This window comes from Nannocystis exedens, assembly GCF_002343915.1.
Taxonomy (GTDB): domain Bacteria; phylum Myxococcota_A; class Polyangia; order Nannocystales; family Nannocystaceae; genus Nannocystis; species Nannocystis exedens.
This window is the reverse complement of record NZ_NETK01000001.1, coordinates 3,452,160-3,567,502: the sequence shown is the minus strand read 5'-3', so window position 1 is coordinate 3,567,502 and position 115,343 is coordinate 3,452,160. Positions and strand designations below refer to the sequence as shown.

The window sequence follows — 115,343 nt, the reverse complement described above, 5'->3', positions numbered from 1 at the left end:
GGGGTCCAAGAGGCCAGCGAGGCCCTCGCCGATCTTGCGGCGGAAACTGGTCGAGGTGAACCCGAGACGGTCGTCGCGGGGTGGCACATCGTCGTCCTCGGGGTCGCGCATGGGGTCACAGTAGCGCTCCCGCACACGCGTGGCCATCCGTCCCGAGGTGCGCCCACGCGTCCCGGAGGTCCTTCCGCCGGCCGCGCCAGACTTGTGGCGCCAGGGCCGCCGGCGGGGGACTTTCCAACGGCCGCGGGAATGTGTTATCTGCCATCCGGCGTTCTGGCCCCAGAAGACGGGGGCCCGGCGCCTTCAGGCCGCAGGACCGCGAAATCGCCGAAATTCCCGGTCTGAAAATCCCCCCGCTCCAGCTTGATTTATGGGCCCGGTGCCCGGATCTCCTTGCCTTGCGAACCTTGGACTGAGTCTCGAGAGATTGTCCTACATCTCCCACTTTTTCCGACCTCGCCCGATTCCGTGATAAGTCCTGAGCACACGACTGCAAGGACTGGAGCAACAAGGTTCATGACCGCTTACCTCGGAAACATCTGTGCCGCCCTCGTCACAATCGGTCTGCTCGTCGGTACCCTCCGCTTCTCCCGGCGCGTAAGCGGCTAAGCTGGCGATGGCCAGGCCTCCGCAGCGCTCCGATCCGTTCGGCGCCTTCTTGGCCTCGCAAGCGCTGTGGCGCGAGGCCGCGCAGGGCGGCGAGCACGCCGAGCTGTCGCTGCAGGACATCAACGAGATCCAGCTGCTGCTGCGCGGACAGTCGGTCATCGACTGGCACCGCCTGGCCCTGAGCTCCGACGAAGACGTGCGCCGCCTGCTGGCGCTCAACGGGCTCGACCTCGGCGACCCACGCGACGAGGCCCGCCTCGCCGACCTCCGCCAGCAAGCCGTCCGCTACATCAGCGACGTGCTCAAGCTGCGCCTCGACGACACCATCGCCGACAAGGTGCCGTGGGTGCAGCTGCCGCGGATCGCCTCGGGCAAGGCCAGCGCGCACCAGCGCCAGGCCTGCACGCTGCTCAAGGTGATGCACATCCTGTATCACCTCGAGGCGCGCGAGATGCGGGCGTCGCTGGCGATCTCCGACTCGGAGATCTTCTCGCTGGTCGAGGAGAGCGTGACCCGCATGTTCGACGAGCTGCGCACCGCCGGTGTGCCGGTGGTCGAGTTCTCGTGGTCGCGCAAGTCGAAGGAGTCGCAGCTGACCAAGCTGCTGCTGAAGAAAGAGACGAACGCGGCGCGCGTGTTCGACCGCCTGCGCTTCCGCCTGATCGTCCGCGACCCGGCCGACCTGGTGCCGACGCTGCGGATCATGCTGCACCGCTGCATCCCGTTCAACTACGTGGTGCCCGACCAGACGGTCAATACGCTGATCGACCTCAACAGCCTCAAGGTCCTCGGCGCCGACGCGAACTTCGACACCGACGCCGCCAACCGGCCTCAGCCAGGCCCCAACGAGTTCTCCGGCAAGAGCTTCCACGTGCTCAACTTCGTCGCCGACCTGCCGGTCCGCGTCGACGCGCTGCTGCCCCACGACCACGACGAACGCCGCGGCCGCGTGGTGTTCGTGCTCGCCGAATTCCAGGTGATGGACAAGCGCACCGCCGAGGCCAACGAGCAGGGCGAGAGCTCTCACGCGGAGTACAAGCGCCGGCAGCACCAGCACGTCCGCATGCGCCTGCTCCGCGAGCCCCGCGACGGATAGGCGCGATCTCGCCGACTTGTGGGCGTCGGCGGCGCCGTCTACCGTCGATCCTGCAATGCAGGAGCGCCGTCGTCGTCGTCGCCGAGTGTGGCTGTGGGTGCTGCTGGTGGCGGTCGCGCTGCTGCTGTGGTGCCGCCGCGAGGCGCCGCTGGTGCTCGGCACGTTCAACATCCAGACGTTCCCGCACGAGAAGACCCTCGACGAGGCAGTCGCGGCGGCGATCGCCGAGCTAGACGCCGACGCGTTCGCGGTGCAGGAGATCCGCGATCCCGGGAGGTTCTACGCGACGCTGGACCGCGCCAGCGCGCTGACCGGGCGGCGATACGCGGCGGTGTTGACGAATTCGTGCCGGGACAACCGGAAGGGACGGCTGAACGTCGGGGTAGTGTACGACGCGGCGCGGCTCGAGCTGAAGGACCACCGGTCTCTGAGCAAGGGCGATGTCTGTCCCACGGGGCAGGCGCCTGCGCTGCTCGCGTCGCTCCGCACAGGCGCGGGGCGGACGTTCTCGCTGGTGTCGGTGCACTTCGACTCGGGCGGCGAGGAGCAGCAGTTCGAGCGTCGCAAGCAGCAGTGGCGGTGGTTGACGTCGATCTTGCCGGCGCTGCGCGAGGAGTTCGGGGATGTCGTGGTCGCCGGCGACTTCAACACGACGGGGTACCTCGACCAGGACGGCGCCGAACGGCGCTTCATCGACGACATGGTCGGACGCCACGCGCTGCAGCTACCGACCGGCGCCCTGGGGTGCTCGGAGTACTGGCGGCCGAACAGCAAGGTGCGGCGCTGGGAGGCGAGCCTGCTCGATCACTTCCTCGGCTCGAAGGACATGTCCTTCGGGACACCCGTGGTGCTCGGCATGTGCGCGGCGCTGGCGTGCGAGACGCAGACCACCGAGCCGCCCAAGTTGCGCTCGGTGTCGGACCACTGCCCGGTGCGCATCGCGCTGCGGAAGTGAGGCGTGGCGCTCGCGCCACGCGTCGCGGCTCACCACTTCACGACGTCGCAGGTCGGGTCGAGCTCGGGCGCGTCGGCTTGCGGGAGGCTGATCTCGAGCGTCTGGTCGCCGCTGCGGATGGTGTAGTTGCCGGGCTCGAGGCCGCCGACGATGCAGGCGACCGACAGGGTCAGGCAGGTGTCGCAGGGGCCGCTGCGCTGGGTGTAGACGCCGCCGGCGTGGAGGTTGATCGTGCTGCCCTGGCGGTCGACCTCGCAGTTGGCGTTGAAGTCCTTGGGGCAGGCCATGCAGTCGTCGAGGACGACCACGACCTCGAGCTCGTCGCCGGCGGCGAACGAGGCGAGGGCGGGGGCGTCGACGCAGATCTCGCCTTCGCTGTAGTTGTGCTGCTCGGCGCAGGCCGGGGCGAACACCAGGAGGAGGGGGACGAGCCGGGCGTATCGCATGGGGTCAGTATGGCAGATCGGTGGGGGGCCGGCGGGCGCGCGGGCGCTCAGGGCAGCTGGCTGGCCCGGGTGACGCAGTTCCGGCCGTTGTGCTTGCAGTGGTAGAGGGCCTGGTCGGCGCGCTCGATGAGCTCGGCGGTGGCGTGGCCGTCGGTCGGGTACTCGGCGACGCCCATGGAGATCGTGACGGCGAACGGGCCCTGGTCGCTGGTCATGGTCTGGGCGGCGACCTCCTCGCGCAGCTTGTTGGCGAAGATGGCCGCGCCCTCGGCGTCGGTGTCGGGCAGGACGAGCACGAACTCCTCGCCGCCGTAGCGGGCGACGATGTCGACCTTGCGCGCGCGGCCGGCGAACACCGCGGCGACCCGCTTGAGCACGGCGTCGCCGATCGGGTGGCCGTAGGTGTCGTTGACCTTCTTGAAGTGGTCGATGTCGGTGAGGATCAGCGAGAAGTTGCGACCTGTCCGTTCGGCCAGGGCGTGGATCTGCGCCAGGCGCTCCTGGAAGGCGCGGTGGTTGGTGAGGCCGGTGAGGCCGTCGGTGGTGGCGCGCTCCTCCATGGCCCGGTACATGCGCGCGTTCTGCAGGCCGACGCTGAGCTGGTGCGAGAGGACGCGGAGGATCTCGCGGGTCGCCCGCGGGAACTGGCGCTCGCGCGCGGCGGCGAGGGTGAGGGTGCCGAGGACCTTCTCGCCGTGCAGGAGCGGCAGCACCAGCACGCTCTGGGCCGGGCGCAGGCGGGTGTGGACGTCGAAGACGACGGTCTCGGGCTCGACGCGCTCGTCGGCGGCCGGCATGAAGTGGCGGTTCTTGGTCGCCATGGCGACGAGGCCGGAGCCGTGCTCGAACACGCGGTCGCGCAGCGACTCGGCGATGCTCCGCCAGCCGTCGCCATGGGTCGGGTCGCGGTCGCCGGGGACGTCGACGGCGAGCACCCGGTGGGCCTCGGCGTGCTCGTCGTAGGTCGAGATCGCGGCGAGGTCGTACGGCGCGATCGCGCGGATCGCCTCGAAGCTCTTGCCGTACAGCGCCTCGAGCCCGAGCGCGCCGCTCAGCAGCTCGCTCGCGCGGTACAGCTGCTCGTGCTCGTAGCGGCTGCGCATCGCGGTGATGAAGGCCCGCTCGTGGTCGACGGTGCGCAGCACGTGCTGCGCCGCGGCGGCCAGCTTGTCCTGCTCGGCGGCGGTGAACGGCTTGGCGTCGATGCGGTCGGCGCACAAGACCCCGAGCAGCCGCTCGCCCCGGACCAGCGGCACTGCGCACAGGTCGGTGACCGCCACCGGCGCGCCGTAGTACGGCGGAAGATGCTTTTCGGACATGTTCTTGAGGACAAGCGTCCTCGGGTTGCGCAACAGCCCGGCCAGCACGCCGGGGCTGGCCAGCTCGGGCGCGCTCACCAGCGCGGTCGCGGCGGAGGCGGCGCGCTTGAGCACGAGCTCCTCCTCGGACATCCACAGCAGGGCGCAGGTGTGCAGCTCGAGGTCGCCGCGGATGAGCTCGAGGCTGAACGCGACCTGCTCGTGGATCGCGTGGACGGCCGACTGGGTCAGCTGCGCCTCCTCGGCGTCCCGGCTCTTGCGCGGCGCGGCGGCGGCGACCAGGCGGAAGTCGCGGGCCTCCTGACGGATGTGCGACAGCTCGTCGGCCAGCCGCTGGGCGTGCTCGCCGCGCAGGCGCCGGACCAGGGCGCCGAGGATCAGCAGGTTGCCGGCGGCGAAGAAGGCGATATAGCTGAGGTGGAAGGCGATCTTGGCCCCGGAGTCATGTCCCGAAGACCAGCCGACCGCGACCTCGAGCAAGGCGATCGAGGCCAGCCACACGCCGGCGATCCAGCGGGCGCGGTGGAGCAGCAGCAGGAACGAGGCGAGGGCGTAGACCAGCGGGTGCGCCGGGCTGGCGAGGCCGCCGGTGACGGCGATCAGCAGGTAGGTGCCGGTGATGATGAGGAGGCCGAGCTCGAGCTCGTGGGCCTGCGAGTAGGTGGCGGCGTTCGGCCGCAGCTCGCGGGCCAGCGCGCGCACGAGGGTGGCGGCGAAGACCGCCAGCGAGGCGGCCAGCGCCGGGCTGCCCTCGTCGAAGGCGGTCGGCGTGGCGGCGCCCACGGCCAGCACCAGCCAGGTGGCGAGCAGGACGAGGAGGCTCCAGCGCTCGCGGGCGCGGAGGCGGAGGCCGTGGAGGGTGCGGGCGAGCGTGGTCATGGCTTGGTCTTGTCGTCGCGGCGGATCTCGAACACCACCTCACCTGGCCGGATCAGGTTGAGGTCCTCGCGGGCGATCCGGGCGACCTCTTCGGGGTCGCGCTTGAGGGCGGCGATCTCGGCCCGCAGGGCCTCGATGTCGGCCTGTAGCCGCTCGTTGCCGCGACGCAGCGCGGCGTGTTCCTTCTCCACGCGCGCGAGGTCCTCGGCGCTCCCGCCGGTGGCGACGTGCTGCGGCAGGTAGGCGATCGCGAACGCGAGCAGCGCGGCGAGCAGGATCCGGTTGACCCATTGCATGGGGAGCGGGCCGACCTTGGCCGGGGTGATCGATCGGGGCAAAAATTCGGCGAGAGCGGCCGGCCGAGTGCGCGATGCTGCGCGCCTGTGCAGTGGCGGACGACTGTCACCGACGACGAAGAGGACGGCGGGCGGGCGACGCGAAGAGGATCGCGGGCGAGCGGCGGCCCCCGCGAGCCATGTGCTGTCGCCGGCAGGGGTTCGGGGGAGCTGAGGCGCAGTCTGTTTTGTCAGCGCGGGCTGCCCCGCACGCTGGTGCCGACCGACCTGCGCCGGGCGCTGCATGACGATGAGCGGAGCCCGTGCTGGGCCGGACGGCACCCGACGCGGCCCTGGCGAGGTGTCGGGCGCGAGCTCCGAGGCTCGGCGCCCGGACGTGAGCGCGCCGGACGCGGTGGCGGTCCCTGATCTACCCGAGATGTCCGGGAGAACATGTTCCGAGCGACAGCTCGACCCGGAAGATCTTGGCGCGCGCCTCAGGCTGTCCCGCGGGACATGTCTTAAATTTTTAAAACAGACTCAGTGGCGGTGGAGGATGCCGAGCTTCTCGATGCCGCACAGCTTGGCGACGTCCATCGCCTGGACGACCTTCTCGTGGCGGGTGTTCTGGTCGGCCTTGATGTTGACCGTCGACACCTGCTTGTCCTTGGCGGCGTTGCACAGGCGCATCTGCAGCTCGCGGTCGTCGACGACGACGCGGTCGACCTCGAAGCGGCCGTCCTCGCTGATCTCGACCACCAGGGCCTTGGCCTCGCTGGCGGGCTCGTTGCTCGAGGCCTTGGGCAGCTTGACCTTGAAGGCGCTGTCGGTGTTGAAGGTCGCGGTCAGCAGGAAGAAGATGAGCAGCTGGAAGGTGACGTCGATGAGCGGCGTCAGGTCGACCAGGCCGCCGCCGCTGCCCGGGCGCCTGCGCCCGGTCTTGCCGCGGAAGTTCACGGCGTCACCTCGGGGGCGACGGGCTTGGGCTCGGTGACGGGGGGGCGGGCCTTGGCCGCGCGGCGGCCGTCCTCGAGCAGGTTGACGATCGCCATCGCGTCCTCCTCCATCTCGAGCACCAGCTTGTTGGTGCGGTCGAGCAGCACGCGGTAGAGGAGCAGCATCGGGATCGCCACGGTGAGGCCGTAGGCGGTGGTGATGAGCGCCTGCCAGATGCCCTGGGCGAAGGTGTCGGGGCCGACCGCGCCGGAGGCGTAGGCCTCGACGAAGTTGCGGAAGACCTGGATCATGCCGACGACGGTGCCGAGGAGGCCGAGCAGCGGCGAGATCGTGGCGACGGTGCCGACGATCTCGACGTTGCGGTCCATGTGGGCGATCTCGCGGGCGCCCACCTCCTCGACGGCCTCCTTGATGTCGGCCCGGCTGGTGCTGTGCTCGAACGCGCGGAGCGCGGAGGCGATGATCAGGGCGATCGACGACCCGTTCTCCTCGCACAGGAGCAGCGCCTCGTTGACCTTGCCCTTGGCGACGAGCGCGCGGATGCGGTCGACGAAGGCCCGGGGCAGCACCTTCGAGCGCTGGGTCGACCACAGCCGCTCGAAGAAGATGCCGACCCCCACGATCGAGGCGGCCAAGATGGCCCACATCAGGGGCCCGCCCTGTTGGAAGAGTTCCTTGAGATCCATCGAGAGTTCGCCCGGTCGGAGAGCCTCGCCGCGGCGGCAGGCCCGTGAGTGTTCGGATGCAGGCCCAAGCCGCAGGGCTCGGCCGGGGGTGAAAGATCCGCCGGGAGCGGATTGAAGCGGTGTACTCTCTGCCCCCGGCCCCTCGCAACCTGTCGGCGCGGCCGCCGTGCGAGTGCGCTCACGTGCGCGGGCTTGACGAGCCGGGGGCATCGCTGTTAGACACTCCGCCCACCAAACGAGCGGGGGCGTAGCTCAGCTGGGAGAGCATTGCGCTGGCAGCGCAAAGGTCAGGGGTTCGAACCCCCTCGCCTCCACCGCCGCGGGAACCCAAACCCGCACCAACACGAGACCGAGCCGGCATCACTGCCCGCTCGGTCTCGGTCTTTTCGGGTCCGCGATCTCGAGGTCCCCGGCTTGCACCGTCGCAAGCCGCGGGCCTTCGCGCTCGGACGTCGCGGCCGCGCTCGCAGCCGCGTGCGCTGGGCCTGCGAAAAACGCTGCGCCCGGCCTGCAGGCGCGGTGCGAAAGGGCTTTCAGCTTGAACGCCGCGGCGCGGATGGCACCATGCCCGGCGATGACCAAGCGCGCCGCCATTCTGGGTTCGGGCCACTACGTGCCGACGCGGGTCGTGACCAATGACGACCTGGCGAAGTTGATGCCGACCAGCGACGAGTGGATCCACCAGCGCACGGGGATCCGCGAGCGCCGCTTCATCGAGCGCACCGGCATCGGCGCCAGCGACCTGGCGCTGCCGGCGGCGAAGATGGCGCTCGAGCAGGCGGGCCGCGACGTGAAGGACGTCGACGCGGTGATCTTCGCCACCCTCAGCCCCGACGTGAACTTCCCCGGCTCGGGCTGCTTCCTCACCCACAAGCTCGGCATCCCCGGCGTGCCCGCGCTCGACGTGCGCAACCAGTGCTCGGGCTTCCTCTACAGCCTGTCGGTGGCCGACGCGTGGGTCCGCGCCGGCGTGTACAAGAACGTGCTCATCGCCGGCGCCGAGGTCCACTCGACCGGGATGGAGTTCAACGAGCGCGGCCGCGACGTCGCGGTCCTGTTCGGCGACGGCGCCGGCTGCGTGCTGGTCGGCGAGGCCACCCGCGACGGCCAGGGCGTCCACAACGTCGAGCTCCACGCCGACGGCGTCGGCGCCCAGGAGCTGTGGGTCGAGGCCCCGGCCAGCATGTACATCCCGCGCCTGACGCCCGAGATGCTCGAGGAGGGCCGCCACTTCCCGCGCATGAACGGCAAGCAGGTGTTCCGCTGGGCGACCGAGAAGATGCCGGAGGTGGCCCACTCGGTGGTCCGCCGCGCCGGTCTGACGATGGCCGACATCGACATGTTCGTGCCGCACCAGGCCAACATGCGCATCAACCAAATGGTCGCCGCCAAGCTCGGGATCCCCGAAGACCGCGTCGTCCACAACATCGAGCGCTACGGCAACACCACCGCCGCGACCATCCCGATCGGCATCAGCGAGTCGTGGCGCGAGGGCAAGATCGGCCCGGGCTCGCGCGTGCTGATGGCCGCCTTCGGCGCCGGCTTCACCTGGGCCGGCGCAGTCGCTGTCCTCTAGGACATGTCGCAGGGGACAGCATGACGACCGAGGTCAGGGCGCTGGGGCCGGGCGAGGCGGGGCTGCTGGAGCGGGTCGCCGACGACGTGTTCGACGACCCGATCGTGCCGGCGCGCGCGCGCGAGTTCCTGGCCGACCCGCACCACCACCTCGTGGTCGCCATCGAGGACGACGTGGTCGTCGGCATGGTCTCGGCGATCGACTACCTCCACCCCGACAAGGCCGACCCGGAGCTGTGGATCAACGAGGTCGGCGTGGCCTCGTCGCACCGCGGGCGCGGGCTCGGCCAGGCGCTGCTGCAGGCGACGCTGGCGCTGGGCCGCGAGCTCGGCTGCCGCGTGGCGTGGGTGGCGACCGATCGCTCGAACACCCCGGCGATGCGCCTGTACGCGGCCGCGGGCGGGGCGGAGGAGCCGCAGGAGACGGTGCTGTTCACGTTCCGCCTCGAGTGAGGCGTGCGCGGGCCGACGAGAGCGCGTGGAACGCTGTCTCCATGGGCCCAGGTGCCGCTTGCAACGCGTTGCAGAGGGCCCCGGGCCGCTTGCGGGCAGATCGCGCGGGTGATACCAAGCATGCGGAGAACGCGGACACAGGTCCGCGCAGCGCATGCGCAAGCCGCAAGACGACCTGGTCTTCATCGATGAGCGAGGCGTGGCGCAGCCGCACGGCGAGCACGCGGGCGAGCAGATGCGCGCCCGCGCGGGCGCGTACCGGCTGATGCCGACGCCGAACCACGTGGTGTTCATGCGCTACACCGGCCAGGACGGCCGGCGCGACGAGGAGGACGGCGCGATCGTCCGCCTGGCCGGCGAGATCACGCACCCCGGCACGATGTGCGACGTCATCGCGCTTATCGCCCAGGCCAACTGGCGCGGCGAGCTGACGGTCCGCGACGGCGAGCACGTGCGCAGCATCTTCATCGACTCCGGCAACGCGGTGTGCGCCACCAGCGACGTCGACGAGGAGCGGTTCGGCAAGATCATGTACCGCTTCGGCGCGATCGACGAGTTCCAGCTGCGCCACACGCTCGACAAGCAGAAGGAGAGCGGCCTGCGCTTCGGCGACATGGCGGTCGAGCTCGGGATCTCGAACCACTCGCAGGTCTATCAATACCTCGGCAAGCAGGCCGAGGAGATCGTCCTGGCGTCGATGCAGGTCAGCGACGGGATGTTCTGCTTCCTCGACGGCTTCGACGACGAGGCGATCCCGTTCCACCACTCGCTCAACCTCAACAACCTGCTGATGGACGGGGTCACGCGCATGGACGAGATGCGCTACTTCCGCCAGCGGGTGCCGAGCGGCGACTACGTGCCCGACCGCGTCGAGGGCCGCACCGACCCGCCCAAGGAGTTCCGCGCGATCTACGACGCGATCGACGGCGTGCTCAGCGTGATCGAGCTCGGCCGCGTGCTCGGCCTCGGCGAGTTCCAGACCACCAAGCAGCTGTTCCAGCTGATCCAGTCGAAGCACGTGACGATGCAGAAGCCGCGCATGCGCGGCGGGCCGCTCGAGGTGGTCGAGACCGCAAACGCGGTGCTGCAGCAGATCCACCAGGAGGCCGACTCCGGCGGCAAGGGCACCATCCTGCGCAACAACCTGGCCAGCTTCGTCGACCCGACCTACGAGCAGCTGTTCTCGCGCGCCGGCCCGGCCGAGAAGGGCGCGTTCGAGGCCCAGCGCGTGGTCGACAACGCGAGGATCCTGTTCGCCGGCGCCAACATCGAGCGCCAGCTCAAGGAGCTGCTGTACGACTACGTCAGCTTCGCGCTGTTCACGGCCGGCAGCCTGGTGCGCCGCTCGAAGGACCAGAGCCTGAGCAAGCAGGTCGAGCCGCTGATGAGCCGGCTGCGGCCGATCGGGTGACGGTGAGCCGCGCGAACGGGACGGCGACGACCAGGCCCCCCTCGGGGATGTTCCGCGGGCTCGGACTCGTGGCCACCACCGCGCTCGTGGTCGGCAACATGATCGGCTCGGGGATCTACGTGATCCCGTCGAGCCTGGCCGAGACCGCCGGCCCGCTGGGGCTGGTCGCGTGGGCGATCAACGCGGCCGGTTACCTGTGCCTCACCGCGGTGTTCGCCGACCTCGGCGGCGCGTATCCGGTCTCGGGCGGGCTGCAGGCGTTCGCGCGCAGGGCCTTCGGCGACCTCGTCGGGCTCGAGGTCGGGTTCCTCTACTGGCTGTGCGCGGTGATCGGCAACGCCGCGTTCCTCACCGCCTTCGTCGGCTACCTCGCGGTGCTGTGGCCGGCCGCCGGCGACCCGTGGACGGCCTTCGTCGTCAGCCAGGCGCTGCTGTGGGGGCTGACGCTGACGAACGCCATCGGGGTGCGCGCCGGCGGGGCGGTCCAGGTCGTCACGGTGATCTGCAAGCTGGCGCCGCTGGTGGTGCTCAGCGTGGCGCTGTGGCCGCTGGCGTCGCTCGAGAACGTCGAGCCGTTCGCGCCGAAGGGCTGGGGCTCGCTGCTGCCGGCGGTGTCGCTGGTGTCGTGGTTGTTCGTCGGCATGGAGTCGGTCACCGTGCCGGCCGAGGAGATCGTCGGGGCCGGTCGCACGATCCGGAAGTCGGTCTACATCGGTTTCCTCATGACCAGCGCGGTCTACCTGCTGGTCCTCGGCTCGCTCAGCCTGGCCGTGCCCGCCGAGCTGCTGGCCGAGAGCGCCAGCCCGCTCGCCGACGTCGCGGCGCATCACTTCGGGCCGACGGCGGCGACGCTGGTCACGGTCGGCGCGCTGGTGTCGGTGGCGGGGATCTTGAACGGCTGGGTGCTGGTCACCAGCCGCATGGCCCACGCGACCGCGCGCGACGGGCTGGGGCCGCGCGCGCTGGCCGTGCTGCACCCGCGCTTCGGCACGCCGGTCCGCGCGCTGGTGCTCACGGCGGTGCTGTCGGGCGCGCTGGTCGGGCTCTACTTCAGCGGCTCGACGCTCGAGATCTACAACTTCATCGCCCTGCTCTCGACCGCCACCGCGCTGGTCGCCATCGGGGCGGCCTGCGCGGCCCAGCTGGCGCTGCTGCGGCGCGAACCCGACCGCTTCACGCCGCACCAGCGCCGCCGCGGACCCTGGACCGCGTCCGTGGGCCTGGCCGTGGTCGCCCTGATGATCGCCGGCTCCGGGGCGACGATCGTCGCCCTCACCGCCGGCTGCTTGCTGCTGCCGTTGCCGTATTATCTCCTGGCGCTGCGCCGGCGATCCGACACGCCTGCGCCTTGAGACAGGAACTTACGAACATGTGTGGTGAGACATGTTGAGACGGACAGACCCGAAGGCGGTCACCTCGGAAGCGCTGCTGACGATGCCGATCCACGAGCGTCTGGTCAAGCTCAACTGGCTCGGACAGCTGTGGACCGCCCCCGACGGCACGCCGCTCTTGCCGGTCGAGTTCGTCGGCCGCCAGGGCCGCACGGTCCAGCTCGTCGACGTGCGCGAGGCCGAGGAGCTGACCGGCCCGCTCGGCTACGTGCCCGGCAGCGTGTGGCTGCCGCTGGCCCGCATCCACGAGGCCGCGAGCCGCTGGCCCGCCGGCACGCCGGTGGTGCTGGTGTCGCGCCACGGCGGGCCGCGAGCGGCTCAGGCCGCGCAGGCGCTCGAGCGCCTCGGCATGGAGTTCGTGGCGGTGATGGACGGCGGGATCACGGCGTGGCGCAAGTTCGGGTTCGCGACCATGCGCGACGACGCGATCCTCCGCCAGACCGAGGTGCCCGCGCCGGCGCCGGTCGAGATCGAGACGGCGCCGGGGCCGCTGACGCAGGCGCAGATCGAGGCCCACATCGGCGACGCGCAGCGGGTCCGATGGGTCAAGATGGCGGCGCTGATGCTGCACAGCAAGACGTCGTGCGTCGACGGCCGCGACGACCACGCGGTGGTCGGCACGCCGGGCGGCGACGCGGGCGAGTTCCTGCTGGCCCTGGCGGCGGTCGAGCGCGTGACCGGCCAGCCGGTCCCGCTCGAGCGGATCGGCGCGCTGCTCGAGGGCTACGTCGAGACGTTCGGCCACTTCTACATCCACTCCGACACCATCGCCGGCAACAACCTGATCCGGGCGATGCGGGCCGACCCTGCGCTTTCGGACAGGTTGCCGCCGACCAGCTCGGGGCCCAAGGAGTGGCGCGCGTTCCTCAACAGCCCGCCCGAGGCGCTCCGGCCGCTGGTGCTCGAGCACATGATCGCGCCCGGCAACCTCGGCTGCGGCCACCTGCGCCTGATGCTGCAGCACCCCGAGCGCTACATGATCCGCCGCCCGCTGGTGGAGGCGTTCCTGCGCGCGCTGTTCTCGATGCGCTGGAACGGGATGGTCGAGCTCGACCTGGTGATCCTCGGCGGCGGCCACGAAGAAGGCGCGGTCGTCAACGTCCGCCTCGAGCAGGGCGTGTGGGCGTTCACCCGCGTGCCGCTGATCTCCCCGGCCTGCGGCACGGCGGGCGTGCAGATGTTCGTCAACCACCCGCAGGTGGCCGACTTCATGCGCGAGCAAGTGGCGCGCTACTTCACGACCCACCCGGAGCTGTTGCCGCTCGGAGAGGCGGAGTACGGGATCCTCCGCAAGGACATCCGCCGGCTGGCGGAGATCCAGCAAGCAGCGACACTGTCGGTGCTGGCGAAGGGGCTGCCGGTGTTCGACGTGGTGTTCCGCAACGCGCGCGAATTCACGGTCAAGGCGGCGGGCGTGGTCGGCTGAGCGCGCCGGTCCGATCGCGGTCCCTGGGACCGGCCCGGACGGTGCGACACGCTGGAGGCATGCGACTCAAGAACTTCGTTCCGGTGCTGCTGCTGGCGGGCGCGTGCGGGCCGGGGACGCCCCAGGACGGCGAGACCGACGGGTCGTCGTCGAGCTCGACGTCGGGCGGGCCTTCGACCTCCGACACGCCGACGACGACCGATGCGCCGCCGACGACCGGCGATGATGGGACATGTCCGAACGGTCAGCCGGAGCTGGCGCCGCTGTGGTCGCGGACGATCGAGCAGGAGCCGGACGGGGAGAAGTTCGTCGTCGGGCCGCCGCTGGTCCTGAGCGACGGCCGGATCGCCGTGCCGGCGCGGGCGCGCCTCGACGAGTCGACGTTCGCGGCCGCCGTGGCGTGGTTCTCGCCCGAGGGGGAGCCGCTCGGGTGGAAGGTGGGCGAGCTGCAGACGCTGCAGCAATTCTTCGTGACCGCCGCGGCGGTGGGCGCCGACGACACGGTGGTGGTGATCGGCACGGGCAGCGACGGCGAGCAGCCGCTGCCGTTCATCGGCCGCTTCGACGCGGGCGCGCCGGAGCTGACGCGCTCGGGGCTAGAGGCGGCGGTCATGACCTGGCCGGCGGCGATGGTGCTGCACGCGGACGACACGGCGGTGCTGCTCGGCGCGGGCGGGCAGCTGGCGCGCGTCGACGTCGACACCGGGCAGACGCTGTGGGCGCAGGAGGTGCCGGGCTCGCCCGCGAGCCCGGGCGGGTCCCTGGCGCTCGGGCCGGCGGGGGAGATCGTGGCCGCCGTGGGGATATGGCCCAACAACGAGGATCCGGGGATGATGGTGGCGCGCGCCGACGCGGCGGGGACGCTGGTGTGGATCCGCGACCTGTTCGAGCCGGGGCCGACTTCGGGCGAGCTGGCCGACCTGGTGGTGACGCCCGACGGGCAGGCGATCGTGCTGCGCCGGTGGTGGACGCCGGAGGAGAAGATCACGGCGACCAGCCTGGCGCTGGAGGACGGGGCGACGCTGTGGGACGTGGACGCGGTGGCCGTGACCCCGGCGGGGTCGCCGGAGCTCTTGCGGGCCCGCGCCGAGGCCGACGCGCTGCTGCTGCCGATCGCCCGCCGAGCGGGCGACGAGGGGCCGCTGACGGTCGAGCTGCACCGCCTGTCGCTGGCCGGGCAGGTCGTCGACGTCACGCCGCTGCCGCTCGCGGGGCGCGAGACGGGCCGGCCGCGGGTGAACGTCACGCGCGGGCGGTGCGGCGAGCTGGTGCTGCTGCATGAAGAGCTCGTGCCGTGGCTGGGCTCGTTCGCGCCGTGAGGCGCTCGTCGGCGTCGATCATCGAGCACGGCCGCGCGCGTCGATGCTCATGATGTCCGATGGGACATGTCCAGCCGCTCGCGGCGTCGCCACAGCCGTCGGGAGGACAGGTTCCGATGGGCATGGACGGAGGCGGACGGCAGGTGTGGTCGGCCGAGCCGTGATGGCTGCTCGACCGCGGCGTTGCTCATGATGTCCGAGAAGACATGTCCTGAGAGGCGCGCGGCGGTTCCCGGCCGCGGGCGAGCCGAGTCGCGCCGGGCAGGCTCACTGCAGGCGGCGCGGGCCGAGGGCGCGGTGCTCGTCGCTGCCCCAGCAGGTGACGTTGCCGGTCGCCTGCAGGGCGCACGAGTGGTTGGCGCCGAGGGCGAGGTCGACGGCGCCCGTGAGGCCTGGGACCGGGGTCGGGCGCGGGCGCGAGGCGTTGCCGCCGTCGACCTGTCCGTTGCGACCTGCTCCCCAGCACAGGACCTTTTCGCCCTGTATTTTGGCGCAGGTGTGCGCGCCGCCGGCGGCGAGCTCGAGCGGGCCGGTGAGGCCGGCGACGGCGACGGGGCTGCGCTGGGCGAAGACGCCGGTCTTGCCGTCGCCGAGCTGGCCGTCCTGGTTGTGACCCCAGCAGACCACGCCGCCGGTCTTGCGGCGGGCGCAGTTGTGCTTGGCGCCGGCGACCAGGTCGACGGCGTCGGCGAGGCCGGGGACGGGCTTGGGGGTCGAGCGGCCGGCGTGGAGCCCGTCGCCGAGCTGACCCTCGGTGTTGCGGCCCCAGCAGAGCACGGTGCCGGCGTCGGTGCGGGCGCAGGTGTGGGCCTCGCCGGCGGCGAGCTGGACCACGCGGCTGGTCGAAGGGACCGCCACGAGGCGGGCCGAGCGGTCGGCCTGGGTGCCGAGCTGGCCGTTCTCGCCGAGGCCCCAGCAGACCGCGCCGCCGGCCTTGCGGCGGGCGCACGCGTGCGCTCCGCCAGCGACGATCTCGACGGCGTCGGTCAGCCCGGCGACCGCCACCGGGCTGGTGCTGCGGGCGCCCGGGCGCGCGCCGGCGCCGTCGCCGAGCTGGCCGTCCTCGTTGTTGCCCCAACACAGCACCTGCCCGCCCGGCTTGCGCGCGCACGTGAAGTTGCCGCCGGCTGCCACTTCGGACATGCCCGAAAGACCAGGTACGAGCGCGGCCCGCGGGAGGTCCGCGCGGCCGCCGTCACCGAGCTGGCCGTCGCTGTTCTTGCCCCAACAGGCGACCGCGCCGGACTTGCGGCGGACACAGCTGTGCTCGCCGTGCGCGGAGACGGCGACGGCCGGGTCCGCTGGCGGAGGCGCCGGCTGCTGCGGCTGGGGGGACGGCGGAGGCTTCGGCTGCGGGGTCGGCGGAGCCTGCGTGGGTGGGCGCGGCGGAGGCTTGTAGCCGCCATCGCACGCAGCGAGGGCGAGGACGAGGAGCGCGACGCGCGGGCGGAGACGCATGGGGCCGCAGGGTAGACCATCCTGGTGGCACCGCGTCAGCCGAGCGCGTGTCAAAATGACAAACGAAAATATTTGGGAATAGGGCGCAGGGGGGTCCTGGCCAGCTTACAGGCCGGATCGAGGTTGGCCCGGGCGTTGCACAACCGAGGGCATGGCTACCAAGCAGGAGAAAAAAGAGGCGAACGAGTCGACGGTCGTGGTCGTGGGTGGACACGGGGGGATGTCGAGCCGCTATCGCGAGGTCGCGCAGCGCTTCGGCTGCTCGCTCCGGCACTTCGAGCAGCGGATCCCCCCGGGCGTGCGCCACGGGGCCGGCAAGATCGCCCTCGTCGTCGTGATGGTCGGCATGGTCTCGCACGCGCTCCGCGATCAGATCAAAGAGCTCGTCACCGACGACACCAAGGTGGTGTACCTGCGCACGGCGTCGGTCTCGGCGCTGCGGGCCGCGGTCGAGCAGAACGCTTCGTGAGCGCGCCGGCGACCGGCGACGTGCGTCGTACGGGGTCGCGGTGAAACACGGCGTCGACCGTTCGGGTCGATGGCAGAAGGCGCGTGGTGTCAAATTCTTGGAGACGCGAGGGTGTGTGGATCGTGCCAGTAGCGGCGACGACGGAACCTTGCATGAGCGGCGATCGGCCGAGAAGCGGCGATTGGCCGGTGAAGCGGGCGAGGTGAGCCGCGGGCGCGGGAGCGCCGGGTGGGTTTGACGCGGGCGGCCGTCGCGAGGTGAAGTGGCGGGGTATGCGTGAGACCTCGCGGACGTGGAAGCGACTGGGACTGCAACTCGGGATCCTCGCCGGAGCCGGGCTGGCGCTTGTGGGCGGCTTGGAACCATCGCACGCCGCCCCTGTCTGCGTCGAGGAGGGTCAGTGTACCTTCGTCAAGCCGGTCTTCCTGATCGCGCTCGACTACTCGACGGCGATGAACGAGATGTTCGACGCCGACGAGACGCGCTGGCAGCGGGCGGTCGCGGCGGTGCAGGCGATCGTCGACGGCGACAACGGCTACATCCAGGGCAACAGCATGCTGGCGTTGATGCGCTTCGGGCACGACCCCGACGCCGATCAGCCGGGGACGACGATCGCCGGCGACGCGAGCGGGTTGGTCGACGGGCAGAAGGTCGACGTGCCCTGGTACGACGCGCTCGACCCGGAGAAGGCGTACTTCCAGTGCAACGGTGAGGCGATCAAGACGACCCTCGCCGCGGTGCCGCCGCCGCTCGCGGGGGCGCCGACGGGGATCGGAGCGTGGACGGCGGGGGCGCTGGCGCGAGCGGAGGCGCTGTTCGCCACGGCGCAGGCGGACCACCCGAGCGAGGTCGGTCCGTTCGTGCGCGTGCCGGCTTTGATCGTGATCACGCAGGGCGAGTGGACCGACGCGGAGAACACCCAGGTGCTGCAGCCGCCGGCGGCCGATCCGGCGCCTGTCGCTCTGGACATGTGGAACAACAAGGCGATCCCGACCTACGTGCTGTCGGTCGGCGACGCCGCGGGGACGGCGGAGGCCAACGAGCTCGCGGTCGCCGGCGGGACCGGGCAGGCGGTGGTCGAGTCGTCGCTGATCGGCGAGGCGCTGAAGGCGGAGATCCAGGACATCATCAACCTGATCGACCCGCCGATCTGCACGCCGGCGTGGCCGCGGGTGATGTTCATCCTCGACGGTTCGTCGTCGATGCTCAACGTGATGGGCGACAGCGTCCACGGGGCGATGGGGCAGACGCGCTGGGACCTGCTGCGCACGGGCGGGATCGACCTGGCGCTGCAGACCGGGACGCCGCTGCTGAACGGCTCGCCGCTCGAGATGTGGACGCTCGTCGGCGCGGCGGTGTTCGGCGACGACTCGCCGGCCGAGCAGAAGCTCCTCGTCGACTACGCGCCGTGTCGCTCCGGGGTGCTCCACTGGGCGCTCAACCCTCAGACCTCGTGCGAGGCGCCCGGGTGCGTCGATCCGTGGGACGGGCCGCCGATCACGTGGACCTTCAAGACCGACGAGGTCGAGTTTCCGGGGCCGACGACGCCGGTGCAGAGCCACGTGCCGCGCTGCGAGCTCGACGCGCAGAAGCCGGATGCCTGCACGGGATCGGGGGCGTTCGTCCACCTCGGGCTCGAGCTCGTGCAGGGCCACCTGGCCGAGGCCAAGGCCGCCTGCATGGCCGTCGACGCGCCGATCCCCTGCACCGCGGAGACGAAGTTCTACAACGTGCTGATCATGGACGGTACGTATGATTCGGACGACGCGGCGGTCCAGGCCTCGCTCGAGCAGATGGTCACCGACGGGGTGCGCACGTACGTCGTCGGGCTCGGCGAGCTGGCCGAGTCGCAGGAGGCGGTCGAGCAGCTGACGATGATGGCGGTTTGGGGCTCGGGCGGTTCGCTCGACTTCTTCCCCGCGGGCGACTCGCAGGTCGAGCTGCAGGCAGCGCTCGCGGCGATCTTCGAGCACATGTTCGAAGAGGTGACGCAAATGGAAATTGATCCGTGCTGCGAGGGGTTCTTATGCGGGCTCGACGGCGGCGACGAGGTCGGCGAGCCCGACCCGCTGCCGGACCCGAGTGATTCGGAGGGCAGCTCGTCGACGACGGGGGACGAGCCGGGCACGACCGGAGCGCCGGCGACGTCGACGACGACGACGGACGGGTCGACGACCTCGGCAAGCTCGACCACGGACGGCTCGACGGCCACGGCGACCAGCGGGGCGACGACGGGCTCGCCGACGACGGACGCACCGACGACGGCGGCGCCGACGACGGACGCGCCGACGACGGGCGCGCCGACGACGGGCGGACAGCCGGGAACGAGCGCTCCCGGCGAGAGCGGCGACGAGCCGACCGGGACCGACACCGACGGCGGCGCGCCCGGCGGCGACGGCCAGGCGGGCTGTGGGTGCACGAGCGGGGCCGAGGGCGAGGGGACGCTGGCGTCGCTCGTCGGCCTGGGCCTGCTCGGGATGGGGCGACGGCGCCGACGCGCGTAGGATGTCCGAACGGGCAGGTCCGAACGCGGCGGCTCGGATGTCCGAAGAGACGGGCGGGGCGAGCGGACGGGGCGCTCGCTGCTTCGCTCCGGTGTGCCTCGGGCCGGGCGTGGGCGTCTCCTCCTCGCCGCCGGGAGCGCCGGCGAGGCTCGCCCGTGGCGTCCCGGGACCGCTCGCTCCGCCGCGGCCATCGGATGTCCGGACGGACAGGTGAGGTTCGCCGTCGAGTGTCTGTCCCATGGGTCAGGTGGAGCGGGCGCAGCAGCCTGCTTCGCAGGTGCGATCGCGCGGACATGGCGTAAGGGGCATGCCGAGGCGCTGGCGCGGCCGGTCCCACGGGCGGAGGCCGCGCCCGCGACCGCAGGGCCGGGCGCGAGCGCGGCGGTGATCGGGGCGAAGGCGGGCTCGGGCTCGCGGGCTCGCGCGGGGGCGGGCTCGTGCTACCCGGCTGGCTGCGCGGGCACCGGCCAAACGGCGAGGCGACGGCGGAGCCCGCGAGCGAGGAGCCGGCATGGCACGGAGTGCAGAGATCGGAGCGCTGTTGTGGCTGACGACCTGCGTCGTCACCCCGGGCGAGCAGACGGCGGGGACCGAGGCGGACTGGGACCGGCCGGTGAAGCCGCCGAGCGACGCGGAGGCGGCCGCGGGGCGCAGCGCCTGCAAGTACCAGCCGGGCGCGCTGCCGGCGGAGACGCAGGGCGAGTCGTACCCGAGCGGGGAGCAGATCCCGATCGATCACATCGTCGTGCTGATGCAGGAGAACCGCTCGTTCGACCACTATTTTCAGATGCTGCCGGTGCGCGGGCAACCGGAGGCCGACGTGGCGCCGGTCGACTTCTCGAACCCCGGGCCCGACGGCGCGCCGGTGGCGATCTATCACCAGACGCAGCCCTGCTTCGGCAACACCAATCATTCGTGGGACGCGGTCCACGAGCAGATCGCCGGCGGCAAGATGGACGGGTTCGTCAGCACCAACGAGGGCAAGGGCGACGACGTGATCGACGAGACGCTCCGCGGCGAGCGGGCGATGGGCTACTACGACGAGCCGGACCTGCCGTTCTACTACTGGCTGGCCAACGAGTTCGCGCTCGGCGACCGCTACTTCGGCTCGGTGCCCGGACCGACGTGGCCGAACCGGATGTACCTCTACGCCGGTTCGTCGTACGGCCGCACCGTCAACGTCAACTTCAAGCCGGACGCGACGATCTTCGACCACCTGGTGACCCGCGGGGTCAGCTTCCGCGTGTACTTCAGCGACACGGGCGGGCTCGGCGGTTTTTTGACGGGTTTGCTGCCCGAGCCGGGCACGCAGCGGCAGCCGATCGCGCAGTTCTTCGCCGACGCGGCGGCGGGCGAGCTGCCGGCGGTGTCGTTCGTCAACGCGACGTTCGACGCGCCGGAGTCGAAGGCGACGTGGGAGCACCCGCCGTCGGTGGCGCAGCTCGGGCAGCTGTTCGTGGCCCGGGTGGTCGACGCGCTGCTGAAGAGCCCGAACTGGCCGCGCTCGGCGCTGTTCTTCGCCTACGACGAGCACGGCGGGTTGTTCGACCACGTACCGCCGCCGGCCGCCTGCCCGCCCGACGCCCACCTGCCGGAGCTGCAGCCGCACGACCAGCCGGGCCGCTTCGACCACCTCGGGCCGCGCGTGCCGTTCATCGTCGTGTCACCGTTCGCGAAGAAGCATCACGTCAGCCACGAGGTCTACGACCACACGTCGATCCTCCGCTTCATCGAGGCCCGCTTCGTCCTGCCGGCCCTGACCGCCCGCGACGCCAACGCGCTGGCGCCGTGGGACATGTTCGACTTCTCCGCCCCGCCGCACGAGACGCCGCCGCAGGTGACGCTGCCGCAGGTCGACGCCGAGGCGGTGGCCCGCTGCGCCGAGCTCTACCCGGAGCAGCCTTGAGGGCGAGGATGGCCTTTTGGACATGAAAGAAAGGGCATGACCCGAAAGTCATGTCCATCGGGCCTCAGAGGGTGGTCTGGACGCAGTAGAGGCGGGCGACGTTGTTGCACGGGATGGTGCCGTCGTCCGTCCAGGTGACGCCGGTCGCGGTGATCGTGCCCTTGCGCCCGTTGCCCAGGCCGGTCAACCAGTCCTCGCACATCTCGGACGCGTTGGACTTCAGGCCGTCGGCCTGGGTGCCGGTCCAGGCGATGGGGGTGTCGGCGACGGTCTGGCCGTTCTCGTCGACGTCGATCGGCGCCTGCATCTCCGACACGATGTCGAGGAGGTCCGTGTAGTCGTTGGCGACGACCACGCCGTCGAGGCGCATGTACGGGACGGAGGCCTCGTCGAGGCGGTCGGCCGCGCTGACCGTGCTGGTGCTGAGCCAGGCGACGAACTTGCGCCCGATCAGCAGGTCGTTGAGGCCGGCCGCCTGCGCGCACAGCTCGTCGGCGCCGGACAGCCCGCCGACCAGGCTGCCCTGCACGAGGTCGCTGGTGACGAACACGTAGCGCTGCTTGAAGGTGCAGTCGTCGTTGCAGTCGGTGCCGCCGTCGCACTGCTCGCCGCAGGTGGGGCAGATCAGCTCGTCGCCGCAGGCGGCGGGCCGACACTCGAGGGTGCATGAGGCGTCGTCGGCGTTGTCGGGCCCGGCGTCGCAGGTCTCGCTCTTGGCGTGGACGAAGCCGTCGCCGCAGACGGCGTTGGTGCAGCTGTCGAGGCAGTTGTCGCTGTTGTCGGTGTTGCCGTCGTCGCACTCCTCGCCGTCGTCGACGTTGCCGTCGCCGCAGCCGGGCGGCGGCGGGGCGGTGCTGGTGATCGGGTCGGTGCTGGTGACCGGCTCCGTGGTCGGGTCGGTCTGCGACGGCAGCGTGGTCGGCGGGGTGGTGGTGCCGGTCGAGGTCGAGGTCGAGGTCGGGTCGGTGCTGGTCTCACCGGCGTCGCTGGTGGTCGGGCCGGTCGAGCCGGTCGAGCCGGCGCCGGTGGGGTTGAAGCAGCCGGGGAGCAGGAGCAGAGGCAGCGCGACGCCGAGCCGCGGGACGGAGGGCAGCACGCGCCGAGTCTAGGCGCTCGGCGCGTGCCTGCCCAGGGCGGCGCAGGCACGCGTCCGCGCGAATTTTCACGGGTGCGGCGACGCTCAGCCGACCGGGCTGCAGTCCTTGATCTGGATCGCGTCGCTGTTGTTGTTCTCGAAGCACTCGAGGGCGAACTCGCCGCCCTGGCCGTCGTCGTCGACGACCACGGTGACGGTGCCGTCGACCGTGTCGTCGATGGCGCACGAGACGTCGCGGCACTCCTCGACCGGCACCGGCTCGGCCGTGTAGGCCACGCACAGCACCATGCCGTCGGCCGGGTCTCCGAGGTAGAAGGTCGCGGGCAAGTTGGCGCCCACGGCCTTCTTGCCGCGGTTGCAGACTGTACTCGTCAGGATCACCTTGCCGTCCTTGCCCATGCAGCTCTGGTCGCCCAGCTTGCCGGTGATGTCGGGCAGCGCGGCCGGCGGGGTGTCGCCCTGGCGGTTCTGGCGGTAGTTGTTCAGGTCGGGCTGGGTGAAGTTGGGCAGCCACTGCGAGGTGGCCGGGATGCCGCCGTCGTCGTCGACGTTGGTGACCGAGTAGGCGTGCTGGTTCCACAGCGGGCGCGAGGAGGCCCAGCGGTCGAGCCTGTCCCGAAGGACACGTAGGCCGGTGAGGCCGACGCCCGGCGGGTGGACGGCGCGGCAGACGTTGCCGGCGCCCGGGGTGCCGTCGAGCGGCGCGGTGCAGGCGTGGCCGGCGACGCACTGGGTGTCGTCGCTGCAGCGGCAGAAGCCGGCGTCGCAGATGAACGGCTCGCCGCACTCCTCGCCGGTCTCGCAGCGCAGGCCGCGGTGGATCGGGTCGATGTCGGGGCAGACGACGCCGCAGTTGTCGTTCGAGCCGACCAGGATCTCGGTGTTCTGGTCGTAGTCGGGGTCGCCGACCACGGGGTTTTCGTACCAGGTGCACGAGGTGCGGAAGGTCGAGTAGAGGACCTCGCCGGTGGCGCCCTCGTAGACGCGGAGGAAGCACTCGTCGGCGTAGACGGCCTCTGCGGCGCCGTCGCCCTCGAAGTCGAAGATCGACGAGCCGGTGTTCTGCGACGAGGCGTCCTGCGACGGCTGCGACCAGCGGATCCACGGGGCCACGCAGCCGGGCGCCATCGCGTCCTTGCAGTCGAGGTCGTAGATGCTGAAGGCCTTGCCGCCGGCGCTGGCGATCTCGGGGTAGCCGTCGTTGTCGAAGTCACCGATGGTCGGCGGGCCGCCGCTGCCGAGGTCGGTGGTGGCGGTGAAGATCAGCTGGCCCTCGAGGGTGTACAGCTCGACCACGCCGCCGGTGACGGTGACGATCTCGGCGCGGCCGTCGAGCGCGGCGGCGTTGAAGCTGGCCGGGTCGGCGCCGGGGGTGCCGAAGTCGGCGAAGCCGTAGTGCGAGCCGCCGTCGGGGTCGCCGGGGTAGGCCATGACCCAGGTGTTGGTGCCGACGTCCCAGCGCCACACGCCGGCGCCGATCAGCTCGGCGGCGCCGTCCTGGTCGAGGTCGCCGATCACCGAGAAGCGGTTGGCGCCGGCGCCGGCGATGACCTGGCCGGGGTTGAGGCGCGTGCCGGTGGCGCCGTCGTAGACCTCGCTGCCGGTGATGACCTCGGCGACGCCGTCGTCGTCGAGGTCGTGCAGCGCGGGGCCGTCCCAGCGGGTGACCATGCTGAAGTCGGTGCCGGTGGCGACCCACTTGGTGACGTACTTCTGGAGCGCGGCGTCCCAGCCGAAGGCGATCGTGCCGGACACGGCGCGGTGGGTGACGATCTCGGCCAGGCCGTCGCCGTCGATGTCGCCGATCGTCGGCGGGCTGGCGGCGATGATGCGGTTGGCCGGGTCGTCGATCGTCTCGAGCAGCTCGCAGGTGGTGCCGTCGAGGACGCGGATGACGCCGTAGTAGTTGGGGTCGGAGCCCCAGCCGGACGGCTCACCGCCGTCGGTGTAGTTGTAGGTGACGATGACGATCTCGGCCTGCGGGAACTCGACGTTGGCGCCGTGCGGGAGGTCGAAGATCAGCGGGGTCGTGAGCACGGACTTGTGATTGGGGTACGGGTCGCCGTCGGGCGGGGCGGTCCACTCGCACTGCACGGCCGGCTCGAACAGGCCGATGGTGACGTCGCCGACGCACTCGTCGTTGCTCCACTGGTTGGGGTCGAAGCCGTAGGGGATGCACACCGGGGGGCTCTCGCCGACCGGGAGGCAGCCGTCGACGCAGCAGTAGGTGTCGCCGCTGCAGTCGTCGTCGGTCTGACACTCGCCGTCGGTCGGGGCACACTCGCCGCCGGCGCACACGAGGCCGGGCTTGCACTCCGCGCTGACGCCACACGGCTCGCCCGCCTCGCCCGTGCCCTGGCCGCCGGTGGTGGTGCTCGTGGTCGGGTCGGTGGTGGTCGGCGCGGTGGTGCCGGTCGACGGGTCGGTGGTGCCGGTCGGCTCGGTCAGCCCCGGCGTCGTCGAGGTCGGGAGCGTGGCGGTGCCGTCGTCGGCCGGTCGCCCGCTGTCGCCGCAACCGGCGAGCGCGAGGACGAGCGTGCAAGGCAAGGCATAGGCGCGTTTCATCGGAGGACCATCGCCCGGCCGCGCGCGAGCGTCAAGCGGACACGCGGATGACCGAAGAGACAGGTGACGGGCCGGCGATGCGAAGTCGCGGACGCACCGTGATGCGCGCGCGTCGCTCTTTGGCCGACATTTGCGGGCGGCGAGCAGGGCGCGTGCGGCGGCGACGGCGGTGCGCTATCGTGCCCCGGTCGATGACGCCCGCCGGCAAGCTCGCGCTGCTCGCATCGCTGTACCTGGCGCAGGGGATGCCGTACGGGTTCTTCTCGCAGTTTTTGCCAGCGATGCTGCGCGAGCAGGGCGTGTCGCTCGAGGGCGTCGGGCTGGCGTCGCTGCTGGCGCTGCCGTGGGCGCTGAAGTTCGCGTGGGCGCCGCTGGTCGACCGCCACGGGCTCGACCGCTTCGGCCGTCGCCGCAGCTGGATCGTGCCGCTGCAGGTGCTCACGGTGATCACGCTGCTGGCGCTGGCGACGGTCGACCCGACGGTCGACCTGCAGGCGCTGGTGGTCGGGGTGCTGGCGCTCAACTTCCTGGCGTCGACGCAGGACATCGCCACCGACGGGCTGGCGGTGACGATCCTGACACCCGCCGAGCGCGGGCTCGGCAACGGGGTGCAGGTCGCGGCCTATCGCCTGGGGATGATCCTGTGCGGCGGGGTGCTGCTGATCCTGTATCCGTGGCTCGGCTGGACCCGCGTGTGCCAGTGCATGGCCGGGGCGATCGCGCTCACGACGCTGCCGATCGCGGCGTTCCGCGGCGAGCCGCGGCCGGAGCAGGGCGAGCGCCCGGGGCTGGCGGCGTTCACCGAGTTCTTCCGCCGCCCGGGGGTCGGCTCGTGGCTGGCCGCGATCGCGGCGTTCAAGCTCGGCGAGGCGTTCGGGGTCGGGATGCTGCGCCCGTTCTTCATCGACCTGGGCCTCGGCCTGGCCGACATCGGCTGGCTGACCGGCACGGCGGGGTTCCTCGCCAGCCTGGTCGGGGCGATGGTCGGGGGGGCGTTCGTCGCCAGCTACGGCCGCTACCGCTGCCTGTTCGTGTTCGCGGCGGTGCAGGCGCTGGCGGTCGCGTCGTACGCGATCCCGGCCGCCGGCGTGCGGGACGGCTGGGTGCTCTACGCGCTGTGCACGTTCGAACATTTTTCCAGCGGGATGGCCACGGCGGCGCTGTTCACGATGATGATGGACGCGGCCCGCCCGCACACCGCCGGCACCGACTACACGATCCAGGCCAGCGTGGTGGTGCTGGCGACCGGCCTCGGCGCGTCGCTGTCGGGCTTCTCTGCCGCCGAGCTCGGCTACGCCCAGCACTTCCTGCTCGCGGCGGTGCTGTGCGTGATCGGGGTGCTGCCTGCGGTGCAGCACCACGGGCGGGTCCGCCGCGGCGAGACCGAGCTGGCGAACGTGCCGTGAGCCGGGCTGGGCTGGGCCGTACGATGCGGTCGCGCTTCACGGGGCAGTACGGGCGACCACCGGCCGGTGTCGCCCGCATCTGCACGCACCGCTGGCCTATCGCGCGGCGCCCGGGCGGAGCGATCGCCGGGATGGTTTTCAGGGCATGTTCGAGAAGGCATGTCGCGAGGGACATGCGAGCGGGTGACGGCGAGCTCGGCGGTGGGGCCGCTCCTCGGCGCCGCGCGGGCGCCCGCGGGCGTAACGCCACCCGCCGCCGGCGAGCGCGCTTCCCCGGACGTGCTCACGGCCGAGATCGCAGCAGCCGCCTGGCGCGCCATCGCCGGCCGCGCCGGGCGCGAAAATAATTGAGCCGTCGCCGGTCGTTCCCACGACCTCCTGCACATGCGTCTCGCGCCGCGCTCCCTCGCCCTCGTCCTCGCCCTCACGGGTTGTGACCCCTGGATCCCCGGTCCGATCACCGGCGGCTCGTCCGGGTCGGGCCCGCCCGTGACTTCGACCGCCGGCACCGACTCCGACACCTCCGCCGATCCGACGCTCACCGCGACCGACAGCGGCGGCACGGCCGGCGACACCTGCACGACCTGCGACAGCGCCACCGAGGCGGTCTTCGTCATCCCGCCCGAGCCGCCGCCCGCGTGCGACGTCTACGCGCAGGACTGTCCGAGCGGCTTCAAGTGCTCCGCCGAGGGGCCGCCTCCGCTCGACTACCAGAGCATCACCTGCTCGCCGATCGTCGCCGAGCCCGATCAGGCCGGCGAAGCGTGCCAGGTGCTGGTCCAGGGCCACTTCGGCCCCGACACCTGCGACGTCGGCCTGTTCTGCGACGAGGTCGATCCGCAGACCGGCACCGGCACCTGCGCGGTGATCTGCCAGGGCAGCTCGCACCAGCCGATCTGCGGCGCCGACGAGGAGTGCTTCGGCTACCACCAGATGCCGCTGTGCGTCCCGCACTGCGACCCGCTGCTGCAGGACTGCCCGGCGGGGGACAGCTGTCAGTACGCCGGCGTCGACTTCGTGTGCCTGGACGTGGATGGCCTGCCCGCCAATCAGCTGTTCGAGGGCTGCGGCGGCGACTGGCGCTGCGCGCCGGGGCTGAGCTGCGAGGGCGGCGAGGTGGCCGAGGAGTGCTTTATCGGCGAGGGCGGCGAGGGGCCGGGGTGCTGCTCGCCCTACTGCGACCTGAGCGACCCCGTGTGCCCGGGCGCAGGTCAGCAGTGCCGGGCCTACTACGCACCCGGCAAGGCCCCGGCGGGCCTGGAGCACGTCGGCGTGTGCGCGCTGCCGTGAAGGTTTCATCGAGGTGTCGCCGGTACGGCGGACAGCTCGGGCTCGAGGGCCTTGCGGGCTGTATCAGCGGACATGCCCTCATGGGCATGTCGGCCGATACATGACGCACAAGACATGTCCTAAGGCGCGGGGGGGTCGGCGGGCCTGGCTGGCTTGCTCGCGGGCTCGGCGGGCTTGCTCGCGGGCTTGGCGGGCTTGGCGGGCTTGGCCTTGCCGGGGGCGGGCAGGACGACGTCGATCACGTGGAGGACGCCGTTGGTGGCCTGGATGTCGGCGCGGACCAGCTCGGGCAGGGGCGGCAGCGGGGCGCCGGCCAGGGTGGTGACGGCGGGGGCGGCGTCTCGGGGGCGGCCGGCTCGGCGGCGCCCGGCTCGGCCGCGGGAGCGACCGCCGAGGGGTAGGCCTTGCCGGGCAACGGCGGACCGGCGACGACGTGGTGCTGCAGGAGGGCAGCGAGCTTCTTCTTGTTCTTGAGCAGGCGGTCGAGCTCGCCCTTGGGGAGGGCGGCGAAGGCCTTGTCGCTGGGGGCGAAGATCGTGAAGGGGCCAGGGCCCTGCAGGGTCTCGCGCAGGCCGGCGACGTCGACGGCCGACAGGAAGGTGGTGAGGCCGCCCGCCTCGCTGGCGGTCGCCAGCAGGTCGAGCGTGGGCGCGGGCGGGGCCTCCGGCTCGGGCGGGGCCTCGGGCTGCGGCTCCGGGGCGATCTCGGCGGCCACCGCCGGCGGCTCGGGCGGCGGGGTGTCGACCGGCGGCGGCGCAGTCTCGCCGCTGCGGGTGCAGGCCAGCGCGAGGGCGACGAACAGGGCGGGGGCGAAGCGGCGAGGCGACATCGTCGAGCGGTTTTGACGCGCGGCGGCGGCGTTGTCAAAGGGGCGGCGCTCGAAACGCGAGGCCCGCGCGCGCCGGGCACGGGGGCGTGAGGGCGCTGCTGCGCGGGCGGTCAGGCGGCGCGCGCCAGGGCCAGCGAGGTCACGGCGGAAAGGATGCGAGCGGAGCCGGGGCGAGCGAAGGCCCGCGAGATCACGGCGGACGATGCGAGCGGAACCGGGGCGAGCGAAGCGCCGCGTGATCAGGGCGGGACGATGCGAGCGGAGCCGGGGCGAGCGAAGGGTCGCTGCGGAAGTTTCGACCGGAGCGCGAGCGCCAGGCGATGCAGTCCGTCGCCGGGGCGAGGCGCGTCGGCGCGGCGTCATGGGCTCGAGGACATGCCGTCAACGACATGTTCCTGATGACATGTCCTTCTGGGCATGTCCTCAAGAAGGCCGTCACTCGCCGGTGTTCGGGTCGAGCGGGCAGAGGGTGTGGATCAGCTCGTGGAAGCGCTCCTTGGCGGTCGGGGCGACGTGGCCGCCGCGGGCGACCAGGGGCTCGCGCATGGCCTCGGACGCGAGGCCGCCGACGATCCACGGGGTCGCGCCGCAGGCCTCGGCGTAGCCGTCGAGGAGGGCGTGCAGGCGGTCGGGCGCGGGGGCGATGGTGGCGGACAGGCCGACGATGTCGGGGCGGAGCTGCTCGATCGTGTGGCGCACGGCCTCGGGCGGGGTGCGGGCGCCGAGGACGATCGACTTGACGCTCCACGTGGCCAGGCGCATGCCCACGCCGTAGAGCGGGCCGGTGTGCTCCTCGTCGGCGAAGCAGGCCAGGACGACCTGGCGGCGCGCGTGCTCGGGCTGCACGAGGCGCAGCAGGAAGCGCATGGTGTTGCCGAGGATCTCGGCGGCCAGGTGCTCCTGCGCGACGCTGATGCTGCCCCGGGCCCAGCGCTCGCCGATCTGCACCAGCGCCGGGCTGAACACGCGCTCGAACAGGGTGACGGCGGGGCCGAGGAACAGCGAGCTCTTCACCGCGGCCTCGATGCGGTCGGGGTCGAAGTGGTCGACGGCCTCGAGGATCCGCTGGACGGCGAGCTCGTCGTTGTCGGCCTCGACGCGCGCGGCGACGGCGGCCTCGTCGTCGGTGGCGAGCACGGTGCGCGCGGCTTCGGACGGCGCCATGCCCGCGTCGCACAGCTCGCGGACGCGGCGGATCCGCTCGACGTCGCGGTCGCTGTAGAGACGGTAGGCCGACGACGAGCGGCGCGGGGCGGGGAGGCCGTAGCGCCGCTCCCACGCGCGGAGTGTGGCCGCCGACACACCGGTCATCTCGGCCACCGACTGGATGCGATATCGTCCGGTACTCACGGCGTCCAAGGCCAGGAAGGTTTAGACCTTGCGGAAGGTTGCTCGCAACTCTTCGCAAAGTTTGTATACTGCGATCCAGGGCGCCCTGCAACCGCTTGCGGCGCCATCCTCTGCCTGCGATCGTGGTCCCTCATGCTGGCACAAAGCCTGAACACGTTCATCCTCGCGCTCACCGCCGTCGCCGCCGCGCCGGCCGAGACCGACGCCGAGCTGTCGATCCGCATGAGCGGGTTCCGGAGCGACGACGGGCAGGTGCTGGTCGCCGTTTTCCGCGGCGCCGAGGGCTTCCCGGGCGACCCGGGCAAGGCGTGGAAGACGGCAGTGGCCAGAGTGACCCGGGGCCAGGCGCGGGTCGACCTGGCGGTGCCCACCGGCGAGTACGCGTTCGCCGTCGTCCACGACGAGAACGGCAACAACGCGATGGATACGAACTGGGTGGGGATCCCCAAGGAAGGGTTCGCGGCCTCGAACAACGCCAAGGGCCGGTTCGGGCCGCCGAAGTACCGCGACGCGAAGTTCCGCGTCGGCGCCGACGGGGCGATCCAGCGGGTGGTGATCCAGTACTTTTAAAATGGCACCGGGCCCGCGGCGGGCTGGATGGTGGAGCGGCCGAGCCGCGCTTCGCGGTCAGCGGGGGCGTCGGCGACACGGCGCCTTCATGGACGGGAAGCGACGCGGAATCGGTGCGAGGAGTCAGCGGGGGCCGTAGGCGTGGAGGGTCGGGGCGAGGCCCTCGCTGACGGTGTAGTAGGCGCGGCCGTCGGGGGCGAAGGCGATCGCCTCGCCCTGGCGCTCGAGGGCGAGGGCGAGGTCGCAGTCGGGGCCGCGGAAGGCCTCGGCGAGCGGGCGGGACGGGTCGCGGCGCCACACCCGGGCGGCGAGGTAGGTGCGCAGGGCGACCAGGGTGCCGTCGCGGCTGACGGCGCCGCCGGTGACGAGGCCGAGCACGCCGAGCTCGCCGGCGGCGCTCAGCTCGCCGGAGGTCAGCGGGGCGGCGGCGCAGAACACGGCCGAGCCGCCGCGGCCCTTGGTGACGATGCACATGTCCCCGCGGACAGGGTCGACGAGCAAGGCCTCGGCGTCGTGGGCCTGGCCGCCCGGGTAGGTGAAGACCAGCCGCTCGACGCCCGACAGGCGGCGCTCGGCCGGCGCGGCGGCGAGGTCGACGGCCGGCTCGGCGACGCGGTAGACGACGACCTCGCGCCGCTTCCGCTGGTTGTCGCCGATGTCGCCGACGTAGAGGGCGTCGCGGCCGTCCTTGCCTGGCCCGAGGGCCATGTCCTCCCAGTCATGGACCGCGGCGCCGTCGAGCCGCCAGCGGCCGAGGTAGCGCGCGCCGTCGACGGCGAACGCGTAGACCAGCGGGCCGCCGGCGTCGGAGTCGTTGTGGGTCCACAGCACGCCGGGGTTCTGCCGGCTGGCCGCCAGACCCGAGGCCTCGACGATCTCCGGCGGCGCCAGGGCGCCCGGGCTGGCGGCGAGCGTGAACTCGGGGCACTCGGCGGCGGGGGTATCCGGGGCGGGGACAGGGGGCGGCGCGCCGGGGCTGTCGGATGGGACAGGGCTCGAAGAGCATGCTCCGAAAGACAGGATGGCAGCGAGGGCCGCGCCGGGCGAGCGGCGCGAGGTGCCGGCGGACGCGCGCGGGTCGGCCCGGCTGCCCGAGAGAGCATGTCCTGCCGGACATACCTTTATAAACATGTCCTTCGGGGCAGGCTGAGCGGGGCGGGCGGTGGCCCGCGGGCTCATGTCTGCGGTCCCGAGGTGCGGTTCAAGGTGCGGAGGATCTCCTCGATGCGGACCACGAACTCGTTGGCGCTCTGGGGGCGCAGGGCGGGGTCCGTGTGGAGGCAGTCGTCGACCAGCTCGCTCAGGCGGCGCGGCATGCCGGGCAGCTTGCTGGCGAGCGCGGGCGCGGGGCGGGACACCTTGGCCTTCATCAGCGCCTGCGCGTTGCCGGAGAAGGGGGTCTCGCCGACGAGGGCCTCGAACAGCATCACGCCCATGGCGTAGATGTCGAACAGCGGGCTGGCGGGCTTGCCCAGGACCTGCTCGGGGGCCATGTACTCGGGCGTGGCGACGAAGGCGCCGGGGTTCTGCTTGCGCGCCTCGGCCTCGGCCCAGGCGGCGATGCCGAAGTCGAGCACCTGCACGGCTTCGCCGTCGCCGTCGGGCAGCGGCACGAGCATGATGTTCTCGGCCTTGAGGTCGCGGTGGACCTGGCCGGCGTTGTGAGCGGCGCGCACGGCCCGGGCGACGTCGCGGAGGATCCGCGCGGCCCGCAGGACCGGCAGGTAGCGCCGCTCGGAAATCTCCTCGAAGAGGCTGCGGCCGACCAGCAGCTCGGTGACGAGGAACAGCCGGCCGTCGGCCAGGCGGCCGCCGTCGAACACCTGCGCGATGTTGGGGTGCGAGGTGTCGCTGGCGGCGCGGGCCATGCGGCGGAAGCGGTCGACGTCCTCCTCGCCGCGCACGAGGCTCTTCCACTGCGGGCTGAGCACGCGCACGGCGCAGCGGCTGCCCATCTGGATGTGCTCGCCGCGGTACAGGTCGCCGAAGTTGGCCGGACCGATGAACTCGAGCACGCGGAAGTAGGTCGCGACGAGGGTGCCCGCTTCGAGGGTGTCCTCTTCGTCCTGCACCAGGCTCTGCACCGGGCTCCAGGCTACCACGGGGCCCGTCGCAGGCGGGAAAACTCCGCGCAGGAGGGGGCGGGGCGGGCGCCGCGGACGGGTAACCCCTACCTTGGGACAGGTCGAGCCCGCCGGGCCAGGGACACCGCGAATCGGCGATCTTCCGGGTGCGCACGGCCCGGGGTTTGTTCACGCGGCCGGCCTCGGCGATCACGGCGATCGGCCCCTGCCGCGTCGGGGCCGACACCTGCCTCACGATGCGCGACGCATGCTGCGGCGGGCGCTCGTGGCACACTGACGGCGATGCGCGAGCTGGCCCCGGAGGACGAGATCTACGCCCGGATCGGCGAGGAGGGCTTTGCGCGGCTGGTCGCGGCCTTTTACCGCCGTGTGTTCGATGACGACATCCTGGGGCCGATGTACCCGCGCCACGACATGGCCGGCGCCGAGGCCCGCCTGCGCGACTTCCTGGTCGGCCGATTCGGCGGCCCGCAGCGCTACATCGCGCAGCGGGGCCATCCGCGGCTGCGGGCCAGGCACATGCCGTTCAAGCTCGACCTGCGCGCCCGCGATCGCTGGGTCGCGCTGATGGAGGCCGCCCTCGCCGAGGTCCAGCTCGAGCCGGGGTCGGCGGCGACGCTGCGGGGGTTCTTCGCCGACACCGCGACTTTTTTGATGAACAGCGGGTAGCCGCGGGTGCGTCGGCGTGGACCGGCGGCGCCGCCGGTCCGACGGGTCGGCGACGCTCCTGACATGGCTTCAGCGACATGGACTTCGGGGCATGTCGAGCGGGACATGACCCGAAGGCCAGCGGATCAGGGCCGCGGCGGCAGGCCGGGGAACTCGACGCCGAACACGACGACGGCGTAGAGGAGGTCCTGGCCGGGCAGGGCGGTGAGGCTGTGGCTGCTGCCGGGGGCGCGGTAGCTGCTGCCGCCGGCGCGGACGACGGTGCCGTCGTCCTCGACGAAGCCGCCCTGCAGCACCAGCACGTGCTCGTCGCCGAGGTGGTTGTGGTGCGGGAAGTGGGCGCCGGCGGCGACGCGGACGAACCCGACGTCGGCCCCGACGGTGGCCGGGCCGCCCTCGAGGTGGAACAGCTCGACGTCCGGCAGCACGCGCTCCCACACGTCGGGGCGCGCGAGGCTGACGAGCAGCTGGCGGACGCGCTCCTGGGCGAGGTCGAGGAGGCGCGAGAGGCGGGCGACGAACGGGCTGAAGCGGGCCTCGGGCGCGGCGGCGGCGGCGAGCAGGCGGGCCCGCATGTCGGCGGGCGCGGGGACCGGCCGCAAGGCGAGCGAGAGGGCGGTGAAGGCCTCGGCGACGGCGATGTCCGGCGTGTCGTCCTCGGCTGCCCAAAGGGGCATGTCCTTCAGGTCATCTTCCTGCAGGGTCGCAGGGCCGCGCCGGTCCGGCGGGTGTTCGCGGTCGCGGCCGGTCATCGGTCCCCCCCGTCTTCAGCATGAAGGGCGGCGCGCAGCTTGGCGAGGCCGGCGGCGGTCCGCGACTTGACGGTGCCGACCGGAACGGCGAGCCGCTCGGCGATCTCGGTCGCCGACAGGCCGTCGAAGTAGGCCAGCTCGAGCACTTGGCGCTGCGCCGAGGGCAGCTCGAGCAGTGCGCGGCGCACGCGATCGTGGTCGAGGCGCTGGCCCGGCTCGTCGCCGCCGGCCTGACCGAGGTCGTCGAGGTCGCGGTCCTCGAGCGTCTCGACGCGGAAGCGACCGGCCCGGCGGCAGCGGTCGAGGGCCCGGCTGCGCAGCCGGACGAGCAGCCAGGTGCGCACGCTGCCGCGCCCGGGGTCGTAGTCGGCGCACTTCTGCCAGACCTCCATGAGCACGTCGTGCACGAGGTCCTCGGCCTCGCGGCGGTTGCCGAGGATCCGGATCGCCGTGGCCAGCAGCAGCCCGACGTAGCGGTCGTGCAGGTCGCCGAGCGAGTCGGTGTCGCCGCACGCCATGGCGGCGAGGATCTCGACGTCGCTGCGCTCGCTTCGCGGGCCCGAAGGGCCGGGGGGCGAGCTTGGGCCCAGCCGTGACACGGGTGCTGGACTATATGCTCGGGCGTATGTGTGCGCGTCAAGCATGGCGAGCGTGCGAGGTCGTCACGCTCTTACGCCTGTCCGGGGCGCCCGGATCGGTCCTGACCGGCCTCGGGCGCGACGCCGCGGGCGCGCAGCTCGGCCCAGACCTCGTCGCGGTCGACGTGCACGAGGATCGCGATCACGTCGCCCGGCCGGGCCCACTCCAGGCCGCGACGGATCGCCGCGACCTCGCTCTCGACGCGCTCGCACGCGATCCCGAGCCCGGCGAAGCTGTGCTCGAGCAGCGCCGGGACCTCGCCCGGGGCCCGTCCGCGCAGGTAGTGCTCGAGGTCGCGGGTCAGCACGAGGTCGGGCCCCAGCGAGGCGACCGCGCGGGCGATGTCGCGGATGTCGTCGTCGCGGCGGTCGCCGGCGATGCCGAGGCTGACGAGTAGCCGCGCGCCGGCGCGGATCTGCGCCAGCAGCGGCGCCAGCCCGGCGATGCCTGCGGGGTTGTGGGCGAAGTCGAGGAACAGCTTGGCGTGGTCGAGCCGGACCAGCTGCGCGCGGCCGGGGTTGTCGACGAAGCTGCGCAGGCCCGCGGCGATGGCGGGGTCGGGCAGGCCCAGCGCGGCGGCCAGCGCGGCGGCGGCCAGCGCGTTGGCGACGTTGTGCGTGGCGGCCCCGCCGAAGCAGAACGGCAGCTCGTCGAGCGCCACCACCGCGACGTCGGGCTCGCCGCCGCGGCCGCGCGTGAGCTGGCCCGCGGCCGAGACGAACCACACCTCGCCGCCGGCCGCCCGGTGGCGCACGAGCTGCGGGTGCTGCGGGTCGCGCGAGAACCACACGACCGGCGCCGGGAACGCGGCCGCCGGCAGGTCGAGCAGCGGGTTCGGCTGCGGCGTGGCCGAAGAGACAGGTGATGCGGATGCCTCCTTGGGCATGTTCGAAAGAACCTGTGCGGAGGGCAAGGTGCTCGAGGACATGCCCGAAGGGGCAGGCACGGCGATCGGGGCGTCGGCGCCGAGGACGATGCGGCCGTGGGGGGCGACCACGCGGGTGACGACGGCCTTGACGCGGGCCATGGCGGCGAGGTCGTCGATGCCGTGCTCGCCGAGGTGGTCGGCGGAGACGTTGGTGATGCAGGCGGCGTCGCAGCGGTCGACGGCGAGGCCGCGGCGGAGGATCCCGCCGCGGGCGACCTCGAGCACGGCGAGGGTGACCCGCGGGTCGCGGAGGACGATCCGCGCCGCGCCGGGGCCGGTCCAGTCGCCGGTCTCGACCACCTGCTCGGCGACGGCGAGGCCGTCGGTGGAGGTGTTGCCGGGGACGTGCCCCGCGGTGCGGGCGATCCGGGCCAGCAGGCGCGCGGTGGTGGTCTTGCCGTTGGTGCCGGTGATCAGGGCGACGGGGATCGGCCGCAAACTGTCCCAGGGGACATCCGCCGGCGCGGGCGCGAGGGCCCGCGGCCAGGTGCGCGAGCGGGCGCCCTCGCCGAGCGAGAGGTGGTCGTCGTCGAGCAGCAGCGGCACGCCGCGGGCCTCGGCGGCGGCGTGCAGGGCCGAGAGCACGGGCAGGCGCTCGCGCTCGCGGGCGGCGAGGAGGGTCGGCGCCAGCTCGTCGAGCTCGCGCGCAGGCTCGCCGGCGAGGGCCCGCTGGGCGCACTCGACGGCCCACTCGGTGACGTCGACGGCGACGTACAGCGCGTCGGCCGGGGCCGGGAACACCAGCGCGGCGCCGCGATCGCCGGTCCATCGCCGCACCGCCGGCGGCGCGTCCCAGCCGAGCAGGCGGGCCGCGCGGGCGACGGCGTCCTGCCAGACGGCGATGGCCCGCGCGACGTCGTCGCCGGCCTCGAACTCGACCTCGGCGATCGCGCCCGGGCCGTCCAGGTCGAGGTTGACCCCGGTCAGCCGGCGGGCGTCGAGGAGGCGCATGCTGCGGTCCCTCCGGTCAGGTCAGTCCTCGATCCCGGCGTCGCGGGCGAGGCGGACGCCGCGGGCGTCCTCGACCACCCCGGCCGGGGCGGGGTGGGCCTCGAGCGGGCGGTCGTCGTTGACCGGGCCGGTCAGGCCGGCGGGCTGGCCGGCGAGGTGGCCGGTGGGGTTGCTCGGCAGGCCGACGGCGAGCTGGCCGACGCTCGAGGTGGCGGTGGCGCGGTTCGCCGGGGCGAACCGGTCCTCGCGGAAGCGGACGATCTGCTTCCAGCAGCGCGAGATGTTGTCGCCGAAGATCAGCAGCAGGTCGCCCTGGTCGCAGGCCGCCAGCGCGGCGTCGATCGAGCGCTGCTCGTCGAGGATGATCTGGATCTTCTCCTCGGCGACGCCGGCCTGCAAAAGGCCCGCGCGCAGGAGGTCGGCGACCTCGCCGGAGGCGCGGCCGCGCAGGCCGTCGTCCTGGCGGATGATGAACCGGTCGAACGCCGGGGCGGCGTGGCGGGCGATCTCGGCGATGTCCGCGTCGCGCCGGTCGCCGGGGGCCGCGAGCACGCAGACCCGCTTGCCCTTGACGTCGAGCCGCGACACCAGGCTGGCCATGGCCCGCACCGCCGCCGGGTTGTGGCCGTAGTCGAGGATGACCTTGAACGGCAGCTCCTCGAACACGTTGAGCCGGCCGGGCGCCTGGAAGTAGGTGCTGTCGAAGGTGCGCAGGCCCTGGCGGATGTTCTCGAGCTTGACGCCCATGGCGTAGGCGACGCAGGTGGCGAACATCGCGTTCTGCACGTTGTGCAGCGCCTTGCCCTCGAGGGTGGCGGGGATCAGGTGCGTCCACAGCAGCGGGATGTGCGAGCCGCGGTCGTAGACGGTGATCATGTCGCCGTTGATGCCCTCCTCGAGCACGACCGCGAGGCCGCCGGCGCGGATGTGCCGGCGCACGAGGTCGTGCTTGGGGCTCATCGTGACGTAGCCGATCCGCGTGGCCTGGGTGTAGTCGGCCATGCGCAGGCAGTGCTCGTCGTCGGCGTTGAGGACGGCGCAGTCGCGCGCGACCTCGACGACGATCCGCTTGAGCTCGGCGAGCTGGTCGAGGGTGTCGATGCCGCCGAGGCCGAGGTGGTCGGAGCTGACGTTGAGGACGGCGCCGACGTTGCAGGCGCGGTAGCCCATGCCGGCGCGCAGCAAACCGCCGCGCGCGGTCTCGAGGACGGCGAGGTCGACCAGCGGGTCGCGCAGGACCATCTGCGCGGCGACCGGGCCGGTCATGTCGCCGACGACGGTGCGCTCGCCGTCGATGTAGACGCCGTCGGTGGTGCACAGGCCGACGGTGGCGCCCGACATCTTGTGGATGTGGGCGATCATGCGGCAGACGGTGGTCTTGCCGTTGGTGCCGGTGACGGCGGCGATCGGGATCCGGCTCGGCGTGCCCGGCGGGAACAGCATGTCCATGACCGGGCCGGCGACGTCGCGCGGGGTGCCCTCGGTCGGGGCGACGTGCATGCGGAAGCCCGGGGCGGCGTTGACCTCGCAGATCCCGCCGCCGACCTCGCGGTAGCTGCGGGTGATGTCGGGGGTGATGAAGTCGATGCCGCAGATGTCGAGGCCGATCGCCTTGGCCGCCCGCACCGCCATCTCGCGGTTGTCGTGGTGGCACACGTCGGTCAGGTCGATCGCGGTGCCGCCGGTGCTGAGGTTGCCGGTGCTGCGCAGGTACACGACCTCGCCGGCGGCGGGGACGGTGTCGGCGGTGTAGCCCTTGAGCTCGAGCAGGCGGCGCGCCTGGTAGTCGAGCTCGATGCGGGTCAGCACCTTCTCGTGGCCGATGCCGCGCCGCGGGTCGCTGTTCACCTGCTCGATCAGCTGGGCGATCGTCCGCTCGCCGTCGCCGACGACGTGGCCCGGGACCCGCTTGGCGACGGCGATCAGCTCGCCGGCGACGACGAGCATGCGGTGGTCGAAGCCGGGGATGTAGGTCTCGACGATGACGCTGTTGGAGTGCTCCTGCGCCTTGTCGAAGGCGGCCCGCACGGCGGCCTCGTTCTGCAGGTCGATCGAGACGCCGCGGCCGTGGTTGGCGTCGAGCGGCTTGACGACGACGGGGTAGCCGAGGCGATTCGCGGCCGCGACGGCGCGGTCGGCGTTGCGCACGAGGTGCTGGCGCGGGACCGGCAGGCCGAGGTCGCCGAGGATCTTGTTGGTCTCCTCCTTGTCGCTGGCGATCTCGACGGCGATGTGCCGCGTCTCGGAGGTGACGGTCGCGCGGATCCGCTTCTGATAGCGGCCGTGGCCGAACTGCACGAGCGACTGATCGTTGAGGCGGATCCACGGGATGTCGCGCCGCTCGGCCGCCCGCACCAGCGAGGCGGTCGACGGGCCGAACTGGCGCTTCTGGGCGAACGCGATCAGGTCCTCGAGCCGCGACTTGAAGTCGAAGCCGTCGGGCACGCTCTTGCGACCCTCGAAGCCGTCGGGCAGGAGCGAGTGCAGGAGGTCGAGCGCGAGGTCGCTGGCGGCCTCGCCGACGCGCTCCTCCTCGTACTCGTAGACGACGTAGTACTGGCCGGTGGCGCCGGTGCTGCGGGTCTTGCCGAAGCTGACCTTGGCGCCGGTGAGGACCTGGATCTCGATGGCGACGTGCTCGAGCACGTGGCCGAGCCAGGTGCCGCTGTCCTCGCGCAGGCGGCGGACGAACCCGCCCGCGTCGCCGTACGAGCAGGTGTGCTGCTGCAGGCTCGGCAGCGCCTCGAGCAGCCCGTCGACGAAGCCCGGGATCGTCGCGCTCGGCCACTGCTCCAGCTCGCCGAGGTCGATGTTCATCCGGATGACCGGGAAGTGGGCGTAGAGGTTGGGACCGCGGTAGACGCGACGCTCGAGGATCTGCATGATGTCCCTTGGGTCAGGTTGTCGGAGTCGCCGGAGGCGGGGGTCGGAACGTCGCGAGGCGGAAGGGGGTCAGTCGTCGTCGTCGGGCGGCGGCAGCGGCGGGACGGCCTCGCGGGTGACGAAGTTGTAGCGCGCGCCCTTGGTGAGGATATGCAGCTTGATGCCGGTCAAACAGATGGGTTGACCGGGTTTCGCGAAGGCCATCGACGAGTGCTCGAGGTTGGCGACGTCCACCAGGGTGATGGCGCCGGCGCCGTCGACGTGCATGACGTCGTCCGGGCCGAGGAAGGCGGCGGTGTCTTCGTCGAGGCCGATGCCGACGGCGAAGGGGTTGAAGGCGAGGACCGACAGCAGTCTGCCCAGCCGGTCGCGCTGGCGGAAGTGCTGGTCGATGACGACGCGGTTGGTCAGGCCGAAGCCCGGCGCCAGCGATGCGAGGCCCGCTTTGGGGGTCGCGCCCCCCTGGCCGAAGGCGATCATGTGCTCCGAGAGGATGGCGGCGCCGGCGGACGTGCCGCCGACGGTGACGCCGCGGGCGTTGAGGCGACGGATGCTCTTGGCGACCGGCGTGCCGCCGAGGATCGTGCTGAGCTGGAGCTGGTTGCCGCCGGTGAAGAACACGCCGGTGGCCTGCTCGAGGACGCCGAGCCAGTCCTCGCGCTCGGCGTCGGCGCGGTGCTCGAACGGCAAGGCGCGAGCGCTGTGGGCGCCCAGCTGGCGGAAGATCTTCTCGTAGCGAGCGCCCGTGTCGGGCAGGCGAGAGGCGGTGGGAATGACGATGATCCGGGCGCCCGCGCCGCCGCTGACCTCGACGAAGCGGCGGAGGATGACCGGGTCCTGCTCCTTCTCTTCAGCGCCGCCGACGGGGACGATCCACCCGCGGGTGTGGTGCTCTTCGATGCGTGCTGGGCTCACGAGGCAGACCTCTCGAAGGGCCCGCATACCACTGTTTGACCGCCCTGGATCAGCCATCGGCCCCGCGCGATCACGCCGGCGATGTGACCGTGGTCGTCGAGGGCGACGAGGTCCGCGTCGGCCCCCGCGGCGAGCCTGCCCTTGTGCCCGAGGCGCAGGAGGTCGGCGACGTTGGTGGTGAAGATCGGCAGGACGGTGGCGAGCTCCTGCCCGCGCGCGAGCAGCTCGGTCAGGGTGTCGCTGAGGGTGGTCGGCCGCCCGATGTCCATGGCGCAGATGTGCCCGTGGGCGTCGAACACCGGCATGCAGCCGGCCCCGTCGGAAGAACATGTGAGCCGGCTTACCGGCAAGCCCTGCGCGATCCAGCGGTCGATCGCGTCGGCGGCGTAGAGGCTGTCCCCGGGGTCATCTTCGGGCGGGAAGGCGGTGACGTCGACGGTGCAGCCGCGCGCGACCAGCTCGCCGGCCTCGACGAACAGCCGGCGGTTGCGGTTGACGTGGGTCGGGTGGAACACCCGCGGCGGCAGCTCGCTCACGTCGAGGGCCCGTCGCACGAGGTCGAGGCCGCGCAGACCGTCGCCCATGTGCAAGTGCACGATGCCGGCCTTGCCCGCCATCATGCCGCCGACGTGGACGTCGGCGGCGACCCGCAGCAGCTCGTCGAGGGTCGGCTGCGACGAGCGGTGGTCGGACAGGGCGAGCTCGCCGACGCCGATGATCGGGTCGACGAACACGAGGTCGCGGCGCACGCTGCCCGTGAGCGTGGGCACCGGGAGCTCGTAGCTGCCGGTGTAGCAGTAGGCCGACAGGCCCTCGTCGCGCAGGCCGAGGGTGCGGGCGACGAGGTCGGCGACGGTGCGGGTGGTGCCGTCGGTGCCGAGGACGCCGACGACGGTGGTGATGCCGGCGCGCGAGAGCTGGCTCAGGGTGACCGGCGGGACGCGGGTGCTCGGGCCGGCCTCGCCGCCGCCGCCGATCAGGTGGACGTGGGCGTCGAGGAGGCCGGGGATCAGGCGGTGGCCGCGGAGGTCGTGGACGCGGCACAGCTCGGACGGCAGGGTCGGCAGGTCAGGCGCGATCGCGGCGATCTTGCCGGCGGCGAGCAGGACGTCGCATACGCCGAGCGGGGCCGGGGCGAACACCTCGGCGCCCCGCAAGAGCTGCAGCGTCGGCGCCGGGCTGGCTGAAGGGACATGTCCGGAAGCGCCAGGGAGGCCCGCCATCGGCCCGCGAGTCTAGCCGAGCTCGCCAGGGGCGGGAAGCCGCGGCGGCGCACGAAAGGGGGCCGGCAGGGGGAGTTCGCAGGCCCGGGCCCGCAGGTGGGGGCGGGCCGAGGCCGTGCGGGAAGGGAGGGGTCCGACGAGCCGTGTCTGAAGCGAAGAGGCGTGCCCGAGCGGGCGTGGTTGAAAGGGCGTGCCCGAAGCCGGACGGGACGGGCTCGAAGCGCGAAGGGGTGCACGAAGCCGGAAGGGACGTGCTGGGAGCGGGAAGGACGGGCCCGGAGCCGGAAGGGGCGTGCTCGGAGCGAAAGGGGGTGAACGAAGCCGGAAGGGACGTGCTGGGAGCGGGAAGGGACGTGCCCGGAGCCGGAAGGGGCGTGCTCGGAGCCGGAAGGGACGTGTTGGGAGCGGAAAAAAAGACGGGCTCGGAGCCCGGAAGGGGCGTGCTCGGATCGAAGGGGGGTGCACGAAGCCGGAAGGACGTGCTGGGAGCGGGAAGGGCCCGGAGCCGGAACGAGCGTGTCCAGATGGACATGTCCGCATGGGCCTGCTTGAATGGACAGGCTCGAACGGACATGCCCGAACGGACATGCCCCCAAGCGGCGGGTGCAGCGGGCCGGAGCTCAGGGGCTCGGGGCCGGGGCCTTCACGACCGGGCCGAAGTCGGTCTTGTCGGCCGAGGCCACTTCCTCGCAGGTGCCGTCGGTGTAGACGGTCGACGGGGCGCCCTGCAGGTACATGGTGCCGCAGCCGCCGTTGCCGTAGGCCTTGTCGGGGTCGCAACGGACGCAGCGCCAGCCGCTGCTGGTGCCGCTGCCGCGGTTGCACACGAACGATTCGTCGCAGAAGTACGAGCGGCAGTGCTGGTCGAGCACGTCGAAGCCGCGCACGGCGCTGTTGCCGGCGACCGCGGCGACGCCCTTGGGCGCGCACACCTGGACCTCGCCCTGCTCGGGGTTGTCGGCGTCGCCGATCAGCGACTCGTAGGTGCGGAGCTCGAGGCCCTCGTTGCAGGCGCTGCCGTTGGGCGGGCAGCCGGCGCTGCCGTACAGCTCCTGGGCGCACGAGTAGGCGCTCGCCTGGGCGAGCGCGTCGTTGTAGGTCTTGGACACCGGGATGCTGTCGTCGTTGGCGTAGGGCGCGGGGTTGCAGCTCACGTCCTCCTTGTCGAGGACGCTGCAGACCTTGTTGTCCTGGCTCTGGGTGAAGCCGCCGCCGCCGCCGCCGGCCGCGGCGCAGCGCGACTGCCCGCGCTTGTCGGCCAGCGCGTCCGCCAGCGGGACGTCGCAGTCGTCCGGGTTGTCGCAGCGGAACACGCCGTCGCCGTCGGGGTTCATGATGAAGTTGCAGCCGAGCGAGGCGACCACGGCGAACAGGGCGGAGGCGACGAGCGAGCGGATGGGCATGAGCGGTGTGCGGCCTTAGACGGGTGCGCCCGCCGAGGATACGGAGGGGGGCGGAGGAGCGCAAGCCGGGATCTGGACCTCGAAGGCGGTGCCCGCGGGGCCGGTGGCGGCCACGCGGACGCTGCCCTCGTGGTCCTGGACGAGCTGCTGGACGATCGACAGCCCGAGGCCGGTACCCTGCGGTTTGGCCGTGAAGAACGCCTCGAACACCTTGTCGACGTCGGCGACGGGCAGGCCGGGGCCGTTGTCCTCGATGCTGACGCGCACCACGCCGCCGCCCTGGCGCAGGCGCACGGCGATCCTCGGGGTCCGCGCGAGGTCCGAGGCGAGATCGCCGAGGTCGCTCACGTCGCCACCGGCGCGGCCGCCGACCAGCGCCTCCCGGGCGTTGCGCAGCAGGTTCATGAAGGCCTGCCGCAGCTGCCCGGCGTCGCCCAGCACCCACGCCGGCCCGGGGACGTCGACCTCGACCTCGATGCCCGCGCCGGCCAGCTCCTCGCCCATGAAGTCGAGCAAGCTGTGGAGCTCGGCCGCGAGGTCGGTCGGCACGCGCTCCGGCGGCTTGCGGCGGGCCAGCCCGAGGTAGTCCTCCGTGATCGCGGTGAGCCGATCGATCTCCGCGGTGATCTTGCGCAAGAGTTGTTGCGCCTCGGGGCTGGCGGAGGCGATCTCGTCGTCGAGCAGCTCGACGTTGAGGGCCACGCTCGACAGCGGGTTGCGGATCTCGTGCGTCACCTGGGCCGCGAGCTGGCCCACGGCGGCCAGGCGCTCGCCCCGGATCAGCCGGCGCTCGCGCTCCTGCAGCGCCTCCGCCATGTGGTTGAACTCGAGCGCGAGGCGCCCGACCTCGTCGCCGCGCAAGGCCCCGGGGGCGGCGACCCGCTGGGCCCAGTCGCCCTCGCCGAGCTGGCGCACGCTGGCCGCCAGCCGCCGCAGCGGCCGCAGCGTCCAGATCACGCCGAGGGCGGCCAAGAGCGCCATGACGGCGGTGGCGGCGGCGAGCAGGGCGATGGTCCGCTCGGTTTCGCGCTCGCGCTCGCTGACCTGGATCTGGAGGTCGATGATCGCGCGCGAGACCTGCTCGTCGAGGCGACGGAACAGCTCGCTGATCTCGTTCTGCGTGCGCACGTCCGCCAGCGCCTCGGCCGGGTTCTGATTGGCGGCGGCGGCGGCCAGGTCCTCGAGGCGGCTCAGGACCTCGCGGAACTCGCGGAGCGTGCGGACGGCTTCTTCGCCGCCGAGCCGCTCGGGGTGGGCGATCGCGCTGTCGAGCACCGAGCGGGCCTGCTGGACCTGTTCGGCGCGCATCTCGAGGGCCTCGGCGAGCAGCGCCTCGGTGCCGGGAGACAGGCGCTGGGCCTCGCTGCTGCGCCGCTCGGCGTGGGTGCTGATGCGGACCGACTGGCGATAGGCGGTGGTGAGGTCCTGGTTGAACTTGACGTAGATGATGGTGAGGAGGTCGAAGCTGACCTTGAGGGCGCGCAGCTCGCGGATGATGAGCAGCGAGGTGACGCCGCTGGTGATGACCACGAGGACCACGAGCGCGGTGATCCGCGCGGCGAGGCTGTGGCGCAGGCGCAGAGGCGGAGCAGGCGGTGGGGGGAGCCCGGGCGGCACGCGCGGCGATGATGCCGCGTCGGCGCGGCCGGCAAAACCGGCAAGGCGACGGGATGGCCCGGGTCGGTGAGAAAAACCGTGCGCGCGGTCCGGCGGTCGCGGCCGTCCGCAAGGGCCTGATGACGCGGGCCTCTTCCCTGGCGACGCATCCCGTGCGACGTTTGGGCCCCGATGTCGCCCCGCCCGCGCCGACTGTCCCCGCCTGCGACCGCCCTGTCGCTGGCGCTCGCCCTGTCGCTCAGCCTGCCCACGACCGCGGCCGCCGCGCCGGTGGCGGGCAAGGGCTCGGTCCTCACGCTGGAGGGCGACGATCCCGCCAAGGCGGTGGCGCTGACGAAGGCGCTGCAGGCCGAGTTCGCGGCGCGCGGGGTCGGGGGCGGGCGCGACATGTCGCTGTCGGAGCTCAAGCTGACGATGGGCTGCGACGAGCCGCCGTCGCCGAAGTGCCTGGCCGAGGGCGGGCGCACGCTCGGGGTCGACAACATGGTCTACGGGTCGCTGGCGAAGAGCGGCGGCGGGTACGTGGTCCAGCTCAACCTGCTCGACGTCGGCGGGGCGAGCGTGAAGGAGTCGGTGACCGCGGAGTACCCGGCGGCGGCGCTCGAGGCGGGGCAGGTGCAGGCGACCGCGAAGGACCTGGTCGGGCGGGTGCTCGGGGCCGAGAAGACCGAGGCGCCGGCGCCGGCCGTGACGGAGCCCGAGCCCGAGCCGCAGCCGGAGGCGGGCAAGTCGAAGCTGGTGTGGGGCCGCTACAAGGACCAGCCGAAGTGGAAGAAGGCCGGCCTGGCGGCCTCGGCGACCGTCGCCGTGCTGGCGTTCGGCGCCGGCATCGGCCTGTTCATGGCGTGGCGCAAGCCGAACGGGCCGGTGTTCAAGAAGATGCTGCAGCTCGCCGAAGACTCGTACGACAACAACAACCCCGACGACAACGTGCCCTACGGCGAGGGCGAGAACATCTGCCAGAACGCCCGCGCCCCGCTCGGCGACGGCGTGACCAACGCCGCGGTCGCCAACCAGTGCACGCGCGGCGAGAACATGGCCAAGGCGACCACCGGCATGCTCGTGCTCGGCGGCGTCGCCCTCGCCTCGACGATCGCCTTCACCACGCTGATGTTCGTCCACCGCGAGTCGCCCGGCCTCGCCAAGCTGCGCCAGCGCGGCTTCAACTTCGGCGCCGCGCCGACGTTCACCGGCGGGGTGATGTTCGGCGGCGGCATGCGCTTCTGATCGCCGGCGCCGGCCGGCGCGCCGGTGTCGACAATCGCCTGGGACGGCGCCGCGCGTTCGCGGTCGCCGCATTTAAAAATGATGATAGTTGACGGGGCGGCGAGGTCGTGTTATTCCGGCCGAGTCATGCTTCGCGCCACCACCATGCTCCAGTCGCAGCTCGCGCTCTCGCAGCCGCAGCTCCTGGACTTGTCGTGCGCCTGAGGCGGCGGCTCCGGGCGAGCTGCAGGACGTGCTCTGACCGGGTGGCAGACCCGGTCTGCGAGGCTTTCGGCGCCTGAGCGCCGAGGCTCGGCGTAGGCCGCGATCGCGCAGGCGATCGGCGGCGGCGCGCCGGGACCTCGCATTGTTTCCAATGCGTCGTATGTCCCTAGGGACATGCGACGCATTGGCCTGACGAGACCATCGGGTGCAAACCCCGAGGGGATCTCATTGCGTCGTGCCTGGGAGGACCAGGAGAAAATCGAGTATGTCATGAGCATCAAGCCCCACCTGAATTGCGGGACGATCGGCCACGTCGATCACGGCAAGACCACCCTCACCGCGGCCCTGACCCGCGTCTGCGCCGCGCACTTCGGCTCGAAGGCGCGGGCCTTCGAGGACATCGATAACGCCCCCGAGGAGCGGGAGCGCGGGATCACGATCAACGCCGCGCACGTCGAGTACGAGACGGCGAGCCGCCACTACGCGCACATCGACTGCCCGGGGCACGCCGACTACGTCAAGAACATGATCACGGGCGCGTCGCAGATGGACGCGGCGATCCTGCTGGTGGACGCCAGCCAGGGGCCGCAGCCGCAGACCCGCGAGCACATCCTCCTGGCCCGCCAGGTGGGCGTGCGCCAGATGGTCGTGTTCCTCAACAAGGTCGACGTCGCCGACCCCGAGATGCTCGAGCTGGTCGAGCTCGAGGTCACCGAGATGCTCGAGCGCCAGGGGTACCATGGCATCCCGTTCGTGCGCGGGTCGGCCCTGCAGGCGCTGCGGGGCGAGGACGAGCGATCGATCCTCGCGCTGCTCGCCGAGCTCGACCGCATGACCCTGCCCGAGCGCGACGTCGCCGGGCCGTTCCTCATGCCGATCGAGGGGGTCTGCACGATCGCCGGCCGCGGCACCGTGGTGACCGGCCGCGTCGAACGCGGGACGCTGACCGTCGGGACGACGATCCAGGTGGTCGGTCGCGTCGACGGCCGCCCGCTCGAGGCGGTGGTCACGGGGATCCAGATGTTCCACAAGAACATCCCGGAGGCCCGCGCGGGGCTCAACGTCGGCCTGCTGCTGCGCGGGGTGGACCGCGACCAGGTCGAGCGCGGGCAGGTGGTGATCGCGCCCGATTCGATGCGGCCTCACTCGTCGGGAACGGCGGAGATCTTCACGCTCACCGAGAAGGAGGGCGGCCGCCGCACCGGCTTCGGCACGGGCTACGCGCCGCAGTTCTTCTTCGGCGCCTGCGACGCGACGGCGATCCTCGACGTCGGCGCGCTCGGCTCGGTGACCCCGGGCGACCGCGCGACGGTGCGCTTCAAGCTCGTCAAGCCGGTGGCGTTCGAGCCGGGCATGAAGTTCGCCATCCGCGAGGGCGGCAAGACCGTCGGCGCCGGGGTGGTCCTGGCGGCTGAGTGAGTCGAACCTCGATCGATAAAAACAAGCGCGCGCCGGCCGGTTCGTCGAACCGGCCGGCGCTTCTTTTCTCAGGAGGAGGGGCGATCAGAGAGTGTCTTCGGTCTCGCCGGCGTCGCCCTCGTCCTCGGGGTGCGGGACCTCGTCCTCGGGCTCGCCCTCGTCCTCGGGCTCGCCCTCGTCCTCGGGGTCGGGAGCGTCCTCGCCCTCGGGGTCCGGCGCGCCGTCGTCGTCCTGATCGTCCTGGTCCCCGGGATCTTCGGGGTCGGGGGTGCCGTCGGTGTCGTCGTCGCCGTCCTCGGGGTCGGGGGCGCCGTCGTTGTCGTCGTCGCCGTCCTCGGCGTCGTCGGCGTCGTCGCTGTCCTCGTCGTCCGGGGTGCCGTCGTTGTCGTCGTCATCGTCGTCGTGGTCGTCGATGCCGTCGTCGTCGACGTCGTCCTGGTCGTCGTCGTCGTCGTCGTCGATGCCGTCGTCGTCGTCGTCCTTGTCCTTGTCGTCGTCGACGCCGTCGTTGTCGTCGTCCTTGTCGTCGGGATCTGCGATGCCGTCGCCGTCGCGATCGAACACGGAGCCGTTCACAGTGACGTCACAGCCGGGGAGGCCGAGCGAGAGGGTGGTGAGCAGTACGAGGGGCAGGGAGCGGATCAACATGAAGCGTGCGTCCTTCGCTGCTGAAGTCCCCGGCCCGGCGTCGCTGTTACAGGCGACGAGAAAGAAGATCGACGCGCGCCTCGGGGCCGCGCGTCGAAGTCGCAGGCAGGCAGGCGTCAGTAGCCGCGGTAGGACGGCGGCGGCGGCGCATAGCGGTTGGGGAACGGATCGGCGGTGTCGCGGCGGAACAGATCGTCGTGACCGGCCTCGCGGAAGAAGGCGACGCCGATGACGCCGATGTTGCGCGGCTTGCCCATCTGCGCCGCGTAGCCGCCGTCGGTGTCGCTGAAGCGGAAGGCGGCGACGGTGTCGTCGGAGGTCCGCCAGCCGTCGATGGCGAAGCTGGTGTACGGGGCGATGACGTAGCCGCGCTTGTGGAAGTCGGCCTCGCCGCCGTCGAGGACGTCGAGGCCGTCGACCGAGGCGACGACCTCGAGGCGCTGGGCAGTGTGATTCTCGACGCCGATCGTGTAGCGCGCGCCGATCTCTCCGATCGCGTACACGTCGCCGCCGACCTGCGCGGCCGACAGCGGCGCGCCGTACTCGTCGCGCAGGGTGACGCTGACGGCGTCGCTCTGCTGGATCGCCGGGAACAGGTGCGGCGAGCCGGTCTTGTGCTGGGCGATCTGCTGCACCCCGGCGGCGTCGTTGTAGCGCAGGCTGAGCACCAGATCGGGGTTGTAGGGGTCGGCGCGCTCGAAGCGGGTGCCACGCACCGAGCTCGAGCGTTGCTCGCCGTAGGCGGTGCCGAGGCCGCGCGACCGCTCGCGCTCGGCGATGTCGCCGCTCACGCTGGCCTCGCCGCCGCCCGGGGCCATGGGCGGGGCCGCGTCGGCGGTGGAGGCGGAGACTTCGAACTGGGGGCCGCTCGCGGGCGTGTAGCCGGCCGTCTCGGGGGCGTTCAGGCGGGCGACGTCGGGGTGCTTGGTGCAAGCGGCGAGGGCGGCGACGGAGGCGAGGAGGAGCGAGGCGACGACGGTGGAGCGGGGCATGGCGTTCGTCCGGTTGCGCGACCCGAACGCGGGCAAGCGGGCGCGCTTACACCGGCGTGGGCGGGCGAAGCTGCGCGGGCGGAGGGGCGAGGTCTGCGGAGAGCGACGGGCCCTGGACGGACCGGCGTCGAGGCGAACGACGCCGAGCGAGAGCTCGCTGTCCCGAAGGCAAGTCGAGGAGACAAACTAGCGATGCCGAGGGCGCGTTGACATGTCCCGAAGGACATCCTGCGCGGCTACGCGTCCTCGGGGTGGATGTCGGCCCACTCGAGGTCGAAGCGTTGCAGGTATTTTCTCAGGCGGTCGGCGTCGTTGCTCGAGCGCTTGCGCAGGCGGGAGGCGGCGAACAGGGTGCGGCCGGCGTCGGACAGGCTGCGGGCGGCCGCGCACACGCGCACGACCTCCGCGAGCTGGACGCGGTCGAAGGGGTCGACCTCGGCCAGGCGTTCGCGGCCGAGCAGGCGCGTGAGCAGGTCGTCGCCGGTGTTGACCGGCGTGCTCGACCAGGCGGCGCGCAGGCGGGCGATCTCCGCCTCGACCTCGCGCACGCCGATCCGTCCGCCGGGCGCGAGCGTGGCCATGCGCTCGATGGCGGCGGCGAGATCGCGGAAGTTGCCCGACCACACGGCGTCGGCGGCGGTGGCGAACTTCACGAAGGCGGCCCGGGCCTGGCCGTAGAAGCTGGCCTTGCGGCCATGTCTTTGCGACCAGCGCTCGAGCTCGTAGTCGAGGTTGGGCTCGATGTCCTCGCGACGCTCGCGCAGGCCGGGCAGGCGGAACGACCACAGATCGATGCGGGCCAGCAGGTCCTCGCGGAAGCGGCCGGCGACGACGTCGGCCCGAAGGTCGCGGTTGGTGCCGGCGACCAGCTGGAACTCGCTGCGGACCTCGCGGTCGCTGCCGACCGGGAGGAACACGCGGTCCTCGATCGCGCGCAGCAGCATCGCCTGCTCGTCGAGGCCGAGCTCGCCGATCTCGTCGAGGAAGAGGAGGCCGCCGTCGGCCAGCTTGAGCACGCCGGCGCGGTCGCGGACGGCGCCGGTGAAGGCGCCGCGGACGTGGCCGAACAGCGCCGACATGGCCGCGTCGCCGCGCAGGGTGGCGCAATTGAGCTCGACGAAGGTGCCGCGGATCTGGTGGCGGTTCTGCTTGAGCTCGAAGATCTTGCGGGCCAGCCGGGTCTTGCCGGCGCCGGTCGGGCCGGTCAGGAGGATCGGCGCCCGCGTCACCCCGGCGACTTGCTCGATCTGCGTGATGAGCTCGTTGAAGGCGGCGTTGCGGGTGGCGATCCCGGCCTTGAGGAAGGACTCGCCGGCGCGGGCGTCCTCGGCGAAGCGAGCGGCGATCGGGGCGTAGCGGGCGAGGTCGAGGTCGATGATCGCGTGGCCGCCCGGGTCGCCTTGGTCGCGGCGGGCCGGCGGGATCGTCTGCAGCAAACGGCCGGGCAGGTAGCGCGACTCGGTCAGCAGGAACAGGCAGATCTGCTGCACGTGCGTGCCGGTGGTGATGTGCACCAGGTAGTCCTCGTCGTCCGGGCGGAACGGATAGGCCCGCACGAAGTCGAGGAGGCCGGCGTAGACCTCCTCGAAGGCCCACGGATCGGCGAAGTCGAGGGTGTGGAGGCGCACCCGCGTCTCCGGCGAGACCTGGGCGATGTCGGCGGTGACGGCCTCCGCCAGCTCGGTGTGGGCGTTGCCGTGGATGAGCTCCAGCCGGTCGACGATGAGGTCGTCGTGCCGGCAGAGGTCGACGGTGGGCCGCCAGCGGTCCCAGCGGTTGCGTCCGCCGATGTCCATCTGGGAGCCGAGGATCCCCAGGACGACGGTGGGCCTCCGCATATGGCGCCCAACCTATCAGAGATTATAGGTTCGGATAGAAAATTGTGCTGGCCAACCCTCGGCGGCCTTCGGTAAGATCTTGAAACTTACTCGTTATTCCCTGAGTCACGGCCGCCAGGCACGTTCTCTGCGATACCGGGCTTCAGGAGAACGCCGATGTCCAACCGTGACGCGCAAAACTACGAGGTCCATCAACCCAAGGGCGGGGTCCCGATCAAGCGGTGGACCCGCGGGGTGCAGGTCGAAGAGGACGCGATCGCGCAGCTCGAGCGGATCGCGCAGATGCCGTTCATCCACCGCTGGGTGGCGGCGATGCCGGATGTGCACCTCGGCATCGGCGCGACGGTCGGCAGCGTGGTCCCGACCGTCGGTGCGGTGATCCCGGCGGCCGTCGGCGTCGACATCGGCTGCGGGATGATGGCGGTCGAGACCAGCCTCAAGGCGTCGGACCTGCCGGACAACTTGAGCGAGGTGCGTTCTGCGATCGAGAAGGCCGTGCCGCACGGGCGCACCACCAACCACGGCCGCGACAAGGGCGCGTGGCATACGCCGCCGGCGCCGGTGGTGACGGTGTGGAAGCAGCTCGAGCGGCGCTTCGACGCGATCGTCGACAAGCACAAGGCGATCGAGAAGAGCAACACGGCGGTCCACCTCGGCACGCTCGGGACCGGCAACCACTTCATCGAGGTCTGCCTCGACGAGCGCGACCAGGTGTGGTTCATGCTCCACTCGGGCTCGCGCGGGGTCGGGAACCGCATCGGCTCGCACTTCATCGCCCTCGCGAAGGAGGAGATGAAGCGGTACTTCGTCAACCTGCCCGACCAGAACCTGGCGTACCTGTCCGAAGGTACCAAGTACTTCGACGACTACGTCGAGGCGGTCGAGTGGGCCCAGGACTTCGCGCGGCACAACCGCGAGCTGATGATGCAGGCGACGATCAAGGCGGTCGCCGGCTGCAAGGGCATCCCGCCGTTCACGTTCGGGGCGACGGCGGTCAACTGCCACCACAACTACGTCGCGCGCGAGCACCACTACGGCAAGGACGTGCTCGTGACCCGCAAGGGGGCGGTGCGGGCCCGCACGGGCGACCTGGGGATCATCCCGGGCAGCATGGGGACCCGCTCGTACATCGTCCGCGGCAAGGGCAACGCCGAGAGCTTCCACTCGTGCAGCCACGGGGCGGGGCGGGCGATGTCGCGGACCGAGGCGCGCAAGCGGTTCACGGTGGCCGACCACCGCAAGGCGACCGCCGGCGTCGAGTGCCGCAAGGACGAGGACGTGATCGACGAGACGCCGATGGCGTACAAGGACATCGACGCGGTGATGGAGGCGCAGCGCGACCTGGTCGAGGTCGTCCACACGCTGCGCCAGGTCGTCTGCGTGAAGGGATAGGATGCAGGCGCCGAAGGACGCGATCGTGATCGATGGCTCGGAGGGCGAGGGCGGAGGCCAGATCCTCCGCACCTCGCTGGCCCTGTCGCTCATCACGGGGCGACCCTTCCACCTGGTCAAGCTGCGGGCGCGCCGGCACAAGCCAGGGCTGCTCCGCCAGCACCTCACGGCCGTGCGCGCGGCCACCAGCGTCGGCGCGGCCAAGGTCCAGGGCGACGCGCTCGGCTCGCAGGAGCTGGTCTTTCAGCCAGGTCCGGTCAAGCACGGCGACTACTCGTTCTCGGTCGGCAGCGCCGGCAGCGTGACGCTGGTGCTGCAGACGGTGATCTGGCCGCTGCTGCACGCGCCCGGCACGTCGAACCTCAGCTTCGAGGGCGGGACGCACAACCCGATGGCGCCGCCGTTCGAGTTCATCGCCGAGGTGTTCCTGCCGCTGCTGCGCCGCATGGGCGCGCAGGTGCAGGCGAACCTCGACCGCGTCGGCTTCTACCCGGCCGGCGGCGGCCGCTTCACCGCCAAGGTCACCGGCGGCGAGCCGCTGCAGCCGCTGCACTGGCACGACCGCGGCCAGGTGGTCCGCCGCCAGGCGCGGGCGATCTACGCCAACCTGCCGAAGTCGATCGCCGACCGCGAGCTGCGGGCGGTGCAGAACCTGCTCGGATGGGAGCGCTCCGAGCTGCGCGCGATCGAGGTCGAGAGCGCCGGGCCCGGCAACGCGCTGCTGCTGTCCGTCGAGTTCGAGCACGGCAGCGAGCTGTTCTCCGCGTTCGGCGAGAAGCGGATCTCCGCCGAGCAGGTCGCCGCCCGCGTGGTCAAGGAGCTCGGCGAACACCTCGGCTCGGAGGCGCCCGTCGGCCCGCACCTCGCCGACCAGCTGCTCATCCCGCTGGCGCTCGCCGGCGGCGGCAGCTTCCGCTCGCACGCGCTGACGCAGCACACGCTGACGAACATGGAGATCGTCGGGCGCTTCCTGCCGGTGAAGTTCGAGGTGACCGACGCGCCCGCCGGCACCCGCCGCGTGGCCGTCGCGCCGCGCTGAGCAGGCGAGTCCCGCGGCGCTTCGATGCGAGCGGCGAGGCTCCTCGCGAGGAGCGCGCACGCGCCCGCGAGGACGAGCGATGCGCGGCGCCCACCTGCGAGGACGCGGTGATGCTTGGTCGAACTTCGCGCTCGCCTGTCGGTCGTCGTCGGGCGCGAAGGCACGTGGCGCCTGCGGTGGCAGCGCCGATTTGAGGCCGCAGAGACATGTCGAAAAGAGCATGTCTTACGAAACATGTTCGTGCGGCCATGGCTCCGCCGAGGCCCGCGAGATCGACCGCAGGCCGTCTCGTGAGCGCGGGCGCAGGGCCTGCTGCGCCCCAATTTTTCTTGACCGACCGGTCTGGTACCACTATCTTGACTGGGTGGTCCAGAATTTCTACGCTCAAGAAAGCGCCCGTCCGCGGGCCTACTACCAGCACTTACAGACGATGCCTCGCATCAAGGAGTTCGAACCCGAGGAGGCGCTCGATCGCGCGCTCGATCTGTTCTGGCGGCGCGGCTACGAGGGGACCTCGTTGCGGGACCTGCTCGAGCACATGGAGATCTCGCGGCAGAGCCTCTACGACACGTTCGGCGACAAGCGCTCGCTGTTTTTGAAGGTGCTCGCCCGCTACGAGGCGCTGGCGGTCGAGGGCATGCTCGACACGCTGACGCGGACGGGTTGGAGCCGGCCGATCGAGCGGCCGCTGACGGCGCTGGTGGCGATCCGCGGGTTCTTCGAGCTGTTCCTGGCCGAGGTCGTGCTCGACCGCGACCGCGGCTCGTGCCTGATGGCGAACACGGCGATCGAGGTCGGGCCGGCGGACCCGGAGATCCAGGCGGTCGTGCGCGCCTACTTCGTGCGCGTCGAGGACGCCCTGCACGCCGCGCTGGCGCGGGCCCACGAGGCCGGGGAGCTGCCGGCCGGCAGCGAGCCGCGGGCGCTGGCCCGCCACCTGGTCAACACGCTCTACGGACTCGGCATCATGAGCCGCTCGGGGGCCTCGCGCGCGGCGCTGCGGCAGATGCTGGACGTCGGCCTGTCCGTGCTGGCCGCTTGAGCGGCCGCCGATAGTCGGTCGGAGCGTTCGGGACGGTATGTCCCGAAGGACATGTTGTAGTCGTTGCGTTGAAAACTGGAGTCCGTCCGGGCTGGACCCGGGGAGGGATGATCATGCCGTTTGTGAACTACGCGGCCAAGGAGATCAACCTGAAGCTCGTGTATTACGGGCCAGGTCTGTCCGGCAAGACCGAGAACGCGAGGTGGATCCACCGCAAGAACGACCCGTCGCGGCGCGGGGCGCTGCTGCACCTCAACACCGACAGTGAGCGCACCCTGTTCTTCGACTTCATGCCGCTGACGCTCGGGACCATCGGCGGGTTTCGCCTGCGCGTCCACGTGTACACGGTGCCGGGGCAGATCCACTACGCGGCCACGCGCAAGCTGGTGATGCGCTCGGCCGACGGGGTGGTGTTCGTGGCCGACTCGCAGGAGACGCGCATGGAGGCCAACTGCGAGAGCCTCGACAACCTGCACCGCGACGTCGCCGAGCACCGGCTCGAGCTCGGCGACGCCTACATCATGCAGTACAACAAGCGCGACACGCCGGCCGCGCTCCCGGTGGCGGAGCTGCGGGCGGCGCTCAACCCCGCGGGGTGGCCGGAGTTCGAGGCGGTGGCGATCCGGGGGGACGGGGTGTTCGACACGCTGCGCGCGGTGACGCGGCTGGCGGTCGCGCAGCTGCAGGCGCCGCGGGCCGCCGGGCAGTGACGGCGGCCCGCGACGAGGTTCAGCCGGGGGTGAAGGTGTCGCAGGCCTGGTCGACGATGGCGATGCCGTTGCTGAAGAACGGGCCGTAGTCGGCGGCGCAGATGCTGCCGATCGCGCCGTGGGTGAACTTGCTGACGAAGTCCTGCAGCCGCGGCGCCGGCCCGCCGGCGAGGGCCTCCATGTCGGGGGCCATGTTGGGATCGCAGCCGCCGCCGGTCATGTTGCCGTCGCCGACCAGGCCGAGCACGACGACCGAATCGGCGTTGCCGCCCTTGGCCGCGACCAGCGCGTCGTACCACTCCTGCGGCCCGCCGGGCGAGCCGGTGCCGCCGTTCTCGTTGGTGTCGTCCTTGTCGGACACGAACACCACGACCAGCAGCGCGTCGCTGCGCAGGAAGCCCTCGTCACAGCCGCCGACGCCGTTCATCGCCGGGCTGACCGCCTCGGTCGCGGCGAACATCGGCCGCTTGTCGTTCTGCGTCTGGTACTGGCCGACCGCGGCCGCGCAGCCGAAGGTGGCGTGGAGGTCGGGCTGGCTGTCGAGCATGTAGCGGCGGCCGTCGGCGATGTTGCAGAAGGTGCCCGAGTTGCTGTAGTCGCGACCCGCGCCGTACTGCGAGGCGCACTCGCTGATCTGCAGGCCCGCGCAGGCGAGGCCGTTGCACGTCTCGGCGTTGCCGCCCTCGCAGGTGTTGGCACAACAGAGCGGGGCCGGGCCGCAGAAGCACTTGCCGCCGCCCAGGCACTGGCTGGTGTTGGACAGCGCCTTGCCGTCGTCGGCGCCCACGGCCATGACGTGCGTGTCCTGCATGCCGAGCGTCGACTTGATGCCGTCGTAGAAGGCCGGGAAGGCGGCGACGAGGCCCTCCTGCTCGGACTTCATGGTCGTGTCGTTGTCGATGACGAACAGCAGGTCGACCTTCTGGCAGCCGGTCGCGGGCACGCCGGTAGTGCCGTCGACCCCGGTCGTCTCGGGCGGCGTCGAGGTGTCCGAGCCGCCGGCGCTCGCAGCCCCGGAGCCGCCGCCCGAGTCGTCGGGCGGATCCGCCGAAGTGTCGGCCGGCTCGTCGCCGGTGTCGACGGCCCCGGTCGCCGGCGGGGCGACCGTGACGGCGCTGGCCGTGGTGTCGGTGTCGGATTCCACCCCCGGCGATTCCTTGTCGACGCAGGCGGCGAGGGCCGAGGCGCACATCAGCCACCCGCCAAGAACGGTCTTCGTAGTGCGAGTCATGTCCAACTATTTAGCCCCGGCCGTGCGAACAGATGACCGGCGCGTGGGTGCCATCACCGGCGGCGGCAATCATCATACACGGTGGTACCCGCAATAACGATGTTCAGGGGGCTGGTTCGGGCGAAAGGGCGGATCCGGCGATTGTCGTGAGGCGTGACGACCATCATCGACGGATCCGCGCACGGTATGATCATTGGAGCCGCCGCGCGCGCCCGCGGCGAGCGGGGCGCCGGACGTCGTCCGCCCTCGAGCCGGCGGGGCGCGCGGCGCGAGGGCGGGCGGAGGAGGAGCGGCGGAGCGACGCGTCGCGGCGGCGCGACCGCTCAGCCGACCGGGACGAAGGTGTCGCAGGCGGTGTCGATGACGCTGACGGCCTCGAGGAAGAAGGGGGTGTAGTCGGCGGAGCAGACGCTGCCGATCACGCCGCCGGAGAACATCTCGACGAACGATTGCAGGCGCGGGGCCGCCTCGCCGCCGTCCTCGTCGGGGTCCCACACGGGCGGGCACAGGCCGCCGGGGAGGTTGCTGTCGCCGACCAGGCCGAGGACCACGGCCGCGTCCGGGACGCCGTGCTTGGCGGCGACGACCGCCTCGTACCACCCGGCCGGCTCGCCGGGCGAGCCCTCGCCGACGTCGACGTTGTCGTCCTCCTCGTCGGTGATGATGACGAGCACGAGGACCGCGTCGTCGCGCAAAAAACCCTCGTTGCAGCCGCCGGGCCCGTTCTGCACGTCGCCGAGGGCGGCCAGCGCGGCCTGGATCGGCCGCTCGTCGCCGCTGCCGAACGCGCCGATGCCGGCGGTGCAGGCGAAGGTCGAGACCAGGTCCGGCTGCGACTGCAGCATGTAGCGGCGGCCGTCGGCGATCGGGCAGGCGGTGCCGTACTGGTCGAACACGCGGCCGCTGCCGTACTGGAACTCGCAGGCGTCGATGCTGACCTGGTCGCACGGGGCGCCGTTGCAGGTCGTGCCCTTGAAGATCGTGTCGCACACGTCCTGGCAGCAGGTCGGCGCGGGGGCGCAGATGCACTTCTGGAAGTCGCAGTCCTGGTCGCCGTTGCCGGGGTCGCCGTCGTCGGTCGAGATCGCCATGATGTGGTAGTCGTCGGCCTCGAGGGTGTCCTCGATCGCGGCGATGAAGCCGGGGAACGAGGCGATGAGGCTGCTCTGCTCGTCGGCCATCGAGTTGGAGTTGTCGATGACGAACAGGAAGTCGACCTTGTCGCAGCCGCGCGGCCCGAGGCCGTCGTCGCCGCTGCTGCTGTCGCCGCCGGCGCCGGGCAGGTCGAGCTTGTCGCCCGCGCCGCTGCTCGCGCTCCCTTCCTCTCCTTCGGTGAAGATGCCCGGCGGCAGGCTCACCGAGGTCGGGTTCTGGTGCGGTGGGGCGCCGTCCGTGTGCTGTCCACCCTGTCCGTCATTGTCGGTACACGCGACCACGAGCGTCCACGCGAACCACAGGTGGACAGGATGCGACATCGAGCGAGCCATGCCGATTCCTTAGCGCCGTCTCGGCGCCGAGGACCGTGGATGGCGTCACAGCTCAGCGCGTCGCCTCGAGGTAGCGCTGCTCGAGCGAGCGCCCCTTGCCGACGCCGGAGATGCGCGCGCCCTGGGCGAGCAGCTCGCGCAGCACGGCGGCGATGACGTCCTCGGCGGCCCGGTTCGGACCTGGCTGAAAGGACACGCGGAGCACCCGGCGCTGCGGCTCCCACTCGACCGCGACGTCGCCGAGGTGCGCGCGCACCTCGGCGATCGGCTCCGGGCCCGGCGCGAGCACCACGAACACCTCGGCGTCCTGCGCCGTGAGGGCCGACACCGCCCCCGCCTCAAGCGTCTGGCCCTGCTCGATGAAGGCCGCCTCGTCGCAGATCGCCTCGAGCTCCTGCAGGTTGTGCGACGAGACGACGATCGTGCGCTGGCCGCGGTGGCCGCGGATCGCCTCGCGCAGGTCGTGGGCGTGGCGCGGGTCGAGCCCCGCGGTCGGCTCGTCGAGGAGGATCAGCTCCGGGTCGCCGAGGAAGGCCTGCGCGACCCCGACCCGCTTGACCTGCCCGTGCGACAGCGTGCCGGCGCGCCGCCCGGCCAGCTCGCCCAGGTCGACGATGGCCAGCACGCGGTCGGCCTCGCGACGAGCTGTCTCCGGGGACATGCCCTGAAGGCGGGCCAAAAAGGTCAAGTGCTCGCGCACGGTCAGCTCGCGCCCGAGCATCGCGTCCTGCGGCAGGGCCGCCAGCCGGCCCTTGAAGCGCATGACGTCGGGCGGGCCGTCGAGCACGGTGACGGTGCCCTGGTCGGCGCGGAGGAAGCCGCACACGACCGAGAAGAGGGTGGTCTTGCCGGCGCCGTTGGGGCCGATGAGGGCGAAGATCGAGCCGCGAGGGACGCGGAGGTCGACGCCGCGGAGGGCGTGTACGGCGCCGAAGCGCTTGTGGACGGCGGCGAGCGCGAGCGCGGGGGCGGTCACAGGTCCCTCCGACGGAACACCTGAAAGCCGATCCAGCTGTAGCCGGCGCACAGGGCGGCGCAGCCGGCGGCGTTCATCAACCTGTGCAAAAGGTCAGGGTGGAAGAACTGCGTCTTGTAGGCGAACGGGGTCAACCATCGCAGCAGCGACAGGGGGTCGGGGGCGAACACCGCCCAGATCCCGAGGACCCACAGCGCGAACAGGAAGACGATCGCCAGGGCGCGCGCGGCCCCGGGCCCGCGCACCAGCTGCGAGGCGCAGGCGACCGGGCCGAGCACCGCGAACGCGAACAGGGCCAGGATCGGCCAGGCGCGCAGGAGGGCGAGGAAGGTGTCGAGGACGTCGAAGCGCGGCAGGTAGGCGCCGCCGATCGCGAGCACGGGGATCATGCCGAGGCCGGCGATCAACGCGACCAGCAGCACCTGCGACAGCAGCTTGCCGAGGACGAACGCGCCGCGGCTGGTCCGCAGGGCGACGAACCGGACGGTGCGCAGGTGGAGGTCGCCGGCGACGAGGTCGTAGCTGGTGAGCGCGATCAGCCACGGCAAGGCGCCGAGCGAGAACCACGCGAACACGAGCACCATCGGCGGGTAGGTCGCCAGGTGACCGGCGATCTGCGGATCGCCGCCGGCGATGACGTAGAGGAGACCGGTGTAGCCGGCGCTCTGCGCGGCCCCGGCGGCGGCCGCCGCGGCGACCTTGTCACCGGTGTCGGCCATGCCGCCGATGACCTCGGAGGTCGCCTGCTGGGCGAGCCGGACGACCTCGACGTAGACGTAGCTCGTGATCGAGGCGACGAGCAGATAGAGGAGCGCGAGGACGAGGGCGCGGCGGGTCCGAATCGATTCGCGGAGGTCGAAGCCGGCGATCAACCAGGCGTCGCGCAAGAAAGTGGAGGAGGTGGCCACGCCGAGGCCCAGCGTACCCGAGGTCGCCGGCCGCGAGAAGTATGGCAGCGCCGCAGACCGCGGGGCGAGGCGCGTCGTTGACCCGATCATGACTCGCCCCCGCTATCGTCCTCGTGGTCCCAGCGCCCTCTATCTGCTCGGGGTTTTGCTCGTCGGCGGCTCGCTTGCCGCCCTCTCCTCGCTGGTCGCTCCCGACGCGGCCGCGGCCGCTGTCGAGGTGCGATGAAGGCCCAGGTCGGTGCGGGATCTCGGCCCGCCCTGGCCGGGCGACCGCGGTGGTCGGCCGCGCGCATGGGCGAGGCGCGATCGGGGGCCCGGCCGATCTCCGTTCTGTCCTTTGGGACAGATGATGGTGGAACGCCAGCGCGTCGCCGGTGAGCGTGCGCTCTCTCGCGGCGGTGGCGAGGCGGCGCCTCTTGGTGGTGACGGTGGGGACGCGGGACAGAGGTGTCCCCGAAGACATGTTCTCTGGGACAGCATCGGAGAGCAGGGAGTATCGCTCGACGGCCCAGCGCGGGTCGGCGGCGACGGCCTCGCGGCCCCCATGGCGCCGACGAAGCGACGCGCGCGCTCGGCCGGGGCGGGCGGGTGGAGCCGCTCGGGCCGCGGTCGGTCCGCGGCACGAGCCGCGGCGGGCGACGGCCTCGTCGCAGTGCGCCTGCAGCGACGCGGGCGGGACCTGATCCGCGAGGATGGGCGACTCGCGGCGGCGTGTCGCTCCACCACGGCGCGCCGCCGAGGCCGAGCAGCGCCGCGACGGCGATCGCGACGAGGCCATCCGGCCAGCGATGCCCGCTGCCGGGGCGGGCGTCGAGCCGCCTTGACGGTCGCCGGCCCGAGGGCCTAGACAGGAGGCGCATGACCAATCGGAACGGCAGGAGCGAGGGTCGGTCGCGGATCTTGTGGTTTCTGCCGATCGGGCTCGGGGTCGCCGGTCTGGCCTGGGCGACATGTCTGAAAGGACAGGAAGAGGCGCTGGCGGACGAGCCGGCGGTGCCGCCCACCGTCGCGCCCGTCGCCGCGGTGCCGACCACGCCGGCGGTGGTGATCGACCCGCGGACGCTGGCGAAGGCCGCGATCGCCGGGACCGTGCGCGACGACAAGGGCCAGCCGATCGCGGGCGCGCAGGTGTGTGCGATCGCGGCGTCCGGGCTGCTCGACGCGCGCGACACCTTCACGCCGCCGTGCGTCGCCAGCGAGCGCGACGGGCACTACCGGATCGAGGGGCTGTGGGCGGTGCGGCACTCGGTGAGCGCGTCGGCGCCGGGGCACGTGCCGGCCTTCTACACCCGCGGCGACCGACCGGCGAACCTCGACATGGTCAGCCTCCAGCCGGGCGGCGAGGTGCTGGGCATCGACATCACGCTGCGCGGCGGGGGCGTGGAGGTTCAGGGCGTCGTCAAGGACCTGAGCGGCGGGGCGGTCGAGGGTGCGATCGTCAGCGCGGGCGGGACGTTCGCGGGCACGGGCATGGCGTTCGCCACCTCGGGCGCGGAGGGGACGTTCTCGCTGTGGGTGGCGCCGGGGCAGCCGCAGGTGTTCGCGCGCGCCGACGGCTACGCGCCTGGCAGCGAGCGCGGGGCGGCGCCGGGGCACCGGTTCGAGCTGTATCTGACGCCCGAGTCGGTGCTGGTCGGCAAGGTGGTGCGCGCGAGCGACGGCTCGCCGGTCGAGGGCGCGAAGGTCACGGCGGAGCGCGGCGATACGTTCTTCGGCGGCGGCGGCGGGGTATCGATCACCGACGCCGGCGGCAACTTCCGCCTCGCTCAATTGTCGCCCGGCGCGTACAAGCCGAGCGTGACGGCCGACGACGCGTTCGGCATGGCGGCGGAGCAGGTGGTGCTCGGGCTCGGCGAGACGTCGGCGGCGATCGTGATCGAGGCCCACCCGGCGACCACGGTGGCCGGCGCGGTGGTGGTGACGCCGGGCGGCGCGTCCTGTCCGCAGGGACAGGTGAGCCTGCGCGGCGGGGGCGAGCGCGACTTCGCGGCGGAGATCGAGGCCGACGGGCGGGTGCGCATCCCGGGCCTCCTGCCGGGCACCTACGAGGTGACGGTGCGCTGCGAGCGGTTCGTGTCGGCCGCGAAGTACCCGCCGGTGGTGGTCGCCGACGAGCCGATCGAGGACCTGCGGTGGGACGTGGCGCCGGGGCGGGCGATCCGCGGCACCGTGACGACGGCCAAGGGCGAGCCGGCGGCGGGGATCAGCCTGATGGCGCGGGTCAAGGTCGAGGCCGGGGAGACGGCCCCGCGCGCGAGCGGCTCGGCGTACGTCGACTCCGACGGGCGCGGGCGCTTCGAACTCGCGGGGCTCTTGCCCGGCAAGTACGAGCTGCGCGCGTTCGCCAAGGGCAACAACCGGTCGACCCCGGACAAGCCGCTGGAAGTGACCTTATCCGAAGGACAGGACCTCGAGGACATCCGTGTCGCGCTGCCGGCGTCAGGGCAGGTCCGCGGCAAGCTCCGCGACGTCCACGGCAACCCGGTGGCGCGGGCGCAGGTGTCGCTGCAGGCGGCGGGGCGGCGCGCGTCGGCGATGACGGGCGACGACGGCTCGTTCCACGTGCCGGAGGCGGCGGCCGGCGAGTACCGGGTGTCGGCCACGCGCGACGGGGTCAAGCTGCGCGCGCCCGGGACCGGCGACGACGACGTGCAGGGGGTGAAGCTGACGGTCGAGGCCGACGCGGTGGCGACGGTCGAGCTGGTGGTCGAGACCGGCAACGGGAAGATCGTCGGGGTCGTGCGCGACGAGGGCGGCGGGCCGGTCGGCGACGCGTTCGTCGAGGCGACGCGCGAGTCGGAGAGCGCGCGGGGGCCCGGCGGGGCGCTGCCGCGGTTCTTCGCGCTGAACGACCGGCCGCACCTGACCGACCCCGAGGGCCGCTTCGCCATCGAGGAGCTGTTCCCCGGCAAGTACACGGTCCGCGCGTTCCGCCGCGGCGGCGGAGAGACGACCGTCGAGCACGTGGCGCTCGGCGCCGAGGTGACGCTGACGATCGCGCCGACGGGCCGGCTCGCCGGGACGGTGGCGGTCAAGGGCGGCGGCACGCCGCAGGAGTTCTCGGCGACGCTGAGCGACCCGACCACCGGCTACCAGCGCACCGACCGGTTCTTTCGGACAGGTGGCGCGTGGAGCTTCGGCGAGCTGCCGCCGGGCAACTACAAGCTGTCGATCAGCGCGCCGGAGGGCACGCAGGACACCGAGGTGTCTCTCGGGTCAGGTGAGGAGCGGGCCGGGCTGCAGATCGAGCTGGCGGCGAAGGTCAAGCTGCGCGGGACGGTGGTCGATCTCGAGGGGGCGCCGGTGGTCGGCGCGGCGGTGCGGGTCAGCCAGGGCCGCGGGTACTCGTTCGGCGACAGCGACGCGCCGCGCACCGACGCCCAGGGTCGCTTCGAGGTCGAGGGGGCGCCGGTCGGGCTGGTGACGGTGCTGATCGCGGCGCCGCGCAACGCGGCGGTGGAGTACAGCCAGACGGCGATGACGACCACGATCGCCGGGGGACCCGAGGTCGAGCTGCCGCCGATCCGGGTCGCCAAGCAGCGGCTCAAGGCCGGCGAGGCGAGCGGGGACCTCGGCTACGCGATCAAGCTCGGGGCGCCGGCGGCCGACCCGGCGCAGCGCAAGTTCGAGGTCGCGCTGGTGCGGCCCGGTTCGCCGGCGGCGGCGGCCGGCCTGCAAGCGGGCGACGTGATCGTCAGCGTCGACGGCGAGGACGTGACCGGCGAACGGCGCTACCTGTACGAGCAGCTGACGCGCGTGCCGGTCGGCACGACGCTGCGCCTCGGGCTGGCCCGCGGGGTGACGGTGGAGCTCACCGCCGCGGCGCCGCCGTGAACGCGCGCCGCGGCCCGACGCGGCGGGCGATAATGTTCGCCCGCCGTTTGCGCACTTCCCACCGCCAGGGGTTTCGGGCACATCTGCGGAGGTGGCCTTCGCCTGGAACGATGCAGACGCGGACGTCTATCAGGTAGACGGCACCGAGCTGCTGCTGTGGCGCCCGGCCGAGCGGTTCCTCATCACCAGGCTCAAGGGCCAGGCGACGCTCGCGGCGCTGCAATTCTACACCGGCCGGGCCGAGCGCGAGATGAGCCTCGGCCGCCTGACGGTGTTCCACGAGTGGGCCGAGATGACCGGCTACGAGCCGGCCGCGCGCGACGAGCTCAAGCGGTGGGGCAAGCAGCGCAACGACGCGTTCGACCACGTCGAGTACCTGGTCCGCTCGAAGGTGGTGGCGATGCTGATCTCGGTGGCCGCGCTGACGCTCGGCCGCGACCTGCACGCGACCACCGACGAGGTGCAGTTCCTCGCGGATCTGTTCCAAGCGCTCGAGCGGCGCGGGGTGTGAGTCGCATGGGACATGTCGATGGCGACATGTCCCATGCGACATCCGGTCACTGCGGGATGACGTCGAGGTCGAGGCCGCCGGGGTACCAGTAGCTGCCGTAGTTGAGCACCCCGTACACGCTGATGCCGACCTTCTGGTCGGCGGTGACGCTGTGGCTGCCGCCGGTGCCGTTGTTGAGCGGGACGTGGGCGAGGCTGAAGCCGGTGGCGCCGATGGCGGTGAAGTTGCCGACGGCGGCGCCGTCGACCTGGACGCTCGCGCCGGTGGGCGCGAGGATGTCGACGAAGTTGGCGCTCCAGCCGGGCTGGGCGTACATCAGGTAGTTCGAGCGGAACTGGGCCGTCGGCACCGCGAGGACCATGGCCGGGTCGGAGGTGCCGTAGCCGGCGTCCTGGCCGACCATGTACTCGGCGACGAGGATCTTCTTGTCGGCGGAGACGACGAACTTGGCGACGGTGGTCGGGATCTCGACGAAGTCGCCGGCGTTGGCGAGGACCTTGGCCACCGGCTGGTCGGGGTCGAAGGTGAGGGTGGTGTTGGCCTCGGAGGCGATGATGCGGACGATGACCGCCTTCTCGGCGTTGCCGCCGGCCTGGGACGGCGGGACGACGATGTACTCCTTGGCCAGCGCCTCGATCGGGAACATCGACTCCTCGAGGTGATCGCAGGCGGTGATGCCGATCGGGACCTGCGTGCACTCGTGGCCGCCGAACACCTGCACCGGCTTGTCGGCGGTGACGATCGCGCCGGTCTCGTCGCCGCCGCTGGCCGAGGCGACCTGAAGGACGTCGCCCTCGTTGAGCACGACGACGCCGTTGCCCTGGCCGTCGACGCCGCCGCCGGCCTGGGTCGGCGTGCCGCCCTTCGGGGCCTTGAGGGTGACGGTGGTGTTGTCGTAGCGCGCGGTGACGGCGTAGAAGCCGCCGTAGCCGAAGCCGTTCCAGAACGGCCACGAGGCGACCAGATAGTTGCCGGTCCAGGTGTTGACCGGCAGGAGCAGCGAGGCGTCGTTGGTGACGTCGGCGTTGAGCGGGTTGAACTGATAGACCGTGACCGGCTGGGTCGAGCGCAGGCGGTAGGCGCCGTCGGCCACGTGGACGGTGGGCCCGGTGCCGGTCGAGAGCTCGGAGACCCACGGCAGCTGGATGATCTTGACGCTGTTGGCCGGGACGGTGTCCATGACCACGGTGTTGGCCCCGCGCGTGACGGTGATGCTGGCCGGGCTCGCGGTGGTGTTGGCGACGCCGACGGCGTACGGGTTGCCCATGAAGCCGTCGAGCTGCTGCAGCGCGGTCGGGTAGTAGTCGCAGCCGATGTACGACAGGCCGAGGTCGGCGCAGGCGCCCAGGCACTGGCCGCTGCCGGGGTCGCACGCGAGGCCCTGCACCGGGTCGCACTCGAGCTGGTCCTCCCAGCCGCTGCCGTCCGGCAGGCACACCTGCGAGACCTGACCGACGCACTGGGTCGAGCCCGGCACGCAAACGACGCAGCCGAGCGGCTCGGCGCAGGCCATCGCGCACGGGGTCTCCGACTTGAAGCCGCCCATGCCGTCGCACACCTTGGCGGTGTTGCCGTCACACTCGATCTGGTCTTCGGGACAGGGACCTTCGCCGGTGGAGGTGGTGTCCGGGCCGTCGGTGGTCGAGCCGATCGTGGTGGTGGTCGAGGTCGGCAGGGTGGTGATCGAGTCGACCCCGTCGGTGGTCCCGGTGCTGTCGCTGTCGCCGACGGTGCCGGCGTCGGTCGAGGTGCCGGTGCTCGTCGGCGTGTCGGTGGTGCTCGCGGTCGTCGACGGGTTGACCGTCGGGTTGCCGGTCGGCTGCGTGGCCGAGGCCGAGTCGAGACGGCCGCCGTCGTCGCTGCAGGCGGCGAGTGGGAGCGCGACACCAAGAGTAAGCAAGCTGCGAGTTGTCCAGACCATGGTGTCCGCCATACCACGAGCCCGCGCGCGTGGGGGCGGTGTCGCAGCGACGCGACGCGCGGCGCACGGGCGCGCGTCGCCTGGATGACGCGCTCGCAACACGACGCGCGTCCTTCGATCGACGACCGCGAAACCCCCGGTGAGATGAAGTCCGCTTCACTGGTTTCACCGGCGGTGGACACGCGGCGGCGCGCGCCCGTGCGAGAACGCGCAGTGGCCACGGACGCGGGCAGAAGTGCCCGTGTCCGATGTTCTAGGTTCTGTGCTAAGTGGTCGGTTCGCACCCGCGAGGACGCACCCCATGAACCTCCGACCGCTCGGCTCCACCGGTCTCCAAGTGTCCTGCATCGGCCTCGGCGGCATGCCGCTCTCGCTCGAAGGCAGGCCGGCCAAGTCGGAGGCGATCAAGGTGATCCACGCGTCGCTGCGCGCCGGCGTGACGCTGATCGACACCGCCGACGTGTACTGCCTCGACCAGGCCGAGATCGGCCACAACGAGAAGCTGATCGCGGCGGCGCTCGAGCAGTGGCAAGACCCGGAGTCGGTGGTGGTGGCGACCAAGGGCGGGCTGACTCGACCCGGCGGCGCATGGGTCACCGACGCCCACCCCCGCCGCCTCAAGGCCGCCTGCGAAGCCAGCCTCAAGGCGCTCAAGGTCCCGGCGATCACGCTGTATCAGCTGCACGCGGTCGACGACGTGGTCCCGCTCGAAGACAGCGTCGGGGCGCTCGCCGAGCTGCGCCGCGCCGGCAAGATCATGCACATCGGCCTGTCCAACGTGACAGCCGCGCAGATCCGCCGCGCCCAGCAAGTGGCGCCGATCGTCAGCGTGCAGAACCGCTGCGGCGTGCTCGACCGCCGCGACTTCAGCAACGGGGTGATCTCGCTGTGCGAGGCGGAGAAGATCGCCTACCTCGCCTACAGCCCGGTCGGCGGCTCCCGCGGCAAGCACCGCGTGGCCGACGATCCGACGCTCCGCCGCGTCGCCGCCGACCACGGCGTGTCCCCGTTCCAGATCGCGCTCGCGTGGCTCCTGGCCCGCTCACCGGTGATCATCCCGATCCCGGGGGCGAGCAAGATCACCAGCGCGATCGACAGCGCGGCGGCTGGAGCGCTGACGCTCTCGAGCGACGACCTCGCCGCGCTGGAGCACGCGTTCCCGGTGGCGCAGGTGTCCACGTCGGCGGCACGCGCGGTCTGAGGACCCCTTTACGACGTTTTGCGGCGTGATACGGTCGCCGCGCATGACTCAAGGTCCCGATCTCGATGGGCGACTGGCGCTGTTCCAGGCGGTGGCCGACTCGATGCCGTGGGCGATGTTCTGGAAGGATCGCGACTCGCGATACCTCGGCGGCAATCAGGCGATGGCGAAGCTGTGCGGCCTGTCCTCCCCGCAGGACCTGGTGGGGCTCAGCGACACGGACCTGTGGTGGCGAGACAACGCCGCCGAGTACCGCGCCGACGACCTCGACGTGATCGAGTCGGGCGAGCAGCGGCTCTACGTGCGCCTGGCGTTCCCCAGCGAGAACGGCGGCACGGTGTGGATCGATCGCCACCGCATCCCGCTGCGCGACCCGAGCGGGGCGATCATCGGGGTGATCGGGTGGTTCGAAGACGTGACCGCCAAGAAGCTGGCCGAGGACGCCGAGGCGCAGGCGCAGCTCGAGGCGACGCTCGAGATGGCGACGCCGCTCCTGCCGGTGGCCGACGGCGTGCTGGTGATGCCGCTGATCGGCAAGCTCGACGCCCAGCGGGCGACGCAGATGATTGACACCCTGCTCGCCGGGGTGACGCAGCACCGCGCCCACACGGCGATCCTCGACGTCACCGGCGTGCGCCGCATGGACACCACGGCGATCGAGGCGCTCGCCAGGGCGGCCGCGGGCGTGCGCCTGCTCGGCGCGGCGGCCGTGGTGACCGGCGTCGGCCCGGCGGTGGCGCAGGCGATCGTGCGCCTCGGCGTCGACTTCGGCCAGGTCACCGTGCTCGGCGACCTCAAGGCCGGGGTGGCCCACGCGCTGGCCTCGGCACAAAAACGCGGCGCCTGAGGGCGCTGGCCCGGGCGTCCGGGCCCGCCGGCGCCGCGAGGGCGCGGGCGTGGTAGCCTGTCGCCCCGTCCATGCACGCGCTGTGGTTCATGATCCTGGCTCTGGCGGTGCTGGCGATCGCCTACCGCTACTACTCGGCGTTCCTGGCGGCCAAGGTGCTGGCCCTCGACGACGCCCGCCGCACGCCGGCCCACGAGCGCAACGACGGCCAGAACTACCACCCGACGTCGCGCTGGGTGCTGTTCGGCCACCACTTCGCGGCGATCACCGGCGCCGGCCCGCTGGTCGGGCCGGTGCTCGCGGCTCAGTTCGGCTTTCTGCCCGGGTACTCGTGGATCTTGATCGGCGTGGTCCTCGGCGGGGCGGTCCACGACCTGGTGATGCTGACGGCGTCGGTCCGCCGCGGCGGCCGCTCGCTCGCCGAGATCGCCCGCGACGAGCTCGGCCCCGGGGTCGGCGCGGTCGCCGGCGTGGCGATCCTGTTCATCGTCGTCATCGCCCTCGCCGGCCTCGGCCGCGTGGTCGTCGGCGCCCTGGCCGAGAGCGCCTGGGGCGTGTTCACCATCGGCGCGTCGATCCCGATCGCGCTGGCGATGGGCCTGTTCATCTACAAGGTCCGCGGCGGCAGCTCGCAAGGGGTCCGCGAGGCGACCGCGGTCGGGGTGCTATTATTATTACTGTGCGTGGTGTTCGGCAAGCAGGTCCAGGACTCGAGCCTCGGGCAGCTGCTGCAACTGTCCGAGACGACGATCACGCTGCTGATCGCCGCCTACGGGTTCGTCGCCAGCGTGCTGCCGGTGTGGATGCTGCTGTGCCCGCGCGATTACCTCTCGTCGTACATGAAGATCGGGACGATCGCGCTCCTGGTGCTGGGGATCGTGCTGGTCAACCCGGTGATCGAGATGCCGCTCGTCAACGCGGTCGGGGCCGGGACGATCGCGGTCGACGGCGAGGTGTTCCCGGCGGTGGTCCGCGGCTCGCTGTTCCCGTTCGTGTTCATCACGATCGCCTGCGGGGCGATCTCGGGCTTCCACGCGCTGATCGCCTCGGGCACCACGCCGAAGATGATCGACAAGGAGTCCGACATCCGCCCGATCGGCTACGGGGCGATGCTGATGGAGGGGCTGGTCGGCATCACCGCGCTGCTGGCCGCCACCGCGCTGCCGCCCGCGGACTACTTCGCGATCAACACCGACCCGAAGATCGCGGTGGTCGCCGACGCGAAGGGCGGGCTGGCGCCGTCGCGCGAGGCCCTGGCGGCGCTCGACCCGGTGATGACGGCGGACGATCGGCGGCGGCTCGGTCTTGCCGAGGGGCAGTCGGCGACGACGGCGGCCGACAAGACGCTCAAGCTGTCGGAGGTGCTGCGCCTGTCCAATGGGTCACTCGCAGCGCTCGGCTACCACGCCGACCCGGGCTCGGTCCACGCGTCGGAGCTGAGCGCCGCCGACTTCAAGCGCCTCGGGGTCAAGGTCGAGGACCTGCCGACGCTGGCCGAGGCGACCGACGAGGTGATCGCGGCGCGCACGGGCGGAGCGGTGTCGCTGGCGGTCGGGATGGCGCGGGTGTTCTCCGGCCTGCCCGGCATGCGCACGCTGCTCGACTATTGGTACCACTTCGCGATCATGTTCGAGGCGTTGTTCATCCTGACGACGATCGACACGGGGACGCGGGTGGGCCGGTTCCTGCTGCAGGAGTTCTTGGGGCGGTTTTCCCGCAAGCTCGGCGACCCGTCGTGGGTCCCGGGGGCGGTGCTGTCGTCGCTGGTGATCGTGGCCGGGTGGAGCTACTTCATCCTGACCGGATCGATCGCCACGATCTGGCCGATGTTCGGCATCGCCAATCAGCTGCTGGCGTCGGTGGCGCTGGCGGTCGGGACGACGATCGTGCTCAAGGAGGGCCGCCGCCCGGCCTACGCGTGGGTGACGCTCGGGCCGCTGCTGTTCGTCGGTACGACGACGCTGACGGCCGGCTTCCGCTCCCTGGCGGAAGTCTACGTGCCGATGACCCGCGACCCGGCGACCGCGACGATGGGGGTGGTCAACACGGCGGTGACCGGGACGCTGCTCGCCTGCGTGCTGGCGATCGTGGCGATGAGCGCCCGCAAGTGGCGGGAGATCTTGCACGCCCGGGCGGTCGCGTGAATTCAGGACATGCTTGATCGGGCATGTGCGAAGGGGCATGGTCGATAGACCATGGCGTTTCGGTCACCTCGATCCCAGGGCCCGTAGCAGCCACCGCTCGCGCTCGCCCGGCGGGCCCCAGGTGTCCTCGAGCCGGCAGAGGAGGACGGCCGGCGCCGGGACGCCGCAGCGGGCGTAGGCCGCGAGCTTGTGGTGGCCGTCGAGCACCACCGCGATGAGGAGCTGCTCGTCGCACTCGCCGCGCAGCGTGCGGCGATCGAGCCAGGCGAGCAGGAGGCACGCGGGTCGGGCGCCGGCGCGGATCGCCTGCTCGTAAGCGGCGACGGTCGCCTCGTCGAGCGCGGCGAGCGGCTGGGTGGGCATGAGCACGCCGAACGTCGGCGGTTCGGTCGACAGCGGCTCGCGGACTTGAAAATGTTCGGTGTCGGGCCACGGCCACCCGACCTCGACGGTGTCGGGATCCTCGGCGCTTCGATACGACTCCCGCCGTGACCACCACGACCGCTCGGGAGCGGTGACCCGCTCGACGTCGAACTCGCCGCGCACGGCGAGCCAGTGACCGGTCCGGAGGGTCGTGAGCAGCGGCGACATCGCCGTGAGCCAGTCGAGCGACAGCACCGGGACGGCGGCGAGGGCGTCGCGGACCGCACCGGCGACGACGGCCGCGCGCTCGGGGGGCCAGCCGGCGAGGCGCATGTGGGCCTCGCAGGTGTCGCAGTACGAGCCGAGCTGGTAGACGGGCCGGCCGGCGATCGTCAGCGCCACGTCCCAGCGCAGCCACGACGAGAAGGGCGCCGGCGGGTCGAAGCGCACGCGCGCGACCCCGAGGCCGTTCACCACGTTGAAGCGGAGCTGGTGCGGACCAGAGGTCGTGACCTGCTCGAGGCGCGGGGCGGGTCGGGGCCGCGTGAGCTCGAAGTCGGCCCAGCCGCCGCGGATGTTCGCGCTCGCTTGCGCGAGGCTCTCGGGGTACAGCGGCAGCAGCGGCTCCCAGCCGACGAGCAGGCCGAGACCGTGGTGGAACTCGTAGACGACCTCGTCGGGCGCCGTGCGCAGCCACTCGAGCAAGCCCGGCGCGGCTGCGGGATCGCCGAGCAGCTCGAGCGCGGCCACGATGGCGCACTGCGCCTTGACCGGGACGTCCGGCAAGCGGGCCAGAAGCGTCGCCACGTGATCGCGCGCGCCGAGGCGGCCGAGCGCGAGCGCGGCCGCGTAGGGGGATGCGTCGAGGTGACGGGCGACGACCGGCGCGAGCCGGGGATCGCCGAGGCAACCGACCGCTTCGAGGACGACCTCGAAATCGCGGCGCGCTTGCTCGGCGGCTCGCTGCGAGACCTTGCGCCTGGGCGAGACCGCGAGCATGTCGGTCGCGGACGCGAGGACGCGCTCGAGGAGCGCGCCGGGGACCTTGGAGCCTCGCTCTGCGAGCGCGCGCAGCACGGCCGCGTGGTGGTCGCGGAAGGAGTCGTCGAACCACTCGACGAGCAGCTGCTCGGCCGCGTCGCCGGGCAGCCGCTGGAGCAGCGCGATCAAGTCGGCGCGATGGGCCGGGGTGTCAGCGCAGCGGCCGTAGCAGCTTCTCGAGGCCGTTGGTCTTGATCTCGAGGGTCAACGCGAGCTGCCGGCCGAGCTTGCCCGGCGGGAAGCCCTGGCGCGAGAACCACACCAGGTACGGCTCGGGCAGGTCGAGCAGCGCGACGCCCTGGTACTTGCCGAACGGCATGCGCGCGTCGATGAGGGCCTGCAGCGCCTCGGGGTCGAGCTGGAGCTCCGCCACGCGCGCAGGGTAGCGCAGGATCGAGGCGGGCGCAGCAGCGCCGTGGGCGCCGCCGACCTCGGGGTCGCGCGGACGCACGTGCTCGCGGGGCATGTCCGCACAAACATGCCCAAACAAGCAGGTCCGAACGGGCATGCTCGGACGGACATGCCCCGAGGGACAGGAGCTGCAGCGCGCTCAGTAGCCCAGGGCGCGGCGGTAGAGGTCGAGGTAGCGGGCGGCGCTGCGGCGCCAGCTGAAGTCTTCCTGCATGCCGCGGCGGACGATCTGCTGCCACACCGGGCGGTTGTGGTAGAGCGCGATCGTGCGGCCGAGGGCCCAGGCGAGCGCGGAGGCGTCGATGTCGTTGAAGAGGACGCCGGTGGCGAGGCCGGCGCTCAGGGTGTCGGGGGTGGTGTCGACGACGCTGTCGGCCAGACCGCCGGTGCGGCGCACGACCGGGACGGTGCCGTAGCGCAGGCCGTACATCTGGGTGAGGCCGCACGGCTCGGTGCGCGAGGGGATGATGATGGCGTCGCCGCCCGCCTGCATGCGGTGGGCGAGCGGCTCGTCGTAGCCGCCGCGGTAGGCGACGCGGCCGGGGTTCAGGCGGGCGGCCTGCTGGAAGCCGTCGACCAGGCGCTCCTCGCCGGAGCCGAGGACGGCGAGCTGGCCGCCGCGCTCGAGGATCGACCGTCCGGCGCTGAGCAGCAGGTCGAGCCCCTTCATGGTCACGAGCCGGCTGACGACCACGAACAAGGGCGCGTCGGGATCGGGGTGAAGCCCCAATTCCAGCTGCAGCGCGCGCTTGCCGATCCGCTTGCCCGTGAGGTCGTCGGCGTTGTACGGCGCGGGCAGGTGCGGGTCGGTGGCGGGGTTCCAGACGTCGGTGTCGATGCCGTTGAGGATCCCGTAGAGGTCGGCGTCGCGCCGCCGCAACAGGCCGTGCAGGCCGTGGCCGTAGGTCTCGGTCTGGATCTGCCCGGCGTAGGTCGGGCTGACGGTGGTGATCTTGTCGCTGTACCAGAGGCCGGCCTTGAGGAAGCCGAGGTGGCCGTGGAACTCGAGGCCGTGGATGTCGAGCATCCAGCCGGGCAAGCGCAGCGCGCCCATGGTGTCGGCCCGGAAGACGCCCTGGTAGGCGAGGTTGTGGATGGTGGTGATCGTCGCCACGCGCTGCTGCGGCGGCATCAAGGCGACGTAGGCCGGGGCCAGGCCCGACTGCCAGTCGTGGCCGTGGATCAGCTCGGGCCGCCAGCGGTCGCCGCCCTCGGGCCCGGCGAGCCAGGCCGCGGCGTGGCACAGGGCGCCGAAGCGCAGGTGGTTGTCGCCGAAGTCGCGCCCGTGCTGGTCGACGTAGGGGTTACCTGGCCGATTGTACAGGTGGGGCGCGTCGAGCACGAGCAGCTCGAGCCGACCGACCCGGCCGTACATCAGCTTGGCCGGGCCGCCGCCGACGAGGCCGTGCAGCTCGACCTCGCGGCCGCGCGCGTGCAGGCCGGCGAGCACCTTGGGGTAGCCGGGCACGAGGACGCGGACGTCGACGCCGAGCTCGGCGAGCGCGATCGGCAAGGCGCCGACGACGTCGGCCAGGCCGCCGGTCTTGACCAGGGGATAAACTTCGGAGGCGACGAACAGGACGCGCATGCGGGGCACTCGCTAGAGGCGGTCGATCATCTCACGCGTGATCAGGGTGACGCCGCCGCTGGTGCGGAAGAACCGGCGCGCGTCCTCTTGCGGGTCCTCGCCGACCACCAGGCCCTCGGGGATCTCGACGCCGCGGTCGACGACGACCTTGGTCAGCCGCGCGCTGCGGTTGATCACCACGTCGGGCAAGACCACCGCGCCCTCGAGCTTCGAGTAGGAGTTGCAGCGGACGTTCGAGAACAGCAGGCTCCGCCGCACGAGCGAGCCGGAGATGATGCACCCGCCCGAGACCATGCTGCCGAGACACATGCCGCGCCGGTTGTCCTCGTCGTGGACGAACTTGGCCGGCGGGAGCTGCTCCTGGTACGTCCAGATCCGCCACTGCGGGTCGTAGAGGTCGAGCGGCGGGATGATGTTGGTGAGGTCGATGTTGGCCTCCCAGTAGGCGTCGACGGTGCCGACGTCGCGCCAATAGGGCGTGCCGCCGGCCTCGGTGACGACGCAGCTCTCCTGGAAGCGGTGGGCGAACACGCTGGCCCGCCCCTGCACGAGATAAGGGATGATGTCCTTGCCGAAGTCGTGGTTCGAGTTCGGATCCTCGGCGTCGCGGCGCAGCTGCTCGAACAGGAAGTTGCCGTTGAACACGTAGATGCCCATGCTCGCCAGCGACAGCTCCGGGTTGCCCGGGATGTGCGGCGGGTCGGCAGGCTTCTCGACGAACCGCACCACCCGCCCGCTCGGGTCGACCGCCATGACCCCGAACGCGCTCGCCTCCTTGCGCGGGACCTCGAAGCAGGCGACGGTCACGTCGGCGCCGCGGGTCACGTGCTGCCACAGCATCTTGCCGTAGTCCATCTTGTAGATGTGGTCGCCGGCGAGGATGATGACGTGCGACGGCCGCAGGCTCTGGAAGATGTCGAGGTTCTGCCACACGGCGTCGGCCGTGCCGCGGTACCAGTTCTCCTCGTTGAGCCGCTGCTGGGCCGGCAAGAGGTCGACGAACTCGTCCATCTCGCCGCGCAGGAAGCTCCAGCCGCGCTGCAGGTGGCGCAGGAGGCTGTGCGACTTGTACTGCGTCAGCACGGAGATCTTGCGGAAACCCGAGTTGATCGCGTTCGACAGCGCGAAGTCGATGATGCGGAACTTGCCGCCGAAATAGACGGCCGGCTTGGCCCGACGATCGGTCAGCGCGGAGAGGCGGCTGCCGCGCCCCCCGGCCAATACGAGAGTCAGCGCCGTTCGGGTCAGTTCACGGAGACGCGGCTCGAAGACCATATCAGGCCCTCCTTCACGTCATGTACCACCGGCGGGCCCGCGAGATCAACATCGCCGCGGTCCGGCCGGCCGCATGACCACCGGGCGCTGCAGTGCGGCGTCACAGCCAGTGCCGCCGCCGGAACCAGAGGATGAGGCCGGCGGCGGTGACCGCCATCAAGCCCAGGGCGAACGGGTAACCGAAGGTCCACCGCAGCTCCGGCATGATGTCGAAGTTCATGCCGTAAATGCCGGCGATGAAGGTCAGGGGCAGCATGACGGTCGAGATCTGCGTCAGGACCTTCATGATCTCGTTGGTCTTGTTGGCCGAGACCGACAGATAGGCCTCGACCGCCGCCTGCACGCCCTCGCGGTTGGCCTCAGAGATGTCGGCGACGCGCACGAAGTGGTCGTAGATGTCGCGGAAGAAGGCGATGCTCTCGCGCGGGATCAGGTCGATGTGACCGCGCGCGAGCGACTCCAAGATCAGTCGCTGGTGACCGGTGATCCGGCGCAGGCGGTTGATGGTCTTCTTGGCGTCGAGCACGAGCTCGAGGTGCTCCGGCTCGGGCCGGTGGATGATGAGGTCCTCGAGCACGTCCAGCCGGGCGCCGATCTTGTCCATGACCGGCAGGTAATTGTCGACGAGCCGGTCGAGCAGACGGTGCAGCACGCGCACGGAGATCCACGGGCGATGACAGGGGTCGCACACGTCGCGGTGGAGCTCGCTGACCGACCGCAGGGGATTGTCCGAGTGGTGGGTGACGACGTAACGCGGGCCGGCGAAGATGTCGAGCTCGAGGGTGTTGACGACGAAGCCGTTGTCGAGGTCGAGGCTGTGGAAGTCGACGCCGTGGACGATCAAAAACACGTAGTCGTCGTAGACGTCGAGCTTGGGGTGGCCGTAGTCGTGGAGCATGTCCTCGATGGCCAGCGGGTGGAAGTGGAACACCTCCGAGAGCACGCGCGCCTCCTCGTCGGTCGGGTCCTGGAGGTCGAGCCAGATCGTGACGTCGGGCTCCGCCAACAGCCGCGAGACGGCCCCGAGGTCGGTCTCGTTCCAGTGCCCGCGCGTCGGGTGAAAGGCGTGCAGCGTGAACACCCGCCGAGGGTACCACGCGCGCCGCGAGCCTCACCCGCGCGATCGGACGTCGGCGCGCGCCTGCTCCGCCAGCGCGAGCTCGACCGCGAGCCCGCCCGTCTTCGTGCTCAGCACCGGCTGCAGCGGGACGCCGACGGTGACCCGCAGGTCGGGCGGGCACAACAGGGCGGTGCGCCAGGCGGGGAACCTGTCCCGGAGGACGTGCCCGATGTGCGCGTAGAGGTCGCGCAAGGTCCGGGCGCGGCCGACCCGCACGCCGTAGGGCGGGTTGGTCAGCAGCAGGCCGCGCGCGCTGAACGGCTCGCAGGCGGCGAACGGGCGCACGGAGAAGGCGATCGCGCCGTCGACCCCGGCCCGCTGGGCGTTGGCGCGCGCCGCCGCGACCGCGCCCTCGTCGCGATCGCTGGCGACGATCGGCGCGTAGGGACATGGCTCTCGAGACAGGTTCGCCGCGGCCTTGCGCAGGGCCGGGTAGGCGGCGGCGAGCGCCGGCCAGCGGGCGCACGAGAAGTCGCGCAGGGCCCCCGCGGGCCTGCCGTGGGCGATGAGGGCGGCCTCGATGGCGATCGTGCCGGAGCCGCAAAAGGGGTCGAGCAGCGGCTCGCCGGGGCGCCAGTCGGCGGCGGCGAGCAAGGCGGCGGCGAGGGTCGGCCGCAGCGGGGCCTTGGCGGTGGCGAGCCGGTAGCCGCGGCGGTGCAGCGGGTCGCCGGAGCTGTCGACGCTGACGGTGCAGCGGTCGCGCTCGAGGCGGACCACCAGCAGCACGGTGGAATGCGAGGAGCTGGCCTCGGGGCCATCTTCGCCGTCGTCGTGCGGGTGCGCGAGCTCGACGTGGCTGCCGAGGCGCGCGGCGACGGCGAGGTGGACGCGCTCGGCGATCGCGCCGGTGTGGTAGAGGCGCGACTTGTGGGCGGTGGCGCGCACCGCCAGGCGGACCGGCGCGTGCGGCGGAAACAGGTCCTCCCACGGGATGTCGACCAACCGCTTCGACAGCACCGGGAAGTTGACGGCGGGGAACTCGGCCAGGCGCACGAGCACGCGCGTGGCTGTCCGTAAGTGCAGGTTGGCCGCGACCAGCGCCGCCCAGTCGCCGCGGAAGCCGACGCCGCCGGGCACGACCCGCCCGGGGCCGAGGCCGAGCCCGTCGAGCTCGGCGGCGACCAGCGGCTCCAGCCCGGGCAGGGCCACGGCGAACAGCTCGCGCATCAGGCCCAGTCTAGCGCGACTGCGACGTCGATCACAACGCGGCGACCACGAAGGTGAAGTCGCAGGTCGCTGCCCCCGCCGCGCCGAGCCCCCCTCACTTGAAGTTCTGCACCATCCACAGGTTGCCGCCGCCGACGTCGGCGAAGCCGCAGGCGACCATGGTGTACTGCTCGCTCGACATGTTGAGGTAGTGCCCGTGCATCTGGAAGTCCTCGCCCGGACCCTCGGCCCACATCTGCTCGAGACAGCCCGGCAGCGACCGCTCCGCCGGGCTCGGCCAGCCAGGGCACTCGTTCTGGGCGAACTCGCCGCACATGCCGAAGGCGCCGTGGGGGGTGCCGCTCTGGCCGTCGGCCGCGGCCTCGGCGTCGGAGCAGCTCTCGGCGTCGGTCCACCGCTGGTACGGCGGCAGCCCCAGCGTGCCCCGGTACATGTTGATGATGTCGACGCAGAGCTGCCGGGCCTGCTCGTACGGGTCGCCCGGGTCGCCGGTGGTGCTGGTGGCCGAGCTCGGATCGCCGGTCGGCCCGGCTGAGGGATCGCCGGTCGGCCCGGCCGACGGATCGGCCCCGGTGGTGGTGGCGCTGGTGCCGGTCGGATCGGGCGGGTCGCCGTCCGAGGTGGTGGCGGAGTCGTTGCCGGTGCCGTTCATCGAGGCGGTGCCGGGCCCGTCGGTGCTCGGGACCGCGGTGAGGCCATCGAGCGGATCCTTGCCGTCGGAGCAAGCGGCGAGACACAGCGGCGCGAGCAGGACCAGCGAGACGTAATTGCGCATGACGGCCTCCGTAAGGCGAGAGCGAACCTACCAGGCGCGGGCTGTGGCCGCGCGGGGGAGCGGGTGTACAAGCCGGAAGCCTCGCGGCCCCGATCGAGGCCCCGTGCGCGAGCGTGCTCGAGCCTGACGTGCGGCCATGTCGCGTCCGCGAACGACTACATTCGGCGCGTGTTCGACGTGGTCGCCGTGTTCTTCGGATTCGAGCTGTTCCTCTGCTGCTGATCGGCCTCCTCGCGCAGGACCGGCCGCCGAGGCCGAGCAAGACCAGCGAGGCGCAGCTCGACGCCGACATCGTGGTGCCGGAGATGCTGCGGTCGCTGCTGATCGCCAAGGCCCCGTGCGAGGTCGTCGTCGACCCGGCGAATCCGAAGCGCGGCTGCATCACGGCACCCCGGTCGACCTCGGGTCGCTCGACTCGCGCTGGTGCGCGGACCGTCGGCTCGCCGCAGATCGGCGCACTCCGGGACAAGTCGTGGAGGCGCGTTCGCAGGCGTCGCGCGGTGAAGCGGGCAGGCGAATTGCGAGGCTGGCGAGCTCTGGCGGGCCCGCGAGCGGACGCGCGCGGCGCGCGGCCGGAGGTGTGCGCCGTGGCAAGCGCGTGACCCGGGCGGGATGTGGCGAGGCGGGGGCGTCATGGCATGATGCGCGCCATGTCGCTTCCGCCTCTTCGTCGCGCCAAGATCGTCTGCACGATCGGTCCCTCGAGCCAGGACCAGATCGGCGCGCTCATCTCGGCCGGCATGAACGTCGCCCGCCTCAACTTCTCGCACGGGTCGTACGAGGACCACACGCGGGTGTTCCAGACGATCCGCAGCGAGGCGTCGGCGCGCGACATCGCGGTGGCGGTGCTCGCCGACCTGCAGGGGCCGAAGATCCGCGTCGGCAAGATCCCCGCGCCCGGGTTCGAGCTCAAGGTCAACGACGAGTTCATCCTCAGCGTCGACCCCGAGAGCAAGGTCGAGCCGGGCCGCGTGACGGTCGACTACCCGCACCTGGCCGGCGAGGTGAAGCCGGGCGACCGCATCCTGATGGACGACGGGGCGCTCGAGCTGCGCGTGACCGGCGTCGAGGGGGCCGACATCAAGACGTCGGTGGTGACCGGCGGGATGCTGACGTCGCGCAAGGGCGTCAACCTGCCGGGGGTCCACCTGTCGCTGCCGTCGATGACGGAGAAGGACAAGGAGGACCTGCGGTTCGCGCTCGAGCTCGGCGTCGACCTGGTGGCGATCTCGTTCGTGCGCCAGCCGGAGGACGTGCTGGCGGTGCGGACGATGATGGAGGAGTTCGGGCGGGTGGTGCCGATCGTGGCCAAGATCGAGAAGCCCGAGGCGGTGACCAACCTGAAGTCGATCCTCGAGGTGTCGAACGGGATCATGATCGCCCGCGGCGACCTCGGGGTGGAGATCGGGCCCGAGGAGGTGCCGGTGATCCAGAAGCAGGGCATCGAGCTGGCCAACCGCGTCGGCAAGCTGGTGATCACGGCGACGCAGATGCTCGACTCGATGATCCGCAACCCGCGGCCGACCCGCGCCGAGGCGTCCGACGTCGCCAACGCGGTGCTCGACGGCTCGGACGCGGTGATGCTGTCCGGAGAGACAGCCTCGGGCGCGTACCCGCTGCAGGCCGTCCACACGATGGACAAGATCGTCCGCTCGATCGAACGCCAGGAGCGCTACTGGCGGGAGCCGTCCGACCTCGACCTCGGCCACTCGACCAACGCGATCGCCCGCGCCGCCGTGGTCTGCTGCAAGTCGCTGCCCGACACCAAGGCGATCGTGACGTACACGGTGTCCGGCGGGATCGCCCGCCTCGTCAGCGACTACCGCCCGCGCGTCCCGATCTTCGCCTTCACGCCCAACCCGGCGACCTACCAGGCGCTCGCGGTCTACTGGGGCGTGGTCCCGGTGCTGTTCACGGTGTCGAGCCCCCATGGCAACAGCATCTTCGTCGACATCGACAGGCTCATCCTGAGCCGCGGGATGCTGGCGCGCGGAGACCGCATCGTGATCACCCTCGGTTACCCGGTGAAAGATCACAAGTCCGTGAACCTCCTCAAGCTCCACGTGGTCGGGGAGAGCTTGCCTCCCCCGCCGAACATGTGATACACAGCGCCTCCCCTTGGGCGAGCCCTGGGGGGAGGCCAGCAAGCCACGCGAAGGTGGCGGAATTGGTAGACGCGCTAGACTAAGGATCTAGTGGGGTAACCTGTGAGGGTTCGAGTCCCTCCCTTCGCACCACGCCGAGGATGCTCTCCTCGGCGTTTTGATTTGGTCCTGCGGCCGCCGTCGCGGCCCTCCGGGACCCCCTCGGGACCGGAGCGGCTCGCGCCGCCCGCGAGCCGGCACGGGCGGAGGCAATCGCGCCTCACGCGGGGCGGGGAGTTTGCCGGGCTCGCGGGCGGCAGGGTCGGGCTATAACCGGGCGGCATGACAGCGTCCGCCATCTCCACGGTCGCCGTGATCGGCGCCGGCACCATGGGCCACGGGATCGCCCAGGTCGCCGCCGCCGCCGGCTTCGAGACCCGCCTCTACGACGTCCGCGCCGACCTGGTCGAGGCCGGTCTGACGAAGGTCCGCGCCAACCTCGACGGCGGGGTGGCCAAGGGCAAGGTCACCGAGGCCCAGCGGACGGCCACGCTGGCGGCCCTGCGCGGCGAGACCGACCTCCAGGCGGCCGTCACCGGCGCCGACCTCGTGGTCGAGGCGATCCCGGAGAAGCTGGCGCTGAAACAGGAGCTGTTCACGAAGGTGGCGGCGCACGTGGCGAGCACGGCGGTCCTGGCGACCAACACGAGCTCGCTCAGCGTGACGGCGATCGCGGCCGAACTGCCGGGCCCGGAGCGGGTGATCGGGACGCACTTCTTCAACCCGGTCCACGTGATGAAGCTGCTCGAGATCGTGGTCGGGCAAAAGACCGCGCCCGAGGTGCTGGCGAGCGTGCAGGCCTGGGGCGCGAAGCTCGGCAAGGACTGCATCGTGGTCCGCGACTCGCCCGGCTTCGCGACCAGCCGGCTCGGGCTGGTGATCGGCCTCGAGGCGATCCGCATGGTCGAGGAGCAGGTGGCGTCGGCGGAGGACATCGACAAGGCGATGTGCCTCGGCTACGGCTTCCCGATGGGCCCGCTCAAGCTGACCGACCTGGTCGGCCTCGACGTGCGCCTCAACATCGCCGAGTACCTGGCGGCCAACCTGCAACACGGCGACCACTTCCGCCCGCCGGCGCTGCTCCGCGAGATGGTCGCGGCCGGCAAGCTCGGCAAGAAGTCGGGCGAAGGTTTTTACAAGTGGTGAGCGGCGCGCGCTCGTGAGCGCGGGCGACCGCCGCGAGTGGTGAAGCGGCGGTCGCGGTCGCGAGCACGCGACCGTTCGCTGCGCGAGCGGGGGGTGAAGCGGCGGTCGCGGTCGCGGGCGCGGGGCCACGACCGTTCGCTGCGCGAGCGGTTGGCGGAGGCCGAGGTCGCGGTCGGGACCGCGACCGTTCGCGCCGCGGTTGCGACCGTTCGCGGGGATGACCGGCATGGACGGCCCCGGCGCGGGCGTATGAGCGAGCGCAGGAGGCGCTCGCATGTGGAGCCCGTGGAGACGACATTTCGAGGACAATGCGCGCCGGCCGTTGCCGGCGATCGCCGCCGAGGGTGTGCCGGAGGCCTGGCGCGCGCCGCTCGTCCGGTCGCTGGCGATCTTCCAGGTCGGTGAGAGCGGGGAAGGACGGATCGTGCGAGAGGTCGAGCGCTCGCGCCTGGCCGGGATCGACGCCGACTACCGCGCGGCGCTGAAGCTGTTCGTGAAGGAGGAGGGCCGGCACGCGCGGATCCTGGCGGCCATGGTCCGCGCGCTCGGCGGTTCGCTGCGCCGCACGACCTGGACCGACCACCTGTTCGTCGGCGGCCGCCGGCTGCTCGGGCTGCGGCTCAAGTTGCTGGTCCTGCTGGCCGCGGAGGTCATCGGCATCAGCTTCTACGGGCTGCTGGCCGAGCGTTTGCAAAATGACTGTCCGATCGGCCAGGCGCTGCGGGAGATCTGCGGCGACGAGGAGGCCCACCTCGAGTTCCATGCGGCGTTCTTCCGCGGGCAGACGACGTCGCCGTGGCGGCGGGCGGTCTTCAGCGCGGCGTGGTTCTCTGTCGCGGCTGCGGCCTGCGCGGTGGTGCTGGTCGATCACCGGCCGACGCTGCGAGCGCTGGCGATCGAGGGCGCGCCGCGGCGCCTGTGGGGGCTGGTCACGACGGTGCGCCGGCGGGTGTGCGGCGGCGAGGTCGTCGCGCCCGCGGACGCCCGTGCTAGCGTGACGGCGTGAGCCAGACAGACTTCGAGCGGGTCTACTCGCGCGCGCCGTGGGAGCAGCAGGTCGGCTACTGCCGCGCGTTGCGAGCAGGCGACATGGTGTTCGTGACCGGCACGGCGCCGATCGACGAGGAAGGCAAGGTGTTCGCGCCGGGCGACGCGTACGCGCAGGCGCGGCGCTGCCTCGAGCTGATCGAGCGGGCGCTGCGGCCGTTCGGGACCGACCGCACGCGGGTCGCCCGGACGCGGATGTTCGTCACCGACATCGACCGCTGGGCCGAGTACGGGCGCGCCCACGCCGAATTCTTCGGGGAGCACCGACCGACGACGACGATGGTCGAGGTGCGGCGGCTGATCGACCCGGCGATGCTGATCGAGATCGAGGCGGACGTGGTCGCGCCGCTTGAATAAAGCATGTTCGTAAGGGCATGCTCGAGAGGGCATGTCTTATCGGGCATGTCTCCCGAATCTTGTCTGGCGCTCGGCAGGCTCTCGACGAGCCCCGCGGGACGAGGCGGACGTCGCGGTGGGAATGGCACCGCCGGGCGATGCGCGCGGCGAGGAAGCAGGCGAAGGTCGCGAGGCCGGGCAGGGTCGAACCAGCTCCGGGCACGCGACGCGTCTGCATCGCGCGGAGGTCGAGCGCGCCGCCGAACAGCCGCAACGGGCCGGCGCTCACGCGTCCGCGGATCGCCACCCGTGGGTCGGGCCGAGCGGCGGCAGGACGGCTCGGGTCTTGCGCCCGGCGCGTCGCAGCGCGGCGGTCAGGGCTTCGGCGATCGCGTCCCAGTCGCCGGCCGCTGGATCACGCTTGTCGGCACGCGCGCGCGCGAGTTCGCCAGCGCAGGCGGGGCGAGCTCGCGGGCGCGGGCGCGCGGCGGGGCGAATCCGCGACGATGGCTCTTGGGACAGGTGAATTCCATCTGGTCGTGGCCTGCGGGCCGGCGTATCGTCGCGCCGATGCGCACTTCGACTCGCTTGCTCCCGGTGACGATGTTCCTCTTGCTCGCGGCCTGCGGCGACGACGGCGGCACCACGGCGACGCAGGGGGGCGCCAGCCAGACCGGCGCGACCATGACGGGCGCGTCGATGACGATGCCGACGACCGGGGGCAGCGACACCGCCACCGGGACCGACACCGAGCAGGGCACCGGCACCGACAGCGCCACCAGCGAGCCGACGACGTCGACGACGTCGACCACGAGCACGACGGGGGGGAGCGAGACGACCGGGACGTCGATGCCGAGCAGCGAGAGCGACGGGACCACGGGGGCCAAGTTCGACGTCGGCGAGGACACCGAGACGACGACGAACACGACCGGCAACCCGGTCGACGTGTGCAAGGCGACCGACGACGACATGGGCGGGGTCGGCGACTGCACGATGGAGGCGCCGCCCGACGCGTTCGAGCCCGACATCCAGTGGAGCTGGAACGGGCCCGGGCTGGAGAAGGAGTCGCTGGTGACGCCGCTCGTGGCCAACCTGACCGACGACAACGGCGACGGCGAGATCGACCTGTGCGACACGCCGGACGTGATCGTGATGGTGACCCAGTTCCCGAACGACGGTCACATCTACGTGCTCGACGGCGCGACCGGCACGCAGCACTTCATGATCCCGGTCGCGCTGACGTGGTCGATCAACCCGGCGATCGGCGACATCGACAACGACGGGCTGCCCGAGATCGTCGCCGCCACCGGGCCGGGCTTCAGCGGGCCGTCGGCCGCGATCGCGTTCGAGCACGACGGCACCGTCAAGTGGCAGAACAACACCGGCATCCCGCACAGCCAGGGCGGCGCGATCACCCTCGCCGACCTCGACAACGACGGCGACGTCGAGATCAGCATGGACAAGCTGATCATCGACCACAACGGTCAGACGGTGGTGACCTTGCCCGAGAACGGGTTCGCCGAGAACTTCACCACGGTCGCGGCCGACCTCGACGGCGACGGCGACCTCGAGATCGTGATCGGCGCCAACGCGTACCACCACGACGGCTCGGTCTACTACCAGAACCCGAACCTCGAGCGAGGCTTCGCCCAGGTCGCCAACCTCGACGCCGACCCGGAGCCGGAGATCATGGTCAACAGCAGCAGCGGGCTCACGCTGCTCGAGCACACCGGCGCGGTGAAGTACCAAAATCAGAAGCCCGGCGGCGGGGTGTCGTGGTTCCGGCCCGGCACGGTCCACGACTTCGACGGCGACAAGGTGTCGGAGGTGGCGACCAGCGCCTCGAACTCGTACGTGATGTTCGAGGGCGACCTGACGGTCAACTGGCTCGCGCCGGTGCAGGACGCCAGCGGCTGGGCGGCGGGCACCGCGTTCGACTTCGACGGCAACGGCGTCGCCGAGGCGATGTACGCCGACGAGACCAACCTCTACGTGTTCGACGGCGACGGCCAGCCGCTGCTCAACGTGCCGCGGAGCGCCCGCACGCTGGCCGAGTACCCGGTGGTCGCCGACGTCGACAACGACGGCTCGGCGGAGATTGTGGTGGTCTCGGACGCGGGCTTTGGCGGCAACCAGACGGCGCCGACGGTGCAGGTGATCCGCGACGTCGAGGACCGGTGGATCCAGCCGCGACGGATCTGGAACCAGCACACGTATCACGTCACGAACGTGCGCGAGGACGGCAAGATCCCGCAGTTCGAAAAGCCGTGGTGGCAGTCGCTCAATACGTTCCGCACCAACTCGCAGATCGAGGGCGGCGAGATCTGCATCCCGCCGCAGTAGGCGGGTCCCTTCGAGGGCTCTGCGGCCGCGCGGGGCGCAGGGCGGTGGGTCGAGGCGCGCGACGCATCGACCCGGTGGGTGCTGTCATCGAGACTTCAGCAGCGTGATGGGCACCGGTCGCGCGGTGCCGGCGCCCATGCACCCTCGTCGAGTCCAACAATGAGGAAGAGCCGCCCGGCCGACGTGGCCGACGACTGCGGGGGCGGCGTTCGGTCCGGGCACGGATCGTGCAAGTGGACCTACTCGTCCCGCAGGGCCGATGCGAGGTCTGTCCAGAGATCCTCGACGTTCTCGATCCCAACGCTCAATCTGAGGAGCGAGGGGGGCAAGTGCTCCTGGCCAGGAACGCCTGCACGACGCTCCATCGTCGACTCGACGGCACCCAAGCTGGTGGCGTGGTGGATGAGCCTGACCCGCGAACACACCGCTTCGGCCGCGGCAGCATCGCCGCGAATGTCGAACGAGATGATGGTGCCGAAGCCTTTCAACTGAGAACGTGCGACCGCGTAGGTCGGGTGACTGGTGAGTCCCGGGTACCGGGTACGGGTGACCCGAGGATGTGCTTGCAGGCGCTCCGCGAGGATCATCGCGTTGGTCTGCGCTCGCTCGAGCCTCAACGCCATCGTTCGTGCGCCACGTACGGCGAGGAACGACTCAAGTGCGCCGGGCGTGGCGCCGTTCAACTCACGAGAGCGCTGAAGGGCAGCACGCAGGTCGGCACGCTTCACGGTGACCACCCCAGAGAGGAGGTCTGAATGTCCCCCGATGAACTTGGTTGCCGACTGAAAAGAGACATCAGCGCCCAGGTCGAGCGGCCGCTGATTCAGGGAGGTCGCTAACGTATTGTCGACTGCTACCAGGGCAGTGGGCTTTCGCGCGGCCGAACAGATGGCGCGCACGTCGGCCACGGCCAGCAACGGATTGGATGGAGACTCCAGCCAGACGAGGTCTGCGTCCGCACAGGCCCGTTTCCACGCTTCCGTATCGTCGACCGCCAATCTGCGGACGCTCCAGAGGCCCTTTTGCCTCCCCTGCTCCGCGAGCCCGACCACGCCCGCATAGCAATCGTCCGGGAGAACGACCTGTGATCCGACCGGCAGTTGGTCGAAGACAGCGGCGATGCCGGCCATGCCCGAGGCGAACGCGACGGCATGACCTCCGTCCAAGAGCCCGACTACCTCCTCCAGCGCTTCCCACGTGGGTGTGCCGTCGTCTCGTGAGTAGGCACGCTCGGCTCCGAGAAAGGAATTCGAGGCCGGAACGGGCGGCTGGTTGAGCGGCGCCCCAGGGCGTCGGTCGCGTCCTGCCGCGACGAGCAGCGTGTCGGCGGACGAGATTCCCGAGAGAGGCAGGTCCGTGCTCATGTTCACGAATATACCGCGGTCGTCAGGGCGTGCGACCGCTGCCGTGGTCGCCACGCCCAGGCTGCCGCGCGACAGTCGTCGGGCGAGCCGGTGGTACGCTGGAACGTGGGCGGGAGCCGCGCCGGGCTGTGCTTCACGAGGCCGCGGTCTCGGCCCATCCTCCTCGCCTTCGGGCCTGCCTGCGGCTGCGCGCTTCGTGACGGCGACACGTCGCCGTTCACCCTGTCGTTGCATCTTCGACGAGCTACACCTCTTCGCCCCCGACGCCGAGCCATCTGTCCTTCGGGGGCATCCTTGTGCAGTCGCACCCGAGTACCCGAACCCACGGCCTCGACTTCTTCTTCATCGACGCGTCCGAAGATGACGCTACCTGGCGCGACACGCTCGGAGCGGGACGGCAGGCGACCTCATCGCCGCGTCCGGCAAGTTCGAGGAGCCGTGATGACAGTCGCGCAACACGTTCTGCACCCCCTCGCAGATCGAGGGCGGCGAGCTCTGCGTCCCGCCGAAGGGCGCGCGAAAACAGCTTGGGCGGGTTTGCGCGCCGGCGTGCGAGGTGGCGGCGACCGCCCCTGACCGCCGGAGGTTTCGCCAGGCCGAACGCGACCGCAGTGCGACAAATCATGCGCCGGAGGCTGCGTCGGGTCGAACGATCGGCGGCTCGTAGTACTACATAGAACGTGCACCACTCTTATCTTCGTCTGCTTGCATTAGGGCCCTTCTCCAAGACGACGACTCGACTCGGAAGCCTCGGATGCTGGATCTTCGCGCTCGCCGGCTGTCCCGGGGGCGGCGTCACGACCACCGAGGGGGGCGACCCGACGGACTCGGACGGCGGGTCGACTTCGCTGTCCTCGTCCACGTCGGGCGGCGCGTCCGCCACGGCCGAGCCGACCGGCAGCTCGACCGCGGGCGTCTCGACCACCAGCACCACGACGGAGGGCGACCCGACGGCCGGCACCACGACCGAGGGCGTCTCGATCACCGGCACCACGACCGAGGGCGTCTCGACCGACACCACGACGGACGGCACGACGACGGACGGCACGACGACGACGGACGGCACGACGACGACGGACGGCACGACGACGACGGACGGCACGACGACGACGGACGGCACGACGACCGACGGGGAGAGCGTCGTGCGCGCAGTCAAGCTGGGGCGCTTGATCGATCCGCTGGACGGCAGCGTGCTCGAGCCCGCGATCGTGATCGTGCATGACGACCGGGTCGTCGCCATCGAGACCGACGAAGCCCAGATCCCCCCCGGCGCCGAGATCATCGACTGGTCGGCCTACAGCGGCGTCCCCGGGCTCGTCGACGCGCACACTCACTTCTCCTACCAGACCGACGACGCGCCCGGCACCGACCCGTGGTCGCGGCGGTGGTATCTCGTCAACAATGAGCCGGCGGTCGTGGACACGCTGGCGCGCCAGGCGGCGGAGAAGACGGTCAAGCTCGGCGTGACCACGGCGATCGACAAGGGTGCCGGCGTCGGGACGCCCATCCTCTCCAAGATGCGCGACGACAGCGCCGCGGGAAAACTCGTCGGCCCGCGGATCTACACCGCGGGCAGAGGCATCAGCGGACCCGTGCCCTCGATCCAGCACATCAAAGACCGGATCCAACAGAACGTGGCGGAGGGCGCCGATTTGATCAAGCTGTACGCCGACAGCTGCAGCGATGACACGCTCACCTGTACGCCGAACTTCACCTTCGAGCAGCTGAAGGCCGCGGTCGACGAGGCGCACCTGCACGGCAAGCCGATCGCCATCCACGCGTACCACGCGGACACCGCGAAGCTGGTGATCATGGCCGGGCCGGACGCGATGGAGCACCCCGAGGGCCTCGACGCCGTCGACTTCATGGACATGATCGCCCTGGGGATCACCTACGTCCCGACGATCGATCACAACCGCTATTACCGGGACAACCTCGACTACTTCAAGTACGACCCCGGGATGAAGGCAGAGTTCGACGAATACATCGCGCTGAACCTCGCCACCACCAACCTGGCCCACCTCGCGGGCGTCAAGATCGCGATGGGCTCGGACGCGGTGTTTACCGGGTTCGGCGAGAACAAGGGCGAGCTCGAGTGGTTCATCGACGCCGGTATGACCCCGCTCGAAGCGCTGCGCGCGGCGACGATCCACGGCGCGGAGAGCATCGGCGTCGATGACGAGGTCGGGCGCGTCGCGGTCGGCTACTTCGCCGACATCGTCGCGGTCGACGGCGACCCGCTGACCGACATCGACGTGCTGCTCCACAAGGTCCATGGCGTCATGAAGGGCGGCGAGCTCGTCTTGCCCTGATGCCCGCACGAGGTCGGGTGGGTCCGCGTCGAGCGCACCGCACGCCGCGCGGGGCCCCCGGTGTCGCGGTTGCCCGGGGTTTCACGGCGTGCTAGGCAGCCCGCTCGCATGACCCGCGGACTCGACCAGCGCCAGGGCGATGCGTTGACGCGGCCGTTCGCGCTCGGGCGGGCCAGGGTGCTGGCCGTCGGCATCGACGATTACGACCGGGACTGCGGCTTCGAGCCGCTGACGACCGGCAGGAACGACGCGTTCGGGTTCGCCGACTGCTTCCGCGACCTCCCGCAGCTCGGCGCCGATCCGGGGGCCGTCAAGGCGCTGGTGTCGCGCAGGGGGCCGATGCCGTCGCGCGGCGAGATCGTCAAGGCATTGCGCGAGCTCGCCAGGTCGAGCGCCGCGGACGAGCGCCTCGTCTTCTACTTCAGCGGCCACGGGCACCGGCTCGCCGGCGACGCGGACAGCTACCTGGTGCCGCAGGACGCGTTCGCGGACGACGACCCGACCTGCCTGGTCTCCTTCTCGATGATCGCGGAGATCTTGCGCAGCGCACCGGCCGAGCAAAAGCTGGCTATCCTCGACGTCCGCCTGGGCGGGTCGAGTCGCGCGCGCGCGCCCGTCTCGCGCGAGGCCTTCGACGCGTCGCTGCAGAGCATCCGAGGCGTGACGGTGCTCGCCTCGTTGGCCGAGGACGTCCCGTCGACGACGAGGTCGCCGAACCCGCAGCACAGCCTGTTCACCGCGCTGTTGCTCCCGGCGTTGCGCGGCGAGGAGCCGGGGGCGCTCGACGAGCGCAGGTTGACGGTGTCGAGCCTGTACGGCTTTCTGTCGGCGCAGACCGAGCGGTGGGGCAGATCGAGGGGGTCGACGCAGCGGCCGGTGTTGCACGGGTCGAGCCGCGCGACGATGGTGCTGGCGGATTTCAGCGGGCCGGTCCTCAGCGCGGACGGGCTGGCGATCGACGGCAGGCTGTTCGACGCGGTCGAGCTGTCGGTCGGTTCGCGGCAAGTGGCGGTCAAGGACATCTTGACGGAGCTGTCGCGCACCCATTATTCGCAGTCGTACCTCGAGGCGCGGGCGAACGCGGCGCTCGGCGGGTATCTGCAGGAGGAGCTCGGGCGCACGGTCAGCCGGCTGCGCGCGCGCTTCAAGTGGGCGTCGTCGGCGGTGTCGGTCGAGGGCTGCGGCCTCGCGTTCCCCGACGGCCACTACAGCGTCAGCTACGAGGCGACGGAGAAGACGCGCGGGGTGCTCGTCGAACACCTGTCGCTGCAGCCGGCGTGGCTGGACGCGCCGGGCCTCGTGTTCGACCTGCTCGAGTGTCTGAACCTCCACCCCGATCGCATCACCTTCGCGCTCCGTGAGGGCTGCGCGCCGGTTCGCTGCGTCCCGCAGCTCGAGGCCCGCGGCTGGGCGATCACGTCGGAGCTGCCGCACCGGGTCGAGGCGGCGCACGGCGATTGCTCGCTGATCCTGGAGAAGCAGGCGCTGACGCTGGTCGACCTGCCGCTGCGCGAGATGTTCACGGAGACGCCGAACCCCGAGGCCGTCCGCAAGGCCGCGGCCGCGCTCGCGGTGTTCAGCGGAGGGTAGCGTGCAGGATGATCCTGGGCCGCGTCACATCCCGGCGAGGAGCTTCGCCTTCATCGCCTCGAACTCGACGTCGGAGATGCTGCCGCCATGGCGCAGCTGCTGCAACTGTTGCAACTGCACCATCAGCGCTGCCGCACCGGGACCGACCCCTGCCGTCGCGCCAACCGGGTGAGCCGTGACGCCGCCGGCTCTGGCGCGGGCCTCTTCCATCTCGCGCACGCGACGTTTCTCGCGCCACTCCTGCTCGCGCTCCTGGCAGATGCGATAGAGCCCGAAAGCCTGCGCCGAGGGCAAGCCCGCCACGAAAAAATCGCCGCGGCTGGTATGGGCGAGGAACTCACAGCCCTGCGACTCGGCGAACGCCTTCTCCTTCACTTGCGCGTCGAGCAGGTCCTGCCACTGAGCGTCGCGCATCGTGAAGCCGCCGAACAGCCCGCGCTTGAGCAGGATGAGGCGCTGGTTGGTGGCGACGACGATCTGCCGGCGGGACAGCGAGAAATAGGCCATGAACGCCAGCTGTACGACGGCGCAGATCATGACCTCGCCCGAGGTGAGGAGGCTCGGGATCCTTGCGAGCGCCGCGGCGATCCTGGGGTGTTGGGATGTCGTGTGCTGGGTGCTGACGAGCTGGTTCATGAGGTGCCTCCTTGCGCTGGCGCGCCTGTCAAATCCGTCCAAGCGCAGGTGCGCACCGCGAGGGCGTCCGATCACCTCCCGTCGAGCCGGAAGCGGGGTTTTTTCTCACACGCGGCGGCGTGATCAGTGGACCCTCGTGCTCGATCGAGGCCTCGTCTGACCTGAAAGACAGCTCAGGGGGCCGCGCGTCTGCCGCGGGCGGTCTTTGCCCGCTGGCGGGCTCGACGGCGGCCCGGCGCGGCCCGTCGCGTCGGTCGGTGGGGCCGCGAAACCGCAAAACGTCGTGGAACGCGGACGCGTTCGGCGGCATACAGGGCGCATGCTTACCCAGCTTCCGAACGAATTTTCCGGGCGGGCCCGCGGTCGCCTCGGTGCCCTGCTGCTCGGCCTGGTCGCGTCCGCGTGCGCCCCGAAGGCTGCGCCGGCCGAGCAGGTGCCCGATTCGCCGCCGCCGGTCAGCGAGCCGCCGAAGCCGGCGCCGGCCACGGCGGGCGGCGAGGGGGGCGAATGCAAGGTCGACGCCGACTGCGTCCCGGCCTCGTGCTGCCACCCCGCCAGCTGCGTGCCGGCGGCGCAGAAGCCCGACTGCACCGACGTGATGTGCACGATGCAGTGCGCGCCCAACACCCTCGACTGCGGGGGCCACTGCGCGTGCGAGGCGGGCAGCTGCAAGGCGATCTTCGCCAGTCCGTGAGGACATGTCCTTTCGGACAGTTCCGCATCTCCGCGCCGGCGTGACCGGGGGTGCAAATCGAGGCGGGTCGTGGTGAACTGCGGCCCGTGCTCGAGGCGCTCAGCATCGATCAGCTCCGCACCCTGCGCGCCGTCGCCGAGGCCGGCAGCTTCACCGCGGCGGCGCGCAAGCTCGGGCGGGTGCAGGCGGCGGTCAGTCAGTCGATCCAGCGGCTCGAGAGTCAGCTCGACCTGAAACTGTTCGACCGGACAGGTCGGGTGCCGACGCTGACCGAGCACGGCGCGGCCCTGGTCGCGGCGGCGGAGAAGATCCACGAGGACGTCGAAGCGGTCGAGGCCCTGGTCGCGCGGCTCAAGCGGGGCGAGGAGACCCGGCTGTCGCTGGTGGTCGACGCGATGTTCCCGAACGCGGCGTTGGTCGGCTTCGCCCGCGAGTTCGCGGCGGCGCATCCGGCGGTGGAATTGACGATCGCCACCGAGATGCTCGACGCGGTGACGGCGATGGTGCGCGACCGCCGGGCGACGCTCGGGATCGCCGGCACCGACGCCGACCTCGCGGGGCTCGAGCAGCGCCACCTCGCCGAGCTGCGGATGATCGCCGTCGCGGCGCCGTCGCACCCGCTGGCCGCGATCGCGGGGCCAATCGAGGACGCGGCGCTCTCGTCGGCGGTGCAGATCGTGCTGAGCGAGCGCGCGCCCGACGGGCGCGGCTCGGCCGATCGCGGGGTGCTGTCGACGCGGACGTGGCGGGTGGCCGACCTGTCGACCAAGCACGCGCTGATCGTCGGTGGGCTCGGCTGGGGCTACGAGCCGGAGCACCTGGTGCGCGAGGCGCTGGCGCGCGGCGAGCTGGTGGCGCTGAGGTTGATGGCGTGGGGTACGGCGGCGCCGCTGCGGCAGCTCTCGCTGGTGCGACGCAAGCGCTCGGCGCTCGGGCCGGTCGCGACGTGGGCGGTCGGTCGCCTGACGGACCTGTGCCGCCTGGCGCTGCGCGAGGCGACGCAGGCCTCGACATGAAGCGGCGATCGATCGTTCGACTCGCCGCGCGAAGATGTCCAGATCTTCGCGTGACCATGCGTGACACTGTCAGGCGCGTGGTGCGGGCGCGATGTCACCGCGCGATGCTTCGTCTCGGCGTCCATGGGATCGCCGCTCTGGAGCGCTTGGGCCGCGAATTCGCGGCATCACCTCGGGTGATGGCGACCATCATGCGCGCGCCAGTTTCGCCGGCGGAAGCGCGAGCCCATGCTCGCCGGCGATGGATACGACGATCACCACTCCCACCCTTTCGGCCTTCGAATCCACGGGGCGAGCCCGCCGCGTGGAGGGCGTCCACCGCGGCGGCCCGATGCACTGGGTCGGCGACGGCTTTCACGTGCGCGGGGTGTTCCCGAGCCGCAGCCTGCCGATGGAGCGGACCAGCCCGTTCTTGCTGCTCGACCATCACCCGCGCCAGCACTATCCGGCGCTGTCGCAGGGGCGACGCGGGGTGGGCTGGCACCCGCACCGCGGGTTCGAGACGGTCAGCCTGGCGTGGGAAGGCACGATCGCGCACCGCGACACGGCAGGGCACTCGGGGATCATCGGGCCGGGCGATGTGCAGTGGATGACGGCGGCGTCGGGGGTCTTGCACGAAGAATATCAGGAGCAAGAGTTCTCTCGCCGCGGCGGGGCGGTCCGTCTGTTGCAACTATGGGTCAACCTGCCGGCGCGGCTGAAGATGAGCGCGCCGGGCTATCAGCCGATCACGGCGAGCGAGATCCCGAACGTCGCGCTCGCCGAGGACGCGGGCCAGGTGCGGGTGATCGCCGGCGCGTTCGCGGGGGCTCGCGGACCGGCACGCACGCACACGCCGATCACCCTGCTCGACGTCGAGCTGCGGGCGAAGCACCGCGTGCGCGTGCCGCTGCCGGAGCACCACAACGCGCTGGTGCTGGTCGAGTCGGGCCACGCGAAGTCGGGCAGCGAGCACGCCCGCGACGGCGAGCTGTTCGTGTTCGAGAACAGCGGGTCGTTCGTCGAGCTGGTCGCCAAGGAGGACGCGCACCTGGTGGTCATGGCCGGCGAGCCGATCGACGAGCCGATCGCGTCGTACGGGCCGTTCGTGATGAACACCCGCAGCGAGCTGGCGGCCGCGATCCGCGACTTCGAGCTCGGCAAGTTCGGCCCGGTGCCGGCTTGACCGTGTTCGTGGCGCCGGCTGGCACCGCCTGATGGGGTGAACGGCGGCGCGGGGGTTGCGGCGCTGCCGCAGCCTGTCTATGCTCGAGGCACTAAGGATAGGTGGTGACCTCGTGCAAATATATCGTCGATTCGTCCTCGTCGCCTGCTTGACCCTGGGCCTGTGGGCGCGGCCGGACCCGGTCGAAGCGCGCAGCTGCGCGAGCTGGGGCTGGGGTACCGACTATGGCAGCGCAATGTTTTTTGATGGTCAGGTCGCGGTGCCGGTCGACGTGTTGCCGTGGATGGTGATGCGGTGCGCGGACATCGAGGCGGCGGTGCCCGACGATTGCGCGCTGGTGGCCGGTGACACGCGGATCGAGGTGACCGTCGAGCTGCGGGGGGCGAGCGTGTGCGAGTCGGAGGAGGCCGAGACCTTCGACGTCGTCGCCCAGTTCGTCCCGGCCGAGCCGCTGGCGCCGGGGGAAATTTACGAGCTCGATTGCGGCGCGTTCGCCGAATACGCGGAGGACAGCAGGAGCCCCGGGACGCTCCATGTGCGCGCGGACGACGAGCCGGCGGCCCCACCCGTGGCGCTCGGCGAGCTGGAGGCGCGCGAGGTGCGTTCCGAGCCGCAGAGCTGCGGGCTCACGGGCTTTGCGACCTGCGAAATCCCCGATTACATCGCTCTCTCGATCGACTTTTCGGCCGAGTATTTCCGCCAGGGCGGGTACGTGGAGGCGGCCTACGCCGACGGCCAGCTCGTGGCGGTGTCGGGGTCCGACCCCGACCTGGAGGCGAAGATTCCGCCGGGGCCGGGGCCCATCGCGCTCACGCCCGTGGCCGCCGACGGGACGCGCGGCCCGACGGTGATGCTCGACGAGGCCGACATCGCGCCCGACCTCGACGGGGGCAGCGGCTGCACGGTCGGCTCCGGCGGGATCGCGCCGGCCTTGTGGCTGCTCGGGCCGCTGGCGTGGTCGTTCCGGCGGCGGCGGCGGTAGCTGACCCGAAGAACATGTCCATCCGGACATTCCCCGGCGACGGGAAGGTCGCAGCGGGAGCGGCCTTTGCGCGGATGCAGGTTCCTGCGCCGGCCCGCTTGGCGACATGTCTTTCAGGACAGGCCGAGGCGGCGGCGCAGGCGGCGGGCGGCCTGGCGGGAGATCGGGACGACGTCGCCGCCGAGCATGCGCGCGTTGTAGCCGCCGGTGTCGAGCGGATCGAGGCGCTCGATCTTCTCGAGGTTGACGAGCGCGCGCCGATGGACGCGCTCGAACGCGGCGGCCGGCAACCTGTCCTCGAGGTCCTGCAGGCTCTGGTCGGTGAGCAAGGTGCGGCCGTCGAGGTGGAGGGTGACGAGCGCGCCGTCGAACACGGCGTGCGTGAGGACCTGCGGGTCGACGAGGATGATGCCCTCGCGGGTGGTCACCGGCAGGCGCACCAGCTCGCGCGCGCCGCCGCGCTGCGGGCCCAAGCGCTGGCGGGCCCGCTCGAGCGCCCGGTGCAGCCGCACGGCCTCGATCGGCTTCAAGAGATAATCGACGACGCCGAGGTCGAAGGCGTCGACGGCGTGGTCGTCGTAAGCGGTGGTGAAGATGACGTACGGCCCGTCGTCGCCGAGCAGGGCCGCCGTCTCGAGGCCGGTGAGCCCGGGCATGCGGATGTCGAGCAGGACCACGTCGACGTCGGCGTCGGGCTCGCGCAGCCGCGCCAGCGCGGCCTGCCCGGCGTCGCACTCGCCCACGAGCTCGACGCCGGGCAGGTCGGCGAGCAGGCGGACCAGCCGGCGGCGGGCCAGCTCCTCGTCGTCGACCACGAGGATCCGTAGAGTGGTCATCGGGACATGTCCTTCAAGCCATGCGATTCAGGTGACCACCGCGGGCGCGGGGCCGGGGGGGATGGTGACGACGGCGCGGGTGCCGTGGTCGGCGGGGCCGATGACGAGGCCGGCGCGGCCGTCGTAGGCGAGGTCGAGGCGGCGGCGGGCCATGTGCAGGCCCTCGCCGCCGGGGCGCGGGCCGGTGAACGGGCCGGGGTTGTCGATCACGACCTCGAGGCCGGATGTCCCCGAGGACAGGTGAATGCGGACCGGCCCGCGGTGGCCGGCGGCCGGGCCGTGCTTGATCGCGTTCTCGGCCAGCGGCAGCAGCAAGAGCGGCGGGACCAGCACGTCGCCGGGGTCGCCGTCGACGCTGCAGTCGAAGCGGCCGGGGTCGCGCACGGCGTGGAGGGCGAACAGGTCGCGGCAGAGGTCGAGCTCGCGGCGCAGCGGCCAGGCGGGCAGGCGCACGCCGTCGAGGATCGTGCGCAGCATGGCGGACAGGCGCAGGACGGCCCGCTCGGCGACCTCGCCGTCGGTGCGGCACCACTCGGCGATCGCGTTGAGGGTGTTGAAGAGGAAGTGCGGGTCGAGGTGGCTGCGGAGGGCGAGCAAGTGGGCGCGCTCGGCCTCGCGGGCGAGCGCCTCGGCGCGGGCGCGCTCGCGGGCGAGGCTGGCCTCGAGGTCGATGTCGCGGCCCAGACCCCAGCCGCCGACGAGGAACAGGGCGAGGGCGACCAGCAGGCTGGCGTCCTCGGTGAGGAAGGTGCGACCGACGCCGAACAGGGCCGGCAAGACGATGCCGAGGACGGCGACGACGGCGGCGCCGACGAGGCCGTAGACGGCGAGGCCGGGCCAGCCGCGCGGGGCGGTGACGCGCCACAGCCACGGGGCGACGAGCGCGAAGACGAGGCACATCGCCAGGCCGACGACGACGGCGCCCGGGTCGCGCGCGGGCGAGTAGCGGTGCTGGGCGACGACCAGCGGGATGCTGACGAGGACGATCGGGACGAGCCGCCGGGGAGCGAGCAGGGCCTGCAGCGTGGAGGCGATCAGGGCCATGAGAGGTGGCGGGGGCGGCCGATCGGGAGGGTGGTGCGGAGGGCGCCGCGGCGCTTGCCGACGATGTTCATCCAGGCGGTGCGCAGCAGCAGCCGGAGGTCGAGGAATGCGCTGCGACGCTCAGCGTAGGCGGCGTCGAGCGCGGCGGTCAAGGCTGACCCTTGGGCCAGGCAGACCTGCGCCAGGCCGGTGAGGCCCGGCGGGACGTCGAAGCGGCGCGCGAACGGCGGGTGCTCGGCGACCAGCCGCTCGGCGTCAGCGGGCGTGAGCGGGCGCGGACCGACGAGGCTCATGTCGCCGCGCAGGACGTTGACGAGCAATTGCGGCAGCTCGTCGAGGCCGCGCTGGCGCAGGAACCGGCCGAAGCGGGTCGGCCTCCGCGCGGCGGGGTCGGGCTCGCAGGTCATGGTGCGCAGCTTGACGATGAAGAAGAGCCGCCGAGACCGGCCGACGCGCGGCTGGGTGAAGAAGATCGGCCGGCCGTCGCAGAGCCACACGCCGCAGGCGAGGGCGCCGACGGCGAGGGCGAACAGCGGGACCAGCGGGAGCAGCAGCGCGAGGTCGAAGGCGCGCTTGCGGGCGAGGGCGTTCATCGCAAGTCCTCCAGGGCGGCGAGATCGAGCAGCGGCAAGAAGGCAGCCGGGGCGAGGGCGAGCGGCGCGAAGGCGAAGACGAAGTTCGCGGCGGCGAAGGCGAGGTGGAGGAGGTCGGTCATCGGGGGCTCGACGCGCAAGGTGGCACGCCGACATCCCGGCGGAGACGCCCGGGCGGGCGAACGGTCGCGGGCGGCGGTCGAGCGGTCGCGGTCGGGCCGCGGGCGTGCGATGGGCGAGACCGGCCGCGCGGCTCAGGGATCGCCGAGGCGGGCCTGACAGACCAGGCCGGCGGCGGGCATGCTGCAGGCGAAGTCGTTGAAGGCGCCGGTGAGGGCCTCGCCGAGCTCGATGCAGTTCTCGCGCGGACACCCGGGGTCTTCGAGGAGCTCGGTCGTGCAGAGCGGGAAGCACTCGGCGTTGTCGGGCGCACCGTCGCGCCACGGCAAGTAGGTGACGGGCGCGCCGTCGAGGGCGACCCAGTCGGTCGCGTCGGGGTTGGTGGTGCATTCGTCCCACAACGCCTCGCGGCGGTGGAGGCCGGTCCAGAAGCGCAGCTCGGCCGGCACCTCGCCGAGGTGGTCGAAGATCCGGTCGCGCACGAAGGCCAGCTCGGTGGCGTTCTCCGGGTGGACGAGGTGGACCGCGGCGCCGAACTGCTGGCAGAAGGCCTCGGCGGCGGTGAACGCCAGCGACTCGCTGCACACCCAGGAGACGGCGCCGCCGAACTCCGACAGGCTGCAGGTGCCGCAGGCGAGGTTGTCCGCGGAGTACTCGTCGACGAGGCCGTCGCAGTCGTCGTCGACGCCCATGTTGCACAGCTCGGCGGCGCCGGGGTTGATCTCGAACACGAGGTCGTCGCAGTCGCCGGCGCTGTCGACGGCGCCGGCCGGCGCGTCGCAGGCGACGGCGACCGGCTCGCCGGCGCCGAAGCCGTCGCCGTCGCCGTCGAGGTACCAGCTCTTCGGAGGCTGTCCCATGGGACAGCCTCCGGTGGTGGTCGCGTCGGTGGTGGTGACCTCGGTCGGGGTGCTCGTGCTCGTGCTCGTGCTCGTCGAGGAGGTGGCCGTGTCGAGCGAGGTCGAGGTCGAGGTCGTCGAGGCGGCGTCGGAGGTGGAGGTCGGTCCGCCGGTGGACAGCTGCGGCGTCGTGTCGGAGAAGCAGCCCGCGAGGACGCAGAGCGCGAGGACGACGCCGGCGACGGGGCGCATGCGACGAGGATAGCACGCGCCCGGACGGTGGTCGGAAGGACAGGTGGCGCCGGGAGGTAGACCGTCCGCGGCGCATCCATCTCCGAGCGGGTCACATTCGCCGAGGATGCTCGCGTGACCTCACTGCATGCGGCCGAGACCATGTCTCGAAAGACAGGTGAGCCGAGGCCGCGCTCGGCGCAGCGTCGCCAGCAGCAGGGAAAATTGAGAGATATTAAAGATCTTCGTGGCCGGCGACTTCGCGTTCGAGCTCGAACACGTGGGGGTCGTCGACGGCGAGCTCGCGCAGGGCGGCGGCGAGGCGGACCAGGTACTCGCGGTTCTTCCCGCTGGGGCCGCGGCTGCCGGCGATCTGGCGGGCGATCGCGGCGACCGGGGCCGGGCCGAGCCAGTTGGGGTTGTCGGGCGCGGCGACGTAGGTGAGGGCGCTGACCTCGCGCGGGGCGTCGCCCAGCACCTGGACCGACAGCTCGAGGCGCGTGTAGCCGCCCTGCTCGCGGACGTCGAGGGTGTGCAGGACGGCGGCGACGTCGGCCGGGGCGACGCGATAAGCGACGCCGCCGCAGACGGCCGCGGCGCTGGGGACGAGGGTGACGACGCGGCCAGGGGCCTCGGGCACGCCGCGGTGGTCGGTCGAGCCCTGGTAGAAGCGGCGCTCGTAGCCGGTCGCGCGGGCGGGCAGGCGCTCGGCGTAGGGGATCGCCGGCCGCCAGATCAGCGAGCCGTAGCCGAACAACCACAGGGATGTCTGATCGGTCATGGCGAGAGAGACAGGTCCTTGAAGACAGGGTGCTCGGGTCATGTCGAGAGGCGCGGCGGGCGACGGCCGGCCCACGGGCGGGCGCGCTCGAGCTCGCCGGCGAGGCGGAACAGGGTCGCCTCGTCGCCCCAGCGGCCGACGAAGTGGACGCCGATCGGCAGGCCGGAGGGGCTCCAGTGCAGCGGCACCGACATGGCCGGCTGACCGGTGACGTTGAACACGGGGGTCCACGGCAGGTAGGCGTAGACCTGGTCGGCGCTGGGGTCGTAGGCCATGAGGCGGCGCAGCAGGCCGCCGGCGCGGGCGCGGCCGAGGAGCTTCATCAGCGAGGCCGAGAGGCCCTGCGGGCCGAGGGTGCCGAGCGGCGCGGGCGGCTGGGCCAGCGTGGGGGTGACGAGCACGTCGTAGTCGGCGAAGAACGGCCCGACCTTCAGCGCCGCGTGCTGCAGCTGGCGCTTGGCGGCCACGAAGTCGGCGGCCCCGAGGGCGCGGCCGATCTGGCCCAAAGTCCAGGTGACGAACTCGAACTCGCTCGCCCGCGGGCGGCGGCCGGTCAGCCGCGCGGCCTCGTCGATGTCGGCCGCGACCTCGCCGCAGAGGACGGCGAAGAAGGCGCGCGAGAACGCCGGGCCGTCGACCCCGGGCGCGGCCTCGTCGACGTGGTGGCCGAGGTCCTGCAGCAGGGCGGCGGCGGACGTCAGCGCGGCGGCGCAGTCGGGGTGGACCTGGCCGCCGAGCATCGGCTTGCTGGTGACGGCGATCCGCAGCCTGCTCGGGGGCGTCGAGACCTCGGCGAGGTAGGGCCGCGCCGGCGGCGGCGGATGGTACGGAGCGCCATGTTCCGGAGAACATGTCGCATCGAGCAGGGCGGCGCTGTCGCGGACCGAGCGGGTCAGCGCGTGGAGGACGGCGAAGCCCTGCCAGCCCTCGGCGCGCTCGGGGCCGAGCGGGGTGCGGCCGCGCGTGGGTTTGAGGCCGAACAGGCCGCAGCAGGAGGCGGGGATCCGGATCGAGCCGCCGCCGTCGCTGCCGCTGGCGAGCGGGACGATGCGGGCGGCCACCGCCGCGCCCGAGCCGCCGCTGCTGCCGCCGGCCGAGCGCGTCGGGTCCCACGGGTTCTTGCACGGGCCGTGGGCCAGGGTCTCGACCGTCGGCACGATGCCGAACTCGGAGGTCGCCGACTTGGCCACCGGGACCAGGCCCGCGGCCCGGTAGCGGCGCACGATCTCCGAGTCGGCGGACGACACGTGCCCGCGCAAAAACCGGCTGCCCGACTGCAGCGGCGCGCCCTCGGCCCCCGACACCAGGTCCTTGAGCAGCGTCGGCACGCCGCGGAACGGCCCTTCGGGCAATGGCCCGCGGGCCAGCTCGCGGGCGCGCTCGTACATCGGCGCGACGACGGCGCCGAGCGCGACGCCGTCGGTCTCGCAGCGGCGGATGGCCTCTTCCACCAGCTCGAGCGGCGAGACCTCGCCCGCGCGCACGAGGGCGGCGAGGGCGAGGCCGTCGAGGTCTTCGTACTCGGCGATCATGCGCCGAGCATAGCGGGGTTCAGGGCACGTTGGCAGCGCCGGGGGTCGGGTTGGCCGACAGCTTCCAGTCGGTGGCGGCGTTGTTGGTGTCGTTGCCGTTGGGCAGGCGCACGAGCGAGGCCACGTCGACGTTCGAGTCCTGGATGTTCATCGGCAGGACGGTGCCCTCGACCAGGCTGACGGCGCCGACCATCGGGATGGTGACGGTCGTGATCGCGCCCTCGTAGGACAGGGCGTCGATCAGGGTGCCGTTGCCGATGTCGACGAGCGCGAGGCCGTCGGGGGCGCCGTTCTGGATCTGGTCGGTGGCCCCGTTGGTGTTGACCTTCAGGACGTCCGGCTGGACGGTGAAGGCGGCCGGCGCGACGATGAGGTACTGGCCGGGGTTGATCGTGCCGGCGGCGTCGAGCTTGATGGTCGCATAGACGGTGTTGTTCGAGCCGTTGACGAACACCAGCGAGTGGTTGGCGAGGTCGATCGGCGCCGCCGTGTTGTTGAGGATCTCGACGAACTCGTTGTTGGTGTCGGTGCCGACGGCGTCGTAGTCGACCTCGTTGATGATGAGGCCGGGCATCGGGCAGGCGCCGCAGTCGGGGCCGCCGCAGTCGATGCCGGTCTCCTGGCCGTTCTGGATGCCGTCCTCGCAGGAGATGCCGACGCACACGTTGTTGGTGCAGTTGTTGTCGGCGCAGTCGTCGTTGGTCTCGCAGGCGAGGCCGTCGCCGCACGGGTCGCAGTCGGGGCCGCCGCAGTCGACGTCGGTCTCGCCGGCGTTCTTGGTGTTGTCCGTGCAGGTGGCCGGCGAGCACACGCTGTTCTCGCAGACGCCGCTCTCGCAGTCGTTGCCGCTGTTGCAGGTGTCGCCGTCGAGGCACTTGTCGCAGGTGAGGCCGCCGCAGTCGACGTCGGACTCCTCGCCGTTGGTGACCTGGTCCTCGCAGGTGGCGGCGACGCAGACCTCGTCGGTGCAGACCTTCGACACGCAGTCCTCGGGGACGAGGCAGGCCAGGTCGTCGGCGCAGGCGGGGCACTCGGAGCCGCCGCAGTCGACGTCGGTCTCCTCGTTGTTCTGCACGCCGTCCAGGCAGCCCACCGGCGGCAGGCCGCAGGTGTTCTCGTTGCAGCTGCCGCTGGCGCAGTCGGTGTCCTCGACGCAGGCGCCGCCGTCGGCGCAGGGCGAGCAGGTCGGGCCGCCGCAGTCGGTGTCGGTCTCGCCGCCGTTCTTCTCGCCGTCGGCGCACTGGTCGGGCGCTTCGGTGGTCGAGGTCGTCTCGGTGGTGCCGTCGGTCGTGGTGTCGGTCGTGGCGTCGGTCGTGGTGTCGGTCGTCGTCGTGTCGGTGGTCGACGTCGTGTCGGTCGTATCGGTGGAGGTCGTCGAGGTCACCGGCTCGGTGGTGGTCGGCTCGATGGTGGTCGTCGAGGTCGTGGTCGGGCCCTCGGTCGTCGAGGTGGTCGGCTCGCTGGTCGGACCCACGGTGGTGGTGTCGTCGGTGGTCGACGTGCTGGTCGTCGACGTGTCGGTGTCACTGTCAGTGTCGGCCGGGGCAGGGTTGCTGCACGCGGGCAGGACGAGGAGCGCGAATCCAAGACGATACGAGAGCTTCGACATGGCCGGGAGGGTAGCGGAAAGCCGAGCGCGGCGGCGCGGCCGCGGCGGCGCGACGAGGCGAGCTTTCTCCGCCTCACACGCCTGCAAGGGCGAGCTCGTCTGGCCACCCGCGGACGACCGACCGCCGTGGCCCCAGGCCGGTCCGGTGGCGGACAGGTGACGCGACGGCGGCGATCGGCTGCGGCACGCGGCCGGACGCGCCGCTCACGGCACGAACAGCTTCTCGAGCCGCATCCCGCCAGGATAGGCGTAGGCCGAGGTCTTGTCGCCGGGGCCGGCGGGGTTGTAGCCGACCACGTTGATGCCGAACGGCTCGGCCGAGGCCGCCACGTAGGTGGCCGCGGCGCCGCCGCTCGCCAGCGGGACGTCGGCGATCTGGAAGTTGTCGGCGCCGGCGAAGTTGGCCAGCTTCCAGCCGACCACGACCTGGCCGTCGATCGTGACGTCCGCGCCGCCGGTGCGACGCACGACCTGGACGAAGTTGGCCTCGTAGTCGGCTCCCGTGACGAACACGTAGCGATCGCGCCACTGCTCGGCGGCGATCATCTGCACCATCGCCGGGTCGCCGATCCCGCCGGCGGCCTTGTTGCCGGCCAGGTATTGCACCGGGAGGATCGGCGCGTCGTTGAGGCCGACGAATAGCAGGGTGACGCCGAAGTCGACCTCGAACTCGCGGAAGTCGCCGCGCTCGGCGATCGTCACGAACTGAGTGTTGCCGGGGTCGGCGGTGCTGGCGACGCCGATCGTGACGTCGTCGTCGCCGGCGAAGACGCGCCAGTATTGCTTCTCGCTGCCGGAGCGCGGCGGCGAGGGCGGGGCGACGTAGGTGCTGCCCCAGTACTCGAGCGGGATCATCTGCTCCTGGAGGTGGTTGCACCACCCGGAGCCGAACGGCACGTAGGCGCACTCGGTCGCGCCCATGACCCAGATGTTCTTGTCGGCGCTGACGAGGGTGCCGGAGACGTCGTGGTGCGGGTAGTCGGTGTCGCCGATCGGCGAGGAGGCGGCGACCTGCAGCACGTCGAAGCGCCGCATGAGCTTGGTGCCGGTGCCGCCCGGCTCGACCGGGTCGAACTGGTTGCCGAGGCCGGCGGTGCGGCGGCGCGGCTTCCAGGTGACGGTGGTGTCGTCCTCGAGGGCGATGACGGTGAAGTAGCTGGGGCGGCCGTTGACGGCGTCGGGCTCGTCGGCGTCGACGAACGGCGGCCACGAGGCGATCACGTAGTCCTTGCGCAGCCAGCGGACCGGCAGCAGCATCGAGGCGTCGTTGCTGGCCTCGTTGGCGAGCGGCGAGTGCAGGTAGGCGGCGACGGGGCGGTCGCTGACGAGGCGGAACACGCCGCCGTTGCGGAAGTTGGTGAAGGCGAGCGGGTCGACGGTGATGTCGAACACGTGCGACTCGCCGGGCGCGAGGATCACCGGGTCGAGGACCGGCTGCTCGGCGAAGTCGTTGGTCGGCGTGAAGTAGAGCTGGACGGCGGCGAGCTCGACCGGGTCGGTGTTGCCGACGATCAGCGCGTCGGTGTCGTCGGGGCCGTTGAAGCTGGCCATGCGGATCGCCAGGAACTCGCAGCCGATCGAGGTCGGGTCGTCGTCGCTGTCGCACGGGCCGACGCAGCTGGCCGCGCCGAGGTCCTCGACGCACTCGTGGGCGCACGCGAGGGGCTCCCACGCGGCGCCGGTGTCCTTGCAGGTCTGCAGCACGTTCGGCTGCTCGGGGTCGCAGCGCGTCTGCCCGGGCAGGCACAGCGGCACGAAGCCGGTCGTCGGGTCGGCCCCGCTCGTGGTCGTGGTCGCCGGCTCGCCGGTGGCCGGCGCCGTCGTGCCGGCGCCGTCGGTGTCGGCGGGGAGCAGGTCAGGGCAGGCCGCGAGCAGCACGAGCGCGCCGACGAGCGCGCGGGGACGGAGGAGCTGGGACATGGCGTAATCCAATCATAAGGATGAGGACCTGGCCCGAAGGCCAGGTGCAAAGGGGCAGGTGCAAACAGACAGCCGCGGCCGGGTCGGCCGCGGGCGGCTCACGGGTCGTAGATCTTCTTGAGGTTCATGCCGCCGGGGTAGGCGTAGGCGGAGCTCGGGATGCCGGGCTGGTAGCCGAGGACGACGATGTTGAAGGGGTCGGCCGACTCGGCGACGTAGCTGCGGGCCTCGGCGCCGTCGGCGAGCTGGTAGTCGGCGACCTCCCACTGGTTGTCGGCGCCGGTGCCGTTGATCAGGTACCAGCCGGTGACCGGCTGGCCGTTGATCGTGACGTCGGCGGCGCCCTTCTTGCGGATCACCTGGGCGTAGTTGAGGTCGTAGCCGATGCCGGTGACGACGACGTAGCGGTTCAGCCACTGCTCGACGGCGATCATCTGGTACATGGCGGGGTCGCCGATGTTGTCGGCCGCCTTGCCGCCCGTCAGGTACTGCACCGGCAGGATCGGCCCGGTCGCGGTGAAGATCAGGCTGACGCCGTGCGGGACCTCGATCTCCTTCCAGTCGCCGCGCTTGACCAGGGTGATCGGCGGGATCTTGACGCCGGCGTCGTTGGTCTCGACCGTGATCGTGACGCCGTCCTTGCCGGCGTAGACCCGCCAGTAGTGCTTCTCCATCGCCCGCGACGGCGAGTGAGGGCCGACGTACTTCTTGCCCCAGTACTCGAGCGGGATCATCTGCTCCTGCAAGTGGTTGCAGTAGCCGGTGTCGAACGGCACGAAGGCGCACTCGGTGGCGCCCATGACCCAGATCTTCTTGTTCGCGGTGACGACCGTGCCCGACAGGTCGTGGGTGATCATGTCCATGTTGGTGGCCGACGACGAGCCGATCTGCAGCACGTCGAAGCGGTTGAGCGTGATCCGGCCGGTCTCGCCGGCCGGGACCGCGGGGATGAGGACGCCCTGGGCGGCGGTGTCGCGCGGGGCCACCCACTCGACGTTGGTGTTGTCCTCGACCGCGATGACGTTGAAGTAGCTCGGGCGGCCGTTGATCTCGTCGGGCTTGTCGGGGTCGGCGAAGCCGGGGTACGAGGCGATGACGTAGTCCTGGCGCAGGGTCGGCGTCGGCAGCAGCATCGACGAGTCGTTGCTGGCGGTGTTGTTGAGCGCCGAGTGGAGGTAGGCGGTGACCGGGACGTCGCTCTCGACGCGGAACACGCCGCCGGTGCGGAAGGCGGTGTAGCCCTGCAGCGTGTCGTTGACGACGTCGAAGATGTGCGACTCGCCGGGGCCGAGCAGCACCGGCTCGAACAGCGGCTCCTCGGTGAAGCTGTTGTTCGGCGTGAAGTAGAGCTGGACCTGGGCGGTGCGCGCGGTGTCGGTGTTGCCGACGATGAGGACGTCCTTGTCGGTGTCCTCGAAGTTGAAGCTGTTCATGCGGATGGCGAGGAACTCGCAGCCGACCGAGGTCGGGTTGTCGATCTTCTCGCACGGGCCGACGCACAGGGCGGTGCCCTTGTCGAAGTCCTCGACGCACTCCTCCTGCCCGGTGCAGGGCAGCGACTCCCAGGACAGGCCGGTGTCCTTGCACTCCTGGACCACTCCGGGGTTCAGCGGGTCGCAGCGCTGGGTGCCCGGGTAGCACTCGAGCATGAAGCCGGTGGTGGTGAGGTCCGGGTTGGTGGTCGGCGGCGGGCCGCTCGTGGTCGTCGTCGTCGTGTCGCTGTCGACGCCGGCGGTGGTGTTGTCCAGGAGGCCGGGGCAACCGGTCAAGAAGGTGGCGGCGGCGAGCGGGGCGAGGACCGCGGCGAGGGGGGCTTGGTGGAGGTGTCGCATCGCTTACGTTCAGGGGAAGGAGAAGACGAGCACGCCGCGCGCGGCGGGTCAGCCGCCCTCGGCGGCGAGGACCAGGAAGTCGAGCAGGATGTCGATCTTCTTGTCGGTGACCGTGAGGCCGGTGGCGTCGAAGATGATGTTCTGGCCGTCGACCGCGAGCTCGTTGTAGTTGACGGTGATGCCGATCTGGTCGGCCAGGCTGTTCTTGAAGTGGTCGACGAGGCCCTTGTTCTCCTCGACGAGGTCCATGTTGTCCTCGTACAGCTCGCCGACGCCCTGGCCGCCCTCGAGCACGCGCAGCTCGTCGGTCGGGGTGACGGTGATGCGGTCCTGGATGCCGTCCGAGTCCTGGAGGTCGAGGCGCAGTACGCTGACGGCGTTGGCGTAGCCGCAGTAGTCGCCCTTGGTGCGCCACACGCGGAAGGTGACGTCGAGGTCGGTGGCGCCGATGGCGTTCTTGCCGAGGCCGGTCAGGGTGATGCCCTGCGCGCCGTCGGGGTCGGGCTCGCCCTCGTCGTCGTAGCGGCGCGGGATGACGCCCTCGGCGAGCATGCGCTCGGCCATGCCGAGCAGCAGGCCGGGGTGCATCTGCACCGCCATCATCGCGTCGCCCTCGAGCGCCTGGCCGACCTCGAGCGCGACGGCCTTGGGCAGGTCGAGGTTGGTCTGCATGCCTAACGAGATGACGCCGGTCTCGGGGAAGATGGCGAACTGCTTGGCCGCGACCTTGACCGAGTTGGTGCCGATCGTCCACGGCTCGAACTTCATCAGCTGGACCGGCTCGGACTGGGCCCGGATCAGCTCCGTCATCTTGATCTCGAGCGCCTTCTCGAACTCCGGGTACTCGGCGGTGATGAAGCCCATCGCCGTCATCGTCAGGTCGAGGATCGTCAGCTGGTCGTAGGCGGCGACCAGAGCGCTGGTGTCGCCCTCGACCTGCTCGAGCCGCAGCGGGATGCTGATCTTCGACTTGCCGGTGCCGGCGAGCTGCGAGGTGCCGCCGTCGGTGAGCGCCTGGACCGCGAAGTCGACGGCGAAGATGACGCAGCGGCTGCACTTGTCGAGCTCGCTGGTCAGCTCGACCTCGGTCTTCTTCGGGACGATCTGCAGGTTGAGGCCGAACAGCGTCAGGTCGCCGCCGGCGACCGGGTTGGTGTCGCTGGTGATGCCCTTGAGCAGCTCGGCGATGCCGTTCTCGGAGATCACGAGCGCCATCGGGAAGCTGGCCTTGTCCGGGATCGCGTCGAGCAGGACGCCCTCGCGCGCGACGGTGGCCTCGAAGCCGTCCTGGTGATCGCTGCAGTCGAGCTCCTGCTGCTCCCCGCGGACGCACGACTCGAGGTCGCAGGCGGCGCACATGGCGAGGACGTAAGCGAGGCCGGTGGAGGCGAAGCGTCGATGGCTCATGTCAGAAGTTCCTTAAGGCAGGCGGGCTCGGGAGGCGAGTTTTGCCCGCGCGCGTGGGGGTAGGGCGAGCGCGTGCAGGCGTCGGCGCAGCGGCCGTATGGCCCCAGGAGGCCCTGGGCTCCTCATTTTGGCACCTTTTCTCCGCGAGTGACAAGCGAGGCGAGTCCGCGCGCATTCGCAGTCTACGGCCGGGGCCGATGACACTCGTGTCAGAGCGGTGTGGTCCGGACGACACAGGGCGTTCAGGAACATTTGGTCGCCATGGCCGCCGCTGGTATGGTGCCGGAGATGACCCGGGCGCACCCCCCCCTGCACCTCTCGGTTCGGGCCCTCGCGTGGGCTGCGGCCGCGGCGCTCGCCGGCGCGGCCTGCAACTCGGACGACCGCGAGCAGTTCCCCGGCTCGACGTCGGGGACCACCGAGGTCGACCCGACGATGGTGCCGGTGTTCACCACCGCCGAGCCGATGGAGACGACGATGGTGCCGGAGCCGCCGCCGTCGGAGACGACCTGCCGCATGGCGATCTTCTGCGCCGTCCAGTGCGCGATCAACATCCCCGACCCGACGCCGCCCGAGTACAACTGGCAGGCGTGCTTCTTCGAGGACGAGTGCCTCGGGTCGCTCAACTACGTCGAGTGGCTCAAGCTGTTCGACCTGACCGAGTGCGTGGTCGGGGTCTGCTCCGCGGACCCAGTGTGCATGGACGGGGGCGACAGCGGTATGTGCAACGCCTGCTACATTCAAAAGCTCGGCGCCACCAATCCGCCCACGCCGGAGTGCGTGGACCAGGCGAACGCGTGCAAGTAGGGCCCCGCATTCGCCCGTGCCTCGCACACCGCACTCGCCCGGCAGCGCCCGCCGGCCGCTCGCTCGAGGGCTCGTATGACCTGGTCCTCGGGACAGGTCGCCGAACTCCGCCCCCTGAGCCCCATTTTCTCCCGCTTTTCCTGTAACCTGGTCGCTGTACCCTTCTCGGCCGCCGCATGACCCTGAATTCCAAGCCTCGCACCGCTGCTCTGATCCCCGCCGGCGTGCTGCTCTTCGCGGCCGCAACCTCGCCGGAGGCCTTCGCGGCCGCGCAGGAGCCCGCGGCGCCGAAGACCGAGGCGGCGCCGGCGACCGAGGCGGCGCCGGCCGGTGAGGCGAGCGCGCCGCCGGCCGAGGCGAGCGCGCCGCCGGCCGAGGCGACGCCGGCGCCGACCCCCGCGAGCGCGGGTACGCAGGCGAGCGCGAGTGCGGGCGGGGGCAAGGCGGAGGTCAAGGCCGGGGCGTCTGTCCCGAAGGCCAGAAAGTCGGGCCGGCGCGAGGCGCCCGACGGCGTGATCCTCGACGAGAAGACGGGGAAGGTCAAAGACACGCGCAAGTGGATCCACCGCTACTCGCCGGAGCGCCACCTGTTCGAGCTCGGGATCTTCGGCGGTCTCAACCTGCCGCCCGACGATCACGATCTTTACAAGCCGGTGCCGGGCCGGCCCGACGAACACAAGGCGCTGTGGCGCCTGGGCCCGGCGGTCGGCGCCCGCCTCGGCTACTTCCCGCTGCGGATCTTCGGCATCGAGGCCGAGTTCTCGGCGGTGCCGACGTTCGTCCGCAACGTCCACAACAGCCCGGCGTTCGTCTACGGCCTGCGCGGCAGCGCGGTGCTGCAGCTGCCGTACCGCGTCACGCCGTTCCTGCTCGGCGGCTACGGCATGCTCGGCATCAGCTCGCCGGGCAACGGCCTCGGCAGCGACGTCGACCCGGCCGGCCACTGGGGCGGCGGCCTCAAGATCTTCATCTCGCGCATGGCGGCGTTCCGCATCGACGCGCGCCACATCGTCTCGGCCAAGGCGGCCAAGCCGGCGCCGGCGTTCACCAGCCACGCGCAGGTGACCGTCGGCTTCAGCCTGGTGCTCGGGCGCGTGCGGCCGCAGCCGGCCCCGAAGGACCTCGACTGGGACAAGGACGGTGTCCAGAACGACGTCGACAAGTGCCCCAAGCTGGCCGGCGACCCGCCCGACGGCTGCCCGTCGATCGACTCCGACAACGACACGTTCCTCGACAAGGTCGACAAGTGCCCGTTCGAGGCCGGCGTGGCGCCCGACGGCTGCCCGCCGCCCGACACCGACAAGGACGGCATCATCGACGCCGACGACCAGTGCCCGACCGAGCCGTGGCCCGAGGCGCCCGGCTGCCCGCCGCCGCCCGACGCCGACGGCGACAAGATCATCGACAAGGACGACAAGTGCCCGATGCACCCGGAGTCGTACAACGGCTTCGAGGACGCCGACGGCTGCCCGGACAAGCTGCCCGAGAAGGCCAAGGAGTGGGACCGCCGCCCGCTCGAGGGCATCAACTTCGAGACCCGCTCCGACAAGATCAAGAAGGGCTCGGAGAAGACGCTCGACGTGGCCGTCGGGGTGCTCAAGGAGTTCCCGAGCCTCAAGATCGAGATCCAGGGCCACACCGACGACGTCGGCGGGCGCGAGTTCAACCTCGACCTGTCGCAGCGCCGCGCCGACTCGGTCAAGCGCTACCTGGTCGAGCACGGCATCGAGGAGTCGCGCATCAAGACGACCGGCTTCGGCCCGGACAAGCCGATCGACCCGGCCAAGACGTCCAAGGCCCGCGCCAAGAACCGCCGCATCGAGTTCAAGGTGCTCATCGACCGGCCCGAGGGCGCGGCCTCGAGCGACGACGGCGACGCGCCGGCGCCCGCGGCCCCGGCGCCCGCGGCCGGCGGCAAGTAGCCTGGCCCCCGGGACAGGTCCTGCCGGGCCGCTCGCCCCTGGCGAGCGCCGGCCGGGCGCGCTCCGCGAATCACCTCGCTGTCTCGCGGGACAGGTCCCGGGGAGCCCTCGCGCGGCCGGCCGCGGACTCGCGGGTCGGCGCCGGCGCGCCCGGCCGTCACGGCGGTTCAGGGCGCTGCGAGCGTGCGAGCCGTGAGCGGGCGTCGGGCGACCCGGGCGCTGCGCGTGGGCCGCTCAAGACCTGTCTTCGAGGGCATGTTTTTATAAACATGTCTCCCCCGGCATGCCCATGCGAACATGTTCAAAAGGTCACGGGTCGCGGTGGACCGTGGCGGGCGAGAAGGCCGGCAGGCACACGGCGATGTACTCGGCGCCCTCCTCGCCGGGCGTGCTGTAGCGGACGTGCTCGCCGCCGCGGACCAGCACCGCCTGGCCGGCGCCCACGTCGAGGGTGCCGCCGTCGTGCTCGACCCGCAGAGTGCCGCGCAGGACCAGCGAATACTCGTCGAATTCGGGCCTCTGGCCGCGCTCTCGCCAGCCTGCGGGCGAGCGCATGTGGGCGATGCTGACGGCGGTGGCGTGGGTGTTGACGCGGCCGACGTACTCGTCGATGAGCTTGGGCGGTTCGCCGTCGGCGACGACGCGCGTGGGCTGGGCGATGAGCTTGGGCATGGGGGGAGGTTACCCGGAGGGCCGCGCGCCAGATGTCGTCCGCAGGCCCCAGACCGCGCGTCGCGGATGACGAGGGCTTGAGGCGAGCGCGCGGCGGAGGTTAAGGTCGGAGCATGCTCAGTTCGCTTCGCCTCTCGGCGGTGGTGCTCGCGGTGCTCGTCGCTGGTTGTTACTCGGGGATCGGCGCCGACGAGACGGCGCCGATCTCCGGCTCGACCGACGGCGGCAGCAGCGACCCGGGGGGCGGCAGCGACGCCACCGACGGGGGCGGTGGTTCGATCTCTGGCGCGCTCACCGATCCCGGCACGACCACGGACGACGACGCCACCACCTCGCCCGCGCTGACCACCGGCGGCCCGACCGCCACCGGTACCACCGAGCCGGACGTGACCACCGCGCCGGACGTGACCACCGGTCCGGACCCCGGCACCACGAACGATCCCTCCGGCGGCACCGCCGACCCCGGCACGACGTCGACGTCCACCACGGGCGAGCCTGCGAACCCCGACGTCCCCGACGGCGTGTCCTACTGCGAGCCGGCGAAGGGCTGGGATCCCGCATGGGCGCAGCTCGAGGAGGACGTCCTGGCGCTGGTCAATCAAAGGCGGGCGGAGGGCGCGAACTGCGGCGCGGAGGGCAACTTCGGGCCCGCGGGCCCGCTGACGATGGACCCGGCGCTGCGGTGCGCGGCGCGCATGCACTCCAAGGACATGAACGACCGCGGCTTCTTCGACCACACCAACCCGGACGGCGAGCCGCCGTGGGACCGGATGGGCAAGGCGGGTTACGGCAACTACAGCAACGCCGGCGAGAACATCGCCGGCGGGTCGCCCGACGCGGCCGGAACGATGGACCAGTGGATGAACAGCGCCGGCCACTGCGCCAACATCATGAACCCCGAGTTCGAGCACATCGGCGTCGGGTACTACCCCGGCGGTCAGTGGGGCCACCTGTGGACGCAAGTGTTCGGGGCGAAGTAGCGCGCGCGTAGCATTTTTGCCGCGCGTCCGGCTACCATGTCCGCCGTCCGGGCATGCCGAACCTCGTGAGCGCGAGCTTTTCCCGCCTCCTCGATCTTTCGAGCGATTGGCTCGCCATCCTCGGCCCCGCGGGCGAGCTGCAGGCGGCCAACGTCGGCCTGCGCCAGCTGTTCGGCGGTCCGCCGCTCGGCATGTTGTTCGTCGAACTGCTGCGTCCGGTGGACCAGCCGGCGTGGATCGAGGCCTGGCGGCGGGCCTGCGCCGGCGAGACGGCGCGCGTGGTCTGTCGCCCGCGGGCCGGCGAGCTGGCTGTCGCATGGACCATGGTCCAAGAGCCGGGTTGCGAAGAGGTGTGCGTGGTCGGTCGCCCGGCCGAGGACCCGCGCGCGCTGCAGGGCGAGGTGCTGCGCAGCGTGGTCGCCAACGTGCCGATCGTGCTGTTCGCCACCGACGCCCGCGGGGCGCTGCTGCTGCTCGAGGGGCGCGGGCTGCAGGCGCTGGGGCTCGAGCCGCGCGGCTACCTCGGCGAGCCGGTGTACGAGGTGTTCGCCGGCCTGCCGGCGCTGCTCGACGGGGTGCGGCGGGCGCTCAAGGGCCTGAGCCTGCGCGGGGTGTTCGAGTTCACCGACCGCCACTTCGAGACCTGGACGGCGCCGTTCCACGACGCGCACGGGACCCAGCTCGGGGCGATCGGGGTGGCGACCGACATCAGCGAGAGCGTGCGCTCGGAGCGGCGGCTGCGCGAGCTCAACGAGAAGCTCGAGGTGGCCCGCGACGAGGCGATCGAGGCCAGCCGGGCCAAGAGCGCCTTCCTGGCCAACATGAGCCACGAGCTGCGGACGCCGCTCAACGCGATCATCGGCTACTCGGAGATCGTGCTCGAGGAGCTGCGCGGGCATCGCGACCAGGTCGCGGTCGACGTGCAGAAGATCCACGGCGCCGGCAACCACCTGCTCGGGATCATCAGCGACATCCTCGACCTGTCGAAGATCGAGGCCGGCCGCATGGAGCTGCACATCGAGACGTTCTCGGTGCAGGGCATGCTGAGCGACGTGTGCAACACGGCGCAGCGGCTGATGGCCCAGAACAACAACGCGTTCGACCTGCACATCGCCGAGGACCTCGGCGACATGACGGCCGACCTGACCAAGGTGCGGCAGGTGCTGTTCAACCTGCTCAGCAACGCGGCCAAGTTCACCGAGCGCGGGCGCATCGCCCTCGAGGTGCGGCGGCTGCCGAGCGCCGCGGCGGAGGCCGGCGAGCCGCGCGACCCCAGCCAGGACTGGTTCGAGTTCGTGGTCGCCGACAACGGCATCGGCATGTCGGCGGAGCAGACGAACCGGCTGTTCCAGACGTTTTATCAGGGCGACTCGTCGACGACCCGCAAGTACGGCGGCACCGGCCTCGGGCTGGCGATCAGCCGCCGGTTCTGCCAGATGATGGCCGGCGAGATCGCGGTCGAGAGCATCCCGGGCACCGGCTCGACGTTCCGCGTGCGCCTGCCGGCGCGGGTGATCGGCTCGAGCCTGCCGGCGGAGGAGGGCTCGCGCGAGCCGAGCCTGCCGATCGGGCCGCGCAGCGAGGCGGCGCCGCAGGCGATGCTGGTCATCGACGACGACCCCAACGTCTACGACCTGATGGAGCGGATCTTGAGCCGCGAGGGGCTCGAGGTCTACGGCGCCGCGACCGGCAAGGAGGGCCTGGCGCTGGCCAAGCGGCTCAAGCCGGTGGTGATCGCGCTCGACATCATGATGCCCGGGATGGACGGCTGGGCGGTGCTGCAGGCGATCCGCGCCGACCCGGACCTCAAGGGCACGGCGGTGGTGGTGGTCAGCATGCTCGACGAGAAGCCGCTCGGGCTGGCGCTCGGGGCCGACGACTACCTGACCAAGCCGCTGCGCCGTGAGCAGCTGGTGGCCAGCATCCAGCGGCTGGTGCCGGTGCGCGACGGCTACATCCTGGTGGTCGAGGACGACGAGGGCCTGCGCGAGCTGCTGCAGCGCACGCTGCTCGAGGAGGGCTGGTCGGTGCGGGTGGCCAGCACCGGACCTCAGGCGCTCGAGATGATCGAGAAGAGCCGCCCGGGCCTGATCCTGCTCGACCTGAAGATCCCCGAGCTCGACGGCTACGAGGTGCTGCAGCGGATCCGCAGCCGCCCCGAGTTCGTGCGCGTGCCCGTGGCGGTGATGGCGGCCCAGGAGCTGGCCCGCGACGACTGGGAGCGCCTCGGCGGCCGCGTCGAGCAGGTGATTCAGAAGGGGATGTACTCCCGCAACCGCCTGATGCGGGAGATCCGCCGCCTCGCGGCGCACTTCGTCCGGCGCTGAGGTGGCGCTCGAGGCATGTCTTGGAGGGCATGCCCTCATGGACATGCTCGACCGGGCATGTGCCAAAGATCAGGCGCCGGACAGCTCGCGGGCGCAGGCGGCCCGGCGCTCGGGCGTGAGGTCGGGGGCGAGCTCGAGCTGCTGCAGCGGGAGCTCCCGCTCGCCCTCGGGCTTGAAACGGATGACGCGCTCGCGCTCGCCGTCGCGGACGCGGAGGACGTAAGGCACGGTCGAGTCGCCGAGTACGCCGGCCTCGCGTTCGACGATCGCCATGCCGTCGCGCAGGCCGGCGCGCCAGGCGGCGGAGCCCTCGCGCAGGCCGGTGACGACGCGGCCGGCGGCGGCGGTGGCGTCGACGTCCCAGCCGCGCTCGAACTCGCGGCGGACGCTGTCGACGACGCGGACGCACGGGCCGAACACGTCGGCCGGCAGCTCGATGGCGACGCCCTGGTCGACGAAGCGCGCGAGGTCGGCGGCGAGGTCGGGGCCGCCGAGCTCGCGGTAGACCGGCGGGAACACGCCGGCGGCGTCGGGGGCGAGCTTGACGGGGGAGGCCTTCACCTTGGCGCGCATGGCCTTGAGGACATCGTCGAGGTCGCGCGCGCCGGCGGTGGCCTGGCGCAGCCGCTGCTCCCAGATCGCGGCGAGCAGGGGGCCGCGGCGGTAGGGCAGGCGGCTCACGGCGTGGTCGTTCCAGTAGTCGGCGACGATCCGCGCGTTGGGCTCGTCGCGCACCGGCGAGGTCCAGTACTCGAGGAGGGCCCCGTTCCAGGCGGTGACGAAGTCCTCGAGGCTGTAGAGGCCGGCGCGCAGGAGCAGGCGCCAGGTGAAGAACTCGGTGAAGCCCTCGGCGAACCACTTGCCGGCGCCCTCGGCGGGGCCATCGGCCTGGCCGCCGAGCTGGCGGGCGTTCCAGGTGTGGAAGTACTCGTGGGCGAGGAGGTGGCGCAGGTCGGCGATCGAGGCGTTCTCGGCGACGGTGAGGGTGAAGGCGTCGGAGCGGCCGGTGCCGCCGTAGGTCATGCTGCCGTCGATCTTCTTCTGCGGCGCGAGGGTGATCAAGAACGGGGCGTCCTCGTCGCCCCAGAACTCGCGCTGGGCGGCGATGACGGCCAGCGAGAGGTCGAAGAAGGCGTCGTGGCCGAAGTCGTAGTCGCCGAGGATGGCGACGCGGACCTGGCCGTGGGCGCGGGTGTCGAGGTCGGGGCCGCCGATGACGATGCTCTCGAGGACGTCGCCGACGACGCCGGGACGGGCGCCGGCGAGGTGCTCGAGGTCGCTGGCGAATCGAAAGGCCGGCGGGGCGTCGCGCCAGGTGAAGGTCGCGGGGTCGTCCTCGCGGCCCTCGGGGTAGGCGAACAGGGCCTCGCCGAACACGTCGAACCAGGTGGGCCGGATGATCGGCAGAAACGGCTGGCCGTCCTCGGCGGTCGGGTCGCGGTCGAAGCCGCTGACGACGCGGTAGCGGACGACCAGCGGGGCGTCCGGGGCGGCGGTGAGC

General features: G+C 71.6%; 93 protein-coding genes and 2 tRNA genes (2 of these 95 cut by a window edge). 43 read left to right on the top strand and 52 right to left on the bottom strand.

All coding sequences use genetic code 11. The annotated features are described in order from the left end of the window. Positions 1–111, bottom strand: partial view of a hypothetical protein gene (locus tag NAEX_RS14000; protein ID WP_096328001.1) — the start only. 351 nt of this gene lie to the left of the window's left edge; 111 of the gene's 462 nt are visible here — the first part of the coding sequence; the start codon lies at positions 109–111; the stop codon falls past the left edge of the window. A 505-nt stretch (positions 112–616) separates the two neighbouring features. Here NAEX_RS14000 and NAEX_RS13995 point away from each other — a divergent pair. Then, positions 617–1,705 carry a TIGR04552 family protein gene (locus NAEX_RS13995; RefSeq protein ID WP_096328000.1) on the top strand — a complete coding sequence of 363 codons (1,089 nt, stop codon included), beginning with the start codon at positions 617–619 and terminating at the stop codon, positions 1,703–1,705. 55 nt (positions 1,706–1,760) lie between these two features. Continuing rightward, positions 1,761–2,660: an endonuclease/exonuclease/phosphatase family protein gene (locus NAEX_RS13990; protein WP_096327999.1), complete on the top strand. Its 900-nt coding sequence runs from the start codon at positions 1,761–1,763 to the stop codon at positions 2,658–2,660. A 29-nt stretch (positions 2,661–2,689) separates the two neighbouring features. Here the strand turns inward: NAEX_RS13990 and NAEX_RS13985 are convergent, their stop codons facing one another. From NAEX_RS13985 to NAEX_RS13965, 5 genes are all read right to left on the bottom strand, one after another. Next, the gene (locus NAEX_RS13985) at positions 2,690–3,106 is read right to left on the bottom strand and encodes a hypothetical protein (RefSeq protein WP_096327998.1); all 417 of its coding nucleotides are present in this window, start codon (positions 3,104–3,106) and stop codon (positions 2,690–2,692) included. A gap of 47 nt (positions 3,107–3,153) precedes the next feature. Continuing rightward, on the bottom strand, positions 3,154–5,304 hold the full coding sequence (locus NAEX_RS13980) for a sensor domain-containing diguanylate cyclase (RefSeq protein ID WP_096327997.1): 2,151 nt from the start codon (positions 5,302–5,304) through the stop codon (positions 3,154–3,156). Next, positions 5,301–5,642 carry an FtsB family cell division protein gene (locus NAEX_RS50125; protein ID WP_170135708.1) on the bottom strand — a complete coding sequence of 114 codons (342 nt, stop codon included), beginning with the start codon at positions 5,640–5,642 and terminating at the stop codon, positions 5,301–5,303. Before NAEX_RS50125 ends, NAEX_RS13980 begins: the two co-directional genes overlap by 4 nt. Before the next feature lie 477 nt (positions 5,643–6,119). Continuing rightward, complete coding sequence (locus tag NAEX_RS13970; RefSeq protein WP_096327995.1) at positions 6,120–6,536, bottom strand: ExbD/TolR family protein; 417 nt, start codon at positions 6,534–6,536, stop codon at positions 6,120–6,122. Then, positions 6,533–7,183 carry a MotA/TolQ/ExbB proton channel family protein gene (locus NAEX_RS13965; protein ID WP_177325944.1) on the bottom strand — a complete coding sequence of 217 codons (651 nt, stop codon included), beginning with the start codon at positions 7,181–7,183 and terminating at the stop codon, positions 6,533–6,535. The genes NAEX_RS13970 and NAEX_RS13965 overlap by 4 nt, the downstream gene beginning before the upstream one ends. A 280-nt stretch (positions 7,184–7,463) precedes the next feature. On the opposite strand from NAEX_RS13965, the gene NAEX_RS13960 reads away from it, so the two are divergent. The 7 genes from NAEX_RS13960 (at position 7,464) to NAEX_RS13930 (ending at position 14,797) form a co-directional block, all read left to right on the top strand. After that, positions 7,464–7,536, top strand: a tRNA-Ala gene (locus NAEX_RS13960). A 260-nt stretch (positions 7,537–7,796) separates the two neighbouring features. Next, positions 7,797–8,798: a 3-oxoacyl-ACP synthase III family protein gene (locus NAEX_RS13955; RefSeq protein ID WP_170135706.1), complete on the top strand. Its 1,002-nt coding sequence runs from the start codon at positions 7,797–7,799 to the stop codon at positions 8,796–8,798. A gap of 20 nt (positions 8,799–8,818) precedes the next feature. Continuing rightward, on the top strand, positions 8,819–9,250 hold the full coding sequence (locus NAEX_RS13950; RefSeq protein WP_096327992.1) for a GNAT family N-acetyltransferase: 432 nt from the start codon (positions 8,819–8,821) through the stop codon (positions 9,248–9,250). A gap of 154 nt (positions 9,251–9,404) precedes the next feature. Further along, positions 9,405–10,661 (top strand): DUF4388 domain-containing protein, encoded by a 1,257-nt coding sequence (locus NAEX_RS13945; RefSeq protein ID WP_096327991.1) that lies wholly within the window; start codon positions 9,405–9,407, stop codon positions 10,659–10,661. Positions 10,662–10,663: 2 nt separating this feature from the next. After that, positions 10,664–12,013: an APC family permease gene (locus NAEX_RS13940; RefSeq protein ID WP_143140706.1), complete on the top strand. Its 1,350-nt coding sequence runs from the start codon at positions 10,664–10,666 to the stop codon at positions 12,011–12,013. Positions 12,014–12,044: 31 nt separating this feature from the next. Beyond that, entirely contained in the window at positions 12,045–13,478 is a 1,434-nt protein-coding gene (locus NAEX_RS13935; RefSeq protein WP_096327989.1) for a rhodanese-like domain-containing protein, read from the top strand. 59 nt (positions 13,479–13,537) lie between these two features. Next, entirely contained in the window at positions 13,538–14,797 is a 1,260-nt protein-coding gene (locus NAEX_RS13930) for a PQQ-binding-like beta-propeller repeat protein (protein ID WP_096327988.1), read from the top strand. A gap of 267 nt (positions 14,798–15,064) precedes the next feature. On the opposite strand, the gene NAEX_RS13925 is transcribed toward NAEX_RS13930, so the two are convergent. Continuing rightward, positions 15,065–16,255, bottom strand: coding sequence for an RCC1 domain-containing protein (locus NAEX_RS13925; RefSeq protein WP_096327987.1), 1,191 nt, complete (start codon positions 16,253–16,255; stop codon positions 15,065–15,067). A 151-nt stretch (positions 16,256–16,406) separates the two neighbouring features. On the opposite strand from NAEX_RS13925, the gene NAEX_RS13920 reads away from it, so the two are divergent. The 3 genes from NAEX_RS13920 (at position 16,407) to NAEX_RS13910 (ending at position 21,134) form a co-directional block, all read left to right on the top strand. After that, positions 16,407–16,724, top strand: a complete 318-nt coding sequence (locus NAEX_RS13920; protein WP_096327986.1) for a DUF2325 domain-containing protein — start codon at positions 16,407–16,409, stop codon at positions 16,722–16,724. A gap of 356 nt (positions 16,725–17,080) precedes the next feature. After that, positions 17,081–19,228, top strand: a complete 2,148-nt coding sequence (locus NAEX_RS13915; RefSeq protein ID WP_096327985.1) for an MYXO-CTERM sorting domain-containing protein — start codon at positions 17,081–17,083, stop codon at positions 19,226–19,228. A 511-nt stretch (positions 19,229–19,739) separates the two neighbouring features. Next, positions 19,740–21,134, top strand: a complete 1,395-nt coding sequence (locus tag NAEX_RS13910; protein WP_096327984.1) for a phospholipase C — start codon at positions 19,740–19,742, stop codon at positions 21,132–21,134. Positions 21,135–21,198: 64 nt separating this feature from the next. Here the strand turns inward: NAEX_RS13910 and NAEX_RS52100 are convergent, their stop codons facing one another. Continuing rightward, positions 21,199–22,230, bottom strand: a complete 1,032-nt coding sequence (locus tag NAEX_RS52100) for a hypothetical protein (RefSeq protein WP_096327983.1) — start codon at positions 22,228–22,230, stop codon at positions 21,199–21,201. An 84-nt stretch (positions 22,231–22,314) separates the two neighbouring features. Further along, positions 22,315–24,795 (bottom strand): FG-GAP repeat domain-containing protein, encoded by a 2,481-nt coding sequence (locus NAEX_RS13900; protein WP_096327982.1) that lies wholly within the window; start codon positions 24,793–24,795, stop codon positions 22,315–22,317. A gap of 191 nt (positions 24,796–24,986) precedes the next feature. Between NAEX_RS13900 and NAEX_RS13895 the strand changes: the two genes are divergently transcribed. Together NAEX_RS13895 and NAEX_RS13890 are read left to right on the top strand one after the other, a co-directional pair. After that, the gene (locus NAEX_RS13895) at positions 24,987–26,201 is read left to right on the top strand and encodes an MFS transporter (RefSeq protein ID WP_170135705.1); all 1,215 of its coding nucleotides are present in this window, start codon (positions 24,987–24,989) and stop codon (positions 26,199–26,201) included. Between the two features lie 384 nt (positions 26,202–26,585). Beyond that, on the top strand, positions 26,586–27,491 hold the full coding sequence (locus tag NAEX_RS13890) for a hypothetical protein (RefSeq protein WP_096327980.1): 906 nt from the start codon (positions 26,586–26,588) through the stop codon (positions 27,489–27,491). A gap of 119 nt (positions 27,492–27,610) precedes the next feature. Here the strand turns inward: NAEX_RS13890 and NAEX_RS53795 are convergent, their stop codons facing one another. The 3 genes from NAEX_RS53795 to NAEX_RS13880 all read right to left on the bottom strand — a co-directional run bounded on the left by NAEX_RS53795 (position 27,611) and on the right by NAEX_RS13880 (position 29,670). Next, complete coding sequence (locus tag NAEX_RS53795; RefSeq protein ID WP_275937638.1) at positions 27,611–27,733, bottom strand: hypothetical protein; 123 nt, start codon at positions 27,731–27,733, stop codon at positions 27,611–27,613. Further along, positions 27,730–28,320: a fasciclin domain-containing protein gene (locus tag NAEX_RS13885; protein WP_096327979.1), complete on the bottom strand. Its 591-nt coding sequence runs from the start codon at positions 28,318–28,320 to the stop codon at positions 27,730–27,732. Before NAEX_RS13885 ends, NAEX_RS53795 begins: the two co-directional genes overlap by 4 nt. Before the next feature lie 435 nt (positions 28,321–28,755). After that, positions 28,756–29,670, bottom strand: coding sequence for a MerR family transcriptional regulator (locus tag NAEX_RS13880; RefSeq protein ID WP_143140705.1), 915 nt, complete (start codon positions 29,668–29,670; stop codon positions 28,756–28,758). Between the two features lie 132 nt (positions 29,671–29,802). Here NAEX_RS13880 and NAEX_RS13875 point away from each other — a divergent pair, with 132 nt between their 5' ends. Then, on the top strand, positions 29,803–30,240 hold the full coding sequence (locus tag NAEX_RS13875; protein WP_096327977.1) for a DUF2141 domain-containing protein: 438 nt from the start codon (positions 29,803–29,805) through the stop codon (positions 30,238–30,240). A gap of 123 nt (positions 30,241–30,363) precedes the next feature. Here the strand turns inward: NAEX_RS13875 and NAEX_RS13870 are convergent, their stop codons facing one another. Both NAEX_RS13870 and NAEX_RS13865 read right to left on the bottom strand, forming a co-directional pair. Further along, on the bottom strand, positions 30,364–31,371 hold the full coding sequence (locus tag NAEX_RS13870) for a hypothetical protein (RefSeq protein ID WP_143140704.1): 1,008 nt from the start codon (positions 31,369–31,371) through the stop codon (positions 30,364–30,366). 44 nt (positions 31,372–31,415) lie between these two features. Then, entirely contained in the window at positions 31,416–32,342 is a 927-nt protein-coding gene (locus NAEX_RS13865) for a serine/threonine-protein kinase (RefSeq protein WP_170135704.1), read from the bottom strand. Between the two features lie 264 nt (positions 32,343–32,606). On the opposite strand from NAEX_RS13865, the gene NAEX_RS13860 reads away from it, so the two are divergent. After that, positions 32,607–32,993 carry a globin domain-containing protein gene (locus NAEX_RS13860; protein ID WP_096327974.1) on the top strand — a complete coding sequence of 129 codons (387 nt, stop codon included), beginning with the start codon at positions 32,607–32,609 and terminating at the stop codon, positions 32,991–32,993. A 125-nt stretch (positions 32,994–33,118) separates the two neighbouring features. Here the strand turns inward: NAEX_RS13860 and NAEX_RS13855 are convergent, their stop codons facing one another. The 8 genes from NAEX_RS13855 to NAEX_RS50120 form a co-directional block, all read right to left on the bottom strand. Further along, on the bottom strand, positions 33,119–33,670 hold the full coding sequence (locus tag NAEX_RS13855) for a cupin domain-containing protein (RefSeq protein WP_170135703.1): 552 nt from the start codon (positions 33,668–33,670) through the stop codon (positions 33,119–33,121). Between the two features lie 71 nt (positions 33,671–33,741). Then, positions 33,742–34,344, bottom strand: coding sequence for a sigma-70 family RNA polymerase sigma factor (locus NAEX_RS13850; RefSeq protein WP_170135702.1), 603 nt, complete (start codon positions 34,342–34,344; stop codon positions 33,742–33,744). A gap of 71 nt (positions 34,345–34,415) precedes the next feature. Continuing rightward, positions 34,416–36,263 (bottom strand): Mur ligase family protein, encoded by a 1,848-nt coding sequence (locus NAEX_RS13845; RefSeq protein ID WP_096327971.1) that lies wholly within the window; start codon positions 36,261–36,263, stop codon positions 34,416–34,418. 21 nt (positions 36,264–36,284) lie between these two features. Further along, positions 36,285–39,146: a cyanophycin synthetase gene (gene cphA / locus NAEX_RS13840; RefSeq protein WP_096327970.1), complete on the bottom strand. Its 2,862-nt coding sequence runs from the start codon at positions 39,144–39,146 to the stop codon at positions 36,285–36,287. A 69-nt stretch (positions 39,147–39,215) separates the two neighbouring features. Further along, on the bottom strand, positions 39,216–40,061 hold the full coding sequence (locus tag NAEX_RS13835; protein ID WP_245913710.1) for a cyanophycinase: 846 nt from the start codon (positions 40,059–40,061) through the stop codon (positions 39,216–39,218). Further along, a complete protein-coding gene (iadA, locus tag NAEX_RS13830) occupies positions 40,058–41,284 on the bottom strand; it encodes a beta-aspartyl-peptidase (RefSeq protein WP_096327968.1) in 1,227 nt (408 codons plus the stop codon). The genes NAEX_RS13835 and iadA overlap by 4 nt, the downstream gene beginning before the upstream one ends. Positions 41,285–41,904: 620 nt before the next feature. Beyond that, entirely contained in the window at positions 41,905–42,687 is a 783-nt protein-coding gene (locus NAEX_RS13825; RefSeq protein WP_096327967.1) for a hypothetical protein, read from the bottom strand. 15 nt (positions 42,688–42,702) lie between these two features. Continuing rightward, positions 42,703–44,304, bottom strand: a complete 1,602-nt coding sequence (locus tag NAEX_RS50120; RefSeq protein WP_170135701.1) for a sensor histidine kinase — start codon at positions 44,302–44,304, stop codon at positions 42,703–42,705. A 171-nt stretch (positions 44,305–44,475) separates the two neighbouring features. Here NAEX_RS50120 and NAEX_RS50115 point away from each other — a divergent pair, with 171 nt between their 5' ends. Further along, positions 44,476–45,531, top strand: a complete 1,056-nt coding sequence (locus NAEX_RS50115; protein ID WP_096327966.1) for a hypothetical protein — start codon at positions 44,476–44,478, stop codon at positions 45,529–45,531. Between the two features lie 474 nt (positions 45,532–46,005). Beyond that, positions 46,006–47,154 carry an elongation factor Tu gene (gene tuf / locus NAEX_RS13805; protein ID WP_096327965.1) on the top strand — a complete coding sequence of 383 codons (1,149 nt, stop codon included), beginning with the start codon at positions 46,006–46,008 and terminating at the stop codon, positions 47,152–47,154. Between the two features lie 84 nt (positions 47,155–47,238). On the opposite strand, the gene NAEX_RS52095 is transcribed toward tuf, so the two are convergent. From NAEX_RS52095 to rtcR, 3 genes are all read right to left on the bottom strand, one after another. Next, a complete protein-coding gene (locus NAEX_RS52095) occupies positions 47,239–47,802 on the bottom strand; it encodes a hypothetical protein (RefSeq protein WP_177325942.1) in 564 nt (187 codons plus the stop codon). 116 nt (positions 47,803–47,918) lie between these two features. Further along, entirely contained in the window at positions 47,919–48,794 is an 876-nt protein-coding gene (locus NAEX_RS13795; protein WP_143140702.1) for a hypothetical protein, read from the bottom strand. 236 nt (positions 48,795–49,030) lie between these two features. Next, the gene (gene rtcR / locus NAEX_RS13790; RefSeq protein ID WP_096327963.1) at positions 49,031–50,632 is read right to left on the bottom strand and encodes an RNA repair transcriptional activator RtcR; all 1,602 of its coding nucleotides are present in this window, start codon (positions 50,630–50,632) and stop codon (positions 49,031–49,033) included. A gap of 156 nt (positions 50,633–50,788) precedes the next feature. On the opposite strand from rtcR, the gene NAEX_RS13785 reads away from it, so the two are divergent. The 4 genes from NAEX_RS13785 to NAEX_RS13770 all read left to right on the top strand — a co-directional run bounded on the left by NAEX_RS13785 (position 50,789) and on the right by NAEX_RS13770 (position 54,815). Beyond that, a complete protein-coding gene (locus tag NAEX_RS13785; RefSeq protein WP_096327962.1) occupies positions 50,789–52,024 on the top strand; it encodes an RtcB family protein in 1,236 nt (411 codons plus the stop codon). A 1-nt stretch (position 52,025) separates the two neighbouring features. Next, positions 52,026–53,063, top strand: coding sequence for an RNA 3'-terminal phosphate cyclase (gene rtcA / locus NAEX_RS13780; protein WP_096327961.1), 1,038 nt, complete (start codon positions 52,026–52,028; stop codon positions 53,061–53,063). Between the two features lie 430 nt (positions 53,064–53,493). Further along, positions 53,494–54,105: a TetR/AcrR family transcriptional regulator gene (locus tag NAEX_RS50110; protein ID WP_170135700.1), complete on the top strand. Its 612-nt coding sequence runs from the start codon at positions 53,494–53,496 to the stop codon at positions 54,103–54,105. A 113-nt stretch (positions 54,106–54,218) separates the two neighbouring features. Further along, complete coding sequence (locus NAEX_RS13770; protein ID WP_096333609.1) at positions 54,219–54,815, top strand: GTP-binding protein; 597 nt, start codon at positions 54,219–54,221, stop codon at positions 54,813–54,815. 19 nt (positions 54,816–54,834) lie between these two features. Here the strand turns inward: NAEX_RS13770 and NAEX_RS13765 are convergent, their stop codons facing one another. From NAEX_RS13765 to NAEX_RS13750, 4 genes are all read right to left on the bottom strand, one after another. Then, the gene (locus NAEX_RS13765; RefSeq protein WP_143140701.1) at positions 54,835–56,046 is read right to left on the bottom strand and encodes a hypothetical protein; all 1,212 of its coding nucleotides are present in this window, start codon (positions 56,044–56,046) and stop codon (positions 54,835–54,837) included. A 323-nt stretch (positions 56,047–56,369) separates the two neighbouring features. Further along, positions 56,370–57,533: a hypothetical protein gene (locus tag NAEX_RS13760; protein WP_096327958.1), complete on the bottom strand. Its 1,164-nt coding sequence runs from the start codon at positions 57,531–57,533 to the stop codon at positions 56,370–56,372. 52 nt (positions 57,534–57,585) lie between these two features. Next, positions 57,586–58,509, bottom strand: a complete 924-nt coding sequence (locus tag NAEX_RS13755; protein WP_096327957.1) for an ABC transporter ATP-binding protein — start codon at positions 58,507–58,509, stop codon at positions 57,586–57,588. Beyond that, a complete protein-coding gene (locus tag NAEX_RS13750; RefSeq protein WP_170135699.1) occupies positions 58,506–59,417 on the bottom strand; it encodes an ABC transporter permease in 912 nt (303 codons plus the stop codon). The genes NAEX_RS13755 and NAEX_RS13750 overlap by 4 nt, the downstream gene beginning before the upstream one ends. A gap of 858 nt (positions 59,418–60,275) precedes the next feature. Here NAEX_RS13750 and NAEX_RS13745 point away from each other — a divergent pair. Together NAEX_RS13745 and NAEX_RS13740 are read left to right on the top strand one after the other, a co-directional pair. Beyond that, positions 60,276–63,251, top strand: a complete 2,976-nt coding sequence (locus NAEX_RS13745; protein WP_096327955.1) for a carboxypeptidase regulatory-like domain-containing protein — start codon at positions 60,276–60,278, stop codon at positions 63,249–63,251. Between the two features lie 91 nt (positions 63,252–63,342). After that, entirely contained in the window at positions 63,343–63,762 is a 420-nt protein-coding gene (locus NAEX_RS13740) for a hypothetical protein (protein WP_096327954.1), read from the top strand. A gap of 46 nt (positions 63,763–63,808) precedes the next feature. On the opposite strand, the gene NAEX_RS13735 is transcribed toward NAEX_RS13740, so the two are convergent. Further along, the gene (locus tag NAEX_RS13735) at positions 63,809–65,683 is read right to left on the bottom strand and encodes an IgGFc-binding protein (RefSeq protein WP_143140700.1); all 1,875 of its coding nucleotides are present in this window, start codon (positions 65,681–65,683) and stop codon (positions 63,809–63,811) included. A gap of 301 nt (positions 65,684–65,984) precedes the next feature. On the opposite strand from NAEX_RS13735, the gene NAEX_RS13730 reads away from it, so the two are divergent. The 3 genes from NAEX_RS13730 to NAEX_RS13720 all read left to right on the top strand — a co-directional run bounded on the left by NAEX_RS13730 (position 65,985) and on the right by NAEX_RS13720 (position 69,875). After that, positions 65,985–66,884 carry an aldo/keto reductase gene (locus NAEX_RS13730; RefSeq protein ID WP_096327952.1) on the top strand — a complete coding sequence of 300 codons (900 nt, stop codon included), beginning with the start codon at positions 65,985–65,987 and terminating at the stop codon, positions 66,882–66,884. Between the two features lie 43 nt (positions 66,885–66,927). Next, a complete protein-coding gene (locus NAEX_RS13725; protein WP_096327951.1) occupies positions 66,928–67,731 on the top strand; it encodes a PAS domain-containing protein in 804 nt (267 codons plus the stop codon). Positions 67,732–67,802: 71 nt separating this feature from the next. Continuing rightward, positions 67,803–69,875, top strand: a complete 2,073-nt coding sequence (locus NAEX_RS13720; RefSeq protein ID WP_096327950.1) for a carbon starvation CstA family protein — start codon at positions 67,803–67,805, stop codon at positions 69,873–69,875. Between the two features lie 63 nt (positions 69,876–69,938). On the opposite strand, the gene NAEX_RS13715 is transcribed toward NAEX_RS13720, so the two are convergent. The 7 genes from NAEX_RS13715 to NAEX_RS13685 form a co-directional block, all read right to left on the bottom strand. Continuing rightward, positions 69,939–71,408 (bottom strand): HEAT repeat domain-containing protein, encoded by a 1,470-nt coding sequence (locus tag NAEX_RS13715; protein WP_096327949.1) that lies wholly within the window; start codon positions 71,406–71,408, stop codon positions 69,939–69,941. Between the two features lie 22 nt (positions 71,409–71,430). Further along, a complete protein-coding gene (locus NAEX_RS13710) occupies positions 71,431–71,652 on the bottom strand; it encodes a DUF3820 family protein (protein ID WP_267704813.1) in 222 nt (73 codons plus the stop codon). A gap of 177 nt (positions 71,653–71,829) precedes the next feature. Beyond that, positions 71,830–73,278, bottom strand: a complete 1,449-nt coding sequence (gene glgA / locus NAEX_RS13705) for a glycogen synthase GlgA (RefSeq protein WP_096327947.1) — start codon at positions 73,276–73,278, stop codon at positions 71,830–71,832. A 12-nt stretch (positions 73,279–73,290) separates the two neighbouring features. Continuing rightward, on the bottom strand, positions 73,291–74,553 hold the full coding sequence (gene glgC / locus NAEX_RS13700; protein ID WP_096327946.1) for a glucose-1-phosphate adenylyltransferase: 1,263 nt from the start codon (positions 74,551–74,553) through the stop codon (positions 73,291–73,293). A gap of 100 nt (positions 74,554–74,653) precedes the next feature. Next, on the bottom strand, positions 74,654–75,634 hold the full coding sequence (gene corA, locus NAEX_RS13695) for a magnesium/cobalt transporter CorA (protein WP_096327945.1): 981 nt from the start codon (positions 75,632–75,634) through the stop codon (positions 74,654–74,656). A 30-nt stretch (positions 75,635–75,664) separates the two neighbouring features. Next, positions 75,665–76,840 carry a THUMP domain-containing class I SAM-dependent RNA methyltransferase gene (locus NAEX_RS13690; protein WP_096327944.1) on the bottom strand — a complete coding sequence of 392 codons (1,176 nt, stop codon included), beginning with the start codon at positions 76,838–76,840 and terminating at the stop codon, positions 75,665–75,667. Positions 76,841–76,934: 94 nt separating this feature from the next. Next, positions 76,935–77,615, bottom strand: a complete 681-nt coding sequence (locus tag NAEX_RS13685; RefSeq protein WP_096327943.1) for a CAP domain-containing protein — start codon at positions 77,613–77,615, stop codon at positions 76,935–76,937. Between the two features lie 650 nt (positions 77,616–78,265). Here NAEX_RS13685 and pyk point away from each other — a divergent pair. The 6 genes from pyk to NAEX_RS13655 all read left to right on the top strand — a co-directional run bounded on the left by pyk (position 78,266) and on the right by NAEX_RS13655 (position 84,631). Next, on the top strand, positions 78,266–79,717 hold the full coding sequence (gene pyk / locus NAEX_RS13680) for a pyruvate kinase (protein WP_096333608.1): 1,452 nt from the start codon (positions 78,266–78,268) through the stop codon (positions 79,715–79,717). Between the two features lie 50 nt (positions 79,718–79,767). Then, positions 79,768–79,852: transfer RNA gene (locus NAEX_RS13675), tRNA-Leu, on the top strand. Positions 79,853–80,041: 189 nt separating this feature from the next. After that, complete coding sequence (locus NAEX_RS13670; protein ID WP_096327942.1) at positions 80,042–80,905, top strand: 3-hydroxyacyl-CoA dehydrogenase family protein; 864 nt, start codon at positions 80,042–80,044, stop codon at positions 80,903–80,905. A 322-nt stretch (positions 80,906–81,227) separates the two neighbouring features. Further along, a complete protein-coding gene (locus NAEX_RS13665) occupies positions 81,228–81,911 on the top strand; it encodes a hypothetical protein (RefSeq protein WP_096327941.1) in 684 nt (227 codons plus the stop codon). Further along, the gene (locus tag NAEX_RS13660; protein WP_245913708.1) at positions 81,908–82,309 is read left to right on the top strand and encodes a RidA family protein; all 402 of its coding nucleotides are present in this window, start codon (positions 81,908–81,910) and stop codon (positions 82,307–82,309) included. Before NAEX_RS13665 ends, NAEX_RS13660 begins: the two co-directional genes overlap by 4 nt. A gap of 549 nt (positions 82,310–82,858) precedes the next feature. After that, positions 82,859–84,631: an FG-GAP repeat domain-containing protein gene (locus tag NAEX_RS13655; RefSeq protein WP_170135698.1), complete on the top strand. Its 1,773-nt coding sequence runs from the start codon at positions 82,859–82,861 to the stop codon at positions 84,629–84,631. 239 nt (positions 84,632–84,870) lie between these two features. Here NAEX_RS13655 and NAEX_RS13650 read toward each other — a convergent pair whose 3' ends face one another. Then, the gene (locus NAEX_RS13650) at positions 84,871–85,995 is read right to left on the bottom strand and encodes a trans-sulfuration enzyme family protein (protein ID WP_096333606.1); all 1,125 of its coding nucleotides are present in this window, start codon (positions 85,993–85,995) and stop codon (positions 84,871–84,873) included. 680 nt (positions 85,996–86,675) lie between these two features. Here NAEX_RS13650 and NAEX_RS13645 point away from each other — a divergent pair. Next, positions 86,676–88,307, top strand: a complete 1,632-nt coding sequence (locus tag NAEX_RS13645) for an amidohydrolase family protein (RefSeq protein ID WP_096327939.1) — start codon at positions 86,676–86,678, stop codon at positions 88,305–88,307. Between the two features lie 108 nt (positions 88,308–88,415). After that, complete coding sequence (locus NAEX_RS13640) at positions 88,416–89,897, top strand: caspase family protein (RefSeq protein WP_096327938.1); 1,482 nt, start codon at positions 88,416–88,418, stop codon at positions 89,895–89,897. A gap of 24 nt (positions 89,898–89,921) precedes the next feature. Here the strand turns inward: NAEX_RS13640 and NAEX_RS13635 are convergent, their stop codons facing one another. Then, the gene (locus tag NAEX_RS13635) at positions 89,922–90,533 is read right to left on the bottom strand and encodes a PH domain-containing protein (RefSeq protein WP_100793079.1); all 612 of its coding nucleotides are present in this window, start codon (positions 90,531–90,533) and stop codon (positions 89,922–89,924) included. A 319-nt stretch (positions 90,534–90,852) separates the two neighbouring features. On the opposite strand from NAEX_RS13635, the gene NAEX_RS13630 reads away from it, so the two are divergent. From NAEX_RS13630 to NAEX_RS13615, 4 genes are all read left to right on the top strand, one after another. Then, positions 90,853–91,227: a hypothetical protein gene (locus NAEX_RS13630; protein WP_096327936.1), complete on the top strand. Its 375-nt coding sequence runs from the start codon at positions 90,853–90,855 to the stop codon at positions 91,225–91,227. A gap of 86 nt (positions 91,228–91,313) precedes the next feature. Beyond that, the gene (locus NAEX_RS13625; protein WP_096327935.1) at positions 91,314–92,243 is read left to right on the top strand and encodes a LysR family transcriptional regulator; all 930 of its coding nucleotides are present in this window, start codon (positions 91,314–91,316) and stop codon (positions 92,241–92,243) included. A gap of 241 nt (positions 92,244–92,484) precedes the next feature. Then, positions 92,485–93,408 (top strand): pirin family protein, encoded by a 924-nt coding sequence (locus tag NAEX_RS13620; protein WP_096327934.1) that lies wholly within the window; start codon positions 92,485–92,487, stop codon positions 93,406–93,408. A gap of 55 nt (positions 93,409–93,463) precedes the next feature. Further along, positions 93,464–94,390 carry a hypothetical protein gene (locus NAEX_RS13615; protein ID WP_143825575.1) on the top strand — a complete coding sequence of 309 codons (927 nt, stop codon included), beginning with the start codon at positions 93,464–93,466 and terminating at the stop codon, positions 94,388–94,390. A gap of 113 nt (positions 94,391–94,503) precedes the next feature. Here the strand turns inward: NAEX_RS13615 and NAEX_RS13610 are convergent, their stop codons facing one another. From NAEX_RS13610 to NAEX_RS13565, 11 genes are all read right to left on the bottom strand, one after another. Next, the gene (locus tag NAEX_RS13610; RefSeq protein ID WP_096327932.1) at positions 94,504–95,226 is read right to left on the bottom strand and encodes a LytR/AlgR family response regulator transcription factor; all 723 of its coding nucleotides are present in this window, start codon (positions 95,224–95,226) and stop codon (positions 94,504–94,506) included. A gap of 27 nt (positions 95,227–95,253) precedes the next feature. Next, entirely contained in the window at positions 95,254–96,270 is a 1,017-nt protein-coding gene (locus NAEX_RS13605; protein ID WP_096327931.1) for a sensor histidine kinase, read from the bottom strand. Beyond that, positions 96,261–96,863 (bottom strand): sugar transferase, encoded by a 603-nt coding sequence (locus NAEX_RS13600; protein ID WP_170135697.1) that lies wholly within the window; start codon positions 96,861–96,863, stop codon positions 96,261–96,263. Before NAEX_RS13600 ends, NAEX_RS13605 begins: the two co-directional genes overlap by 10 nt. Beyond that, positions 96,860–96,985, bottom strand: a complete 126-nt coding sequence (locus tag NAEX_RS53790) for a hypothetical protein (RefSeq protein ID WP_256254056.1) — start codon at positions 96,983–96,985, stop codon at positions 96,860–96,862. Before NAEX_RS53790 ends, NAEX_RS13600 begins: the two co-directional genes overlap by 4 nt. A gap of 132 nt (positions 96,986–97,117) precedes the next feature. After that, positions 97,118–98,074: a MopE-related protein gene (locus NAEX_RS13595; RefSeq protein WP_096327929.1), complete on the bottom strand. Its 957-nt coding sequence runs from the start codon at positions 98,072–98,074 to the stop codon at positions 97,118–97,120. 214 nt (positions 98,075–98,288) lie between these two features. After that, on the bottom strand, positions 98,289–98,834 hold the full coding sequence (locus NAEX_RS13590; protein ID WP_177325941.1) for a gamma-glutamylcyclotransferase: 546 nt from the start codon (positions 98,832–98,834) through the stop codon (positions 98,289–98,291). A 38-nt stretch (positions 98,835–98,872) separates the two neighbouring features. Then, complete coding sequence (locus NAEX_RS13585) at positions 98,873–100,366, bottom strand: amidase (RefSeq protein WP_096327928.1); 1,494 nt, start codon at positions 100,364–100,366, stop codon at positions 98,873–98,875. Positions 100,367–100,385: 19 nt separating this feature from the next. Further along, positions 100,386–101,975, bottom strand: coding sequence for a lamin tail domain-containing protein (locus tag NAEX_RS13580; RefSeq protein ID WP_096327927.1), 1,590 nt, complete (start codon positions 101,973–101,975; stop codon positions 100,386–100,388). A 204-nt stretch (positions 101,976–102,179) separates the two neighbouring features. Then, entirely contained in the window at positions 102,180–103,895 is a 1,716-nt protein-coding gene (locus NAEX_RS13575) for an IgGFc-binding protein (protein WP_096327926.1), read from the bottom strand. Between the two features lie 98 nt (positions 103,896–103,993). Beyond that, positions 103,994–105,727: an IgGFc-binding protein gene (locus NAEX_RS13570; RefSeq protein ID WP_096327925.1), complete on the bottom strand. Its 1,734-nt coding sequence runs from the start codon at positions 105,725–105,727 to the stop codon at positions 103,994–103,996. 48 nt (positions 105,728–105,775) lie between these two features. After that, entirely contained in the window at positions 105,776–107,134 is a 1,359-nt protein-coding gene (locus tag NAEX_RS13565; protein ID WP_096327924.1) for a hypothetical protein, read from the bottom strand. A 288-nt stretch (positions 107,135–107,422) separates the two neighbouring features. Between NAEX_RS13565 and NAEX_RS13560 the strand changes: the two genes are divergently transcribed. Both NAEX_RS13560 and NAEX_RS13555 read left to right on the top strand, forming a co-directional pair. After that, complete coding sequence (locus NAEX_RS13560) at positions 107,423–107,941, top strand: hypothetical protein (RefSeq protein ID WP_143140698.1); 519 nt, start codon at positions 107,423–107,425, stop codon at positions 107,939–107,941. A 176-nt stretch (positions 107,942–108,117) separates the two neighbouring features. Further along, positions 108,118–109,863 carry an OmpA family protein gene (locus NAEX_RS13555; RefSeq protein ID WP_096327922.1) on the top strand — a complete coding sequence of 582 codons (1,746 nt, stop codon included), beginning with the start codon at positions 108,118–108,120 and terminating at the stop codon, positions 109,861–109,863. Between the two features lie 309 nt (positions 109,864–110,172). On the opposite strand, the gene NAEX_RS13550 is transcribed toward NAEX_RS13555, so the two are convergent. After that, a complete protein-coding gene (locus NAEX_RS13550) occupies positions 110,173–110,535 on the bottom strand; it encodes a cupin domain-containing protein (RefSeq protein ID WP_096327921.1) in 363 nt (120 codons plus the stop codon). Positions 110,536–110,648: 113 nt separating this feature from the next. Between NAEX_RS13550 and NAEX_RS13545 the strand changes: the two genes are divergently transcribed. Both NAEX_RS13545 and NAEX_RS13540 read left to right on the top strand, forming a co-directional pair. Beyond that, on the top strand, positions 110,649–111,515 hold the full coding sequence (locus NAEX_RS13545; RefSeq protein WP_211302408.1) for a CAP domain-containing protein: 867 nt from the start codon (positions 110,649–110,651) through the stop codon (positions 111,513–111,515). 53 nt (positions 111,516–111,568) lie between these two features. Next, positions 111,569–113,842 carry a response regulator gene (locus NAEX_RS13540; RefSeq protein ID WP_096327920.1) on the top strand — a complete coding sequence of 758 codons (2,274 nt, stop codon included), beginning with the start codon at positions 111,569–111,571 and terminating at the stop codon, positions 113,840–113,842. Positions 113,843–113,911: 69 nt separating this feature from the next. Here the strand turns inward: NAEX_RS13540 and NAEX_RS13535 are convergent, their stop codons facing one another. After that, positions 113,912–115,343 carry the 3' portion of a M61 family metallopeptidase gene (locus NAEX_RS13535; RefSeq protein WP_143140697.1) on the bottom strand. 338 nt of this gene lie beyond the right edge of the window, so 1,432 of the gene's 1,770 nt are visible here — the last part of the coding sequence; its start codon lies beyond the right edge, outside the window; it ends in the stop codon at positions 113,912–113,914.

Excerpts from the sequence above, each read along its gene's own strand:
- NAEX_RS13995 (WP_096328000.1), top strand. The coding sequence starts at position 617 with ATGGCCAGGCCTCCGCAGCGCTCCGATCCGTTCGGCGCCTTCTTGGCC.
- NAEX_RS13990 (WP_096327999.1), top strand. The coding sequence starts at position 1,761 with ATGCAGGAGCGCCGTCGTCGTCGTCGCCGAGTGTGGCTGTGGGTGCTG.
- NAEX_RS13985 (WP_096327998.1), bottom strand. The coding sequence starts at position 3,106 with ATGCGATACGCCCGGCTCGTCCCCCTCCTCCTGGTGTTCGCCCCGGCC.
- NAEX_RS13980 (WP_096327997.1), bottom strand. The coding sequence starts at position 5,304 with ATGACCACGCTCGCCCGCACCCTCCACGGCCTCCGCCTCCGCGCCCGC.
- NAEX_RS13965 (WP_177325944.1), bottom strand. The coding sequence starts at position 7,183 with ATGTGGGCCATCTTGGCCGCCTCGATCGTGGGGGTCGGCATCTTCTTC.
- NAEX_RS13955 (WP_170135706.1), top strand. The coding sequence starts at position 7,797 with ATGACCAAGCGCGCCGCCATTCTGGGTTCGGGCCACTACGTGCCGACG.
- NAEX_RS13950 (WP_096327992.1), top strand. The coding sequence starts at position 8,819 with ATGACGACCGAGGTCAGGGCGCTGGGGCCGGGCGAGGCGGGGCTGCTG.
- NAEX_RS13945 (WP_096327991.1), top strand. The coding sequence starts at position 9,405 with ATGCGCAAGCCGCAAGACGACCTGGTCTTCATCGATGAGCGAGGCGTG.
- NAEX_RS13935 (WP_096327989.1), top strand. The coding sequence starts at position 12,045 with ATGTTGAGACGGACAGACCCGAAGGCGGTCACCTCGGAAGCGCTGCTG.
- NAEX_RS13930 (WP_096327988.1), top strand. The coding sequence starts at position 13,538 with ATGCGACTCAAGAACTTCGTTCCGGTGCTGCTGCTGGCGGGCGCGTGC.
- NAEX_RS13925 (WP_096327987.1), bottom strand. The coding sequence starts at position 16,255 with ATGCGTCTCCGCCCGCGCGTCGCGCTCCTCGTCCTCGCCCTCGCTGCG.
- NAEX_RS13920 (WP_096327986.1), top strand. The coding sequence starts at position 16,407 with ATGGCTACCAAGCAGGAGAAAAAAGAGGCGAACGAGTCGACGGTCGTG.
- NAEX_RS13910 (WP_096327984.1), top strand. The coding sequence starts at position 19,740 with ATGGCACGGAGTGCAGAGATCGGAGCGCTGTTGTGGCTGACGACCTGC.
- NAEX_RS13900 (WP_096327982.1), bottom strand. The coding sequence starts at position 24,795 with ATGAAACGCGCCTATGCCTTGCCTTGCACGCTCGTCCTCGCGCTCGCC.
- NAEX_RS13895 (WP_170135705.1), top strand. The coding sequence starts at position 24,987 with ATGACGCCCGCCGGCAAGCTCGCGCTGCTCGCATCGCTGTACCTGGCG.
- NAEX_RS13890 (WP_096327980.1), top strand. The coding sequence starts at position 26,586 with ATGCGTCTCGCGCCGCGCTCCCTCGCCCTCGTCCTCGCCCTCACGGGT.
- NAEX_RS13885 (WP_096327979.1), bottom strand. The coding sequence starts at position 28,320 with ATGTCGCCTCGCCGCTTCGCCCCCGCCCTGTTCGTCGCCCTCGCGCTG.
- NAEX_RS13875 (WP_096327977.1), top strand. The coding sequence starts at position 29,803 with ATGCTGGCACAAAGCCTGAACACGTTCATCCTCGCGCTCACCGCCGTC.
- NAEX_RS13870 (WP_143140704.1), bottom strand. The coding sequence starts at position 31,371 with ATGTTTATAAAGGTATGTCCGGCAGGACATGCTCTCTCGGGCAGCCGG.
- NAEX_RS13860 (WP_096327974.1), top strand. The coding sequence starts at position 32,607 with ATGCGCGAGCTGGCCCCGGAGGACGAGATCTACGCCCGGATCGGCGAG.
- NAEX_RS13855 (WP_170135703.1), bottom strand. The coding sequence starts at position 33,670 with ATGCCCCTTTGGGCAGCCGAGGACGACACGCCGGACATCGCCGTCGCC.
- NAEX_RS13845 (WP_096327971.1), bottom strand. The coding sequence starts at position 36,263 with ATGCGCCTCCTCGACGCCCGCCGGCTGACCGGGGTCAACCTCGACCTG.
- cphA (WP_096327970.1), bottom strand. The coding sequence starts at position 39,146 with ATGCAGATCCTCGAGCGTCGCGTCTACCGCGGTCCCAACCTCTACGCC.
- iadA (WP_096327968.1), bottom strand. The coding sequence starts at position 41,284 with ATGGCGGGCCTCCCTGGCGCTTCCGGACATGTCCCTTCAGCCAGCCCG.
- NAEX_RS13825 (WP_096327967.1), bottom strand. The coding sequence starts at position 42,687 with ATGCCCATCCGCTCGCTCGTCGCCTCCGCCCTGTTCGCCGTGGTCGCC.
- NAEX_RS50115 (WP_096327966.1), top strand. The coding sequence starts at position 44,476 with ATGTCGCCCCGCCCGCGCCGACTGTCCCCGCCTGCGACCGCCCTGTCG.
- tuf (WP_096327965.1), top strand. The coding sequence starts at position 46,006 with ATGAGCATCAAGCCCCACCTGAATTGCGGGACGATCGGCCACGTCGAT.
- NAEX_RS52095 (WP_177325942.1), bottom strand. The coding sequence starts at position 47,802 with ATGTTGATCCGCTCCCTGCCCCTCGTACTGCTCACCACCCTCTCGCTC.
- NAEX_RS13795 (WP_143140702.1), bottom strand. The coding sequence starts at position 48,794 with ATGCCCCGCTCCACCGTCGTCGCCTCGCTCCTCCTCGCCTCCGTCGCC.
- rtcR (WP_096327963.1), bottom strand. The coding sequence starts at position 50,632 with ATGCGGAGGCCCACCGTCGTCCTGGGGATCCTCGGCTCCCAGATGGAC.
- NAEX_RS13785 (WP_096327962.1), top strand. The coding sequence starts at position 50,789 with ATGTCCAACCGTGACGCGCAAAACTACGAGGTCCATCAACCCAAGGGC.
- rtcA (WP_096327961.1), top strand. The coding sequence starts at position 52,026 with ATGCAGGCGCCGAAGGACGCGATCGTGATCGATGGCTCGGAGGGCGAG.
- NAEX_RS50110 (WP_170135700.1), top strand. The coding sequence starts at position 53,494 with ATGCCTCGCATCAAGGAGTTCGAACCCGAGGAGGCGCTCGATCGCGCG.
- NAEX_RS13770 (WP_096333609.1), top strand. The coding sequence starts at position 54,219 with ATGCCGTTTGTGAACTACGCGGCCAAGGAGATCAACCTGAAGCTCGTG.
- NAEX_RS13765 (WP_143140701.1), bottom strand. The coding sequence starts at position 56,046 with ATGACTCGCACTACGAAGACCGTTCTTGGCGGGTGGCTGATGTGCGCC.
- NAEX_RS13760 (WP_096327958.1), bottom strand. The coding sequence starts at position 57,533 with ATGGCTCGCTCGATGTCGCATCCTGTCCACCTGTGGTTCGCGTGGACG.
- NAEX_RS13745 (WP_096327955.1), top strand. The coding sequence starts at position 60,276 with ATGACCAATCGGAACGGCAGGAGCGAGGGTCGGTCGCGGATCTTGTGG.
- NAEX_RS13735 (WP_143140700.1), bottom strand. The coding sequence starts at position 65,683 with ATGGTCTGGACAACTCGCAGCTTGCTTACTCTTGGTGTCGCGCTCCCA.
- NAEX_RS13730 (WP_096327952.1), top strand. The coding sequence starts at position 65,985 with ATGAACCTCCGACCGCTCGGCTCCACCGGTCTCCAAGTGTCCTGCATC.
- NAEX_RS13725 (WP_096327951.1), top strand. The coding sequence starts at position 66,928 with ATGACTCAAGGTCCCGATCTCGATGGGCGACTGGCGCTGTTCCAGGCG.
- NAEX_RS13720 (WP_096327950.1), top strand. The coding sequence starts at position 67,803 with ATGCACGCGCTGTGGTTCATGATCCTGGCTCTGGCGGTGCTGGCGATC.
- glgA (WP_096327947.1), bottom strand. The coding sequence starts at position 73,278 with ATGCGCGTCCTGTTCGTCGCCTCCGAAGTTTATCCCCTGGTCAAGACC.
- glgC (WP_096327946.1), bottom strand. The coding sequence starts at position 74,553 with ATGGTCTTCGAGCCGCGTCTCCGTGAACTGACCCGAACGGCGCTGACT.
- NAEX_RS13690 (WP_096327944.1), bottom strand. The coding sequence starts at position 76,840 with ATGCGCGAGCTGTTCGCCGTGGCCCTGCCCGGGCTGGAGCCGCTGGTC.
- NAEX_RS13685 (WP_096327943.1), bottom strand. The coding sequence starts at position 77,615 with ATGCGCAATTACGTCTCGCTGGTCCTGCTCGCGCCGCTGTGTCTCGCC.
- pyk (WP_096333608.1), top strand. The coding sequence starts at position 78,266 with ATGTCGCTTCCGCCTCTTCGTCGCGCCAAGATCGTCTGCACGATCGGT.
- NAEX_RS13670 (WP_096327942.1), top strand. The coding sequence starts at position 80,042 with ATGACAGCGTCCGCCATCTCCACGGTCGCCGTGATCGGCGCCGGCACC.
- NAEX_RS13655 (WP_170135698.1), top strand. The coding sequence starts at position 82,859 with ATGCGCACTTCGACTCGCTTGCTCCCGGTGACGATGTTCCTCTTGCTC.
- NAEX_RS13650 (WP_096333606.1), bottom strand. The coding sequence starts at position 85,995 with ATGAGCACGGACCTGCCTCTCTCGGGAATCTCGTCCGCCGACACGCTG.
- NAEX_RS13640 (WP_096327938.1), top strand. The coding sequence starts at position 88,416 with ATGACCCGCGGACTCGACCAGCGCCAGGGCGATGCGTTGACGCGGCCG.
- NAEX_RS13635 (WP_100793079.1), bottom strand. The coding sequence starts at position 90,533 with ATGAACCAGCTCGTCAGCACCCAGCACACGACATCCCAACACCCCAGG.
- NAEX_RS13630 (WP_096327936.1), top strand. The coding sequence starts at position 90,853 with ATGCTTACCCAGCTTCCGAACGAATTTTCCGGGCGGGCCCGCGGTCGC.
- NAEX_RS13620 (WP_096327934.1), top strand. The coding sequence starts at position 92,485 with ATGGATACGACGATCACCACTCCCACCCTTTCGGCCTTCGAATCCACG.
- NAEX_RS13610 (WP_096327932.1), bottom strand. The coding sequence starts at position 95,226 with ATGACCACTCTACGGATCCTCGTGGTCGACGACGAGGAGCTGGCCCGC.
- NAEX_RS13605 (WP_096327931.1), bottom strand. The coding sequence starts at position 96,270 with ATGGCCCTGATCGCCTCCACGCTGCAGGCCCTGCTCGCTCCCCGGCGG.
- NAEX_RS13600 (WP_170135697.1), bottom strand. The coding sequence starts at position 96,863 with ATGAACGCCCTCGCCCGCAAGCGCGCCTTCGACCTCGCGCTGCTGCTC.
- NAEX_RS53790 (WP_256254056.1), bottom strand. The coding sequence starts at position 96,985 with ATGACCGACCTCCTCCACCTCGCCTTCGCCGCCGCGAACTTCGTCTTC.
- NAEX_RS13595 (WP_096327929.1), bottom strand. The coding sequence starts at position 98,074 with ATGCGCCCCGTCGCCGGCGTCGTCCTCGCGCTCTGCGTCCTCGCGGGC.
- NAEX_RS13590 (WP_177325941.1), bottom strand. The coding sequence starts at position 98,834 with ATGACCGATCAGACATCCCTGTGGTTGTTCGGCTACGGCTCGCTGATC.
- NAEX_RS13585 (WP_096327928.1), bottom strand. The coding sequence starts at position 100,366 with ATGATCGCCGAGTACGAAGACCTCGACGGCCTCGCCCTCGCCGCCCTC.
- NAEX_RS13580 (WP_096327927.1), bottom strand. The coding sequence starts at position 101,975 with ATGTCGAAGCTCTCGTATCGTCTTGGATTCGCGCTCCTCGTCCTGCCC.
- NAEX_RS13575 (WP_096327926.1), bottom strand. The coding sequence starts at position 103,895 with ATGTCCCAGCTCCTCCGTCCCCGCGCGCTCGTCGGCGCGCTCGTGCTG.
- NAEX_RS13570 (WP_096327925.1), bottom strand. The coding sequence starts at position 105,727 with ATGCGACACCTCCACCAAGCCCCCCTCGCCGCGGTCCTCGCCCCGCTC.
- NAEX_RS13565 (WP_096327924.1), bottom strand. The coding sequence starts at position 107,134 with ATGAGCCATCGACGCTTCGCCTCCACCGGCCTCGCTTACGTCCTCGCC.
- NAEX_RS13560 (WP_143140698.1), top strand. The coding sequence starts at position 107,423 with ATGACCCGGGCGCACCCCCCCCTGCACCTCTCGGTTCGGGCCCTCGCG.
- NAEX_RS13555 (WP_096327922.1), top strand. The coding sequence starts at position 108,118 with ATGACCCTGAATTCCAAGCCTCGCACCGCTGCTCTGATCCCCGCCGGC.
- NAEX_RS13550 (WP_096327921.1), bottom strand. The coding sequence starts at position 110,535 with ATGCCCAAGCTCATCGCCCAGCCCACGCGCGTCGTCGCCGACGGCGAA.
- NAEX_RS13545 (WP_211302408.1), top strand. The coding sequence starts at position 110,649 with ATGCTCAGTTCGCTTCGCCTCTCGGCGGTGGTGCTCGCGGTGCTCGTC.
- NAEX_RS13540 (WP_096327920.1), top strand. The coding sequence starts at position 111,569 with ATGCCGAACCTCGTGAGCGCGAGCTTTTCCCGCCTCCTCGATCTTTCG.